Source organism: Ruegeria sp. BHSC037 (genome assembly GCF_059613045.1).
In genome coordinates, this window is record NZ_JBXWRT010000006.1 from 113034 (window position 1) to 226297 (window position 113264).

The 113264-nt window shown below is 62.7% G+C and carries 103 protein-coding genes, 3 tRNA genes and 2 pseudogenes (1 of these 108 only partly in view); 51 read left to right on the forward strand and 57 right to left on the reverse strand.

Annotated features, from left to right (window positions below):
• Positions 1–1085: 1085 nt before the first annotated feature.
• Positions 1086–1289, forward strand: a complete 204-nt coding sequence (locus AC2FMN_RS07855; protein WP_496687410.1) for an ATP-binding cassette domain-containing protein — start codon at positions 1086–1088, stop codon at positions 1287–1289.
• Between the two features lie 44 nt (positions 1290–1333).
• Here the strand turns inward: AC2FMN_RS07855 and AC2FMN_RS07860 are convergent, their stop codons facing one another.
• The 5 genes from AC2FMN_RS07860 to AC2FMN_RS07880 are packed head-to-tail and all read right to left on the reverse strand — an operon-like array spanning position 1334 to position 7102.
• The gene (locus AC2FMN_RS07860; RefSeq protein WP_496687282.1) at positions 1334–2344 is read right to left on the reverse strand and encodes an Ldh family oxidoreductase; all 1011 of its coding nucleotides are present in this window, start codon (positions 2342–2344) and stop codon (positions 1334–1336) included.
• 15 nt (positions 2345–2359) lie between these two features.
• Positions 2360–2992, reverse strand: a complete 633-nt coding sequence (locus AC2FMN_RS07865) for a DUF3726 domain-containing protein (protein WP_496687284.1) — start codon at positions 2990–2992, stop codon at positions 2360–2362.
• Positions 2989–4626: a hypothetical protein gene (locus AC2FMN_RS07870; RefSeq protein ID WP_496687412.1), complete on the reverse strand. Its 1638-nt coding sequence runs from the start codon at positions 4624–4626 to the stop codon at positions 2989–2991. Before AC2FMN_RS07870 ends, AC2FMN_RS07865 begins: the two co-directional genes overlap by 4 nt.
• A gap of 44 nt (positions 4627–4670) precedes the next feature.
• Positions 4671–5651, reverse strand: a complete 981-nt coding sequence (locus tag AC2FMN_RS07875; RefSeq protein ID WP_496687286.1) for a membrane dipeptidase — start codon at positions 5649–5651, stop codon at positions 4671–4673.
• The gene (locus AC2FMN_RS07880) at positions 5651–7102 is read right to left on the reverse strand and encodes an aldehyde dehydrogenase family protein (protein ID WP_496687287.1); all 1452 of its coding nucleotides are present in this window, start codon (positions 7100–7102) and stop codon (positions 5651–5653) included. The genes AC2FMN_RS07875 and AC2FMN_RS07880 overlap by 1 nt, the downstream gene beginning before the upstream one ends.
• An 82-nt stretch (positions 7103–7184) precedes the next feature.
• On the opposite strand from AC2FMN_RS07880, the gene AC2FMN_RS07885 reads away from it, so the two are divergent.
• Both AC2FMN_RS07885 and AC2FMN_RS07890 read left to right on the forward strand, forming a co-directional pair.
• Positions 7185–7763 carry a helix-turn-helix domain-containing protein gene (locus tag AC2FMN_RS07885; RefSeq protein ID WP_496687289.1) on the forward strand — a complete coding sequence of 193 codons (579 nt, stop codon included), beginning with the start codon at positions 7185–7187 and terminating at the stop codon, positions 7761–7763.
• Positions 7764–7841: 78 nt separating this feature from the next.
• Positions 7842–8066 (forward strand): hypothetical protein, encoded by a 225-nt coding sequence (locus AC2FMN_RS07890; protein ID WP_496687290.1) that lies wholly within the window; start codon positions 7842–7844, stop codon positions 8064–8066.
• 490 nt (positions 8067–8556) lie between these two features.
• Here the strand turns inward: AC2FMN_RS07890 and AC2FMN_RS07895 are convergent, their stop codons facing one another.
• Positions 8557–9162 (reverse strand): hypothetical protein, encoded by a 606-nt coding sequence (locus AC2FMN_RS07895; RefSeq protein WP_496687292.1) that lies wholly within the window; start codon positions 9160–9162, stop codon positions 8557–8559.
• Between the two features lie 147 nt (positions 9163–9309).
• Here AC2FMN_RS07895 and AC2FMN_RS07900 point away from each other — a divergent pair.
• A pseudogene (locus tag AC2FMN_RS07900) lies at positions 9310–9451 on the forward strand (IS5/IS1182 family transposase); the annotation flags it as partial.
• Between the two features lie 420 nt (positions 9452–9871).
• Here AC2FMN_RS07900 and AC2FMN_RS07905 read toward each other — a convergent pair.
• Positions 9872–9946: transfer RNA gene (locus AC2FMN_RS07905), tRNA-Gln, on the reverse strand.
• A gap of 191 nt (positions 9947–10137) precedes the next feature.
• Between AC2FMN_RS07905 and AC2FMN_RS07910 the strand changes: the two genes are divergently transcribed.
• A complete protein-coding gene (locus tag AC2FMN_RS07910; protein ID WP_496687293.1) occupies positions 10138–10776 on the forward strand; it encodes an alpha/beta fold hydrolase in 639 nt (212 codons plus the stop codon).
• A 441-nt stretch (positions 10777–11217) separates the two neighbouring features.
• On the opposite strand, the gene AC2FMN_RS07915 is transcribed toward AC2FMN_RS07910, so the two are convergent.
• On the reverse strand, positions 11218–11706 hold the full coding sequence (locus AC2FMN_RS07915; protein WP_496687414.1) for an SH3 domain-containing protein: 489 nt from the start codon (positions 11704–11706) through the stop codon (positions 11218–11220).
• Between the two features lie 165 nt (positions 11707–11871).
• On the opposite strand from AC2FMN_RS07915, the gene AC2FMN_RS07920 reads away from it, so the two are divergent.
• The 4 genes from AC2FMN_RS07920 (at position 11872) to AC2FMN_RS07935 (ending at position 18964) form a co-directional block, all read left to right on the forward strand.
• On the forward strand, positions 11872–12858 hold the full coding sequence (locus AC2FMN_RS07920; RefSeq protein ID WP_496678522.1) for a 2-hydroxyacid dehydrogenase: 987 nt from the start codon (positions 11872–11874) through the stop codon (positions 12856–12858).
• Between the two features lie 92 nt (positions 12859–12950).
• Positions 12951–14741, forward strand: coding sequence for a gamma-glutamyltransferase (gene ggt, locus AC2FMN_RS07925; RefSeq protein ID WP_496687295.1), 1791 nt, complete (start codon positions 12951–12953; stop codon positions 14739–14741).
• 92 nt (positions 14742–14833) lie between these two features.
• On the forward strand, positions 14834–16231 hold the full coding sequence (locus AC2FMN_RS07930; RefSeq protein WP_496687296.1) for an FAD-binding oxidoreductase: 1398 nt from the start codon (positions 14834–14836) through the stop codon (positions 16229–16231).
• A 225-nt stretch (positions 16232–16456) separates the two neighbouring features.
• Entirely contained in the window at positions 16457–18964 is a 2508-nt protein-coding gene (locus tag AC2FMN_RS07935; RefSeq protein ID WP_496687298.1) for a GcvT family protein, read from the forward strand.
• A 279-nt stretch (positions 18965–19243) separates the two neighbouring features.
• Here the strand turns inward: AC2FMN_RS07935 and AC2FMN_RS07940 are convergent, their stop codons facing one another.
• The 4 genes from AC2FMN_RS07940 to AC2FMN_RS07955 all read right to left on the reverse strand — a co-directional run bounded on the left by AC2FMN_RS07940 (position 19244) and on the right by AC2FMN_RS07955 (position 22308).
• Complete coding sequence (locus AC2FMN_RS07940; protein WP_496687299.1) at positions 19244–19582, reverse strand: carboxymuconolactone decarboxylase family protein; 339 nt, start codon at positions 19580–19582, stop codon at positions 19244–19246.
• Positions 19583–19655: 73 nt separating this feature from the next.
• Positions 19656–20309 carry a DUF938 domain-containing protein gene (locus AC2FMN_RS07945; RefSeq protein ID WP_496687301.1) on the reverse strand — a complete coding sequence of 218 codons (654 nt, stop codon included), beginning with the start codon at positions 20307–20309 and terminating at the stop codon, positions 19656–19658.
• Positions 20306–21373 (reverse strand): NAD(P)/FAD-dependent oxidoreductase, encoded by a 1068-nt coding sequence (locus tag AC2FMN_RS07950; protein WP_496687302.1) that lies wholly within the window; start codon positions 21371–21373, stop codon positions 20306–20308. Before AC2FMN_RS07950 ends, AC2FMN_RS07945 begins: the two co-directional genes overlap by 4 nt.
• Positions 21370–22308 carry an aldo/keto reductase gene (locus AC2FMN_RS07955; RefSeq protein WP_496687303.1) on the reverse strand — a complete coding sequence of 313 codons (939 nt, stop codon included), beginning with the start codon at positions 22306–22308 and terminating at the stop codon, positions 21370–21372. The genes AC2FMN_RS07950 and AC2FMN_RS07955 overlap by 4 nt, the downstream gene beginning before the upstream one ends.
• A gap of 149 nt (positions 22309–22457) precedes the next feature.
• Here AC2FMN_RS07955 and AC2FMN_RS07960 point away from each other — a divergent pair, with 149 nt between their 5' ends.
• The 3 genes and pseudogenes from AC2FMN_RS07960 (at position 22458) to AC2FMN_RS07970 (ending at position 24773) form a co-directional block, all read left to right on the forward strand.
• On the forward strand, positions 22458–22865 hold the full coding sequence (locus tag AC2FMN_RS07960) for a hypothetical protein (protein ID WP_496687304.1): 408 nt from the start codon (positions 22458–22460) through the stop codon (positions 22863–22865).
• Positions 22858–24087 (forward strand): annotated as a pseudogene (locus AC2FMN_RS07965) (HlyD family secretion protein). Before AC2FMN_RS07960 ends, AC2FMN_RS07965 begins: the two are co-directional and overlap by 8 nt.
• Positions 24088–24158: 71 nt before the next feature.
• Positions 24159–24773, forward strand: a complete 615-nt coding sequence (locus tag AC2FMN_RS07970; RefSeq protein WP_496687306.1) for a CDP-alcohol phosphatidyltransferase family protein — start codon at positions 24159–24161, stop codon at positions 24771–24773.
• 51 nt (positions 24774–24824) lie between these two features.
• Here AC2FMN_RS07970 and AC2FMN_RS07975 read toward each other — a convergent pair whose 3' ends face one another.
• The 7 genes from AC2FMN_RS07975 to xdhA form a co-directional block, all read right to left on the reverse strand.
• On the reverse strand, positions 24825–25898 hold the full coding sequence (locus tag AC2FMN_RS07975) for a BMP family ABC transporter substrate-binding protein (protein ID WP_496678504.1): 1074 nt from the start codon (positions 25896–25898) through the stop codon (positions 24825–24827).
• A gap of 32 nt (positions 25899–25930) precedes the next feature.
• Positions 25931–26851 (reverse strand): ABC transporter permease, encoded by a 921-nt coding sequence (locus AC2FMN_RS07980; RefSeq protein ID WP_496687307.1) that lies wholly within the window; start codon positions 26849–26851, stop codon positions 25931–25933.
• 3 nt (positions 26852–26854) lie between these two features.
• Entirely contained in the window at positions 26855–27937 is a 1083-nt protein-coding gene (locus AC2FMN_RS07985) for an ABC transporter permease (protein WP_496687308.1), read from the reverse strand.
• A 63-nt stretch (positions 27938–28000) separates the two neighbouring features.
• On the reverse strand, positions 28001–29518 hold the full coding sequence (locus AC2FMN_RS07990; protein WP_496687309.1) for an ABC transporter ATP-binding protein: 1518 nt from the start codon (positions 29516–29518) through the stop codon (positions 28001–28003).
• Positions 29515–30450, reverse strand: coding sequence for a xanthine dehydrogenase accessory protein XdhC (gene xdhC / locus AC2FMN_RS07995; RefSeq protein ID WP_496687311.1), 936 nt, complete (start codon positions 30448–30450; stop codon positions 29515–29517). Before xdhC ends, AC2FMN_RS07990 begins: the two co-directional genes overlap by 4 nt.
• Positions 30450–32792 (reverse strand): xanthine dehydrogenase molybdopterin binding subunit, encoded by a 2343-nt coding sequence (xdhB, locus tag AC2FMN_RS08000; protein WP_496687312.1) that lies wholly within the window; start codon positions 32790–32792, stop codon positions 30450–30452. The genes xdhC and xdhB overlap by 1 nt, the downstream gene beginning before the upstream one ends.
• Positions 32789–34150: a xanthine dehydrogenase small subunit gene (xdhA, locus tag AC2FMN_RS08005; protein WP_496687314.1), complete on the reverse strand. Its 1362-nt coding sequence runs from the start codon at positions 34148–34150 to the stop codon at positions 32789–32791. The genes xdhB and xdhA overlap by 4 nt, the downstream gene beginning before the upstream one ends.
• A gap of 343 nt (positions 34151–34493) precedes the next feature.
• Here xdhA and dnaE point away from each other — a divergent pair, with 343 nt between their 5' ends.
• Positions 34494–37994 carry a DNA polymerase III subunit alpha gene (dnaE, locus tag AC2FMN_RS08010; RefSeq protein ID WP_496687315.1) on the forward strand — a complete coding sequence of 1167 codons (3501 nt, stop codon included), beginning with the start codon at positions 34494–34496 and terminating at the stop codon, positions 37992–37994.
• Positions 37995–38001: 7 nt separating this feature from the next.
• Here the strand turns inward: dnaE and AC2FMN_RS08015 are convergent, their stop codons facing one another.
• Positions 38002–38196, reverse strand: coding sequence for a SlyX family protein (locus tag AC2FMN_RS08015; protein ID WP_093964614.1), 195 nt, complete (start codon positions 38194–38196; stop codon positions 38002–38004).
• A gap of 128 nt (positions 38197–38324) precedes the next feature.
• Between AC2FMN_RS08015 and hisS the strand changes: the two genes are divergently transcribed.
• The 3 genes from hisS to hisG are packed head-to-tail and all read left to right on the forward strand — an operon-like array spanning position 38325 to position 41590.
• On the forward strand, positions 38325–39812 hold the full coding sequence (gene hisS, locus AC2FMN_RS08020; RefSeq protein ID WP_496687317.1) for a histidine--tRNA ligase: 1488 nt from the start codon (positions 38325–38327) through the stop codon (positions 39810–39812).
• Positions 39813–39815: 3 nt separating this feature from the next.
• Positions 39816–40904 carry an ATP phosphoribosyltransferase regulatory subunit gene (locus AC2FMN_RS08025; RefSeq protein WP_496687318.1) on the forward strand — a complete coding sequence of 363 codons (1089 nt, stop codon included), beginning with the start codon at positions 39816–39818 and terminating at the stop codon, positions 40902–40904.
• A complete protein-coding gene (gene hisG, locus AC2FMN_RS08030; RefSeq protein ID WP_496687319.1) occupies positions 40901–41590 on the forward strand; it encodes an ATP phosphoribosyltransferase in 690 nt (229 codons plus the stop codon). The genes AC2FMN_RS08025 and hisG overlap by 4 nt, the downstream gene beginning before the upstream one ends.
• A gap of 2 nt (positions 41591–41592) precedes the next feature.
• Here the strand turns inward: hisG and AC2FMN_RS08035 are convergent, their stop codons facing one another.
• On the reverse strand, positions 41593–42024 hold the full coding sequence (locus AC2FMN_RS08035; protein WP_496687320.1) for a DUF1489 family protein: 432 nt from the start codon (positions 42022–42024) through the stop codon (positions 41593–41595).
• A 455-nt stretch (positions 42025–42479) separates the two neighbouring features.
• On the opposite strand from AC2FMN_RS08035, the gene AC2FMN_RS08040 reads away from it, so the two are divergent.
• Entirely contained in the window at positions 42480–44762 is a 2283-nt protein-coding gene (locus tag AC2FMN_RS08040; RefSeq protein ID WP_496687321.1) for an adenosylcobalamin-dependent ribonucleoside-diphosphate reductase, read from the forward strand.
• Between the two features lie 557 nt (positions 44763–45319).
• On the opposite strand, the gene AC2FMN_RS08045 is transcribed toward AC2FMN_RS08040, so the two are convergent.
• On the reverse strand, positions 45320–45655 hold the full coding sequence (locus AC2FMN_RS08045; RefSeq protein WP_496678485.1) for an ArsR/SmtB family transcription factor: 336 nt from the start codon (positions 45653–45655) through the stop codon (positions 45320–45322).
• 326 nt (positions 45656–45981) lie between these two features.
• Between AC2FMN_RS08045 and AC2FMN_RS08050 the strand changes: the two genes are divergently transcribed.
• The 6 genes from AC2FMN_RS08050 (at position 45982) to AC2FMN_RS08075 (ending at position 49726) form a co-directional block, all read left to right on the forward strand.
• Positions 45982–46614: an ATP-dependent Clp protease proteolytic subunit gene (locus AC2FMN_RS08050; protein ID WP_149777001.1), complete on the forward strand. Its 633-nt coding sequence runs from the start codon at positions 45982–45984 to the stop codon at positions 46612–46614.
• 134 nt (positions 46615–46748) lie between these two features.
• Positions 46749–48017: an ATP-dependent Clp protease ATP-binding subunit ClpX gene (clpX, locus tag AC2FMN_RS08055; protein WP_496687323.1), complete on the forward strand. Its 1269-nt coding sequence runs from the start codon at positions 46749–46751 to the stop codon at positions 48015–48017.
• Positions 48018–48080: 63 nt separating this feature from the next.
• A complete protein-coding gene (locus tag AC2FMN_RS08060; RefSeq protein ID WP_496687325.1) occupies positions 48081–48443 on the forward strand; it encodes a RidA family protein in 363 nt (120 codons plus the stop codon).
• A gap of 79 nt (positions 48444–48522) precedes the next feature.
• Positions 48523–48906: an NADH:ubiquinone oxidoreductase subunit NDUFA12 gene (locus AC2FMN_RS08065; protein ID WP_496678479.1), complete on the forward strand. Its 384-nt coding sequence runs from the start codon at positions 48523–48525 to the stop codon at positions 48904–48906.
• A gap of 11 nt (positions 48907–48917) precedes the next feature.
• Positions 48918–49370, forward strand: coding sequence for an outer membrane lipid asymmetry maintenance protein MlaD (gene mlaD / locus AC2FMN_RS08070; protein WP_496678477.1), 453 nt, complete (start codon positions 48918–48920; stop codon positions 49368–49370).
• Positions 49367–49726 carry a DUF2155 domain-containing protein gene (locus tag AC2FMN_RS08075; RefSeq protein WP_149777006.1) on the forward strand — a complete coding sequence of 120 codons (360 nt, stop codon included), beginning with the start codon at positions 49367–49369 and terminating at the stop codon, positions 49724–49726. The genes mlaD and AC2FMN_RS08075 overlap by 4 nt, the downstream gene beginning before the upstream one ends.
• Here AC2FMN_RS08075 and aat read toward each other — a convergent pair.
• From aat to AC2FMN_RS08095, 4 genes are all read right to left on the reverse strand, one after another.
• Complete coding sequence (gene aat, locus AC2FMN_RS08080) at positions 49690–50322, reverse strand: leucyl/phenylalanyl-tRNA--protein transferase (protein WP_496687327.1); 633 nt, start codon at positions 50320–50322, stop codon at positions 49690–49692. The genes AC2FMN_RS08075 and aat overlap by 37 nt on opposite strands.
• A 51-nt stretch (positions 50323–50373) precedes the next feature.
• Positions 50374–51723, reverse strand: a complete 1350-nt coding sequence (accC, locus tag AC2FMN_RS08085; RefSeq protein ID WP_496678473.1) for an acetyl-CoA carboxylase biotin carboxylase subunit — start codon at positions 51721–51723, stop codon at positions 50374–50376.
• Between the two features lie 9 nt (positions 51724–51732).
• Entirely contained in the window at positions 51733–52236 is a 504-nt protein-coding gene (gene accB, locus AC2FMN_RS08090) for an acetyl-CoA carboxylase biotin carboxyl carrier protein (RefSeq protein ID WP_496687329.1), read from the reverse strand.
• 139 nt (positions 52237–52375) lie between these two features.
• Positions 52376–52912, reverse strand: coding sequence for a LuxR C-terminal-related transcriptional regulator (locus tag AC2FMN_RS08095; RefSeq protein WP_149777010.1), 537 nt, complete (start codon positions 52910–52912; stop codon positions 52376–52378).
• 196 nt (positions 52913–53108) lie between these two features.
• Between AC2FMN_RS08095 and AC2FMN_RS08100 the strand changes: the two genes are divergently transcribed.
• From AC2FMN_RS08100 to AC2FMN_RS08120, 5 genes are all read left to right on the forward strand, one after another.
• A complete protein-coding gene (locus AC2FMN_RS08100) occupies positions 53109–54407 on the forward strand; it encodes a short-chain fatty acyl-CoA regulator family protein (RefSeq protein WP_496687415.1) in 1299 nt (432 codons plus the stop codon).
• Positions 54408–54486: 79 nt separating this feature from the next.
• On the forward strand, positions 54487–54867 hold the full coding sequence (locus tag AC2FMN_RS08105; protein WP_496678470.1) for a response regulator transcription factor: 381 nt from the start codon (positions 54487–54489) through the stop codon (positions 54865–54867).
• Complete coding sequence (locus AC2FMN_RS08110; protein WP_496687331.1) at positions 54864–55184, forward strand: hypothetical protein; 321 nt, start codon at positions 54864–54866, stop codon at positions 55182–55184. Before AC2FMN_RS08105 ends, AC2FMN_RS08110 begins: the two co-directional genes overlap by 4 nt.
• Positions 55172–57850: an ATP-binding protein gene (locus AC2FMN_RS08115; protein WP_496678466.1), complete on the forward strand. Its 2679-nt coding sequence runs from the start codon at positions 55172–55174 to the stop codon at positions 57848–57850. Before AC2FMN_RS08110 ends, AC2FMN_RS08115 begins: the two co-directional genes overlap by 13 nt.
• Before the next feature lie 77 nt (positions 57851–57927).
• Entirely contained in the window at positions 57928–59031 is a 1104-nt protein-coding gene (locus tag AC2FMN_RS08120) for a flagellar motor switch protein FliM (RefSeq protein WP_496687333.1), read from the forward strand.
• A 16-nt stretch (positions 59032–59047) separates the two neighbouring features.
• Here AC2FMN_RS08120 and AC2FMN_RS08125 read toward each other — a convergent pair whose 3' ends face one another.
• Complete coding sequence (locus tag AC2FMN_RS08125) at positions 59048–59476, reverse strand: protein tyrosine phosphatase family protein (protein WP_496678463.1); 429 nt, start codon at positions 59474–59476, stop codon at positions 59048–59050.
• A 230-nt stretch (positions 59477–59706) separates the two neighbouring features.
• Here AC2FMN_RS08125 and AC2FMN_RS08130 point away from each other — a divergent pair, with 230 nt between their 5' ends.
• Positions 59707–59928, forward strand: coding sequence for a hypothetical protein (locus AC2FMN_RS08130; RefSeq protein ID WP_496687334.1), 222 nt, complete (start codon positions 59707–59709; stop codon positions 59926–59928).
• A gap of 8 nt (positions 59929–59936) precedes the next feature.
• On the opposite strand, the gene AC2FMN_RS08135 is transcribed toward AC2FMN_RS08130, so the two are convergent.
• Positions 59937–60155, reverse strand: coding sequence for a hypothetical protein (locus AC2FMN_RS08135; protein ID WP_490362563.1), 219 nt, complete (start codon positions 60153–60155; stop codon positions 59937–59939).
• Between the two features lie 161 nt (positions 60156–60316).
• Here AC2FMN_RS08135 and AC2FMN_RS08140 point away from each other — a divergent pair, with 161 nt between their 5' ends.
• The gene (locus tag AC2FMN_RS08140) at positions 60317–60583 is read left to right on the forward strand and encodes a DUF2312 domain-containing protein (RefSeq protein WP_149777019.1); all 267 of its coding nucleotides are present in this window, start codon (positions 60317–60319) and stop codon (positions 60581–60583) included.
• Between the two features lie 31 nt (positions 60584–60614).
• Here AC2FMN_RS08140 and AC2FMN_RS08145 read toward each other — a convergent pair whose 3' ends face one another.
• Positions 60615–61490 (reverse strand): hypothetical protein, encoded by an 876-nt coding sequence (locus tag AC2FMN_RS08145; RefSeq protein WP_496687335.1) that lies wholly within the window; start codon positions 61488–61490, stop codon positions 60615–60617.
• A 177-nt stretch (positions 61491–61667) separates the two neighbouring features.
• Here AC2FMN_RS08145 and AC2FMN_RS08150 point away from each other — a divergent pair.
• Positions 61668–61743: transfer RNA gene (locus AC2FMN_RS08150), tRNA-Thr, on the forward strand.
• Between the two features lie 352 nt (positions 61744–62095).
• Positions 62096–62944 carry a fumarylacetoacetate hydrolase family protein gene (locus AC2FMN_RS08155; RefSeq protein ID WP_496678455.1) on the forward strand — a complete coding sequence of 283 codons (849 nt, stop codon included), beginning with the start codon at positions 62096–62098 and terminating at the stop codon, positions 62942–62944.
• Between the two features lie 135 nt (positions 62945–63079).
• On the opposite strand, the gene AC2FMN_RS08160 is transcribed toward AC2FMN_RS08155, so the two are convergent.
• From AC2FMN_RS08160 to AC2FMN_RS08195, 8 genes are all read right to left on the reverse strand, one after another.
• Positions 63080–64300 (reverse strand): aminopeptidase P family protein, encoded by a 1221-nt coding sequence (locus tag AC2FMN_RS08160; protein WP_496678453.1) that lies wholly within the window; start codon positions 64298–64300, stop codon positions 63080–63082.
• A gap of 163 nt (positions 64301–64463) precedes the next feature.
• Positions 64464–65675, reverse strand: coding sequence for an ABC transporter permease (locus AC2FMN_RS08165; protein ID WP_496678452.1), 1212 nt, complete (start codon positions 65673–65675; stop codon positions 64464–64466).
• A 5-nt stretch (positions 65676–65680) separates the two neighbouring features.
• Positions 65681–66955: an ABC transporter permease gene (locus tag AC2FMN_RS08170; protein ID WP_496678450.1), complete on the reverse strand. Its 1275-nt coding sequence runs from the start codon at positions 66953–66955 to the stop codon at positions 65681–65683.
• A 76-nt stretch (positions 66956–67031) separates the two neighbouring features.
• A complete protein-coding gene (locus AC2FMN_RS08175) occupies positions 67032–68126 on the reverse strand; it encodes an extracellular solute-binding protein (protein ID WP_496687336.1) in 1095 nt (364 codons plus the stop codon).
• Positions 68127–68226: 100 nt separating this feature from the next.
• Positions 68227–69327 (reverse strand): ABC transporter ATP-binding protein, encoded by a 1101-nt coding sequence (locus AC2FMN_RS08180; protein ID WP_496678447.1) that lies wholly within the window; start codon positions 69325–69327, stop codon positions 68227–68229.
• A 129-nt stretch (positions 69328–69456) separates the two neighbouring features.
• The gene (locus AC2FMN_RS08185; RefSeq protein WP_496687337.1) at positions 69457–70173 is read right to left on the reverse strand and encodes a maleate cis-trans isomerase family protein; all 717 of its coding nucleotides are present in this window, start codon (positions 70171–70173) and stop codon (positions 69457–69459) included.
• On the reverse strand, positions 70170–71315 hold the full coding sequence (locus AC2FMN_RS08190) for a M24 family metallopeptidase (protein WP_496687339.1): 1146 nt from the start codon (positions 71313–71315) through the stop codon (positions 70170–70172). Before AC2FMN_RS08190 ends, AC2FMN_RS08185 begins: the two co-directional genes overlap by 4 nt.
• Positions 71312–72355, reverse strand: coding sequence for a pyridoxal-phosphate dependent enzyme (locus tag AC2FMN_RS08195; RefSeq protein WP_496687340.1), 1044 nt, complete (start codon positions 72353–72355; stop codon positions 71312–71314). Before AC2FMN_RS08195 ends, AC2FMN_RS08190 begins: the two co-directional genes overlap by 4 nt.
• Positions 72356–72596: 241 nt before the next feature.
• Here AC2FMN_RS08195 and AC2FMN_RS08200 point away from each other — a divergent pair.
• Positions 72597–72682 (forward strand) — tRNA-Leu (locus AC2FMN_RS08200).
• Positions 72683–72707: 25 nt separating this feature from the next.
• Here AC2FMN_RS08200 and AC2FMN_RS08205 read toward each other — a convergent pair.
• Entirely contained in the window at positions 72708–73205 is a 498-nt protein-coding gene (locus tag AC2FMN_RS08205; protein WP_496687341.1) for a hypothetical protein, read from the reverse strand.
• A complete protein-coding gene (locus AC2FMN_RS08210) occupies positions 73198–73911 on the reverse strand; it encodes a response regulator transcription factor (RefSeq protein ID WP_496687343.1) in 714 nt (237 codons plus the stop codon). Before AC2FMN_RS08210 ends, AC2FMN_RS08205 begins: the two co-directional genes overlap by 8 nt.
• A 645-nt stretch (positions 73912–74556) precedes the next feature.
• Here AC2FMN_RS08210 and AC2FMN_RS08215 point away from each other — a divergent pair.
• From AC2FMN_RS08215 to AC2FMN_RS08235, 5 genes are all read left to right on the forward strand, one after another.
• A complete protein-coding gene (locus AC2FMN_RS08215) occupies positions 74557–76848 on the forward strand; it encodes a hypothetical protein (RefSeq protein WP_496678415.1) in 2292 nt (763 codons plus the stop codon).
• Between the two features lie 132 nt (positions 76849–76980).
• The gene (locus tag AC2FMN_RS08220; RefSeq protein ID WP_496687345.1) at positions 76981–78942 is read left to right on the forward strand and encodes a type I secretion protein; all 1962 of its coding nucleotides are present in this window, start codon (positions 76981–76983) and stop codon (positions 78940–78942) included.
• A gap of 482 nt (positions 78943–79424) precedes the next feature.
• A complete protein-coding gene (locus AC2FMN_RS08225; protein WP_496678412.1) occupies positions 79425–81263 on the forward strand; it encodes a type I secretion system permease/ATPase in 1839 nt (612 codons plus the stop codon).
• A gap of 13 nt (positions 81264–81276) precedes the next feature.
• Positions 81277–82617, forward strand: a complete 1341-nt coding sequence (locus tag AC2FMN_RS08230) for an HlyD family type I secretion periplasmic adaptor subunit (protein ID WP_496687347.1) — start codon at positions 81277–81279, stop codon at positions 82615–82617.
• A gap of 93 nt (positions 82618–82710) precedes the next feature.
• Complete coding sequence (locus AC2FMN_RS08235) at positions 82711–82887, forward strand: hypothetical protein (RefSeq protein ID WP_496687349.1); 177 nt, start codon at positions 82711–82713, stop codon at positions 82885–82887.
• Between the two features lie 12 nt (positions 82888–82899).
• On the opposite strand, the gene AC2FMN_RS08240 is transcribed toward AC2FMN_RS08235, so the two are convergent.
• Positions 82900–83700 carry an alpha/beta fold hydrolase gene (locus tag AC2FMN_RS08240; RefSeq protein ID WP_496687350.1) on the reverse strand — a complete coding sequence of 267 codons (801 nt, stop codon included), beginning with the start codon at positions 83698–83700 and terminating at the stop codon, positions 82900–82902.
• 47 nt (positions 83701–83747) lie between these two features.
• On the opposite strand from AC2FMN_RS08240, the gene AC2FMN_RS08245 reads away from it, so the two are divergent.
• Positions 83748–84122: a hypothetical protein gene (locus AC2FMN_RS08245; protein WP_496678406.1), complete on the forward strand. Its 375-nt coding sequence runs from the start codon at positions 83748–83750 to the stop codon at positions 84120–84122.
• A gap of 66 nt (positions 84123–84188) precedes the next feature.
• On the opposite strand, the gene glyA is transcribed toward AC2FMN_RS08245, so the two are convergent.
• Positions 84189–85484 (reverse strand): serine hydroxymethyltransferase, encoded by a 1296-nt coding sequence (gene glyA, locus AC2FMN_RS08250; RefSeq protein ID WP_496678404.1) that lies wholly within the window; start codon positions 85482–85484, stop codon positions 84189–84191.
• A gap of 169 nt (positions 85485–85653) precedes the next feature.
• On the opposite strand from glyA, the gene AC2FMN_RS08255 reads away from it, so the two are divergent.
• The gene (locus tag AC2FMN_RS08255; protein WP_496678402.1) at positions 85654–86415 is read left to right on the forward strand and encodes an NAD kinase; all 762 of its coding nucleotides are present in this window, start codon (positions 85654–85656) and stop codon (positions 86413–86415) included.
• A gap of 255 nt (positions 86416–86670) precedes the next feature.
• Here AC2FMN_RS08255 and AC2FMN_RS08260 read toward each other — a convergent pair whose 3' ends face one another.
• The 4 genes from AC2FMN_RS08260 to AC2FMN_RS08275 all read right to left on the reverse strand — a co-directional run bounded on the left by AC2FMN_RS08260 (position 86671) and on the right by AC2FMN_RS08275 (position 93037).
• A complete protein-coding gene (locus AC2FMN_RS08260; protein WP_496687352.1) occupies positions 86671–88119 on the reverse strand; it encodes an amidase family protein in 1449 nt (482 codons plus the stop codon).
• A 90-nt stretch (positions 88120–88209) separates the two neighbouring features.
• Positions 88210–90099 carry a propionate-CoA ligase PrpE gene (gene prpE / locus AC2FMN_RS08265; protein ID WP_496687353.1) on the reverse strand — a complete coding sequence of 630 codons (1890 nt, stop codon included), beginning with the start codon at positions 90097–90099 and terminating at the stop codon, positions 88210–88212.
• Between the two features lie 228 nt (positions 90100–90327).
• Positions 90328–90717: a GFA family protein gene (locus tag AC2FMN_RS08270; RefSeq protein ID WP_496687355.1), complete on the reverse strand. Its 390-nt coding sequence runs from the start codon at positions 90715–90717 to the stop codon at positions 90328–90330.
• A gap of 46 nt (positions 90718–90763) precedes the next feature.
• A complete protein-coding gene (locus AC2FMN_RS08275; RefSeq protein ID WP_496687356.1) occupies positions 90764–93037 on the reverse strand; it encodes an NADP-dependent malic enzyme in 2274 nt (757 codons plus the stop codon).
• Positions 93038–93181: 144 nt separating this feature from the next.
• Here AC2FMN_RS08275 and AC2FMN_RS08280 point away from each other — a divergent pair, with 144 nt between their 5' ends.
• The 6 genes from AC2FMN_RS08280 to upp all read left to right on the forward strand — a co-directional run bounded on the left by AC2FMN_RS08280 (position 93182) and on the right by upp (position 98896).
• A complete protein-coding gene (locus AC2FMN_RS08280) occupies positions 93182–94267 on the forward strand; it encodes a cupin domain-containing protein (RefSeq protein WP_496687358.1) in 1086 nt (361 codons plus the stop codon).
• A 106-nt stretch (positions 94268–94373) separates the two neighbouring features.
• Positions 94374–94757: a cytidine deaminase gene (locus tag AC2FMN_RS08285; RefSeq protein ID WP_496687359.1), complete on the forward strand. Its 384-nt coding sequence runs from the start codon at positions 94374–94376 to the stop codon at positions 94755–94757.
• An 11-nt stretch (positions 94758–94768) separates the two neighbouring features.
• A complete protein-coding gene (locus AC2FMN_RS08290; protein ID WP_496687361.1) occupies positions 94769–96076 on the forward strand; it encodes a thymidine phosphorylase in 1308 nt (435 codons plus the stop codon).
• Positions 96073–97284 (forward strand): phosphopentomutase, encoded by a 1212-nt coding sequence (locus AC2FMN_RS08295; protein ID WP_496687363.1) that lies wholly within the window; start codon positions 96073–96075, stop codon positions 97282–97284. Before AC2FMN_RS08290 ends, AC2FMN_RS08295 begins: the two co-directional genes overlap by 4 nt.
• Positions 97281–98267: an adenosine deaminase gene (locus AC2FMN_RS08300; protein WP_496687364.1), complete on the forward strand. Its 987-nt coding sequence runs from the start codon at positions 97281–97283 to the stop codon at positions 98265–98267. Before AC2FMN_RS08295 ends, AC2FMN_RS08300 begins: the two co-directional genes overlap by 4 nt.
• A complete protein-coding gene (gene upp / locus AC2FMN_RS08305) occupies positions 98264–98896 on the forward strand; it encodes a uracil phosphoribosyltransferase (protein WP_490361960.1) in 633 nt (210 codons plus the stop codon). Before AC2FMN_RS08300 ends, upp begins: the two co-directional genes overlap by 4 nt.
• A gap of 4 nt (positions 98897–98900) precedes the next feature.
• Here the strand turns inward: upp and AC2FMN_RS08310 are convergent, their stop codons facing one another.
• Positions 98901–99917 carry a hypothetical protein gene (locus AC2FMN_RS08310; protein ID WP_496687366.1) on the reverse strand — a complete coding sequence of 339 codons (1017 nt, stop codon included), beginning with the start codon at positions 99915–99917 and terminating at the stop codon, positions 98901–98903.
• 131 nt (positions 99918–100048) lie between these two features.
• Between AC2FMN_RS08310 and AC2FMN_RS08315 the strand changes: the two genes are divergently transcribed.
• Both AC2FMN_RS08315 and AC2FMN_RS08320 read left to right on the forward strand, forming a co-directional pair.
• Entirely contained in the window at positions 100049–100693 is a 645-nt protein-coding gene (locus tag AC2FMN_RS08315; RefSeq protein ID WP_496687367.1) for a sulfotransferase family 2 domain-containing protein, read from the forward strand.
• Between the two features lie 192 nt (positions 100694–100885).
• Complete coding sequence (locus tag AC2FMN_RS08320; RefSeq protein WP_496678382.1) at positions 100886–101650, forward strand: Hint domain-containing protein; 765 nt, start codon at positions 100886–100888, stop codon at positions 101648–101650.
• Between the two features lie 55 nt (positions 101651–101705).
• Here AC2FMN_RS08320 and AC2FMN_RS08325 read toward each other — a convergent pair whose 3' ends face one another.
• The 7 genes from AC2FMN_RS08325 to AC2FMN_RS08355 all read right to left on the reverse strand — a co-directional run bounded on the left by AC2FMN_RS08325 (position 101706) and on the right by AC2FMN_RS08355 (position 109049).
• Positions 101706–103907 carry a 3-hydroxyacyl-CoA dehydrogenase NAD-binding domain-containing protein gene (locus AC2FMN_RS08325; protein WP_496687369.1) on the reverse strand — a complete coding sequence of 734 codons (2202 nt, stop codon included), beginning with the start codon at positions 103905–103907 and terminating at the stop codon, positions 101706–101708.
• 23 nt (positions 103908–103930) lie between these two features.
• A complete protein-coding gene (locus AC2FMN_RS08330; protein ID WP_496687371.1) occupies positions 103931–105142 on the reverse strand; it encodes an acetyl-CoA C-acetyltransferase in 1212 nt (403 codons plus the stop codon).
• Positions 105143–105152: 10 nt separating this feature from the next.
• Positions 105153–105791 (reverse strand): glutathione S-transferase family protein, encoded by a 639-nt coding sequence (locus AC2FMN_RS08335; protein ID WP_496687373.1) that lies wholly within the window; start codon positions 105789–105791, stop codon positions 105153–105155.
• 136 nt (positions 105792–105927) lie between these two features.
• Complete coding sequence (locus tag AC2FMN_RS08340; RefSeq protein WP_005981899.1) at positions 105928–106140, reverse strand: hypothetical protein; 213 nt, start codon at positions 106138–106140, stop codon at positions 105928–105930.
• A 56-nt stretch (positions 106141–106196) separates the two neighbouring features.
• Positions 106197–107978 (reverse strand): acyl-CoA dehydrogenase C-terminal domain-containing protein, encoded by a 1782-nt coding sequence (locus AC2FMN_RS08345; protein ID WP_496687375.1) that lies wholly within the window; start codon positions 107976–107978, stop codon positions 106197–106199.
• A gap of 49 nt (positions 107979–108027) precedes the next feature.
• A complete protein-coding gene (locus AC2FMN_RS08350) occupies positions 108028–108429 on the reverse strand; it encodes a MerR family transcriptional regulator (RefSeq protein ID WP_005981908.1) in 402 nt (133 codons plus the stop codon).
• 251 nt (positions 108430–108680) lie between these two features.
• Positions 108681–109049 carry a MerR family transcriptional regulator gene (locus tag AC2FMN_RS08355; protein ID WP_496678371.1) on the reverse strand — a complete coding sequence of 123 codons (369 nt, stop codon included), beginning with the start codon at positions 109047–109049 and terminating at the stop codon, positions 108681–108683.
• A gap of 115 nt (positions 109050–109164) precedes the next feature.
• On the opposite strand from AC2FMN_RS08355, the gene AC2FMN_RS08360 reads away from it, so the two are divergent.
• The 3 genes from AC2FMN_RS08360 to AC2FMN_RS08370 are packed head-to-tail and all read left to right on the forward strand — an operon-like array spanning position 109165 to position 111426.
• Positions 109165–109584, forward strand: a complete 420-nt coding sequence (locus tag AC2FMN_RS08360; protein WP_170358398.1) for a PaaI family thioesterase — start codon at positions 109165–109167, stop codon at positions 109582–109584.
• 1 nt (position 109585) lies between these two features.
• Positions 109586–110104, forward strand: coding sequence for a PaaI family thioesterase (locus AC2FMN_RS08365; protein WP_496687376.1), 519 nt, complete (start codon positions 109586–109588; stop codon positions 110102–110104).
• A gap of 5 nt (positions 110105–110109) precedes the next feature.
• Positions 110110–111426 carry an MATE family efflux transporter gene (locus AC2FMN_RS08370; protein WP_496687378.1) on the forward strand — a complete coding sequence of 439 codons (1317 nt, stop codon included), beginning with the start codon at positions 110110–110112 and terminating at the stop codon, positions 111424–111426.
• Here the strand turns inward: AC2FMN_RS08370 and arsC are convergent.
• The 4 genes in view from arsC to AC2FMN_RS08390 are tightly spaced (each overlapping or abutting the next) and all read right to left on the reverse strand, a layout consistent with a single transcriptional unit that may run on beyond the window.
• Complete coding sequence (gene arsC / locus AC2FMN_RS08375; RefSeq protein WP_496687379.1) at positions 111423–111764, reverse strand: arsenate reductase (glutaredoxin); 342 nt, start codon at positions 111762–111764, stop codon at positions 111423–111425. The genes AC2FMN_RS08370 and arsC overlap by 4 nt on opposite strands.
• Positions 111761–112819 carry a quinone-dependent dihydroorotate dehydrogenase gene (locus tag AC2FMN_RS08380; protein ID WP_496687380.1) on the reverse strand — a complete coding sequence of 353 codons (1059 nt, stop codon included), beginning with the start codon at positions 112817–112819 and terminating at the stop codon, positions 111761–111763. Before AC2FMN_RS08380 ends, arsC begins: the two co-directional genes overlap by 4 nt.
• Positions 112816–113247, reverse strand: a complete 432-nt coding sequence (locus AC2FMN_RS08385) for a DUF1330 domain-containing protein (protein WP_496687381.1) — start codon at positions 113245–113247, stop codon at positions 112816–112818. The genes AC2FMN_RS08380 and AC2FMN_RS08385 overlap by 4 nt, the downstream gene beginning before the upstream one ends.
• Positions 113244–113264, reverse strand: partial view of a DUF952 domain-containing protein gene (locus tag AC2FMN_RS08390; RefSeq protein ID WP_496684407.1) — the 3' end only. 318 nt of this gene lie beyond the right edge of the window; 21 of the gene's 339 nt are visible here — the last part of the coding sequence; its start codon lies off the right edge, out of view; its stop codon occupies positions 113244–113246. The genes AC2FMN_RS08385 and AC2FMN_RS08390 overlap by 4 nt, the downstream gene beginning before the upstream one ends.

Sequence of the window (113264 nt, forward strand, 5' to 3'; positions counted from 1 at the left end):
AACCGCTAAAAGGCTCGGGTCCGCAAGAACCTGTCAGGAAAGTCGGGGAGGGCGTTCAGGGAGAGGGGTGTCGATCGAAGGTCCGACCAGATTTGTCATCCGCTGAGCGCAGGCGCTTCGGCTGTGAGCAGTGGCCAGTAGAATGTCGGAATGTTGAAATTCAGAAAGGCAGCAAGCCGATACATGGCAGTTTGACGCGGCCTCGCTCTCGGGTTCACAGCATTCTGCGTTGGGGTTCCCGGATGTCATATGGTGCGATGCGTGGTCTATCGATCCGGTGTCGGACGATATCCAGGCGACGTTTCCATGAATGTCATGCCCCGCATGGTCCATCGCAACGGCCGCAGCCAGTCCTGTGATCATGAGCTACATGCACATGATCAGCGCCGTTAGACGCTTCGCTGCAAATCTGTACGCGACCGTTGCCATGACGCTGAAATAGTTTCGGCTACGTATCGAGACAACTAGATTTTGCGTGAACGCGTCTGAAGAGGCGCTGTTTCATGACTGATAAGTCCGCCACGCAGTCATTCGGCCAAGTGGGCCTCGGTCCGAACCTGACCGAAACCGTCAGATGTCTCCTAAGAGCGGTATCCGGAAGTGCCTCTGCTCGCACGCTGGCAGACGCAGAAACCACTCCGGCTGAGTCGCCAGCTGCGCTGCAGAAAGAAAAGCTGCCGTTCGAACCGACTGCAGCGTGTTTTTTGCCCTGAGGTCCGAGTTGCGGACAAAACTGCCGGTCGCTTGCATTCAGCAATCAACGGCTTAGGCGTAGCCTTCAACGGAAGAAGTTATGATTGACTTAATTCAAGGCTACCGGCGCGTGTAGATGGCATCCTGAGTAACGCCAAACACTATCCGCCGAGGGCTGTTGGGGTTTAATTTCCTGCGCCCCGCTACATTTTTTCTGAAAGTCAGCACATTGGCGCTGCTGGCCATAGTTATGCAGCCACGAACCGCTATGGTGTCGTGGAATACCAAAAATGGTATCCATTACACTGCAGAGTCTCCATTTTTTGGAAACTCGAAAAGGCACTCCCTTCCGTGTCAAGCGGAAACGCTTTCAAATGTACCGTAAACCTGCAATGCGCTACATTAAAGACGTGGAAAAGAATGCATATACAATAAGAAACCTAAAGCGAGTCTACGGCGAAGGGCCTGCGGCCGTGCACGCATTGCGTGTAGTAACTCTAGACATTCCGGAACGAGAAATCGTTGTGCTACTTGGCGCTTCAGGCAGCGGAAAATCGACCTTGCTGAACATTGTAGCGTTGATCAGCCCCACCTGAGTGGTCCAGTTTGACTATTAGTGCATAAGCGACCAATTTTCCGTCTAGTCGCCGATAATATTTCTGATCCTTTCGATGGTCGCGTTATCCACTTCGACCCCTTGCAAACGCGCCTTCACTCGATGCTTCCGGCGTCCTTCACCAGGCAGTCGTGCACCGTCCTGCGCCTCAAATGCGTCGGTTAAGCGAGAAAGAAGCGCTGCATATCTGTCGCCGGCCGTTTTCTCGGGATCAATAGCAATGAAGAATTGACCAGTCTTTGGCGGACCGCCGACGGTTCCGGAAAACGGCGAGGCGTCTATCCCGAGCGTAGCGCCTGTCATCAAAACCGCCATCGTCTCGACGAGTAGAGCCGCGCCGACCCCTTTGTAACCTCCTGATGGGGCCATCGATCCCTTCAGCCCGACCTCTGGATCAGTGGTCGGGTTGCCATCGGGGTCCAGCGCCCAACCTACCGGGATCGGCTTACCTTCGCGGGCGTGCTTCATAACTTCGCTCTTGGCGATTGTGCTGGCACTCTGATCGATCAGGATTGCCGGTTCGCGGTCGAGGCCCGGAACGGCGATCGAAAGGGGATTCGTGCCGACCACGGGTTTGGACCCGCCGGATGGAGCTATCGATGCTGGCGCATTGGTGAATCCGAGTCCGACTAGCCCGGATCGCGCCAATTGCGCCGTGTGATAGCCCAGAACGCCACAATTGTAACTGTTTCGAATGGCCAGCGCCGCGATACCTTGTTCGCGCGCCAGTGGCACCAGGCGCTCGAAGCCAAGATCGATCGCAGAATGGGCGAACCCAGTCATTGCATCGACGCGGACCACTGATGGACTGGATACCTCGAGCTTTGGCTGCGCCTGACCGTCGACTTTACCGCAACCTACGTGCTCGCAGTAAATCGGGATGTAGGCCAGGCCGTGACTCGCGATCCCGTCGGCCTCGGTCGCGCTTGTGGCAACGGCAAGTGGCCGTGCATTAGCCTCCGATGTACCAGCCGCAACAAGCGCACGAAAGCTGAGGTTCTCGATATCAGCGAGGCTGAGTGTAGTTGTCGGCATTAGTGAAACCTCGGCTTAATCATTGTCGGACAGTCCGGCACCCGCGCCCTTGAGGCGCGACTCCTCGGTGGCCGGCGCATAAGTACGATGGGCAAAGGCCAACAGTGCCGCCCAATCATTCGCGTCGGGATCTGCGCGCAGACGGTAGCTGTATGGCTGATCAATCGTTCCTCCGATACAGATACTGGCCCCAACAGACGAACTCGGAGGCGCACCGCTCGACGACAAAAGCTCGCCGTCTGTACACAAGACCAAATCGCCAAGGACAACCTCTACGGGCTTTTCGAACTCACGGGCCAGAAGAGCGGCAAAGGGTGCCAAAAACACCGGTACAGCCACAGCCCCAAGCCGGATGTCTTTGCCGCCAAGTTCGTGGGCGCGATCTGAAATTGCCGCACCTGTCGCCAGAGGGCACAAAATGCCGCCCCTCGCGGTCCAGGGCTCGCTGCCGGTTTGAGGCAACCACCCAGCGATGTTTTGCCCGTCGATCCGCTCAAGTAGTTCAGTGAGTGCTCTGCAACCGTCAAGATCGCGCGAGCAAAGCCAGCGAGTTGCCTTCCCGGCTTCCTCCGCCAGCCCCCAGGGATAGCCCGCGCCGCGTGCCGCCCTCTTTGCGGTAGCCTCGATCTCATTCAATGACAGGTTCATACCAAGAACTCCGGAAAGACCCAGTCATCAGCATTGGTCGGCGTCAGCTCCTCGGGATACGGCGCGCCCGCGTACATGCAAATGCGCACCCAGCGGTCCGAACGCGGGTCGAAATGCGTTGCTCCGAAAAACGAAAGCTTCGCCCGCAGCATGTCGATCGGCATGACATCTGCTGCGATCGTGTTGTCGTGGATCTCGCCATAGGGCGCGATGCGGCTGATCTGGGCGCGGCGGACGGTGTGGCGATGCTCGGGGTGGTTCAGCAGGAACTCGGCAATCGGCGCATCATCACCCCAGTCTTGCAGCGCGGCGAAGGCCATGGTGGCATCTCGGGCCGGGGCCAGGGGCTGTTCGTAATCCGATACTGGTTCTTCAAAGCGCTCGCCCAGGCGCGGTTCCAGTTTTTCCTCGGACACATACCAGGCTCGGGCGCAATTCTGCGAGTTCTGCCAATCCAGTTTCAGCGCCCAGCCGAATGAAGTCTCCAAAAGCCGCCTGACCTCGCCAATCGGCATTGCGCCATCGATGCGGAACGCGGCCGCGTTGCTGTCCGCCATGCAATGCGCCAGGCCATCAACCAACTGGCCGTACGGTTCTAGAATGAGAGAGGCGACAAGCTCCTGCCCCTCCTCGCTCAACGCGCTTTCGGACCAAACGACTAGACGGTTCCACGGCTCGGGACCGTCGAGGTTGCTGCCGTCCACGAAATCGCGCAGGCGGTCGAGGTCGCTCCGCAGATCAGAGAGTTTCGCAATCTGAAACGGATGCTCAGACCTCCACTGCGCTACAGAGATCTCTGTTCGCGCTAGTCTGTCCAGAAAGACGGCAATTTCTTCGGATGTAGCTGTGTCAATTGACCTTACGCGAGAGATCGCCTCTTCGCGGGCCATGATCCAGTTGTTGAACAGGATTGGGTGATTGACGATGAAGGGCGCCATTCCCAGTCCAGTTGAATTCCCGATTCCGAGCCGCCGGGCGATTGCTGGATCAAGATCGGCTGCCCGGCCCCCGCCTTTTGCCCGTGCCATATGCTGGACGAGGTCCCGCACGAAGATTCTGGTCAGATAGACCGACAACATCTCGGCCTGGAACGGCACCTGCATCTCGGGGCGGTCGGCGATCGCCTCGCGGTCGGCCGCGCCGAATTTGCCGGATCCGTACACGGCTGTCGTCCGCATCAGGTAGCCGACATCGTCGATCATCCCCGCGTCGGGCTGCCGTCCGGCCGCGAGGGCGTCGACGACATGCCGCCAGAGCCGGACGGAGCGGTTGGCGCGCGACAGCGACAGCTCCCTCTCGGACACGCGGCCGGCCTCCTGCAGGGGAACATTCCGCGCGAGCCGGTCGATATCCTGCGGTGTGGGAACGCCGTCGAACAAGGCGAAGGTGGCGTCCCAGGCCTCGGCGATGACCCGGTCGGACCGCAACTCGTCCGGAAGGTCATGGGCGAAGGACACCAGCGAATAGCTGCGCGTCGGGCCCGTCGCGGTATACACCGCCCGCCCGACGCCTTTTGGGTCGATATCGAAAACGGGGCGGGTGAACGTCCAGCCCTCGCCGGCCAGCCGGCGGGTGAGGATGCGCATGAAGCTCAGACGGCACTGATGAAGAGACCCCAGCCGCCTGAGCGTCATGACCCGGGCCGGGTCCCGCCGCGCGATATGGGGCGCCGTACGGGTCACGACGCCGGGCCGGGGCCGAAACTCTCGGCGAAGAAGCGGTACCAGTTCCACCCCATGATCCCTGCGACCTCGGCGTCGCTCATGCCGACCTCGCGCAGCCCGGCCTCGATAGTCCCGAAATCGCGGTTGTCCCGAAACCAGTCGGGCATCTCCGGGAAACCCGGATTGGACGCGGACCCTTCGCCGTAGTCGATCTGCTTCGTCCAGCGCCCCGTCCGCATCCACTCGACCACGCTGTCGGGCTGATCCTGGCAAAGGTCGGAACCGATTCCGAGGTGATCGGTGCCGAACCTGTCAGCCGTGCGCGCGATCATCTCGCAGAAACTTCGCAGCGTGCAGCCGGATTTGTCGCGCAGGTGATGGGGATAGAGCGAAAAGCCCAGCATGCCCCCGTTCTGCGTCACCGCACTGATGACATCGTCTTTTTTGTTTCTGAGTGCGGGCGACCACGCATGGGGGTTGGCGTGGGTGATGGCGATCGGGCGGTCCGATATCTCGGCGGCCTCGATCGTGGATCGGTCGGCCGAATGGCTCATGTCTACGACCAGGCCGACGCGGTTCATCTCGCGGATCACCTGCCGTCCCATGCGGGTGATGCCGGTATCCTCGGCCTCGTAGCATCCGGTCGCCAGCAAGGACTGGTTGTTGTAGGTCAGCTGCATGAAGCGCGCGCCCAGCGTGTGAACGATCTCGACCAGCCCGATGTCGTCCTCGATCGGGCTGGGGTTTTGAAACCCGAAGAAGATCGCCGTCCGCCCGGTCTCGCGCGCGGTGTCTATGTCGCCGGCCCACCGCCCCTTCATGATCAGGTCGGGATGGGTTTCGAACCAACGGTTCCAGGTCTCGAAGTTCAGAACGGTTTCGCGGAAGGTCTCGTGATAGGCGATGGTGACGTGCACCGCATCGACGCCGCCTTCCCGCATCTGCCGGAAGATCTTCTCGGACCAGTTGGCGTATTGAAGACCGTCGATCCGCATCAACTCGGACTACCTGCGCTGATGTACGCGGTTTTGACCGTCGTGTAGAACTCTGCCGCAGCCCGTCCCTGTTCCCTTGGACCATAGGAACTGTCGCCGCGTCCCCCGAATGGCACATGATAGTCAGTTCCCGCCGTCGGAAGATTGACCGTAACGACGCCGGTCCGGGCATTTCGCCGGAAATGGGTAGCACGGGCGAGATCGCGGGTGACAATCCCGGATGTCAGCCCGAAATTCGTGTCGTTAACTGTCGCCAATGCCTCTTCATAGCTGTCGACCCGGATCACCGCGGTCAGCGGCGCAAACATCTCTTCCCGATTGATGCGCATAGTATTGTTTGTATTCAGAAAAACACCAGGTGACATATAGTAACCGTCGTGGGGCATATCGAGCCGTTCTCCTCCGCAGGCGAGTTCAGCCCCCTCGGATTTCCCGAGCTCGACATAAGCAAGGTTCTCCCCTAGTTGCTGGGCGCTAACGACTGGGCCCATCCGGGTGCCGTCCTCGAGTGCGTGGCCAACCTTCATGGCCTTTGCACCGGCCACGAGCTTTTCGACGAAAGCGTCGTGAACAGAAGAATGCACAATCAGCCGGGAGGATGCCGTGCACTTCTGACCCGTCCCGCCGAACGCGCCGCCCAACGCGACCGATACAGCGAGATCAAGGTCTCCGTCGTCCATGACGGCGAGAGCGTTTTTCGAGCCCATCTCCATCTGGACCTTGGTGAGGTTTTGAATAGCCGCTGCGGCAATCCCCCTGCCGACCGGAACGGACCCGGTAAACGAAATCGCATTCACAATCGGGCTTTCGACGAGTCGTTGCCCTACTGCACGTCCCGATCCCATCAACAGTGAAAAAAGACCTTTAGGTATGTCCTGTTTTGCGATGATTTCGCTTAGAGCGACCGCTGAAGCCGGCGTGGCATTGGCGGGTTTCCAGATAACCGCGTTTCCAAAGCAAAGCGCCGGCGCGATCTTCCAGGAAGCGGTCGCGGTCGGGAAGTTCCAGGGTGAGATAACGGCGACAACGCCGACCGGTTCTCGACGCACGTCGATTTCAACTCCCGCTCGAACGCTATCTGCGTTCTCGCCGATCTGGCGCAGGCACTCGGCGGCATAGTAAGTGAAGAACTGACCGGCGCGGTACACCTCGCCTTTGCCCTCCGCCAGTGGCTTGCCTTCTTCACGACTTAGAAGCGTGCCGAGTTCATCAGACCGGGCCATGAGTTCGTTGCCAATGTCCATCAGAACAGCTTGTCTGCGCTCAATCCCGACAGCGGCCCACTCCCTTTGTGCGTTCCGGGCCTGATCGAGAGCAGCGTCTATCTGATCGGGACTCGCTTGCGCGAATAAGCCGACCAGATCGCTTAGATCGGATGGGTTGCGGTTTTCGACTTCGCTCTCACCCGCAACCCACTTCCCTGCAATGAAATTTTTCTTTGCGTATGACATGCCCCGGCCCAGATGATTGATGGGCAAACATGGACCTTGCACGCCATATCAGTCAAACTTTAACTTCAGGAAGTTTGAAGCTGTGATTAAGATCGAAATGCTCCGTTGCTTTGGAGCGGTGGCTCAGGCCGGTAACCTTGCCGACGCGGCCATTCGACTGGGGCGAACGCAATCCGCCTTTTCGAAGACCCTGAAGCACTTGGAAGAACACCTTGGCCAGCCGCTTTTTGAAAGCGAGAGGAAAAACCGTCTGTCTCCGCTTGGGCACGAAGTTTTTCGCTCGCTCAGCAGCAGTTGCGTCAATTCGACGATACCATTGACGCCATTGAATCTGCCGCACAGGCACCTCCCCGCGGAAGAGGTTGAAAGGCTGATCGCCGATCTGATCAGAGCGAGATTGGAGAGACACGATGTTGCGACGCGTCTTATCCGGGATCTATCTGCATCAGAGGTTGGCGCCACATCTGCCAAACTACATGCGGTGCAAAAGACACAAGACTGTCTGGCGTTGGTCGAGCCGGCAGATATCGCGCCAGCCGATATCGTCGTTCGTTTGCACGTCGAAGACATCTCGAAGCTGGTTCAGTGCGATCCGGAAAAGATCGAACCCGGATCAGCTCATCCTCCAAGGCCCATTCCGGATGCGCAGAAGGGGCGTTGAGCTGAAACTGCATCTTGGAGATGCGCCGACTGAGATTGATAGAAAGCTCGTGCGAACATCGGAAACGCACAGCGATGGATGGCGATGATCCTCGACGGCAAATCCTTTGCAGAGATTGCGGATGCGGAAGGGACTTCAAAGCGGCGGATCCAAGACGTGGTTGATCTGGCACTGCTCGCACCAGTTGTCTTGGAGGCGATTGCTGCGTGTGAGCAGCCGGATGGTCTGACCTCTGATTACCTGATCAAGTCCGGCGTTCCCGCGATATGGTCGGAACAGCGCGAAACCTTCGCGAAGCTGTAAGTCAAAACCTCGCAAAAACTACCAAACTCGTACCGCCGGAATGGCGAACAGAGACTGCGGCGATAAATCGACCGGATGTGTGCTCTGCTTGGGGTCTCGTTTTGAATTTGGCCAAGCGAACAGGCTGAAACTAGGCACTTAATTAAGTGCAGGTTGCAGACGGCTATTTTTAGAGAAGTGTTTGGCTGGGGTGATAGGACTCCTTGCCGACCGATGAAACCTAAGAGCTTTTCCAACTAGACGCGGGAACTGGTGCGGTCGTGGGGGCATTTTACCGCTAGATCGACCGTCCACTGGCGCTGACGGCGTCCGAAGGACTGGACAGCTGACGAGTCGTTCCGGGGGCTGAAGACTGGTCTCTGGTGCTGGCGGGTGGGGGGCTGATGCATCGAATGGCTGATCTGAGCCAAAACAGGAATGCCCCTGCACTAACCGTTAGAAAGCGCTATAACAGCAAACTGAAGCCAAGAATACGGCGGAAGCTATCTATCTAGCCTAACTTCTTTGACCTATTGCGTGAAATTAATACTAGCCCAAGAAGTGCAGTGATCAGCAGCCAAGATGAAGTAGGCAGTGGAACTGGCGCAACGAACAAGTCCCCTTGAATCGAAACCAATGACCATGTGCCGGGCCGAGAGCTTCCGATGGTATTTACGGAATCGTGATACCAATCATAAGCATTTCCATATGATGGAGTAGTGGAGCCAAAAAATCCATCTGGGGGACCGTCCAACCAAAACGCTGTACCCGTCAGGTTGCCAAATGCATTCGTTTGCATTCTGAATTCAGTTCCCGCGACGGTGTTCGTGAGATCCGCATAATTAGTAAAAAAACCCAGCACGCCTTGTACCGGTCCCTGTGGGGTTAAGTCTGACGAACCCGGAAGAAAAAAAGAAATATTGGCGTCGAACAGAGACTGACCGAGCAAATACTCGTCAAGAATAAGTGTCGCACTAAAGCCATTTTGGATAGTTGCAGTGCCATCATTGTTATCCACTATTTGGTCCAACAATGCACCTTGATAGTGGTATGTGAAGGTTGCCGCGTTAACAGGCAGCGCCCATAAGATAACTATTGCCAGAAAGAAATGTCGCATCTCCCCCCCCATAGGAAAATAAGTTTATGAAACAATCATCGCATCACTGTATAAGTTGCGTCAAGTATTGGAACAAATCGGTCTGAAAAGCGCGAACTCCAACCCTTAGGGTCAGAATGCATTGATTTCCGCCGCGCCGAAGACCAAGGCGAACAGAAGACTGTGATGATAGACCCGACCCACTTGAAGGCACACCGCGCAGCGACCAGCATGGGCGTCAAAAAGGGGGGGGTGTGGACGCCTGATTGGCCGGACCAAGGGCGGCATGAACACCAAGCTGCACGCCATTTGCGCGGAAAACCTGAATTCCGCTCCCGTCGAAACTGAGAGAACCCCTGCATCTAAATAAAGAAGCAACTGCAGGAGTTTGACCCATGAAATACCTGTCTGCCCTCGGCGTTCTCGTCGTGGGTTTTCTTTTGTAACCGGGCAGTGATCGATAAGGCAACGGTGGTTCGCCGCCGCTGCCATAACGCGCGCTGCGTCCGTCCTCAGCACCTGATTGAGGGGTCTGCGGCGGACAACAAACGCGACGATTGGGGCTTCTGGGCGAACGGGGTCGATTACGACCTGCTATAACCTGTGGCGTGGGCCTTCAACGACCTCTGAGGGCCCACCCTCAACACACGTAACCACTGGGGCATAAATGGGGGCATTTCTCGGGTATCGGTGACCCAAGCGCCTGCTGTCTTTCCATGTTCTGATGAGCTGGCTGGGGTGGTAGGATTCGAACCTACGATACACGGTACCAAAAACCGCTGCCTTACCACTTGGCTACACCCCAACGGTGAGCGGCTACTTACGATTGTTGTTGGCGGGGTTCAAGGGCTTTCGAAGAAAAAATTCGGGCGAACAAAAATTTTTTTGCACCCGTCTCATCAGGTGTGCAGCAGTGCTGCACTAACCCTGTTTTCGGCTTGGCGGTTTGGAAAGCTCGGGCTCGATCCTGAACGCCATCAATGTCCGAATGGGACAGTGTATCATGTGGGTTTCAAGTACGCGCAGGGTGGGATCAATGGCGGTGAGATCGCGGCGGGGGTGTCGAAGATTTGCGCCAAAGACGGACTGCGTTTCGTGACATTCATGCTGTCGCCCTGCCGCCGGCATGCCAGCCTGGGGAAGGCAAAGGGAAGGATCCAAATGAAGGTGCTGGGCACGCCGGACCACAGGTTCAGTGACCTGCCGGACTGCGGCTTTGTACCCAACTACCTGATGGTGGATGACACCGAAGGCAGAGAATTGCGGGTCCACTATCTGGACGAAGGGCCGAAGGCTGCGTATCCGGTACCAATGATGCACGGAGAACCATCCTGGTCGTACCTGTATCGTCACATGATCCGGCCCGTCGCCGCAGCCGGACTCCGGGTCATCACGCCCGATCGTGCAGGCTTTGGAAAATCGGACAAACCTGTCGAGCGGACCGATTTTACCTATGCGCGCCACGTGTTTCGGTTGAGGCGGGTGTTGCGTCGCCTCGATCTGCGTGACACCACCCCGTTTCGTCAGGACTGGGGCGGGCTGATCGGGCAGCGACTGTGGGCCGAAATACCGGATCGGTTCGCGCGGATCATGGTCGCGAACGCGGCGCTGCTCACAGGCGACCAGCCTCTGTAGCGCGGCGTTCGCCGCGTAGCGCCGGTTCAGCCAGGAAACGCCTGAGTTTCGCGCCGGGCGAAACGTCCATGGCGGAGCGGTGTCCACGCTGTCCGAGGTCGAGGTCTCCGACTATGACGCGCCGTTCCCGGATGATGGCCACAAGGCGGGAGCGCATAAGTTTCCCGTGCCGGTGCCAGACCGGCCGGACGACCGGGAATCCGAGTCGAATCGCAAGGCCATGGCCGTCATCCGAAACTTACTGACGCCGGTCCTGACGGACTTTGGCGCCGAAGACCGGATATGGCCGGCGCGGACCGCGTGTTTCAGGAACTCTGTCCGAGTGCCGCAGGACAGCCGCATCTACGTCAGCCCAAAGCCGGGCATCCTCTGCAGGAGGATGTACCCGAAGCGCTTGTTAAAACCTTATTGGGTTTTGTCCGGCGCACGTCCTGATCCCGGTTATTCGCGGATTTCGTTCGGGTCCACGCCCCATAGGTTGCTTTTGGGCGCCCAGCCGCCATAGCCGCCGGCCGAAATGCGACACCAGTCAATGTTGCAACTGCCTAGGCGGGCCACCACGCCGGATTCGAATTGCGCATTGATCAGTGCGCCCGGATCGGGGCTGGCGCGCACCGGCAGCATGTCGGCTTCGACCAGGACGGTGCGAACGCCTGACAGCAGGGCATAATGCACCCAGCCTCCGGCACCGTCGCGGTCTTGAACTTTACGCCAGTTGCCGTATTCGGCCACCACCTGCAGCGGCATGCCGCGCCTTTTGAACACCCAGTCGATCCGGTGGGTCAGCGACGGGCCGCGGCGCACGTTGGCCTCGGCGGCCTTCATCGAGACATAGCGTGGAATCGGTAGGTTGGTGACCTGGCCGCGGACCTGCTCCGCATGGGCGGAAGAAACGCCGAGACCACTGAACAGCGCCGTCACAATGCCCAGAAGCGGGCGTTTCAGCCGGAAAAAAGCGCTCACTGCCTGCTCTTACGCCTGTCGATCGTGATTCAAAAAGGTGGGGATGATGCCCCAGGGGTTCTTGTGCCCCAACTGATCCTGCGCCACGATGCCATGGCGCGCGTCGGATTGCAAAGCAGTAGGAGGGCTGAGGTGCCGAGAGAACGTCTGAGTGTTGTTGTAACGCGACGGTTGCCCGAAGTGGTGGAAACACGGCTGAGCGAGCTGTTCGATGTCAGGCTGCGGGACGATGACACGCCCATGACGCGCGACGAACTGGCGGCCGCCGTGAAAGAGGCCGACGTGCTGGTCCCGACGATCACCGACTCGATCGATGCGGGGCTTTTGGGCCAGGCCGGCGAGCGGCTGCGCTTGATTGCGAATTACGGCGCCGGGGTTGACCACATCGACGTCGCCACCGCCAGGCAGCGCGGCATTTTGGTGTCCAACACCCCCGGGGTGCTGACCGACGATACGGCCGACATGACCATGGCGCTGATTCTGGCGGTGACACGCCGCATCCCCGAGGGGCTTTCGATCATGCAGAAAGGCGACTGGGCCGGCTGGGCGCCGACCGCCTTGCTGGGCGGCCGCATCGGTGGGCGGCGTCTGGGGATTCTGGGCATGGGCCGTATCGGGCAAGCCGTCGCGCGCCGTGCCGCGGCATTCGGCATGCAGATCCATTACCACAACCGTCGTCGCCTGCGCCCAGAGATCGAACAGGAGTTGCAGGCCACCTATTGGGAAAGCCTGGACCAGATGGTGGCGCGGATGGACGTGATCTCGATCAACTGCCCTTCGACCCCGTCCACCTTTCACCTGATGAATGCGCGGCGGTTGAAGCTGATGAAACCCAGCGCGGTGATCGTGAACACGTCGCGTGGCGAGGTTCTGGATGAAAATGCGCTGACCCGGATGATCCGCGCGGGCGAGATCGCGGGCGCCGGTCTGGATGTCTATGAACACGGAACCGACGTGAACCCCCGCCTGCGTCAGCTGCCGAACGTCGTGTTGCTGCCGCATATGGGGTCGGCCACGCTGGAAGGGCGGATCGAGATGGGCGAAAAGGTCATCATCAACATCAAGACCTTTGAAGACGGGCATCGCCCGCCCGATCAGGTCGTGCCCGCGATGTTGTGAGTTTGCTCCCGGCCAGTCATCGCGCGGCCGGGATTTTTTTGGGGCCCGCTAGGCGCGGCCCACAGCAAATTTTTTTTCGGGAGGACTTCAGGATGCGTGTTTTGTTTTCTGGATTGACGCTTGCGGCGCTGGCTTTGGCCGGCCCTTCGATCTCACAGGAAGCCGCCGATGCCGTGGCCCCCGAGGCCGCCTCGGAAGGTCAGGTTCAGGCGCTGACCGAACGGGCCCTGGCCGCGCTCGAGGCCAAGGCGGCCGGTCGGCCGGTTTCGGCGCAGAACTGGATGGTAGCCGCAGCCAATCCGCTGGCGGTTGAGGCGGGTGCCAGGGTGCTGCGCAACGGAGGCTCGGCGGCTGATGCCATGATTGCAGTACAGGTGGTGCTGGGCTTGGTCGAGCCTCAATCGTCAGGCCTGGGCGGCGGCGCATTCCTGGTCTGGTACGATGCGGCCACGCAGTCTTTGACCACGCTCGACGGGCGGGAAACCGCGCCGCGTGCTGCCACGCCGACCCTGTTTCAGGACGAAAACGGCGAACCGCTGAAGTTCTTCGATGCGGTTGTAGGCGGGTTGTCGGTTGGAACGCCCGGCACACCGGCCGTTCTGGAGGACGCGCACCGGCGCTGGGGGCGCACGCCGTGGCCCGGCCTGTTCGAGGATGGCATCCGCCTGGCCGAGGAAGGCTTCGTGGTCTCGCCCCGGCTGGCCAGTCTGGTGGCCGCCGATGCCGAGCGTCTGTCGCGGTTCCCGGCCACGGCCGAGTATTTCCTGCCGGGCGGAACGCCCATTCAGCAAGGCCAGCGGCTGACCAACCCCGACTATGCCCGGACCCTGCGCATTCTGGCCCGCGAGGGGGCCGCCGGTTTCTATGGCGGCGAGATCGCGGCAGATATCGTCAGCACCGTCCGAAACGCACCGGGCAACCCGGGCGTCCTGTCGGGGGTGGATCTGGCGCTATATCAGGTGATCGAACGCGAACCGGTCTGCGCCGAATATCGCGCCTATGAGGTCTGCGGGATGGGGCCGCCGTCCTCGGGTGCGCTGACGGTGGGGCAGATCCTGGGCCTTTTGAACGGGTTCGATCTGGCGGCGCTGGGTCCTGACAGCGCCGAGGCCTGGCGGCTGATCGGCGACGCCTCGCGCCTGGCCTTCGCGGATCGGGGCCGGTACATGGCCGACAGCGACTTTGTTCCCATGCCCACGCAGGGGCTGGTCAATCCGGACTATCTGTCGGGGCGCGCCGCATTGCTGACCGGCCCCGCGGCCCTGACCGAGGTGGTGCCGGGAATGCCCGAATTCGATCACGCCCTGAACTGGGCCGACGATGTTTCGATCGAACTGCCCTCGACCTCGCATATTTCCATCGTCGATGCGGCTGGCAACGTCCTGTCGATGACGACGACCATCGAGAACGGGTTCGGCTCGCGCCTGATGACCAACGGGTTCCTGCTGAACAACGAACTGACCGATTTTTCGTTCCGCACCCACAAGGACGGCGTACCAATCGCCAACCGGCTGGAGCCGGGCAAGCGCCCCCGGTCGTCGATGAGCCCGACCATCGTCCTGCAGGACGGTGCGCCGGTTCTGGCGATCGGATCGCCCGGCGGCAGCCGCATCATCGGCTATGTCGCCAAGTCCATCATTGCCTGGGCCGACTGGGGCATGGACGCGCAGCATGCGGTCGCCCTGCCGCATCTGGTCAACCGCTTCGGCACCTATGACGTGGAGGCCGGGACCGAGGCCGAGGGGCTTGCCGATGCGCTGGCCGGGCTGGGGTTCGAGGTGAACGCGCGCGATCTGACATCGGGTCTGCACGCAATCGAGATCCGCGACGGGTTGCGCGGTGGCGCGGACCCCCGGCGCGAGGGGATCGCGCTGGGCGAGTGATCACGTCGCAGGGGCCGGGGATTGCCTGCCGCGCGCGGGCAATCTAGTCATTGAAACGCTTTGCGCAGAGTGGATCAGAAAAGGGGGATGCCATGGGCCGTGCAGCCACATTGGAGAGAAACGCGGCGGGGATCGAGACCGCAATCGGCATTCTCAAGCAGCGTTTTGGCGACCGCTTGCAAATCGGCGCCTCGGTGCGCGAACAGCACGGGCACACCACGACCTGGATCGAGAACCAGAGCCCGGATGCGGTGATCTTTGCCGCCTCCACCGAAGAAGTGGCCGAAATCGTTGAAACTTGCGCCGCGCACAAGGTGCCGGTCATTCCGTTCGGAACGGGCACGTCGCTGGAAGGGCATGTGAACGCGCCGGCGGGCGGAGTTTGCATTGATCTGGGCCAGATGAACCGGATTCTGGCCGTGAACGAGGGCGATCTGGACTGCATCGTCCAGCCCGGTGTCACGCGTGAACAGTTGAACACCCACCTGCGTGACAAGGGGCTGTTCTTTCCAATCGACCCCGGCGCGAATGCCTCGCTGGGCGGCATGGCCGCAACGCGGGCATCAGGCACCAACGCGGTGCGTTACGGGACGATGAAGGACAATGTCCTGAGCCTGGAAGCCGTCATGCCCGACGGCCGGATCATCCGCACCGGCCACCGCGCAAAAAAAACCTCGGCCGGGTATGATCTGACCCGGCTGCTGATCGGCGCCGAAGGCACGTTGGGGGTGATCACCCAGTTGACCTTGCGCCTGCATGGCATCCCCGAGGCGATCACCTCAGCACGGTGTTCCTTTCCGTCCGTCGATGCGGCCTGCCAGGCGGTGATGGCCACCATCCAATACGGTGTGCCGGTGGCACGGATCGAACTTCTGGACCAGCTGTCCGTCAGGGCCGCCAATGCCTATTCCGGCCTTGATCTGCCCGAGACGCCGCTGCTGCTGCTCGAGTTCCACGGCTCAGACGCGGGCGCCGCCGAACAGGCCGAGACTTTCGGCGACATCGCCGACGAATTCGGTGGGACCGGGTTCGCGGCAACCGCGACCGTGGAAGAGCGCAACAAGCTGTGGCAGGCGCGGCACGACATGTACTGGGCCTCGTTGCAGCTACGGCCGGGCGCGCGCGGGATCTCGACCGATGTCTGCGTGCCGATTTCGCGCCTGGCGGAATGCGTGACCGCGGCTCAGGACAAGGCGGCAGCGCTTGGCCTGTTGGCGCCCGTCGTGGGCCACGTCGGCGACGGCAATTTCCATACGCTGCTGCTGATCGACATGGACAACCCGGACGAGGTCGCCAAGGCCGAGGACTTCGTCGGCTGGCTGAACGATCTGGCCATCTCGATGGAGGGAACCTGCACGGGCGAACACGGGATCGGGCAGGGCAAGAAGCCTTACCTGACGCGGGAACTCGGTCCCGCCGTCGATTACATGCGGGCGATCAAGGCCGCGCTGGATCCGCACAACATCATGAACCCGGGCAAGATCGTCTGATCTGAACCGGATGGTGGGTCTTGGCAAAGGCAGTCGGGAACAGGTGAAAGAGGCGCGGCGCTTCATCGGTCGTCGGGTCCCCGAACCACCCGTTTTGCCGAGCATTCTCCGGCGTTGAGGGCGCGCAGGTCGGTTTTGTACCGTTTTGCGTCGGATGGACTTGGCGGTTTGCCATGCGCTTGGGCATAAACCTTGCCAAACAGACTCAATCCGGAGAGCGGGCACATGAAAACCCAAGTCAAAGCATTGATCGTTGGCGGCGGCGCCATCGGCACATCGATTGCCTATCACCTGGCCAAGGCGGGCTGGGACGATGTCATGCTGATCGAACGGGACGAACTGACTGCGGGGTCCACCTGGCACGCGGCGGGTCTGCTGCCGCTCTTCAACATGTCCTACGCGACGACCCACATCCACAAATACTCGGTGGATTTCTACAAGACGCTCGAGGCGGAAACGGGCCTGAATGCGGGCTTCTCGGTGGTGGGCAACCTGCGCATGGCCCAGACGCAGGAGCGTATGGACGAATACATGCTGTATGCCTCGACCGCCGAAACCTGCGGTGTGCCCTACGAATGGCTGAGCCCGGCCCAGATCAAGGAGCGGTGGCCGCTGGTGCGGACCGATGATCTGGTCGGCGCGATCTATCATCCGACCGACGGCTACATCAACCCGGCCGACGTGACCATGGCGATGGCCAAGGGCGCCCGTCAGCGCGGCGTTATGATCGAGCGCAAGTGGCAGGCCGATGCCTTTGAATGGAAAGGCGACCACTGGGACGTGACCCTGACCAAGATGGTCGAGAAGGGCGGCAACCTGGTTCCGTCGGACGAGCAGATCGTCGTCTCGGCCGAGCATGTGGTGACCGCCTCGGGCAACCACGCGCAGCGCACGGCGCGGATGCTGGGGATCAAGATCCCCGCGATCCCGGTCGAGCATCAGTTCATCGTCACCGAACCCGACGCCGAGCTGGTCAAGTTCCGCGAGGCCGGCAACCCCGAGCATCCGGTTCTGCGCGACGCCGACGCCAAGTGGTATGTGCGCGAGGAACGCGGCGGCTGGATCCTGGGCCCCTACGAGCGCAACGCGCCGGCCCGTTTCGAATATGGCGTGCCCGACAGCTTCCGCGCCGACCTCTTCCCGCTGGATCTCGAGCGGATCGAAGAGGAATACATGAGCATGATCCACCGGATTCCGTCCACGGAAACGGTTGGCCTCAAGGACGATTTCAACGGCCCGATCTGCTATACCCCCGATGGCAACCCGCTGGTCGGCCCCGCGCCGGGTCTGCGCAACATGTGGCTGGCCGAGGGCTTCTCGTTCGGTATCACTGCCGCCGGCGGCACCGGTTATTACCTGGCGCAGTTGATGGTCGAGGGCGAGGCCGAGATCGACATGGCCTCGCTGGACCCGAAACGCTACTCCAGCAACTGGATGACCACCGAATTCGCCGCGCGCAAGAACGAGGAGTGCTACGAGCACGTCTACATCCTGCACCACCCGGACGAAGAGCGCGAGGCCTGCCGCCCGCTGCGCACCGCCCCGGCCTATGACCGCCAGAAGGCGCGCGGCGCGCAGTTCGGCTGGGTCAACGGCTGGGAGCGCCCCAACTACTTCGGCCCGCTGGACGCGCCCGAGAATTTCGACCACGACGCCCGCAGCTTCCGCCGCGGCGGCTGGTGGCAATATGCCGTGGAAGAGGCCAAGGCGATCCGCAACGGGGTCGGTCTGATCGACGCCACCGCCTTTACCAAGCACATCGTCAAGGGGCCGGGCGCGACCCAGTTCCTCGACTGGTTCACCTGCAACAAGCTGCCCAAGGTCGGCCGCATCAACCTGACCTATGCGCTGACCGATCACGGCACCACCCGCACCGAATACACCATCGTGCGCCTGAAGGAGCACGAATACTACCTCGTCTCCGCCGGTGCCTGGACCGAGTATGACGCCGACTTCCTGCGCAAGGCGGCCGAGGACAAGATGGCCGAGTTCGGCTATATCGAGATCCAGGACGTGACCACCCAGTGGGGCGTCTTTGCCATCGCCGGGCCCAAGTCGCGCGACGTGCTGAAAGAGGTCATCAAGGACGCCGAGCCCGAAACCGCCCTGTCGAACAAGCGCTTCCCGTGGCTGTCGGCCCGCCGGATCGAACTGGGCATGTGCCCGGTCAACGCGATCCGCGTGGCCTATACAGGCGAGCTGGGCTGGGAACTGCACCACCCGATCGAGATGCAGAACTACCTGTTCGACCTGCTGGAGAAAGCCGGAGAGAAGCACGGCATGAAGCTGGTCGGCGCCCGCGCCCAAAACTGGCTGCGGCAGGAGAAATCCTATCGCGCCTTCGGCACCGAACTGGGCCGCGACGCTACCCCGCTCGAGGCCGACCTGCCGCGTTTCGTCGATCTGAGCAAAGAGTTCCACGGCAAGGACAAGCTGGTCGAGACCGGCGTTCGGGTGAAATGCTGCACCCTGCTGATCGACGGGCCCGAGGATGCCGACCCGTGGGGCCGCGAGGCGCTCTATACGCCCGAAGGCGAGCGTGTGGGCCGTCTGACCTCGGGTGGTTATTCGGTGGCCTTCGAGAAATCGATCGGCATGGGCTACGTCAAGCCCGAGCTGGCGGTGGAAGGCACCAAGCTGAAGGTCAAGATGTTCGACAAGCTGTGGGATGCGGTCGTGACCTGCGACAGCCCTTACGACCCGAAGAACGAAACCATCCGAAAGGACGGCTGATTGCTCCCCCTGTCAGGCGGCGCGTCCTGAATGCGCCGCCTGCGGCGGCCCATGCCTCCGGCGGAGGTATTTTCAAACAGAAGAAGCAGCCGGATCGAGAAATGATCCAGCCCCCCGCCTGTGGCAGGGGGCCTTCTCCTGTTGCGGTCATCGGCGCCTCCGCCTGTACCGCATCTCCAGACTTTCAGAGAATGGTAAACAAAACCCTTCTTCTGTTCAAAAATACCTCCGCCGGAGGCAAGCCTGCCCTTGGCAGGCTTTCCCGGTGGGGCACCTGGTTCAGTCCGAGGTCAGTTCATCGAAACATTCCAGCGCCTTGGCCGCATACATCATTGACGGCCCGCCGCCCATCTGGATGCTCATCGCCAGAACATCCGCGACCTCTTCGCGGGTTGCGCCCGCCTTGATCAAGGCTTCGACATGCAGCGAGATACAGGGCTCGCACCGCACCGCGACCGAGATGCCGAGGGCGACGAATTCCTTGGTCTTGTAGTCAAGCGTTCCGCCTTCCTTGACGGACTTGCTCAACGCGCCGAAGGCGCGGGCCGTGTCGGGGACCGCGCCGTTCAGGTTTCTCAGCCCCGATCGTGTGGCAGAGAGTTTTTCTTTCCAGCTCATGTGTAGCTACCCTTTTGAAACATATCGTTGTTGGCATGTGTATAGGGTTTTGGAGCTGTCTCCTTGATCTCGATCAGGTCGCCGGTTTTTCGGCGACAAGGGCCAGATTGTTTGCAGGCATCTCCAAGACCTGCACCAGTTCCAGCCCTGCGTCCTGCATCAGGTCGATCGTGTCGAAATCGTCCTTGTAGCCGATTTCGGGATCCTGCGCGGTCAGGGTGGCGTGGAATCTGGCATCGCCTTCGCTGGTCAGTTCCCCGGCCCGCATGAACGGGCCATAGAGGACGAAACGCCCGCCCGGGGCAAGGGCGCGGGCGGTCTCGGCGATGATGGTCTCTGCCTCGGGCTGGCTGATGAGGTGCAGCAGGTTGATCAGCACGATCAGATCCTGCCCACCGTGCCGGTCCGCCCAGCCACGCTCGGTCGCGTCCAGCGCGATGGCCGGGACTACGTTCGGCAGGTCGCTTGCATAGTCGTCGATGCTGGCGCGCCGCGCGGCGTCGATCTCGGTCGGCTGCCATTCGAGCCCGGGCAGCCGCTCGGCAAACGCAGCGACATGCTGACCGGTGCCGCTGGCCAGCTCCAGCGCGCGGCCTCGGTCGGGGGCGAACTCGGATAGCAGAGCGCACAGGTGTGCGACGTTCCTGCTGGCAGCCGGGGCGACCAGCCGGGCGCCATCGCCCGGAGTGGCGACGCTTGCGCACGGGGGAAGGGGGCGCCGGGTCATGATCGCAGTCGCGCAGGGGACAGCGCCGTGACGATCTCGGGCGGCAGCTCGGGCGGCAGGCCCAGCGCCAGGTCGGCGACCAGCCGCGCTGCCGCAGGTGCGGTCTGAAACCCATAGCCACCCTGCGCGGCCGACCAGACAAAGCTGGCATCCGCCGGATCCGGACCCAGAACCAGCGTGCCGTCGGGCGCAAAGCTGCGCAGACCGGCCCAATTGGTTTCCACCCGCACAACCGGGCAGATGACTATTTCCTCGTAACGCGCCAACCCTTCGGCCAGCACCATGTCATCGGCCCAGGCGTCCTGTGGGGCAACGGGGTCGGCGTCGGCCGGGGACACCAGCAGCTTGCCGGCGTCGGGCTTGGCATACCAGGTCTCGCCCGCGCCCAGCATCATTGGCCAGTGGCGCAGGTCATGGCCGCCGGGCGCGGGCAGGCGCGCCATCGAGCGACGCCGCGGCGTGATCCCGATCGGGTCGATCCCGGCCATCGTTGCCACCTCATCCACCCATGCGCCTGCCGCGTTGACGATGGTCCGGGCTTCGAATTCCTGCTCTGCCGTCACGATCCAGTGTCCGGCCTTGCGGATACCTGTCACCGCCTGCCCGGTCAGGACCGTCCCGCAATTGGCGCGGATCGTGCGGGCGAAATCCTGCAGGACGCGGTCGGTGTCGATGTCATGGGCGGCCTCGCTAAGCGCGGCGCGGGTCACCGTTTCAGGGTTCAGAATAGGGACATGCGCCAGTGCCTCTGAAATCGGGATTTCCGTCATGTTCAATTCGGCCACGTCCAGGGCGAACTGTTCGGCCTGATTCTGCTTGGCCAACAGCATCAGACCGCGCGGCGTCAGGTATCCGCTGTCGGCAAAGAACCCGGCACTGGCCCTGTTCAATGCAACCACCGAAGCGGGGCCATACCCCTCCTCGAATAGCGCGGCCGAGCGCCCCGAGGCGTGGTAGCCTAACGCGTCTTCGGCCTCGAGAACGGTGACCGAGCCGTGTTCCGACAGGCGGGCGCCTGCACTCAGCCCCGCGACGCCGCCGCCGATGACCAGAAAGTCGATCATGTGGCCTCCTCGAGCCTGTCGGTGGCGGGTGGCGGCGATACGCTGAGCGCGGTGATGCGGGCATAAAGATCGGGGGACATTTCGAAGGTCAGCGCGGCCAGCGACGGGTACAGTTGTTCGTGGCTGCGCGCCGAAATGATGGGGGTCGGCGCATAGGGGCTGGCGGAGACCCAGGCCACCGCCAACGTCGCCGGATCGACCCCGGTTTCGGCCGCCAGATCGGCCAACCGGGTCGCGGTTTCGGCCATCCAGTCGGCCCCGTAGCGGCTGGCATAGCGTTCATCTTCGGCCAGCCGCCCGCCGCCGCCGCGCGCATACTTGCCGGTCAGCAGACCGCCGCCCAGAGGAGAATAGGAAAACACAGCGATTCCCTGATCGGAACACATGGGCAGGATCTCGACCTCGGCCTGACGCTTGACGAGGTTGTACATCGGCTGCAGCGCGTCGATCGTCAGATCGAACTGCGCGGCGATCTGTGCGGCTTTCATCACCTGCCAGGCGGCAAAGTTGGACAGGCCCACATAGCGGATCTTGCCGGCCTGTTTCAGGCGGGCGAAACACTCCATCGTCTCGGCCAGATCGGTTCCGGGGTCGAACCGGTGCAGGTACAGCAGGTCGATCACGTCCTGCCCCAGTCGGGCGCGAGAAATGTCAAACTGGCTTTCGATATTCGCCGCCCCCGCGCCACCCGTGTACCCGACCTTGGTCGCAATCAGCAGATCGTCGCGCTCGGGCGCGATCATCTGGCCCAGCAAGGTTTCCGAGGCGCCATCGGTGTAGACATATGCCGTGTCGAAATGCGCGATCCCTGCGGCCCGGCAGGCATCATACATCGCTCGGCTCTGGTCCGCATCGGCGCGGCCGCCGAATTGCATCGTGCCGAAGGCAAATCCGCGCAAGGGTGCGCCGTTCAGGGTGGTAAGGTACTGGGTCATGTCTGCGTCCGATTGGTGATCGTTTGGACGAAACGCCGGAACAATCCGTCCCCCTTGTTTAAGCGGGGTTGAATTTGCGCATCAACCCATCAAGTCCCTTTCTGCAGGATTTTCCGGAGGCGGATTTTACCGGCGCAGATATTCACCCGATGGCCACGGGGCATATCCCCTCGTATGTGACAGAGGCGGTTGGAAGCGACTTTCTGTTCACCTTCATTGTGTTTTTCACCGTCGGCGTGGTCGTTCTGATCGGGGTCGGGTACCTGACCCTGAATTCGGTGCCGGAAAAGATGGCGCATGAAAACAACCACCCTCAGTTTAAATTGGTCAGGCTTCTGGCGCTGCTGGCACTGTTCATCCACGACGGCATCTTCTGGATTGCGGCGATCCTGATGGCGGGTTTCCAGTTTCCGAACTTCGCTGCTCCGCTGCGTTCGATTGCCGATGCCATCCGGTCATTGGCACCGGGCCGCGGCCAGCCACCCGACCCAGAGGCGCCCGCGGCACCCGTGACCGCCCAGGGGACGCGCACTGACGGAGCTGCGGCCGATGCTTGAAACACTGATGTGCGCGCTGGTCACCGTGCTGCGGGATTTCCTGTTCCGCAGGTTCGTGCAGGGCAAGCGGATCGCGCATGAAATCACCCTGTTCACCATGTGGTACGAGCTGCGCTGGGACCTGACCACCTGCGCGATCCTCGCGCTCGTGATCACCATGTTGTTCTACTTTCATCCGGCCAGCAAGACCGCGGCGTCGTATTTCCGCACGGTGACGATCCTGCCGCAGCTAGGCGGGCGGGTGTCCGAGGTCTATGTGACCAACAACCAGATCGTCACCGCGGGGCAGCCGATCTTCCGGATCGAGGATTTCACCCAGAAGGCCCAGGTCGAGGCGGCGCATGCGCAGATCGCCCAGATCCAGGCCTCGTTGAAAGTGACCGAGACCGACTTGGCCGAAGCCGAGGCTGGCATTGCGGCGGCCAAGGCCGCGCTGGATCAGGGCCTTGAGGACCTCGAGCGCAACACGACACTGCGCGACGAGGGCTCCAGCGCCGTGCGGTTGACCGAGATCGACCGGCTGGAAAACCTGGTGGCCGAGCGCCAGGCCCAAGTGCGTGCGGCCGAGTCGAAGAAGGCCGCTGTCGTTCAGCAGATCGAGGAATTGAACCCCGCCCAACTGTCCAGCGCCAATCCGCAGTTGGACGCGGCGTTGGGTGAGTTGGACAAGGCGGTCGTCAGTGCCGGCGTGACCGGCCGGGTCGAGCAGTTCGGGCTGCGGGTCGGCGACTATGTAAGCCCGCTTCTGCGTCGGGCGGGCATTCTGGTGCCCTTAAACTCGGGGCGCGACAGGTTCCAGGCCGCGTTCAACCAGAAGAGCGCGCAGGTGATCGAGCCCGGCAAGATCGGAGAACTGGGCTGCATGACCAAGCCGTTCACGGTGATCCCGGCCGTGGTGGTTCAGGTGCAGGACGTGATCCCATCGGGGTAGATCCGGCCCACGGACGAGTTGCGTGACGTGCAGGTCAATACCAATCCGGGTTCGATCCTCGTCTATCTCGAGCCGCTGTATGGCGGCATGGCCGACACGCTCCCGCCGGGCAGCAACTGCCTGGCCAATGTCTATACCGACAATCACCACAAGCTCGAGGATGAAAGCCTAGGGTTCTGGCAGAAGGCGTTTTACCACGTGGTCGACGCGATCGGTGCCTTGCATGCGGCGGGCCTGCGCCTGCGGCTGATCCTGATGCCGGTTAACACATTGGTGCTCAGCGGGCACTAGCCGCGTGCAGCGACTGCGCGCTCGCGCCATTGTGTCTGGCCAAAATCGGGATCGCAGGCTAGGAGCCGCGCATGTTCGATGCACAGATCCGACCCATTATTGATCCGGTGCTGAACGCGCAGGGGCGTGTTCTTGCCCGGCTGGGCTTTACCGCCAACCAGATCACGCTGATCGGGTTGGGGCTGGGGCTGGTGGCCTGCGGCCTGATCGCCGTTGGGGAAACGGCGTGGGCCTTGCTGCCGCTGCTGTTGTCGCGCTTGGCGGATGGGCTGGATGGCGCGGTGGCCCGCGCGCGCGGTGGGACCGATTTCGGCGGTTACCTTGATATCACCTGCGATTTCCTGTTCTACGGCGCGGTCCCGTTCGCATTCGTCGTCGCCGACCCTGCGGCCAACGGCTTTGCCGGGGCCTTTCTGCTGCTGTCCTTCTACGTTAACGGCACCAGCTTTCTGGGCTTTGCCCTGCTGGCCGACCGTCACGGACTGCGGTCCGAGGCGCGGGGGAAGAAGGCGCTGTATTTCACCGGCGGCCTGCTGGAAGGGGCAGAGACGATCGCTTTCCTGGTTCTGCTTTGCCTGCTGCCGCAGGCATTCGCGCCCATGGCTTGGGTGTTCGGGGGGCTGTGTTTCCTGACTGCGGCGTCGCGGGTTCTTCTGGCCTGGCGCAGTTTTCGGGATCAACTGTAACAAAAAAGCCCGCCAGATAGGGCGGGCTTTCCGGTGCTTTTCCGATCCGGCTTACTGCGGAATTTCGCCTTCCAGGCCTTCGACATAGAAGTTCATGCCGGCCAGCGTGCCGTCATCGGCCACTTCGCCTTCGGCCAGCCAGGCGCTGCCGTCCTGCTTGTTCAGCGGGCCGGTGAAAGGATGGTATTCACCCGATGCGATCGCGTCCTTCAGAGCCAGAGCTTCAGCCTTGACGTCGGCCGGAACGGCATCGGAGATCTCGCCGATCTCGACCATACCTTCCTTGATACCGTCCCAGGTGTTCACCGACTCCCAGGTGCCATCCATCACAGCCTGGGTGCGCGCGATGTAGTAAGGCGCCCAGTTGTCGATGATCGAGCTGACGCGCGGCATCGGAGCATATTCGCTCATGTCCGAGGCCTGGCCGAAAGTGATCACGTTGCCGGCTTCTTGTGCGGCAGCCTGCGGTGCGGTCGAGTCCGTGTGCTGCAAGATCACATCGGCGCCCTGTTCGATCAGAACCTTGGCGGCATCAGCCTCTTTCGCCGGATCGAACCAGGTGTAGGCCCAGACGATTTTGAACTCGACATCCGGGTTCACCTTCTTGGCGTGAATGAAGGCCGAGTTGATGCCGCGGATCACTTCGGGGATCGGGTACGAGCCGATATAGCCGATGATGTTCGACTTGGTCATCTTGCCGGCGATATGACCTTGGACAGCGCGACCCTCATAGAAACGCGCCGAGTAGACCGACACGTTGTCGGCGGTCTTGTAGCCGGTGGCGTGCTCAAATTTCACGTTCGGGAATTTCTTGGCCACGTTGATGGTCGGGTCCATGTAGCCGAACGAGGTGGTAAAGATCAGGTCGGCCCCTTCCAGCGCCATCTGGGTCATGACGCGCTCGGCATCCGGGCCTTCGGGCACCGATTCCACGTACACGGTTTCGACCTTGTCGCCAAAGTGCTTCTCGACAGCCTGACGGCCCTTGTCGTGCTCGTAGGTCCAGCCGCCATCGCCCACCGGGCCGACATAGACGAACCCGACCTTTGTCTTGTCCTCGGCCACGGCGCCCGTGGCAAGGCCAAGTGCCATGGCGGCGCTTGCCAGAAGTGAAGTGAATTTCATTTAGTTACTCCCCAATTTGGTACAGTTGGCCCCTAGTGCGAGGCGTGGAAGGTCCGGCCAAGTGAGGCAGGTGCCCTGCTCTTGTCGGCCGAAAGGATCACGAGCACAAGGATCGTTATGATGTAGGGCGACATTGCCAGATACTCGACAGGGATGGCAACGCCCGCTGCCTGCAAATTCAGCTGCAGAACGGTGATGCCGCCGAACAGATAGGCACCCAGCAAGGTGCGCCACGGTTTCCAGCTGGCGAACACCACCAGTGCCAGCGCGATCCAGCCGACGCCAGCGGTCATGCCTTCGGTCCATTGTGGTACCCGGATCAGGCTGATATAGGCCCCACCCAACCCGGCGCAGGCGCCGCCGAAGAGGATGGCCAGAATGCGGATCCGCACCACCTTGTAGCCCAGCGCATGGGCGGCATCGTGGTTTTCCCCCACCGCGCGCAGGATCAGACCCGCGCGGGTGTATTTCAACATCGCCCACACCCCTGCGGTCAGCGCGATGCCCACATACAGGATCGGATCATGCTGGAACAGGATGGGGCCGATCACCGGCAGGTCGCTCAGGACGGGGATGTGGATGTCGCCCATGCTGGGCGGCTTGATGCCCACATAGCTTTGCCCCAACAACGCGCTGAGGCCCAGGCCGAACAGCGTCAGGGCCAGGCCGCTGGCCACCTGGTTGGCCAGTGCGAACTGGGTCAGCAGCACGAACAGCAGCGACAGCAGCGCGCCGCCGATGGCCGCCGCCACGAAACCCAGCCAGGGCGAGCCGGTCTCGACCGAGATCGCAAAGCCGCTGATCGCGCCCACGATCATCATGCCTTCGACGCCAAGGTTCAGTACGCCGGCTTTCTCGACGACCAGCTCTCCGATTGCGGCCAGCAACAGCGGGGTGGCCGCCACCATCAGCGAGGCGATCAGCAGAATGGGGTTGATTTCACCAAGGTTCATGGGTCACGCCACCTCGCTGCGGGCCGCACGGATGCGGTAGTTGGTCAATAGGTCGAAGGCCAGCAGGAAGAACAGCAGCATCCCCTGAAACACCTGAATCGCGGCGGCGGGCAGCCCCAGCTGAGACTGCGCGATCTCGCCGCCGATATAGGTCAGCGCCATCAGGCCGCCGGCCAGAAGGATGCCCACCGGGTGCAGACGGCCGAGGAAGGCCACGATGATGGCGGTAAACCCGTAGCCCACGTTGAAGTCGATGCTCACCACGCCCGCGGGGCCGGACACTTCGAACATGCCCGCCAAGCCCGCCAGGGCACCCGAAAGCCCCAGGCAGAACAGGATCAGCCGTGGCGGGTTCACGCCTGCGAATCTTGCTGCGCGGGGGGCCTCGCCCGTCAGGCGGATGTGAAAGCCCAGCATGTGCCGGTTCAGCAGGACATAGGCAAAGATCACCGCAACGAAGGCCGCGACCACACCCCAGTGCATGCCCGATCCTGCGATCAGTTCCGCGTTGTGCGCGGCGTCATAGGATTGCAGGTTGCGCGAGCCCGGAAAGCCGAACCCCTCGGGGTTTTTAAGCAGCCCCAGCGAGACCGAGGCCAGGAATTGCTCGGCCACATAGACGAGCATCAGCGAGACAAGAATCTCGTTGGTGCCAAAGCGCACTTTCAGAAAGGCCGGGATCATCGCCCAGATCCAGCCCCCAAAGGCCCCGGCGAGGACCATCAGCGGAAATACATACCAAGCATCAAGCGGATAGAAGGCCAGCCCGATGCCCGCGCCGAAAATCGCCCCCATGATGTACTGACCCTCGGCGCCGATGTTCCAGATCCCGGCGCGAAAGCCCAGCGACAGCCCGATGGCGATCAGGACCAGCGGCGCGCCTTTCACCAACAATTGCGGCCGGTAATAGAATGAGAACTCGCCGAACAGGGGCTCCCAGAAGATCGTGCCGATCGCCTCGACGGGGTTTTTGCCCAAGATGGCGAACAGCAGCCCGCCGAACACCATCGTGGCCACCACCGCCACCAGCGGCGTGGCGTAGGACCACGCTTTGGACGGCTGTGGGCGTTTCTCCAGCACGATCATCCCGTGATCCCCCTGCCTGTTGCGTTCTTGTTGATGTGCGCCGGTCGAAAGCCGCGCCGAGGCCTATACATGCGCCACCTCCATGCCATGCGCGCCGCCCATCATCAGGCCGATCTCTTCGACGCTCAGGTTGGCCGTGGGCCGCGGCGCGCTTAGTCGCCCCTCGTTCAGCGCGGCGAAACTGTCCGAGATCTCCATCAACTCGTCCAGGTCCTGGCTGATGCAAACCACAGCCGTGCCCTGGGCCGCAAGGTCCAGAATAGCCTGACGGATCGCGGCGGCTGCGGCGGCATCGACCCCCCAGGTCGGCTGGTTCACCACCAGAACCTCGGGGTTTTGCAGCACCTCGCGGCCGATCACGAATTTCTGCAGGTTGCCGCCCGACAGCGACCGCGCGGCGTTCTCAGGGCCGGGCGTGCGGACGTCGAAGGTTTTGATGATCCGCTCGGCGAAATCCCGGGCTTCGCTCCATTTCAGAAAGCCCCGGGTTTCAAGGTTTTCCCGCACCGACCCGGTCAACAGGGCGTTCTCGGTCAGACTCATGTCCGGTGCCGCCGCATGGCCCAGACGTTCCTCGGGCGCGGTCAGTACGCCAAGCTCGCGCCGTGCAGTGGGCCCCAGCCGGCCGATGGGCTGGCCGTTGAATTTGATGGCGTCGGCCGTGGTCAGGATTTCGCCCGACAGCGCACCCAGCAACTCGTCCTGCCCGTTGCCGGCGACGCCGCCGATGCCCAGAACCTCGCCCTTGCGCACGGTCAGGTGCACGTTTTTTAGCGCCGTGCCGAACTCGGACGGAGACGGCACCGACAGGCCGGTCACATCCAGCGCCACCGGGCCGAACGCGCGCCCCGCGCGTTCCGGGGTCTGCAAGGCCGAGCCAACCATCAGTTCGGCCATGTCGCGGGCCGAGGTCTCGGACGGTACGCATTCGCCCACATTCTTGCCCAGCCGCAGGATGGTGGCGTGGTCGCACAGCGTGCGGATTTCTTCGAGCTTGTGCGAGATGTACAGGATCGAGGTACCCTCCGAGCGCAGCTTTTTCAGCGTCTCGAACAGGATTTCCACCTCTTGCGGTGTCAGAACCGAGGTGGGTTCGTCCATGATCAGCAGCTTGGGGTCCTGCAACAGGCAGCGGATGATCTCGACCCGCTGGCGTTCGCCCGCGGACAGGTCGCCCACGGTCCGGTACGGGTCGAGCGGCAGGCCGTAATTTTCCGAAACTTCGCGAATACGCGCAGCTAGGTCGCCCATGGGAGGCGGGTTTTCCATGCCCAAGGCGATGTTCTCGGCCACGTTCAGCGCGTCGAACAGTGAGAAATGCTGGAACACCATCGCGACGCCGTCGGCGCGCGCCGCGCGCGGTTCGCTTGGGACGTAGGGCTGGCCGCGCATCAGCATCGTGCCGCTGTCGGGCTTGACCAGCCCATAGATCATCTTGACCAGAGTGGACTTGCCGGCGCCGTTCTCGCCCAGCAGGGCATGGACTTCGCCTTCCGCTATGTCGAAGGACACATGGTCATTGGCCACGACGCCGGGATAGGCCTTAGTCAGTCCCTGCAGGCTCAGAAGTGGAGTGGTCACGCGCTCTGGTCCTTCTTCAAGTCATTCTGCCGGGCGGGGCGCAGGATATGTGCCGCCACACCGATTGCGATCATCTGCGGGTGCTTGCCCAGGGCCGGGTCCCCGATGGGGCAGGTGATCCGGCTGATCTGCGCCGGTGAATGCCCCAGCGCGGCAAGGCGCGAACGGAATCGCGCCCATTTCGTAGCCGAGCCGATCAGCCCCGCAAAGCGGAAATCATGCCAAAGCAGCCGGTTGCACAGTTCAAAGTCCAGATTGTGTGAATATGTCAGCACCAGGTGCTCGGCATCTGGCGGAGCGTGGTGCACCAGATCCGCCGGATTGGCTGCCGGCACTGCGGTAACACCCGGCGGAACCATCTCGGGAAAACGGTCGGGCGCGGTGTCCACCCAGGTGATCGCCAGATCGGGCAGGGGGGCCATCACACCGACCAGCGCCCGCCCGACATGTCCGGCCCCCCAGATCCACAGCTGGCTGAGGGGGCTGTGCACCGGTTCGATCATCCAGCCGTCGATCAGTTGGGGCTCGGGGCGCTGGCCCTGGTTGCGGGCCTGTGCCAGCAGCCGTTTCACCGAAAGCGGCATCGGAGCATCCGTGACGGGGCGGGCGATCACCTCGCGGTCCAGCTGCGCGACAGCTTCCGCGTCATAGACCTCGCTCAGCAGCGTGACGGCGCCGCCGCAGCATTGCCCAAGGTCCGGCCCCAGCGCATGTCGGGATAGGCGGGACCGGTCTTGCTGGCCCCGGGCCGCCTCGGCCGCCTGAAACTCGAGCGTGCCGCCGCCGATCGTGCCCGCCTGCCCGCCGTCCCAAACCAGCATCGCGGCGCCGACCTCGCGCGGGGACGACCCGCGTATCGCGGCGATGACCACGCGTGTCACCTTGCCGTGTTTTTCTACCGCCTCCCTCAATGCCTCCCGATCGAAACCCATCAGTGTCCTCCGCGCAGCTTTCGGATACACCGCCAGACTTCTTCGGCGGTGGCCGGAGCGTTCAGACCCGGGTATCCATCGCCACAGGCCGCAACGGCATTCGACAGCGCCAGCCAGGCCGAAATTCCCAGCATGAAGGGAGGCTCGCCCACCGCCTTCGAGCGATAGATCGTGTCCTCGCGGTTCGCGCCATCCCAAAGCGCCACGTTGAACACGCCCGGCCGGTCCGAACAGGCGGGGATCTTGTAGGTCGATGGCGCATGGGTGCGCAGCCGGCCCTTGTCGTCCCACACCAGTTCCTCGGTCGTCAGCCAGCCCGCGCCCTGCACATAGCCGCCCTCGACCTGCCCGATATCCAGCGCCGGGTTCAGCGAGGCGCCGGCATCATGCAGGATATCCGCCCGCAGAATCCGGTTTTCCCCGGTCAGGGTGTCCACCGCCACCTCGGTCACCGCCGCGCCATAGGCAAAATAATAGAACGGACGCCCCTGACCCTTGATCCGGTCCCACTCGATCTTGGGCGTCTTGTAGAACCCGGTCGCCGACAGGCTGACGCGCCCCTGATAGGCCAGCGCCGCCGCCTCGGCAAAGCTGTAGCTTTCCTCGCCCACGGTAACCCGGCCATCGGCAAAGACGACCGCCGATGGGTCGGCCTGATGCCGCTGGCCCAGATAGGCGGCCATCCGGTCGCGGATCGTGTCGCAGGCGGCCTTAACGGCCATCCCGTTCAGATCGCTGCCCGACGACGCCGCCGTGGCCGAAGTATTCGGCACCTTCGCGGTATCGGTCGCCGTGATCTTCACCATCTCCAGAGGAATACCGAAACGCGCGGCCGCCACCTGCGCCACTTTCTGAAACAGCCCCTGGCCCATCTCGGTGCCGCCATGGTTCAGATGCACCGAGCCATCCTGATACACATGCACCAGCGCCCCGGCCTGGTTCAGATGGGTCAGCGTAAAGGAAATCCCGAATTTCACCGGCGAAAAGGCGATGCCCTTCTTGACCAAGCGGTTCTCGGCATTCCAAGCCGCAACCGCCGCCTTGCGCGCGGCATAGTCGCTCGACGCCAGCAGGGCCTCGGTCATCCCGTGCAGCTCGAAATCCTCGACCACCTGCCCATAGGGCGTGGTATTCCCCTTCATCTTTTCGGAAATACTCCGGGGGGAGGCCGCAGGCCGGGGGGCAGCGCCCCCCGCGTCCGGAGCCGCATAGTAATTGCGCGACCGCAGCTCGACCGGGTCCAGCCCCAGCACATGCGCTGCGTGATCCATCACCCGCTCAATCCCCACCATGCCCTGCGGTCCGCCAAAGCCGCGAAACGCCGTCGCCGATTGGGTGTTGGTCTTCAGCCGATGGCTCTCGATCCGCGCGTTGGGCAACAGATAGGCGTTGTCGGCATGCAGCATCGCCCGGTCGGCCACTGGCAGCGATAGGTCCTGCGCCCAGCCGCAGATGGCGTAATGCTTGAACGAGACACCCTGAATGCGCCCCTCCGCATCGAACCCGGCCCTATAGCTGATGCGGAAGGCATGCCGCTTGCCGGTGATGATCATGTCGTCGTCGCGGTCATAGCGCATCTTGCAGGCCCGCCCGGTCGCCCGCGCCGCGATGGCGCAGGCCACGGCCAGCGCATTACCCTGACTTTCCTTGCCGCCAAAGCCGCCGCCCATCCGCCGGGTCTCGACCCGCACGGCGTTCATAGGAACACCCAGCGCCTCGGCCACCTTGTGCTGGATCTCGGTCGGGTGCTGGGTCGAGGAATGCACCAGCATGTCCCCGCCCTCGTTCGGCACCGCCAGCGCGGCCTGACCTTCCAGGTAGAAATGCTCCTGCCCGCCGATCTCGAACGTGCCTTCGATCACATGCGACGCCTGCGCGATGGCGGCGTCGGCGTCGCCCTTGGCGTAGATCCGGGGGCCGTCCTCGAACCGGCTGTCCGCGGCCAAGGCCTCCTCGATGGTCAGGATCGGCGTTTCCTCGGCATAGTCGATCCTGCCCAGCCGCGCGGCCTTGCGCGCCGCCAGATGGCTGGTGGCGACGACCAGAAACACAGGCTGGCCCACATAGTTCACCGTCCCGTCCGCCAGCAGCGGCTCGTCATGGACCGAGGGCGAGACGTCATTGGCAAAGGGCAGGTCCTCGGCGGTCATCACCATCACGACGCCCTCGGCGGCCTTTACCGCCGACAGGTCCATCGCCGTGATCCGGCCCTTGGCGATCGGGCTGAACCCAAAGGCCAGGTGCAGCGTGCCTTTGGGCGTCGGAATGTCATCCACGTAACGCGCGGTTCCCGACACATGCAGAGGTGCTGCGTCATGGGGCAGGGGCTTGGTCACGCTCATGCCGACACCTCCAGCACGTTGACCAACTCGCCCTGATCCTCTGCGAAATACCGCTCCAGCATCGCCTTGGCCGTCTCCAGCCGGTATTCGGCCGAGGCGCGCATGTCGGTCAGCGGGGTGAAATCCCCGTCAAACGCCGGCAGCGCGGCCTGAACGGTCTCATGCGTCCACGCCTTGCCGACCAAGGCGGCCTCGACCGCCGCGGCCCGCTTCGGAATGCCCGCCATGCCACCGAAGGCGATGCGCGCCTGCGCCACGACGCCATCCGAAACGGTGACGTTGAAACAGCCACACACGGCCGAGATATCCTGATCGAACCGCTTGCTCAGCTTGTAGCATTTCAGCCGGTCCGATTGACGGGCAAAGCTGACCGCCTCGACGAACTCGCCGGGCGCGCGGTCCTGCTGGCCGTAATCGACAAAGAAATCCTCCAGCGGGATCGACCGCCGCGCGTCCCCTTTGCGCAGATGCAGCGTCGCCCCCAGCGCGATCAGCGCGGGCGGGTTGTCCCCGATGGGCGAGCCGTTGGCGATGTTGCCGCCCACCGTGGCCGCATGGCGCACCTGAACGCTGGCGTATCGCCGTATCATCTCAGCATAGGAGGGGTGCAGATCGGCCATCGCCGCGCCCATGCGGTTCATGTCCACCATCGCACCGATGCGGACCTCGTCTTCGGTGATCGAGATCTCCTTCAGATCGTCGCACCCGCCCAGAAAGATCACCGGGTACAGATCGCGCAACTGCTTGGTCACCCACAGGCCCACATCAGTGGCGCCGGCCACCAGAGTCGCCTCGGGATGGGCGGCATAGACCTCGGCCAGCTCGTCGGACGAGCGCGGCATCATCGGCGATGCGGGCTCGACCGCCACCGGCGTTTCCCTCACCCAGACCGGCACCGGCTGGTCTTCGACGGCCTTTGCCGCGCGGATGATCGGGGCATAGCCGGTGCAGCGGCACAGGTTGCCGGCCAGTTGCGTGTCGTGATCGGTCGCGCCATTCGCATGGCTGGCCACCATAGACATCACGAAACCCGGCGTGCAGAAGCCGCATTGCGAGCCGTGATGCTCGACCATCGCCTGCTGAACCGGGTGCATCTGGCCATCCGGCCCGCTCGTGCCTTCGACAGTGCGCACCGCCTTGCCATGCAGCTGCGGTAGAAACAGGATGCAGGCATTCAGCGCCTTGGCGCCGCCCTCATCCGTCACCATCACGGTGCAGGCGCCGCAGTCGCCCTCGTTGCAGCCTTCCTTCGTGCCTGTCAGGCCGCGGTCCTCGCGCAGCCAATCCAGCAATGTGGCCGTCGGATCGACATCCGCCAGCTCCACAGTCTCTCCGTTCAGAAGAAACGTGATGTTCATTCTAGAAACCCGTCGCGTTACCCCGTTGCGCCCATGGGTGCCCTCTCTCGATGCGACGTAGAGAAAGAAGCGGGCTTGTAGCTTGCCGAAAGATGTTAGAAACAGCGCCGGACGGCTGGCAAGAAAAACCGCCCCTGGAGTGCACCATTCCTATTCGTCTTGACAGGTGTATCGACCGCCTGATCCGGGCACGACTTTGAAACAAAACACCTTTTTGCCATTACTCCCCGATCTCAAGTGAAGCACCTTCTGAAAAACCCGAATAATCGCTGATTATTGTTTGAGCAACCCGCCGGTATCCTTCTGTCTTTTGCCCGCGCGCCGAGTGGGATAGCCTGCGCTCATGAGCAGTTCTCCACGATTCATCCACCTCCGTGTTCATACCGAATATTCCCTGCTGGAAGGCGCTGTGCGGCTGAAAAAGCTGCCCGGTCTGTGCGAGCAGATGGACATGCCCGCCGTTGCGGTCACCGATACCAACAACATGTTCTGCGCGCTGGAGTTTTCCGTCACCGCCAGCGGCGCGGGAATCCAGCCGATCATCGGCTGCCAGGTGGACCTCAGTTATGTGACCGCACAGCCGGGCGACAAGCCGACGCTGCCTGCGCCCGTGGTGCTGCTGGCCCAGTCCGAGACCGGGTATGAGAACCTGATGAAGCTCAGCTCGTGCCTCTATGTGGACAAGGGCGGGCAGCTGCCGCAGGTTACTCTGGAAGAACTTCAGCGCCATTCGGCGGGCCTGATCTGCCTGACCGGCGGCCCGGACGGCCCCGTGGGCCGCCTGTTGCAGCAGGGCCAGCGCCCGGCCGCCGAGGCGCTGGTGGACCGGCTGGCCGCGATGTTCCCCGATCGCCTGTATATCGAACTGCAACGCCACCCCGGCGAGGATGGCCAGCCCGAGGCCGAACGCCTGACCGAGCGCGGCCACGTGGAAATGGCCTATGCCAAGAACCTGCCGCTGGTGGCCACCAATGACGTCTATTTCCCGACCTCGGACATGTACGAGGCCCATGACGCCCTGATCTGCATCGCCGAGGGCGCCTATGTCGACCAGCAGGAGGGCCGCCGCCGCCTGACCGCGCAGCACTATTTCAAGTCACCGCAGGAAATGGCCACGCTCTTCGCCGACCTGCCCGAAGCGATCGAGAATACGGTCGAGATCGCCAAGCGCTGCGCCTTCATGGCCTACAAGCGCAACCCGATCCTGCCGAAATTCGCCGATGACGAGGTCGAGGAACTGCGGCGTCAGGCCAACGAGGGGCTGCAGAAACGTCTGGCGGTGATCCCCCATGCCGTCCCGCCCGAGGAATACCAGAAGCGTCTGGATTTCGAACTGGGCATCATCGAAAGCATGGGGTTCCCCGGCTACTTCCTGATCGTTGCCGACTTCATCAAGTGGGCCAAGGAGCACAACATTCCGGTCGGGCCGGGGCGGGGGTCGGGCGCGGGCTCGCTGGTGGCCTATGCGCTGACGATCACCGACCTTGACCCGCTGCGCTACAGCCTGCTGTTCGAACGCTTCCTGAACCCCGAGCGGGTCTCGATGCCCGACTTTGACATCGACTTCTGCATGGACCGCCGCGAAGAGGTGATCCGCTACGTTCAGCAGAAATACGGCCGCGACAAGGTAGGCCAGATCATCACCTTCGGCGCGCTCTTGTCCAAGGCCGCGGTGCGCGACATCGGGCGGGTGCTGCAGATGCCCTACGGCCAGGTGGACCGCCTGTCCAAGATGATCCCGGTCGAAGGGGTCAAGCCGGTGTCGATCGAAAAGGCGCTCAAGGACGAACCCCGCCTGCGCGAAGAGGCCCGCAACGAAGAGGTGGTGGACCGCCTTCTGACTTACGGCCAGCAGGTCGAGGGGCTGTTGCGCAACGCCTCGACCCACGCCGCCGGGGTGGTGATCGGCGACCGGCCGCTGGACGAGCTGGTGCCGCTCTACCAGGATCCGCGCTCGGACATGCCCGCGACCCAGTTCAACATGAAATGGGTGGAACAGGCCGGTCTGGTCAAATTTGACTTTCTGGGCCTGAAAACCCTGACCGTGATCCAGAACGCGGTGGACCTGATCCGCAAGTCGGGCCGCGACCTGCACATCGCCGCCGACGGGAGGCAGCTCTATGATCCGCCCGAAGGCGCGGTGAACGAGATCAACGCGATCCCGCTGGACGATCCGGCCACCTACAAGCTCTATTCCGCGGCCAAGACCGTGGCGGTGTTCCAGGTTGAAAGCTCGGGCATGATGGACGCGCTCAAGCGCATGAAACCCACCTGCATCGAGGACATCGTGGCCCTTGTGGCGCTCTACCGCCCCGGCCCGATGGAGAACATCCCCACCTATTGCGAGGTCAAGAACGGCCAGCGCCAGATCCAATCCGTTCACCCGCTGATCGACCACATCCTGGAAGAAACCCAAGGCATCATCGTCTACCAGGAACAGGTGATGCAGATCGCGCAGGTCATGGCGGGCTATTCCCTTGGCGGCGCCGACCTGCTGCGCCGCGCGATGGGCAAGAAGATCAAAGAGGCGATGGACGCCGAACGCCCGAAATTCGAGGCCGGCGCGGCCAAGAACGGCGTGGGCGCCAAGAAGGCCTCCGAGGTGTTCGACCTGCTGGAGAAATTCGCCAACTACGGCTTCAACAAATCCCACGCGGCGGCCTATGCGGTGGTCAGCTACCAGACCGGCTGGCTCAAGGCGAACCACCCGGTCGAGTTCATGGCCGGCGTCATGAACTGCGATATCCACCTGACCGACAAGCTGGCGGTGTATTTCGAAGAGGTCCGCAAGGGGCTGGGCCTGCCTTACGTGCCGCCCTGCGTGAACCGCTCGCTGGCGACCTTCGACGTGGTGGATGGCCAGCTGGTATATGCTCTGGGCGCGCTGAAAAACGTGGGTGTCGAGGCGATGAACCTCGTGGTGCAGGGGCGGGGCGACAAGCCTTTCGTCAACCTCTTTGACTTCGCCCGCCGGGTCGACCTGAAGAAGGTCGGCAAACGACCGCTGGAGATGCTGGCCCGCGCGGGGGCCTTCGACGAACTGGACAAGAACCGCCGCCGGGTGTTCGAAAGCCTCGAACAGCTGGTGCAGTATTCGGCGGCGATCCACGAGCAGAAGAATTCGAACCAGGTCTCACTGTTCGGCGAGGCGGGCGACGATCTGCCCGAACCGCGCCTGTCGAAATCGCCAGACTGGCTGCCCGCGGAACGCCTGAGCGAGGAGTTCAAGGCCATCGGCTTCTACCTCTCCGGCCACCCGCTGGACGACTACATGCCCGCCCTGAAACGCAAGCAGGTGATGACGCTGGACGAGGTCACCGAAAAGGCACGCTCGGGTCCGTTGATCGCCAAGATGGCCGGTGTGGTCGCCGGACGACAGGAACGGAAATCGGCCAAGGGCAATCGGTTCGCCTTTGCCCAGCTGTCCGACCCGACGGGGGCATACGAGGTGACGCTGTTCTCGGAAACCTTGGAGAAATCACGCGAGTATCTGGAAACCGGCGCGCAGGTCGTGCTGACGGCCGAAGCCACGATGGAGGCCGACCAGCTGAAGCTGCTGGCGCGCTCGGTCGGTCCGGCGGATTCGGTGGTGGCCGAGGCCGGGGCAACGGGTCTGCGCATCTTCGTCGATCAGCCGCAGGTGGTGTCCACCGTGGCACGGGTTTTGCAGGACGCGGCGGGGGCGGCCCGAAATGCCGCGAAGGGGCCGGTTCACCTGTGCCTGATGGACCCGGGCCTGCCGGGCGAAGTCGAGATGGATCTGGGGCAGGATTTCCCCATCAACCCGCAGATCAAGGGTGCGATCAAATCGCTCGATGGCGTGATGGACGTGCAGGAGGTCTGACGCACCTTCAGTAATGCGGCGGGCGTTCGTCGCCCAGAATGACCCCGCCGGACCCCTCCTGCGCGCGTTCGGCTTCACGCTGCATCAGCATCGCGACGTGGCGGGTCAGGCGATCGATCTCGTCCTGCTGCTTGGCGACGACCATGCTCAGGTCATCCACGGTGCGGGTCAGGTGGGCGATTTTCTCTTCCAGATGCTGCATCGCTGGGGCTCCTGTGATCTGGTGCGGTCATACCGCTGTGGCGCACGCAATGCCAGCGCTGGCTTGCCCCGACCCAGACCATGGGATAGACCGCGCGCGCAAGTGATGAAATCCCAAGGACGCCCCACATGGCCAAGCCCAAGAAACAGCCCCGCCCCAAGGCCGTCACGCCGAAAGGGTTCCGCGACTATTTCGGCCAGGAAGTCACGCAGCGCACCGAGATGCTGCGGACGATTGCGGACGTCTATCATCGCTATGGGTTTGATGCGCTGGAAAGCAGCGCCGTGGAAACGGTCGAAGCGCTGGGCAAGTTCCTGCCCGACGTCGATCGCCCGAACGAAGGCGTTTTTGCCTGGCAGGAGTTTGACGAGGGCGGCAACGGCGACTGGATGGCGCTGCGTTATGACCTGACCGCGCCGCTGGCCCGGGTCTATGCCCAACATCGCAACGACTTGCCCACGCCCTATCGCCGCTATGCGATGGGTCCGGTCTGGCGCAACGAAAAGCCGGGTCCGGGGCGATATCGCCAGTTCTATCAGTGTGATGCGGATACTGTGGGAACGGCCAGCATGGCCGCCGATGCCGAAATCTGCGCCATGCTCTCTGACACGCTGGAGACCGTGGGCATCCCGCGCGGCGACTATCTGGTGCGGGTCAACAACCGCAAGGTCCTCAACGGCGTGCTCGAGGCCATGGGCTTGGGCGCGGACGCGGCGGCGCGCGATGACGTTCTGCGCACCATCGACAAGTTTGACAAGGTGGGCGAGCAGGGCGTGCGCGAGTTGCTGACCAAGGGTCGGCTGGACGCCTCGGGCGCGTTTATCGAGGGCGTGGGTCTGTCCAACGATCAGGCCGAGCCGGTGATCGCCTTCCTGACCTCGAAAGCCGATGACGCCGCCGGAACGCTGGCCAACCTGAGCGCGGCCGTGGGTGACAGCAAGATCGGCGCTGAAGGCATCTCCGAGCTGGAGCAGATCGGCGAATTGCTGGCTGCGGGAGGCTATGGCGCCGATCGCATCCAGATCGACCCCTCGGTCGTGCGAGGGCTGGGATACTACACCGGTCCGGTCTACGAGGCCGAGCTGACCTTCGAGATCTTCGATGAAAAGGGTCGCAAGCGGCAATTTGGTTCCGTCGCAGGCGGCGGGCGCTATGATGATCTGGTCAAGCGCTTCACCGGGCAGGAAGTGCCCGCGACCGGTGTATCGATCGGGGTCGACCGGTTGCTGGCCGCGCTGCGCGAGAAAGGGCGGATCAAGTCACATGACACCGGGCCGGTCGTCGTGACCGTGATGGACCGGGACCGCATGGCCGACTATCAGGCGATGGTGGCCGAACTGCGCAATGCCGGCATCCGAGCCGAGGTCTACCTGGGCAACCCCAAGAATTTCGGCAATCAACTGAAATACGCGGACAAGCGGAACTCGCCCGTCGCGGTGATCGAGGGCGGGGACGAGAAGGACCGCGGCGTTGTTCAGATCAAGGACCTGATCCTGGGCGCCAAGATCGCCGAGAGCGCCACGCTTGAGGAATGGAAGGAGCGCCCCAGCCAGTTCGAGGTACCGCGCGGCGATCTGGTCGCCAAGGTGCGCGAGATGCTGGACAGTCAGGACTGAGCCATGCCCAACCGATCCCAGATCCAGGTCCGGGCCGCGATGATGCGCGTGCGTTTCGAGGCCGCCGGGGCGCAGGTCGTCGACACGCCGCTGCTGCAATCGGCCGAGACGCTGCTGGACCTTTATGGCGAGGATATCCGCGCGCGCGCCTATGTCACCTCGGACGCGCTGCGTGGCGAACAGATGCTGCGCCCGGATTTCACCCTGCCGGTGGTGCAGATGCACATGCGCGACGGGGCCGAACCGGCGCGGTATACCTATTCGGGCGAGGTGTTCCGCCGTCAGGAACACGACCCCGACCGCGCCAATGAATACATCCAGGTTGGCTACGAGGTCTTTGACCGCGACGATCCGGCAGGCGCCGATGCCGAGGTGTTCTCGCTGTTTGCCCTGCAATTGCGGGGCCTGCCGCTGCGCGCGGCGACCGGTGACATCGGCATTCTGACCGCTGCAGTACAAGGCCTGCGCACCTCCGACCAACGCAAGGCTGCGCTGATGCGCCATCTGTGGCGACCGCGTCGGTTCCGGGCTCTGCTGGACCGGTTCGCGGGCCGCAAGCCCGAGCCGGACCACCGCGCCGCGTTGCTCGCTGCGGCCGACCCGATGGCATGCGACGCGCCGATGATCGGCAAGCGCCGACCGGCCGAGATCGCCGCCCGCATCGACGCCCTGCGCGCCGACCGCGACACACCGCCGATTTCAGACACGGAGATGGCCGGGCTGGACGCGCTGCTGGGCGTGCGCGAGACCATGCCCTATGCGCTGGAGCATCTGCGCGACATCGCGGTCGATCTGCCCCAGATCACCCCCGCGCTGGACCGGCTCGAGGCGCGGATCGCCGCCCTGCAAGCGCGTGGCGTCGATGTCGGCAAGCTGGATTTCGAGGCCTCGTATGGGCGCACCTCGATGGAATATTACGACGGGTTCGTTTTCGGCTTCTACGCCGAGCGCCGCCCCGACCTGCCGCCCATCGCCACCGGCGGGCGCTATGACGCGCTGACGCGGCGGCTGGGCAACGGGGCTGAGATCCCGGCCGTGGGGGGCGTGCTGCGCCCCGACCTGATGCTGGAAATCGAGGAGGCGGGCCAATGACCCTTAAGCTGGGCGTGCCGTCCAAGGGGCGGCTGATGGAGAAAACCTTTGCCTGGTTCGCCCGCCACGGGATCGAGCTGTCGCGCGCCGGGTCCGACCGGGAATATGCCGGCAAGGTGGACGGGATCGAGGATGTCTCGCTGATCCTGCTGTCGGCCGGAGAGATCCCGCGCGAACTGGCCGCTGGCCGTATTCATCTGGGTGTGACCGGCACCGATCTGGTGCACGAGAAACTGCCACGCTGGGAACAGCAGGTCGAAGAAATCGCACCGCTGGGCTTTGGCCAGGCCGATCTGGTGATCGCGGTTCCGGCCTGCTGGGTCGATGTCGAGACGCTGGATGACCTGGACGCCGCCGCCGCCGCCTTTCGGGCCACGCACGGGCACCGCCTGCGGATCGCCACCAAATACCACCGTCTGGTACGAGAGTTCCTGACCGATTTCGGGGTTGCCGATTATACGCTGGTCGACAGCCAGGGGGCGACCGAGGGCACGGTGATGAACGAAACCGCCGAGGCGATCGCCGACATCACCTCGACCGGTGAGACCCTGCGCGCCAACCACCTCAAGATACTGTCAGATGGGTTGATCCTGCAATCGCAGGCCACTTTGTGGCGCAGCCGGGTTGCGGAGTACGGCGCCGCGGAAAAGGCCGCCCTGGCAGAAGTGTTGCGCCGTCTGGGCTGAGGTCAGAGCACGCCGATCTCGGCCAGCGCGCGGTTCAGATCCTCGGGCAGGGCGTCGTCCTGCGCGCGGCTTTCGGGCAGGCCTGCGGGGCTGTCCTCGGGTTTCAGATACCGCCATCCCTGAAACGGCCGTTTCTGCGCGCCCTGGGTGCGGTGGACCTGCGGGTCCAGCACGATGGCGCAGCGGCGGATGCCATCCTCACCCGTCACCTCGTCCAGCCGCAAGATGCGCTGGCGGCACTGGATGACACCCTTGATGACCCAGAAGATCGACCCGCCGTTCAGAATCTCGGCTTCCCGCTTGGGCCACATGCGGGTGATGTGGCGGGGCAGGCCGTCCGCAAAGCGCCGGCGATAGCTGTCCTGCCAGGCGATCAGGCTGTCCACGCTCTCGGACCCGACCGAGAGTTTCACGAGGTTGATGTACTTATCCACAGCTTTCCCACAGAGTCGTCCAATGGACTACCTTTATATTGTAGCTTACCTTTGCGCGCTATCAAGCTGTTGTGGTTTGCAGGGGGCAGCGTCTATTCTGGGTGCCTCTTTCAATACAGGGAATCAGAATCAATGCGGCAATCAAGCGAACAGGGGGAACCACAAACAGACCGATAGGCTGAAGATGCTGGCACCCCGAATAAACGGGGCGCCAATCAGTTGGGGATGGCATGGTGCGGGGTGAGGTCTTCCCAGCCGACGCCCCGAGGGTTCGAGACCCTCCATCTCCACCACCTATCCTGTTCCCGAAAGGGTCAAGATAGAATCTATCTGATTCTGCCTATCAAACGGCAAATGGTCAATCGGCAAAGCCCCAACCATTTTTGCTGGAATGGCATGTTGAATGTCATATATGGTGAGGCTCCACTAGCCCAGCACAACGTATAGGAACTCTTATGAGCCGCTTTGCCGCCCCCATCGCCGAGCAGATATGGGACATGAAATACCGCTTCAAGAAAGCGGATGGCACGCCGATCGACAAGTCGGTCGAAGATACGTGGCGGCGGATTGCGCGCGATCTGGCACGGGTGGAAAAGGACCCCGCGCACTGGGAACAGAAGTTCTATGAAGCGCTTGAGGATTTCAAATACCTGCCCGCCGGGCGGATCACAGCCGGAGCAGGCACCGCGCGGCAGGTGACCCTGTTCAATTGTTTCGTCATGGGCACGATCCCCGACAGCATGGGCGGTATCTTCGACATGCTGAAAGAGGCTGCGCTGACCATGCAGCAGGGCGGGGGGATCGGCTATGATTTCTCGACCATCCGGCCGCGCGGCGCGGATGTGCACGGGGTGGCCGCCGATGCCTCGGGGCCGCTGTCGTTCATGGATGTGTGGGATGCCATGTGCCGCACCATTATGTCGGCGGGCTCGCGCCGGGGCGCGATGATGGCGACCATGCGCTGCGACCATCCGGATATCGAACAGTTCATCACCGCCAAATCCGACCCGGCCCGCCTGCGCATGTTCAACATGTCGGTTCTGGTGACGGATGCTTTCATGGACGCGGTCAAGGCCGATGCCTCGTGGGATCTGGTCTTTGACGGCAAGGTCTATCACACGGTTCAGGCCCGCGACCTGTGGAACAAGATCATGCAGGCCACCTATGACTATGCCGAGCCGGGCGTGATCTTCATCGACCGGATCAACCAGGCCAACAACCTGAGCTATTGCGAGACCATCGCCGCCACCAACCCGTGCGGAGAGCAGCCACTGCCGCCTTATGGCGCCTGTCTGTTGGGTTCGATCAACCTAGCGCGGCTGGTGTCAGCACCGTTCGAAGACGCCGCCCGTCTGGACGAGGCGGCATTGCAGGAGCTTGTCGCCACGGCCGTTCGCATGATGGACAACGTGGTGGATGCCTCGAAATTCCCGCTGCCGCAGCAGGCCGCCGAGGCGCAGGCCAAGCGTCGTATCGGTCTGGGCGTGACCGGGCTTGCGGATGCGCTGTTGATGCTGGGCCTGCGCTATGGCTCGGACGAGGCGGCGCGTCAGACCGAGCGCTGGTTGCACGCGATCGCCCGTGCCGCGTATCTGGCGTCGGTGGACTTGGCCAAGGAAAAAGGGGCCTTTCCCCTGTTCGATGCCGAGAAATACCTGGCCAGCGGCACCATGCAGCAGATGGATGACGATGTCCGCGAGGCAATCCGCGAACACGGCATCCGCAACGCTTTGCTGACCTCGATCGCGCCGACGGGGACGATCTCTCTGTATGCGGGCAATGTGTCGTCGGGGATCGAGCCGGTCTTTGCCTATGCCTACACCCGCAAGGTGCTGCAGAAGGACGGCTCGCGCACCGAGGAAGAGGTGGTGGACTATGCCGTTCAGATGTGGCGCGACAAGTTCGGCGACGTCGAACTGCCCGACTATTTCGTGAACGCCCAGACCCTGACCCCGGCCGAGCATGTCAAGATGCAGGCTGCCGCGCAGAAATGGATCGACAGCTCGATCTCGAAGACGATCAACTGCCCCGAGGACATCGCGTTCGATGCTTTCAAGGACGTGTACATGCAAGCCTGGGATCGGGGCTGCAAAGGCTGCACGACCTATCGCCCGAACGACGTGACAGGTTCGGTGCTGACCGTTTCGGAAAGCGACGACAAGGTGCCAGGTGAAAGCGCGGATGCGCCGCACGAGGTGGATGGCGGCGATGTCATCTACATGTCCGAACCGCTGGACCGGCCGCAGTCGCTGGAAGGGTCGACCTACAAGCTGAAATGGCCCGATAGCGAGCACGCGATCTATTTGACGATCAACGACATCGTCATCGGTGGTCGGCGGCGTCCGTTCGAGGTGTTCATCAACTCGAAGAACATGGAGCATTACGCCTGGACGCTGGCCCTGACCCGGATGATCTCGGCCGTGTTCCGACGCGGTGGCGACGTGTCCTTTGTGGTCGAGGAACTGAAGGCCGTGTTCGACCCGCGCGGCGGGGCCTGGGTGCAGGGCAAGTACATCCCCTCGATCCTGGCGGCGATCGGTGGCGTGATCGAGCAACACATGATTGCGATCGGGTTCCTTGAGGGGGAAGGGATGGGACTGAAATCCGACCCGCAGGCGCAGGTGGTCAATATGGACGCTCCCCGCGGCAAGGCCTGCCCGTCCTGCGGTCAGTATGAGATGCGCATGATCGAAGGCTGCATGACCTGCGCAAGCTGCGGTCATTCAAAATGTGGTTGATGGGGGAAGGCCGGAGTTGAGGTGAAATAACCAGAAAATTTTGGCCATTTGGCGCGTCTAAATGACCTTCTTCCTAGCATTTGGTATCCATTTTTCAGTTTCAGGCCCGGGTGCCAATGTGTGTGTGGTCATTATGCTGAATTTTCTTGAACCCGCCACCTCGGTTGCTTGAGAATGGCCGACAAGCACCTCAACCTGCCGTGTGATTGGGGCTTGCGCGGCCCCACTCGGGCCACGGTCCCCTCACACCGTGACAATTTCTTCCGGCTTGTGTCTCCCCGTTGCCTTGCCGATTCTCCGTTTTCCTAAACATAACGGCGGATCACTTCTTTGGGGGAGGGTCACCGGTACCTGATATTTTACAACACGCGGAGACCGCATTCATCGTTGGAAATGCAGACACCCGATCAGGCATATCTCAACCCGTCGTCACCAATCGCGGCGGCATAACCGAGCGGAAAACCAACCTACGAAACGGTTCAAACAAACCGAACCACCTCTCTGCACAAGCATCTTTCGCGGCGGGGATCCTGATCGAATGCCGGTTTCGGCATCAATCATTGGTCCGAGCAGAACAACTCGTACACCGTTTCGATCATCTTGCGCGGACGGTCGTCGGCCAGGCTATAGTAAATGGCTTTCCCCTCGCGGCGGGGAACCACCAGCCCCTCGAAGCGCAGACGCGCCAGTTGCTGGGACACGGCGGCTTGTCGTGCGGACAGCAGTTCTTCGAGTTCGGTCACGGATTTCTCGCCCGAGGCCAAATGGCACAGGATCATCAGCCGCCCTTCGTGGCTTATGGCTTTCAGAAAACTCGCCGCACGGGCCGCGTTTTCTGCCATGCGGTCCATTTCTTCGTTGGACATGTCCGAAGAAAGCTTGGGAAGCGTCATCCTGTTTGACCTTTTTGACTGTAACTCGACGAGGGCGGCGTGCCCAAGGCTCCATGGGTATTGCTGGCGGTCCTTTACACTTAGTAATCGGGAATTTCCACAAGAACGCTTCGCAATCTTGTAATGCGAGCACAAGCAGCCTGGGCAGTTCGGCCTGTTGCGCGGATTGCAGAGGATGGCATACGGGCAACGTAGATTGGCGGTCATGTCCGCATCGCGAACTCTGGCGCGGCTGACCCCTTGCAGCCCCTCGGCGCCGACACTAAGACTCGTGTAACGTCTTTCCGGGTATGGTCCCGGTCCATAGCAAATCAGGCAGGTTCCGAATGTTCGATCCAGTTGACACCTACATGAACACGCTCGTCCCGATGGTCGTCGAGCAGACCAGCCGCGGAGAGCGCGCCTATGACATCTTCTCGCGCCTTCTCAAGGAGCGGATCGTGTTCATCAATGGCCCGATCCACGACGGGATGAGTCATCTGATCGTCGCGCAGCTGCTGCACCTCGAGGCCGAGAATCCGAACAAGGAAATCTCGATCTACATCAACTCGCCAGGTGGCGTGGTGACCAGCGGGTTGGCCATCTACGACACAATGCAGTACATCAAGCCGAAATGTTCGACCCTGGTGATCGGCCAGGCAGCCTCGATGGGGTCGGTTCTGCTGGCCGGGGGCGAGAAGGGGATGCGTTTTGCGCTGCCCAACAGCCGCATCATGGTGCACCAGCCCAGCGGCGGCTATCAGGGTCAGGCCAGCGACATCATGATTCACGCGGCCGAGACGCAAAAGCTGAAGGATCGCCTGTACGATATCTATGCCAAGCATACCGGACAGTCGAAAAAGACCATTGAAAAGGCGCTGGATCGTGACAATTTCATGAGCCCGGAAGAGGCCAAGGAATGGGGCCACATCGATGAAATCGTCGAAAGCCGGACGAAGGCCGAGCCCGACGAAGCGTGATGCGGAAACCCCGCACCCACAGGTGCGGGGTACGATTTTGAGATTGTAGCTGCCTTGGCGCTGGCCTAAGCTCGGTCCAAGGTGGCAAGCGCGGTCCGCACGGGGCCGCAGGGATGAAGCCCGAAAGGTAGATCATGGCGACGAATTCAGGCGGTGACAGCAAGAACACGCTCTATTGCAGCTTCTGCGGCAAGAGCCAGCACGAGGTGCGCAAGCTGATTGCTGGTCCGACCGTATTCATCTGCGATGAATGCGTCGAACTGTGCATGGACATCATCCGCGAGGAAACCAAGGCCAGCGGGCTGAAATCCACCGACGGCGTTCCGACGCCCAAAGATATCTGCGAGGTTCTGGACGATTATGTCATCGGCCAGGCACGGGCTAAGCGCGTGCTGTCGGTAGCGGTGCACAACCACTACAAACGCCTGAACCACGCGCAGAAGGCCGGCAGTGACATCGAACTGGCCAAGTCGAACATCCTGCTGATCGGCCCGACGGGCTGCGGTAAGACCCTTCTGGCGCAGACTCTGGCGCGGATTCTGGACGTTCCGTTTACCATGGCCGACGCGACCACGCTGACCGAGGCCGGTTACGTGGGCGAGGATGTCGAGAACATCATCCTCAAACTGCTGCAAGCCAGCGAATACAATGTCGAACGCGCGCAGCGCGGCATCGTCTATATCGACGAGGTCGACAAGATCACCCGCAAGTCGGAAAACCCCTCGATTACCCGAGACGTTTCGGGCGAGGGCGTGCAGCAGGCGCTGCTGAAACTGATGGAAGGCACCGTGGCCAGCGTGCCGCCGCAGGGCGGCCGCAAGCACCCGCAGCAGGAATTCCTGCAGGTGGACACCACCAATATCCTGTTCATCTGCGGCGGCGCATTCGCGGGCCTCGACAAGATCATCGCGCAGCGTGGCAAGGGTTCGGCCATGGGCTTTGGCGCCGATGTGCGCGACAATGACGAACGCGGCGTGGGCGAGATCTTCCAAGATCTGGAACCCGAGGATCTGCTGAAATTCGGTCTGATCCCGGAATTCGTCGGCCGTTTGCCGGTTCTGGCCACGCTCGAGGATCTGGACGAGGACGCTCTGGTCACTATCCTGACCAAGCCCAAGAACGCGCTGGTCAAGCAGTATCAGCGCCTGTTCGAGCTGGAAAACGTCGAGCTGGACTTTACCGACGACGCGCTGAAGGCAATCGCCAAGAAGGCGATCGAGCGCAAGACGGGTGCGCGAGGTTTGCGCTCGATTCTGGAAGACATCCTGCTGGACACGATGTTCGAACTGCCGGGCATGAAGAACGTGACCAAGGTGGTCGTGAACGAAGAGGCGGTGACCTCGGACGCGCAGCCGCTGATCATCTATGCCGACGCCGAGCCGGAAACGGTATCGGCAGGCTGATCCACGTGAAATTGGAAAACCTGCGGCGCGGCATTGTCCGCGCCGTTTTCGTATGAGGGCAAAATGACGATTCGGCGAATTTCCTCGGGGGGCGAGTTCGAGGCGAAGGTCGGCTATTGCCGGGCCGTGGTCGCCGGCGGCTGGGTGCATGTGGCCGGTACCGTGGGGCAGGGCGATGACGTTGTCGATCAATGCCGCTCGGCCCTGGAGGTCATCGGCAAGGCGCTGTCCGAGGCCGGAGCATCGTTTGCCGACGTGGTCCGCGTGACCTACATGCTGCCGGACCGCACCGAGTTCGCGCCCTGCTGGCCCATTCTTGCCGACACCTTCGGGCCAAACCCGCCGGCGGCCACGATGATCGAATGTGGCCTGATCGACCCGAAATACCGGATCGAAATCGAGGTGACGGCCTTGCTGCCGACATGATGGGTGCGGTCTTTGTGGCACTGGACCTCTGCGTGGGTTTGGTCCATATCTGCGGGGACAGAAATGCCGGAGGCAGCCGATGGGAATCCTGAACACTCTATTGCGGGCCGTGACCTGGTGGAACGGAGCAACCCTGAACACCCAGATCTACACCGCGCGCAAGGGGATCAAGGTTGGCGAGGACGATCAGGGCAACGTGTTCTATCGCAATGCGGATGACAGCCAGCGCTGGGTGATCTTCAACGGCGAGGCCGAAGCCAGCCGAATCGATCCAGAATGGCATGGCTGGCTGCACCGGACATGGGACGAGCCGCCCACCGAAAAACCGCTACGCCACAAGTCGTGGGAGAAACCGCATCAGGAAAACCTGACAGGCACGCCGATGGCCTATGTGCCGGCCGGATCCCTGCGCCGCCCCGAACCGGTGGAGCGCAAGGATTACGAGGCATGGCGCCCGGAATAAGCGAGGCATAGATGTCGACCCACAACATGACCGAAGTTCTGGTCGGCGGCGTCGTGCTGGCCTTCGCCATCGGCTTTGGCGTTTATGCCAGCCAGTCGACCGGCTGGTCTCAGGATACCTCTGGCTATGAACTGGGCGCCTCGTTCCGGTCGCTAGAAGGGGTTGGCGTGGGCACCGATGTACGGCTGGCCGGGGTCAAGATCGGTACGGTCACGAACGTCAAGCTGAACGCGGAAACCTACCGCGCCGATACCACCATCTCGGTGGCTGATGACATTCAGATCCCCGATGACAGCGCCATCGTGATCTCGTCCGAGGGCCTTCTGGGTGGCAACTTCGTCGAAGTCATGCCCGGTGGTTCGCCGTTCTATTTCGAGCCCGGCGATCAGATCGAGGACACGCAGGGCGCGGTCAGTCTGATCTCGTTGCTGGTCAAGTTCGTGGCCGGGGACAGCGCCGAATGATGATGCGTGCGGCCCTGTTTGTGCTGCTGGCGGCCGGCGCGGCCCAGGCACAGCAGAAGGTCACCTCAGGGGCCGGGGCTCTGCTGCGTGGGCTGGACAAGGTCAATGGCCAGACTGTCGACGTGCAGATGAAACCCGGCGAGACGGCCTCGATCTTCGGGCTGGATGTGGCGCTGGGGGATTGCCGGTATCCGACCGAGAACCCGACCGGCGACGCCTTTGCCTTTCTGACGATCTGGGAAAAGGGCGAGGCCGAACAGCTGTTCGATGGCTGGATGATCGCGACGTCGCCCGCGCTGAACGCCTTGGACCATTCCCGTTACGACGTCTGGGTGATCCGCTGTATCACGCCCTGAGGCGTTTGTGACAGCGGTGCGGTGAAATCAGCGCTGCCGGCGGTGGCCTGATCCAGAAGCCTGCGATATTCGTGCCGGGGAACCTCAATCGCCCCCAATGACGCCAGGTGCGCGGTCAGGAATTGCGTGTCGAACAGCTGAAACCCTGTCTGGCGCAGTCGGTCGACCAGATAGGCCAGTGCGATTTTTGATGCGTCCCTGCGGCGTGAGAACATGCTTTCCCCGAAGAAGGCCGCCCCCAGCGTCACACCGAAAACACCGCCGACCAAAGTGTCGCCCTCCCACAATTCCAGTGAATGGGCGTGGCCCGTCTCGTGCAGCTGCGCATACAGGCGGCGGAGTTGGCCGTTGATCCAGGTGTCGGCCCGGTCGGCGCAGCCGTCCACGACGGCCTGGAAATCGCGGTTGACGGTGACGGAGAAGCCACAGTTGCGGATGCGTCGACGCAGGCTGCGCGAAATATGGAACCCGTCCAGAGGGAACACGCCGCGCAGCCGAGGATCGACCCAGAAAAGCTCCGGATCGTTTCGATGCTCGGCCATCGGGAAGATGCCGACGGAATAGCCATGCAGCAGAAGGTCGGGCGTCAGGCTCATGCGGAGCCCGAGCGAAAGGCGCCCGGAGAGCATTTCTCCGGGCGGCCTGAATTACTGGGACATGTTCTCCGCAAGCCAGTGCTCCAGCCAGTGGATGTTGTAGTCGCCGCTGTGGATGTCGGGCTCTTGCAGCAGGGCGCGGAACAGCGGAATGGTGGTGTCGATGCCGTCCACGATCAGTTCGCCCAGGGCCCGGTTCAGGCGCGCCAGGGCTTCGGGGCGGTCGCGGCCGTGCACGATCAGCTTGCCGATCAGAGAGTCGTAGTAGGGCGGGATCGAGTACCCGTCATACAGGGCTGAATCCATCCGCACACCCAAGCCGCCCGGCGCGTGGTAGGCCGTGATCTTGCCCGGGCAAGGCGAGAAGTTGGGCAGTTTTTCCGCGTTGATCCGCACCTCGATTGCATGGCCGTTGATCTTGAGGTCGTCCTGACCGAAGGACATGGGCTCGCCCGCGGCTACAAGGATTTGCTCGCGCACCAGATCGACGCCGAAGATGGCCTCGGTCACGGGGTGTTCCACCTGCAGGCGGGTGTTCATCTCGATGAAATAGAACTCGCCGTTCTCATAGAGGAACTCGATCGTACCGGCGCCGATATAGTTGATCTTGGCAACTGCCTCGGCGCAGATCTTGCCGATGCGCGCGCGCTCCTCGGGGGTGATGCAGGGGCCTGGGGCCTCTTCGAACACCTTCTGGTGGCGCCGCTGCAGCGAGCAGTCGCGCTCGCCCAGATGGACCGCGTTGCCCTTGCCATCGCCAAAGACCTGGATCTCGATGTGGCGGGGCGTCGTCAGGTATTTCTCGATATAGACCTCGTCATTGCCGAAGGCAGCCTTGCCCTCGGCCCGTGCGGTCATGAACGCGCTTTCCATCTCGTCGGCGGTCTGGGCAACCTTCATTCCGCGCCCGCCGCCGCCGGCGGTGGCCTTGATGATGACCGGATAGCCGATTTCTTCACCGATCCGCTTGGCCGTGGCCAGATCGGGCACACCTCCGTCCGAGCCGGGCACGCAAGGCACGCCCAGTTCCTTCATCGTATCCTTGGCGGTGATCTTGTCGCCCATGATGCGGATGTGTTCCGCAGTGGGGCCAATGAAGGTGATGCCGTGGTCTTCGACGATCTGCACGAAATCGGCGTTTTCAGAGAGGAAGCCATAGCCGGGATGGATCGCCTGCGCGCCGGTGATCTCGCAAGCCGAGATGATGGCGGGAATGGATAGATAGCTTTGCGGGCTGGGTGCCGGGCCGATGCAGACGGATTCGTCGGCCATGCGCACATGCATGGCGTCGCTGTCGGCGGTCGAATGCACCGCGACCGTCGCAATCCCCATCTCGCGCGCGGCACGGATCACACGCAGGGCGATCTCGCCTCGGTTGGCAATCAGGATCTTGTCGAACATGGGCCCGCCTTACTCGATGATGACCAGAGGTGTGCCGAACTCCACCGCGTCGCCGTCGGCGACCAAAATGCGTTTGACGGTGCCCGACTTGGGGGCGTGGATGTGGTTCATAGTCTTCATCGCCTCGACGATCAGCAGCGTGTCGCCTTCGGAAACCGATGCGCCCACGGTCACGAACGGGGCCGCGCCCGGTTCGGGCTGCATGTAGACGGTGCCGACCATGGGCGAGGTGACGGCACCGGGGTGGCTGGCCGGATCGTCGGCCGGAGTGGCGGCCTCGGCCGGGGCGGCGGCCGGTGCCGCCGGAGCAGCGGGCGCCGCCGGGGCAGCGGCCGGTACCGCCACCTGAACCGGTGCCGCGGGCGCCGGAGCGACACGGCTGACGCGCACGTTCAGGCTGTCTTCCTCGCCATATTCCCGTTTGACCTGCAGTTCCGTCAGATCGTTTTCGCGCAGCAATTCAGCCAATGCCTTGATGAACGCCACATCCGCTTCGTGTCTGGTATCTGTCATGAGTGTCCTCGAAGGTTCCCCTATGGCCCGTCTGTCTGCGCGGGCTTTGCTCAATTACGCTGCGTTATAGGGCAACGCGACGGCCATGAAAAGCGCAGTCTGGGCTGGGTTCGGCCATGAAACGCCAGCACAGCGTCGGCTAAAGTGGGGTGCCCGATAGCTTGGCCACCAATTCAGGCAGCTTGCGGGCGCCGAACTTTTCCAGAAGCCGAGCGCGATAGGCCTCGATGGTGCGGTAGCTGAGCCCAAGTTCGGCGCCGATCTCCTTGGCCGACAGGCCGCGGCACGACAGGATGGCAACCTCGCGTTCGCGCTTGGTCAGCTCGACCAGTGGGCGCTCTTCGGAAATGTCGGAAAAGCTCCAGATTCCATGGCGAAACGGGTCGTCGGGCGTCAGCGAGCGCCCGCGTGCCCGGCACCAGAACAGGTCGCCATTGCGGCGACGCATCACCCGCTCATCGGAGTAATATCCCGTGTCGCGCATCACCTGCAGGCTGCGGGCGCCTATCCTCTCCCAATCGGCGACCGAAGGGTAGAGATGCAGCAACGGCATGTTCCGATAGTCGGTCTCCTCGCCGCCGAAGGTGCGGGCGAATTGCAGGTTGCAGCGCCGGATGATCCGGTTCTCAAGTTCGACCAGGCCGATGGGCGCATATTCGAATGCGGGATCGCTCATGCCGGTATGGTGGCGGGATTTTCGGCCGAATTGAAGGAGAGAGTTGCCCACGCGTCGCAAGACTTCGGCAGGAATTGAGTAAATCCTGTAAATCAGGTTTGAAAACACTCGCGTAACCCCTTTAAATCAAGGCAGGTATCAGCAAAACCTGTCTTGGAGCGGTGTGCTTGCCGGGCATCAGCTGAGGAGGAAGATCATTGTGAGAGATATGTTGACCGGAAGTCGTATCCGCGAGAGGCGCCAGATTTCCGGGCTGAAGCAGGCGCAGCTGGCGCGCCAGGTGGGAATTTCGGCATCCTATCTAAACCTGATCGAACACAACCGGCGCAGAATCGGCGGTAAGCTTCTGGTCGACATCGCGGCGGCACTTTCGGTCGAGCCGTCGGTGCTGACCCAGGGGGTCGAGGCCACGCTGATCGCGGCCCTGCGCGAAGCCGCTGCCGACGCGGTGGGGCAACGCGCCGAGATCGATTCGCTTGACGAATTTGCCGGACGGTTTCCGGGCTGGGCCGGTGTGCTGGCCCAGATGCACCGTCGTGTGGTGTCGCTTGAACGTACGGTCGAGACCCTGTCGGACCGGCTGACCCACGACCCGCATCTGGCGGGCTCGATGCACGAGGTCCTGTCGACGGCAGCTGCGATCCGCTCGACTGCCGCGATTCTGGCCGAACCCGGCGAACTGGATGCCGAGTGGCGCGACCGGTTCCATCGCAACCTGCACCAGGATGCCGAGCGCCTGGCGGAAAGCTCGAAGGCCCTGGTCGCCTATCTGGATCAAAGCGAAAGTCCCGGCGACCGGCGCGGATTGCCCATGGAGGAAGTCGAGGCCTTTTTGGACCAGCGCGGATTTCACCTGCCCGAGCTGGAGGGCGGTGAATACGGCGATGACATGGTGCAGCATGGTCTGCGGTCGGCGGCGGCCAAGTCGCTGGTCCGGCAGGTGCTGAAGCAATATGCGCAGGACGCGCGGGCCATGCCTTTGGGCCGGCTGCGCGAGGCCCTGCAAGCGGATGGGCTGGATCCGCTGACACTTGCCGCGCGGTTTTCGGTCGATCTGGCCACGGTGCTGCGGCGGCTGGCCTTCCTGCCCGAGGATGTGTTGCCGCGACCGGCGGGATTGGCGGTGTGCGATTCGTCCGGCAGCATCATCCTGCTCAAGCATGTCCCCGGTTTCGCCATGCCCCGGCACGGCGATGCCTGCCCTTTATGGCCCGTGTTCTCTGCGTTGAACCGGCCCTTGGTGCCGGTTCACAGCCGTGTCACCCTTCTGGGCCGCAGCGCCGCCGAGTTCGAGTGTTTCGCCATCGCCTGGCCGCAGCCCGTTTCGGGGTTCGGACGCGAGCCGGTCTATCGCTCGGTGATGCTGGTGGTGCCGCCGGGCGACGACAAGACCCAGTCAGGGGCAGAGGTGCAGGTCGGGGCAAGCTGCCGGATCTGCCCCAAGACGGACTGCGCCGCCCGGCGCGAGCCGTCGATTCTGAGTGAAGGTTTTTGACAGTTTCGCGACGCACCGCTTAATCTGCATGCGACCGTCCGCCAAACGTCGCGGCCGGTCTTGGGGAGGGAATACCAACATGAGCCGCAGGGTTCTTTTGATCGAGGATGAGCCGAACATCACCGAGGCCATCCGGTTTCTGCTGACCCGCGAAGGGTGGGTGGTGGAAACCCATGCCGAAGGTGGGAACGCGGTCGAGACGATTCTGGCTGCGCGGCCCGATCTGGTCATATTGGACGTGATGCTGCCCGGCAAAAGCGGCATGGACGTGCTGCGCGAACTGCGCGAGCACGCCGACATGAAGGCGCTGCCGGTCCTGATGCTGACCGCCCGCGGACAATCGCGCGACCGCGAGATGGCCGAGAAGGCCGGGGTCAGCCGGTTCATGACCAAACCGTTTTCGAATGTCGAAGTGCTGACCGCCGTACGAGACCTGTACGCACAGGCGTCGCGGTCATGAGCGCGCCCGGCCCCGGGCGACCGACAGCAGAGGGGCCGCGCCCGTCGGTCTTTTTGGAGCGCCAAAGCTATCGCCGCCGCCGGTTGGCGGATGCGGCGCGAATGCTGCCCTTTCTGGGCGCTGCTCTGGTCGTGATCCCGTTGTTGTGGCCGCGCGCCGATGTCGAGGGGCAGGGGATGCCACTGTCGTCCGCCATGCTGTACATCTTCATCAGCTGGGCCGGGATGATCGCGGTCAGTTTCCTGTTCGGTCTGGCGGCGCGGCGCATGGCTGCGCGTGAAGACGCCAGTTCTGAGGGTGCCCCATGGCGACCATGAACATTCTGATCCTGGTCTGTCTGGGCTATGTGGTGCTGCTATTCGGCGTCGCCTTCGCAGCCGACCGGATGGCCGCGGCCGGACGCGGCCGCTGGCTGCGCTCGCCCTTGATCTACACCCTGTCGCTGTCGATCTACTGCACGGCTTGGACGTTCTATGGCGCCGTGGGCAGCGCGGCCCGGTCGGGTTTGGAATTCGTCACGATCTATCTTGGTCCGACCCTGGTGATGATCAGCTGGTGGTGGGGCCTGCGCAAACTTGTGCGGGTGGGGCGCAGTCAGCGGGTGACCTCGATCGCCGACCTGATCTCGTCGCGCTACGGCAAGTCGAACACGCTGGCGATCTGCGTCACGATCCTAGCCGTGCTGGGGGGCACCCCGTATATCGCGCTTCAGTTGCAGTCGATCACGTTGTCCTTCTCGATCTTCGCCGAGGCTGACCCGTCGGGCCTATACCGCGAAGGGGCCAGCGTGTTCTGGGTGGCGGCCGGGCTGGCGGTGTTTGCAATTTTGTTCGGCACCCGCAACCTCGATGCGAACGAACGACATCACGGCGTGGTCACGGCCATTGCGTTGGAATCGGTGGTCAAACTGTTTGCGCTGCTGGCGGTGGGCATCTTCGTCGTCTGGGGCATTGCCGGCGGAGTGACTCCGATGATGGAGCGGATCGACGCCTCGGAGATCGGGCGCTGGAATGTGGATGCGGGGCGGTGGATGACGATCACCTTCCTGTCGGCTGCGGCCTTCGTCTGCCTGCCGCGTATGTTCCAGGTGATGGTTGTCGAAAACGACGACGAGGCGCATCTGCGTACGGCCGCCTGGGCCTTTCCGTTGTACCTGCTGTTGATGAGCCTGTTCGTGGTTCCCATCGCCGTTGTCGGGCTGGATCTGCTGCCGGCCGGGTCAAACCCCGATCTGTTCGTGCTGACCGTACCCCTGTCGCAGGGCAATGACTGGCTTGCGATGCTGTCCTTCATCGGCGGGTTTTCCTCGGCCACGTCAATGGTGATCGTCACCGCCATGGCGCTGTCGACGATGGTGTCGAACCATGTGGTCATGCCGATCTGGCTGAACACGCGCGAGCGGCGAAGCTCGATTTCCGGTGATGTGCGCAACGTGGTTCTCATGGCGCGCCGGATTTCGATCGCCGCGATCATGGCGTTGGGCTTTTTCTACTATCGTCTGTCCGGCGGCGGGGCGGCGCTGGCCTCGATCGGATTGGTGGCCTTTGCCGGGATCTCGCAGATCCTGCCCGCGCTGGTCGGCGGGCTTTTCTGGCGCGGCGCCACCCGGACCGGCGCGTTGGTCGGGCTGAGCGTGGGGTTCTGCCTGTGGGTCTACACGCTGCTGCTGCCGGGAATGGGCGGGGGCATCATGTCCGCGTCCGTTATCGAAAACGGCCCGTTCGGCATGGGTTGGCTGCGGCCGCAGGCCCTGTTCGGGTTGGAGGGTCTGGACCCGATGACCCATACGGTTCTGTGGTCGCTGTCGCTGAACGCGCTGGCCTTCTGCGTGGCTTCACTGCTCAGCTTTCCTAGCCCTTTGGAACGCCTTCAGGGCGCGCAGTTCGTCAACGTGTTCGACCACTCGGTGGCGCCCGGCGGTTGGACCGGATCGGTGGCGCAGAGCGAAGACCTGATGATCATGACCCAGCGGATACTTGGCGCAGCCCCCGCGCAGGAGTTCTTTCAGGCCGAAGCCGAACGCCAGGGCGTTCGCGGCCGCCTGCCCGAGCCTACGCCCGGCTTCCTCGAACGGCTCGAGCGCGAGCTGAGCGGGTCGGTCGGCGCGGCGACGGCCCACGCAATGATCGGGCAGATCGTGGGCGGGTCTTCGGTGTCGGTCGAGGACCTTCTGGCGGTGGCCGACGAATCGGCTCAGCTGCTGGAATACTCCAGCCAGCTCGAGGCGAAATCGGCCGAGCTCACCCGGACCGCCCGCAAGCTGCGGGAAGCGAATGAGAAGCTGACTCAGATTTCAATGCAGAAGGATGCCTTTCTGGGGCAGGTCAGCCACGAACTGCGCACGCCCATGACTTCGATCCGGGCGTTTTCCGAGATCATGCGCGATACCGACGGTCTGAGTGCGGATGAAACCCGCCACTACGCCACCATCATCCATGACGAGGCGCTGCGCCTGACCCGCCTGCTGGATGATCTGCTGGATCTCAGCGTGCTGGAAAACGGGCAGGTCAATCTGAACATGGGCGACGCCAGCCTGCGGACGGTTTTGGACCGCGCGGTGTCCACTGCTTTGGCTGGGGCCGAACGGCGGTTGAAAGTGCGTCGGTCACTGCCTTCCGAACGCGTTGCACTGCACACTGACCTGGACCGGCTGGGGCAGGTATTCATCAACCTGATCTCGAATGCGCAGAAATACTGCGACGCCGCCGAGCCGACGCTGACCATTTCCGCCCATGATGTGGGCGGGCAGCTCGTGATCGATTTTGTCGACAATGGCAGCGGCGTGCCGGCTGATGCGCAGTCCATGGTGTTTGAGAAGTTCGCGCGTGTGGGGTTCGACAAGGCCGGAGGCGCCGGGCTGGGCCTGGCGATCTGCCGCGAGATCATGCAGCGGCTGGGGGGCGAGATCGTCTATCTGCCGGGCCAGGGCGGAGCGGCGTTTCGGGTCAGCTTGCCGCTGGCACATCGGCAGGCGGCGCAATGACGTCAGCCTAAAGACATTGGTAACGTTCCGGGGTGTAGACCTGAGGGCGAAGTGTTTCAAAACGATGGAACGATGTGATGTCGAAATCGGTCAGCTCTGTGCTGGCGCGCAAATTGTCTGCGACTCAGCGTGGTACGATGGCGGCGTCCCGAGCCGTTCTGCGGGCTCTGCGTTTGGCGCTGGCGCGGTCCGCCGTCGAAGGTTTTCGCCTTGCGATTTCGGTGATCGGTGCAAAGCAGGCTGGCCGTAAGGCCGAAAACCTGACCGAAGGGCTGGATGAAAGCTGGCTGTTTCTGCTGGTCGCTGCCGGTGAGGAGCGCCTTGCAGCTGTTGCACTCGATCCGGGTTTGGTGTCGGCTGCGATCCAGCAACAGACGATTGGCGAGGTCTTGCCCGATCCGCCCGAGCCGCGCCCCTTCACCGATACCGATGCCGCAATCGTCGCGCCGCTGATCGACGGCATGTTCGCCCGCGCGACGGAATTGCTTGAGGATCCGCAGGATGTCGCGCTCCTGTCAGGGTATGAATACGTCTCACGCGCGGCGGATCTGAGGGCGGTTTCCCTGGCCTTGGTCCAGGAGGCATACGGCCGATATGAGCTGACCGTCGAACTGAGCCGAGGTGCCCGGCAGGGGATGGCCGTCATGCTGCTGCCCGATCCGTCGGACTGTCCAGGCCCTGACGATTCACGCAGCAATCCCGCCGAGAAGCTTCTGGCCGAGGCCGCGGGCATCATGCGGGCGGAACTGAACGCCGTGATCACCCGGTTGCAATTGCCCTTGGCGGAACTCTCCGGGTTGAGCGCCGGAGATGTGCTACCGCTGACGGGGGCCAGGCTGGGGCAAATCGATGTAGTGTCCATCGATCGGGCGCGTGTGGGCACTGGCCGATTGGGCCAATGCGGCGGCATGCGCGCGCTGCGTCTGACTGGCAAAACAGTGAGCCCGTCCGTTTCGGCCAAGGATGCCGGGGCATTTGTCGAGCATGCGGGGAACAGGTTCGGCCCTGACAAATCAGAGCCCCTGCAGATGGACGAATCCGAGTCGGTACATGACGTTCTGGTCTCGGAAACGTCTGTGTCCGAACTGGACCGCGACGACCTGGATGCGATCGGAACGGATCAGCTGGCCGAGAAGATCTCGGAATTGTCGGGCTTGCCCGTGACCCGTTCGTCTTCTTGACGGGAAAGTCCGGCGATCAGGCGGTCGGGCGCATCTGTTCCAAGGCCGGGCGGAGCTGTTCAAGTTCATACCCGGCCTTGCGGGTGGCTTCGAGAATCTCGTCCACCGGCAGGCTGTCCGTCTGCCCAAGTGCCCAGACAACCGAGCACCGCGTACCTGATGCGCAATAGGCCAGAACCGGACCGGGGCCGCTTTCGATCAGCGTTTTCTGGTGGGACACGTTGACCGGAGTCATCGTCTGATGAGTCAGTTCCAGCACCTCGAACTCCAGTCCGGCCTCGCGTATGGCGCGTCCGATCACGTCGGACTGCATGTGCGGCGGCACTTCGGCATTGGGCCTGTTGCAGATGACCTTTGCAAAACCCGCAGCCTTGATCGCAGGGATGTCCTCGACCGTGATCTGCGGTGAAACTGAATAGCGGGGCGTGATTTGGCGAATTTCCATGCCGAAGCTTTAGGCTGCGTTTCCGGTTCTGTCCAGTTTTCACGCGTCGGTTAGGGTCAGACCGTTTTTGATGTCCGTCAAGGGCCGTTGCGTCATGATGGTGTAGTATCCATGGTATCATTTCTTGGTGAGGGGCTCGCGATGCGCAAAAACCTGCCAGAGGGCCGAGGCTTGGATGGCGGTTCGCAAAGCCCCTCCCCATATCAGGGATGCTGGCAACATGCGGGAGGATGCCGATGACTGCACATGATTTCTCTGCCGAGATCGCGAGGTTGGAAAGAAAATTGCGTGGGGCAAACCTGGAAACACGCCTGGCCCTTCAGCCGTCGGTAAGCAAGGTCATTGATCGCATGCGCGCGAAAGGCGTGCCCGTCCCGACTCGGCTGCGCCTGTTGGATGCCGCCTTGGCTGAGGACGCCCTTGAGGCGAAATTCGACAATCTGCCGATCTGAGAGGGCCTTCAGCCCAGGGAAATCCCCAGAATCACCAGCATCAGACCGATGACGGATAGAAACAGCGCGCCCAAGTTCCAGGGGAGAACGCCTTGGACCGTTGCGCGCAGTTCGTCATCCGACAGGTTTGACCTGCGCGCCTTCATCACGCGAAGGATGCACCAGACCAAGCCTGCAAGCCCCGCGACGGACAGGCTTGCGCCGCCCCAGATGAAAAAGTCGAACATGGCTCGCCTCGTGTTTCATGCCGTGCAGTTGCGGATACCGGATCGTCCGGGGCGGCACAAGTCACGGCTTGGCTGGTCTCTTGCGACCGCTGCCGCCCCGATGTATCCGGCAGGGTGACCGTCACGCCGGAAACACCAATCACCACTTGGGAGAGACGCCAATGGAAGACATGACCGAAAACCAGGCCGCAGCGAACTATCGCGTCACCGCTGGCGAGTTGCGCCAGTTCATCGAGCGGTTCGAGCGTCTGGAGGCCGAAAAGAAAGACATCGCGGATCAGCAAAAGGAAGTGATGGCCGAGGCCAAGGCCCGCGGTTACGACACCAAGGTCATGCGTAAAGTCATCGCGCTGCGCAAGCGCGACAAGGACGATATCGCCGAGGAAGAGGCGGTGTTGGAAATGTACAAGGAAGCTTTGGGCATGTAGCCGCGGCGTGCCATGCCGGGCGGTGCGGGCCTCAGAGGCCCAGAACACGTATGCCCGGCATGGATTTAAGCCGCGCAAGGTCCTGTGCATACAGTTCCGTAAAGGCCTCGACGATGTCCGTATTCCACCCGGGCAGGTCCAGTTCTTCCTCAACCTCATGCGGCAGCGCGTGATCTTCGAACAAGGCGGAAAGATCGGCCAGAAGGGCCGGTCGTTCACCCGCGTTTTCCGGCCGGATCAGTTCTTCCAGCCTGTCGCGGCCTTCATTGTCCAACAGCGATGTCAGCAGCGCAAATTCGTTCTCGATCGGCGTTTCGCGAGGCAGGCCACAGATGGCACGGACGATATCTCCGAAAATCACCGGCAGATCTTCGTTGGCCCAAAGGGTGATGGCCACGTTCGGCGCGAGGTCGCGGATGTCCTCGATCATCGTCAGCCAACTCAGGCAACTGACATCGGTGTTTGCCAAGGTTTCGGCCCGATCCTCGGGCGGCAAGGCCATCAGGACCTTGGGGATGAAGCTTCCGGGGTTCCTCACGCCGACAAAAAGCTCAATCCCGGCCGGCGCAAAGGTTTGCTCGAGAAATGCCACGCGTTGACCGGCCAAGGGATAGAATTGCCCATCCCTCAAGGCCGTGGGAGTCTCTCCGATGAAGTCCGGGGATGTCAAAACGGTTCTTTGATACTCGATGTCGTCCGGTATCAAGCTGCGAAGTCGATCGACGGTTTCCGGCTCCACTTGGCCGTTGGCCAGGTCTTGCAAGGGCGACATGAACAGCTGACGACAGCGTCGCGGTCCATACAGCACGACGCCGACATCGGTCAGAAGGTCGGAATTCGCGCGCAGGGCATGAAGCAGAAGGCCCTCGTCGGTGAAATCTGCGCCAGAATGAATGGCTAGATGCATTGCTGATGCGGTCCTGCGGTTTCCGGTCTTTGTTCATCGGGTACAGTCTGTTTGGGATGAGGTCAAACCTACAGGGCAATTCGAGACCGGCCACGCGTCTTGCCGGATACGATCCGGCAAACAAGTTGGAGATTCAGGCTTGCAGTCTGTAACGCGAGGCGGTAACCGACATTCGGAGCCCCTATAGCTCAGCTGGTAGAGCAACTGATTTGTAATCAGTAGGTCCGCGGTTCGAGTCCGTGTGGGGGCACCAGGATCTTTTCTCTGAGCCCCTGTACATATTGGCAACAACCTCCTGCTTTGTTGATGCCAAGCCATTTGGGAACATCTGCACTGCCTCCGAGCCGGCTTGCAGACCGGCAGTGATCTCCTCGACACTCAAGGTATTAAGCGCGGTCTTGCCCGTCGCGTTGACAATCGGCACGCTGCAAATTGCAGCATGCGTCACTACCCGGGTCTTGCCGGAGAATAGCTCAATCCGCTTTGGAAGATCCAATCCGGACGAATGGTTGACCACCATGTTCGAGGTGTGATCTTGGTTTCGTCGCATCCCATTCGGCAATATGGCGCAGGGGAGAAAAAAACGACGGTGGAGGGTCGGGCACATGAAACTTGTACGCTACGGAGATGCCGGGGCAGAAAAACCGGCGCTGTTGGACGGCGAAGGCAGATTGAGGGATCTTTCGGCGCATGTTGCGGACATCTCGGGGGACACTCTGGATGATGCCAGCCTGGCCCGGTTGCGCCGCCTGGACCCCGAGGCCCTTCCTTTGGTCGAGGGCAACCCGCGGATCGGCCCGTGCGTCGGGAATATCGGAAAATTCCTGTGCATTGGTCTGAACTACTCGGACCATGCCGCCGAAACCGGCGCAGCCATTCCCGAACATCCCATTCTGTTCCTCAAGGCAAATTCGGCCATCGTCGGTCCCTATGACGACGTGGTGATCCCGCGCGGGTCGACGCATACCGATTGGGAAATCGAGCTGGGCGTGGTGATCGGCAAGACGGCCAAATATGTTGACCGTGCAAACGCGCTGGACCACGTCGCCGGATATTGCATCGTCAATGACGTGTCCGAGCGCCATTTCCAGATGCAGTTGACCGGACAATGGACCAAAGGAAAATCCTGCGACACGTTCGGACCGACCGGCCCCTGGCTGGTGACGCGTGACGAAATCGCCGACCCGCAGACCTTGGGAATGGCGCTTGAAGTCAACGGCAAGCGCATGCAAACCGGAAACACGGCGACCATGATCTTTACAGTGGCCGAGATCATCGAGCATTTGAGCCAACTGTTCACTCTGCATCCGGGCGACGTGATCTCGACGGGTACGCCACCGGGGGTCGGGATGGGAATGAAGCCTCAGCCGGTCTACCTGAGGGATGGAGACGTGATGGAACTGAGGATCGACGGTTTGGGGCATCAGCGTCAGAGGGTGCGCAGCGACGACTGATCCGGGCATGGATCAGCGCCGTGGCACGCGGGCGGCAGGCAGGGTACGCTTGCGCGCCGCAACCGGTCTGAACAAAGGCCCCTCTCGGACTGGCTTGGCCGGCGCGCGCTTCTCACGCGCCGGCGATCTTGGCTGTCACGCTGCGATGATGTTGTGTTCCGGTCCGTAAGGAAAGCCGGTGATGTTCTCGGCCCCATCCTCGTGCACCACCAGGATGTCATGCTCGCGATAGCCGCCCGCGCCGGGCTGACCTTCGGGAACCCACAGCATCGGCTCGATGGACACCACCATGCCCGGCTCGAGCACCGTGTCGATGTCCTCGCGCAGTTCAAGACCGGCCTCGCGGCCGTAATAGTGGCTGAGGATGCCGAAGGAATGCCCATATCCGAACGAGCGGTATTGCAGCAGGCCCTGATCGGCGAAGAACCGGTTGATCTCGGCGGTGATGCCGGAACAGGTGGCGCCGGGTTTGATCAGGCTCAGCCCCAGTTCGTGGCCGGCGACATTGGCCTGCCAAAGGCGCAGGCTGTCGGCGTCGGGTTCGCCCAGGAACAGGGTGCGTTCCAGCGCCGTGTAATAACCCGAGATCATCGGGAAGGTGTTGAGTGACAGAATATCGCCTTTCTGCAACGCCCGTTTTGTGACCGGGTTGTGCGCGCCGTCGGTGTTCAGCCCTGACTGGAACCAGACCCAGGTGTCGCGGTACTCGGCGTCGGGATAGGCGCGGGCGATCTCGATCTCCATCGCGTCGCGGCCCGCCATGGCAATCTCGATCTCGGTGGCACCTTCACGGATCGCGGCATGGATGGCCGCGCCGCCCACATCCGCCGTGCGTGCACCGCCCTTGATCAACTCGATCTCTTCGGCCGATTTGACCATCCGCGCGGCCATCGTGTCGGGGGCGATGTCCACAAGCTCGGGCTGGTTCAGCATGGCCAGGGCCGTATCGCGTGCGGCCAGCGTCATGTGGTCGCTTTCGATGCCGATCCGGCGGGCATTCCCGATCAGGCTGGCTACGGCGCGCCAGTAGTTGTCGCGCTTCCAGTCGGTGTAGATCACGTTGTCCTCGACCGACCGGCGCCAGGGCTGGCCCGCGTCGATATTCGCCGACACGGTGGTGCAGCTGTCCTGCGTCACCACACAGCCATAGGGCCGGCCGAAGGCACAGTACAGAAAGCCCGAGTAATAGGCGATGTTCTGCATCGAGGTCAGCAAAACGACCGGGATGTCCCGCTGCGCCATGATGGCGCGCAGTTTGGTCAGCCGGCGGTCGTACTCGGCCCGGCTGAAGGGCAGGGGCGCCTTGTCGCCGTTGTGGCAGGTGAAGAATTCGGGGCGATTTGAAGGGTCTGTCATGTGCTCTCTCGTTTCTTTGCCGGACGTGCAAAGCCCGGCCACATGTCCCGGCGTACAGGACAGGCGGTCTCGGGGTCCGAGAGCCGATCACCCCTTTGGGTGCTGCGACGCCATCGCAGCAGAGGGTGAACAGAAAAATCGTTAGATCAGCAAATGCCGCCGGTCAAGCCGGTGTCAGCCCGCGCAGACGTTCTGACCGCCGCCGCAGCAGCTCGACCGTGGTCAGCAGCGCGATCGAGATGACGACGAGGATCGTGGCCACGGCCAGGATGGTGGGGCTGATCTGCTCGCGCAGGCCGGTGAACATCTGCCAGGGCAGGGTCTTCTGGCTGGCCGATCCGACGAACAGCACCACGACCACCTCATCGAACGAGGTGATGAAGGCGAACAGCCCGCCCGAGATCACACCGGGCAGGATCAGCGGCATCTGAATCTTGAAGAAGGTCCGCACCGGACCCGCGCCCATGTTCGCGGCGGCCCGCGTCAAAGACCGGTCAAAGCCCACCAGGGTGGCGGTCACGGTGATGATGACGAAGGGAATGCCCAGAACCGCGTGGGCCAGGATCACCTTGAGGTAGCCCACGAAGGTCTTGTTCATGCCCAGAGTGCCCTCGAGGAACCGCCCGATGTCGCTGTAGAAGAAGAACATGCCCGTGGCTGAGATGATCAGCGGCACGATCATCGGCGAAATCAGGATGGCCATGATCGCCCGCCGCCCGGGCACATGCGACTGGCTCAGACCGATGGCGGCCAGCGTGCCCAGCGAGACCGAGATGATCGTGGCGATGGGCGCGATGATCAGCGAGTTCTTGAAGCTGCGCTGCCATTCGTTGTTGGTAAAGAAGTCCTGATAATGCTTCAGCGAGTAGCCCTCGGGGTCCAGTCGCAGCATTTCCGGGGTGAAGGTAAAGAAGTCCTGCGCGTTGAACGACAATGGCAGTACCACCAGGATCGGAGTGATCAGGAATACGAAGATCGCGCCGCAGATCACCCGGAACAAGTAGTGATAGAACACCTGCTGCGCCGTCAGGTAAGGCAGCAGTTTGCGGCGATACCGGCCCTCGTACAGCCAGTATGTGAACCAGACAAAGAACCAGCCGCCCAGCAGACCCAGAATACCGCCCGCGATGCCCGCGAACAGAAAGCCAGCCAAGCCGAAGCCAAGGATGTTTATCCAATAGGCCAGCCGCTCGTTCTTCAGCAGCGCGATGTAGATCCAGGCAAGCCCGGCGATCAGAATGGCGCCGCCGATCATGCCGGTCGGCACCGAACCGTTGCCCGCGCCGACAAAGATACCGGCGAAGGCTCCGGCCAGGGCGACGCTGGGCAGGACCATCGACAGGGGTTTGCGCGAAATCGGAGTCAGAGCGGCCATGTCGGTTATCCCAGCTTCACGTTGTCGATGCCCACGATCTTGTCGTAGACCCAATAGAGGATCAGAACCACCGCCAGCAGGATCGTTCCCAGCGCCGCGGCCAGCCCCCAGTTCAGCGACGACGAGATGTGGTAGGCGATCCGGTTCGAGATGAAGACGCCCTTGGTGCCGCCGACGATTTCGGGTGTGATGTAATAGCCGATGGCCAGAATGAACACTAGGATCGAGCCCGCCCCGATGCCCGGAATGGACTGCGGGAAATAGATCCGCCAGAACGTGGTCCAGTTCGTCGCGCCCATGGATTTGGCCGCGCGAGTGTAGGATGGCGGGATCGTCTGCATCACCGAATACATCGGCAGGATCATGAACGGCAGCAGGATATGCGTCATCGCGATGATCGTGCCGATCTGGTTGTTGATGATGATCAATCGCGCGTCATCGGCCACAAGGCCCAGCCAGACCAGCGTGTCATTGATCACGCCCTGTTGTTGCAACATGACCTTCCAGGCGGAAGTTCGCACCAGAAGCGATGTCCAGAACGGCAGCAGAACCAGGATCATCAGCATGTTCGACACGCGCATCGGCAGCGTCGCCAGCAGGTAACTGACTGGATAGGCCAGCAGTATGCAGGCGCCGGTGATGACCAGCGACATGAACAATGTGCGGCCGAACAGTTTTACCAGAATGCGCTTGTCTTCGGGTTGAGCCTGCGCACCTTCGGGGGTACGTCGCATGTCAATTGCGTTCAGGAAATACCCATTGGTGATCGGCACCGCGTGGGTCTTGATCACCTGCCAAGTCTTCACGTCACCCCAGCCATCATGGATGTCGATCAGCTTGTCCTTGAACGGCCCGTCGGTTTCGGGGTCCAGCTTTTTGATTTGCCTGCCCGAACGACGGAACAGCGACGACATGCCGGTCTCTTCATAGTTCAACCGCGTGCCAAGACGGGTATGTTCCTTGTTGTCGATCGCGACGATCATGTCGCGGACAAAGGCTTCGTAAACGTTTTCGTCCGGTAGTTCACCGCTTTTTTCGTCCCAGCTTTGCAAGGCCTCGATGGTCAGCGGCAGCGTGTCCTTGACGATGCTGTTTTCCACCGACCGGAACAGCATCGAGCCGATCGGGACGATAAACGAGACCAGAACGAAGATCAGCAAGGGGGCAATCAACAACAGTGCGCGCAGTTTCTGTCGCCTCAGCGAGCGCGCCAGAGACTGTTTCAGTGGCGTTCCATCCGCCGCCAGCATTGGCCCTGCGGTTTGGCTTGCGTCAGTCATTCGTGCCCCTTGGGTTAGCTTGGGTCGGGTTGGGGCGGCAGGCCGCCCCAACCGTTATTAGTTGTGTAAGCTGCGCTTACTGCGCCAGCCACGCCTGGAATTTGGCGTCGATGTCATCGCGGTAGTCGGCCCAGAACTCGTAGTTGTACAGGAAAGTGTTCTGGGCGTTGTTCGGATCGGTCGGCATGTGCGGCGCCATGTCGATGCCCAGTTCGGCGTGTTGACCGACCAACGGGGCCGACGATTTGCGTGCCGGGCCGTACGAGATGTACTTGGCCTGATCCGCCAGACGCTGCGTGTCGGTCGCGAAGTAGATAAAGTCCAACGCGCGCTGCTTACGCTCGTCGCTGAGGCCCGCGGGAATGATCCAGCCGTCCAGATCGAACACCTGCGCATCCCACAGCATGGCGACGGGCTGCTTCTGCTCTTCGATCAGGCTGAACAGACGGCCATTGTAAGTCGAGCCCATGACGACCTCGCCATCGGCCAGCAACTGCGGAGTGTCAGCCCCGGCTGACCACCACACGACGCTGTCCTTGATGGTGTCCAGCTTCTTGAGGGCACGGTCCTGACCTTCGTCGGTTGCCAGAACGTCATAGACTTCGTCCTTTGCCACGCCGTCGCACAGCAGCGCCCATTCCATGTTGTTGATCGGGCGCTTTTCCAGCGAGCGCTTGCCCGGGTAGGCCTCGAGGTCGAACACGTCGCAGATGTCGTCCGGCGGCGTGTCGCCGACCAGATCGGTGCGATAGCCGAAGGTGGTCGAATAGACGATCTGCGGGATGAAGCAATCACTGACCAGCAGATCGCCGAAATCCTCGGATGCTGTGGTGCCATCGGGTGCCGGGGCCAGTTGGGTGTCCGGGTCGATTTCCATCGCCAGACCTTCGTCACACAGGCGAATGGCGTCCGAGGCGACCACGTCGACCACATCCCATGTGATGTTGCCCGCCTCGTTCATGGCGCGCAGCTTGGCCACGGCCTCGGCCGAGCTTTCATCCCAGACGATGTTCACGCCCGGGTTCATTTCCATGTACGGCTCGGCATAGGCTTTTTGCTGCGATGCCTGATAGGCGCCGCCCCAGGACACGAGGGCCATGTCCTGGGCCGAAGCCGCGCCGGCCGTGATGGCTGCGGCCGCAGCCGACAGCAGGAATTTTGTTGGTTTCATGTTCAGCTCCCAGTTTTCCCCGTTGTTGTCACTGGTCGACCGACGCACGGGTTTTCGTCGGCCGATCCTTCCAAGTTGACCGTCTGGCGTGGCAGGACGCTCACGCGTCCAGCGCGCGACAGTCTCGTGCCAGCCAGCCAATCTCGATCTCCTGGCCGGGTTGCAGGCGGACCGCATCCGGGGCGTTGCGGGTCTTGACGATGAACTCGTCATTGCCGGCCACCGACATGCGGAAACGGAATACGTCGCCCATATAGATGAACTCGCGAACCACCGCCTTGAGCGTATGCGCGTCCGGGCTCAGACGATCCTTGTTGAACTCGACCCGCTCGGGCCGGATCGACACCTTGGTGCGCTCGCCGGGCTGGCGGACGTTGATCGGCACCGCGTCGATTTCCGATCCGTCGTCCAGGGTCACGATGCAAGTGTCCCCGTTGATGGACTTCACCACGCCTTCCAAGGTGTTGTTTTCGCCGATGAATTGCGCGACGAAACTGTTTTCCGGTTCCTCGTACAGTCGATCGGGCGGGGCCAGCTGCTGGATGCGGCCGTCATCGAAGACTGCGACACGATCCGACATCGTCAGCGCCTCGGTCTGGTCATGGGTCACATAGACCGTGGTGATGCCCAGCTCGTGTGCCAGGCGGGTAATCTCGAATTGCATGTGTTCGCGCAGTTGCTTATCCAACGCGCCCAGCGGCTCGTCCATCAGCACCAGTTCCGGCTCAAACACGAGCGCCCGCGCCAGGGCGATGCGCTGTTGTTGGCCCCCCGACAACTGCGCCGGCCGGCGATTGCCGAATGCGCCCATCTGTACCATGTCCAGCGCCCGCTGCACCTTCTGTTCGCGCTCGGATTTGCCGATCTTGCGCACTTCAAGCGGGAACGAGAGGTTCTCGGCCACGGTCATATGCGGAAACAGAGCGTAGTTTTGGAACACCATGCCGATCCCGCGCTTGTGCGGCGGAATGTTGTTGATCGGCTTGCCGCCCAGAAGAATTTCGCCATGGGTGGCGGTTTCGAACCCGGCCAGCATCATCAGGCAAGTCGTCTTGCCCGAGCCCGACGGGCCCAGCATGGTCAGAAATTCGCCTTTCGGCATGGCAAGATTGAGATCTTTCACGACGAGCGTTTCGCCGTCATATGATTTTTGCACGCGCCGAAATTCGACAAACGCGGCGTCGCTGGTTGTTTCGGTCACAAGACCCCCTGTCGCGTCAATTCCAGATCCGGTTGGCCCGGATTCCATTGATCCTGCACCAAATTAAAACGTAGCGTCCGGCGGCTTGCAACCAATTTAATCGTCCCAGCGCAGAAACGACCGTGAGTTTCAGGGGAACCGATCATCGTTTAGCCGTGCCATATGCCATGCAAGCGCCGTGTTGCTGGACAGGACCGGCTTGCGGATGCGGGCCTGAACGTGAGGGATCGCATCCAGGGTTCGCAAGTTCGTGCAACTCAGAAATACCGCATCAACCGCGCTGTCTTGCCCAAGTGCAACCGCCGCCTCGACGATCGACGAACACGAAATCCGCGCCACTTTCGACTCTTCTGCCACGCAGAAAGTGCCGAATACATCGGTCGAAAGCTCGGCGGTCGAGAAGGCTGTCCGCAACGAGTCGCTGACTTCCTCGACATAGGGGGACAACAGGGCAAACCGCGAAACGCCCAAGTCGCAAGCGCGGGCGATCGTCGCACGCAGTGGGTCGGTTACCGAACGGGTGACGCAGGATCCGCGGACAAGAGATTCGACCTCGGCCGATCCGATCACCGAACTGGCCGACGTGCAGCCATAGCCCACAACGCCGTATTCGCGGCCCTTCGGAAACAGGTCCGCGGCCGCCGGCAGGGCCTGCTTCATTCGGCTCAGCGTCTGGGTCGTCACCTCCAGCCCGCTGGGGATGCGCGCAACATGAAGCGGTGCGGAGCTTTCCGCGAACAGACGCCTGAAGTCGCCTTCGATGGTTTCGTCGGCCTGCAGAACGATCAGGCCCATCGGTCGGTTGGCGTGGTCTTCCACGTCGAGTGCGTAGGGCAATGTGGTCATATCCGGGGCACCTCGCGCCCGGCGCGCGGGCTGAGAAACCGAGCGCCGTTCTCGGTGATCACGATGTTTTCTTCGTGAACGAGAATCCCGCCCGGGACGGCGATACCCGGTTCGAGCGTCAGCACCATCCCTGGCCGCAGAACCGTTGTGTCGGTGGGAATCAGCGATGGCCATTCGGTCAGGGACATGCCCAGCCCATGCCCCAGGCGCCCGGCTTGGGTGCCGGGTCCGCCATCGGTCAGAATGTCGTTCATCGCTTGGAACAGGTCTGCGGCCGTCGCTCCGGGCCGTGCCGCGTCAAAACCTGCTTCGATCGCGTCGACCAACCGCGCATGCGCCGTGCTGACGGCCGGTTCGGGCGGGCCGACCGACCAGTTGCGGTCGAAATCGCAAAAGTAGCCGTCCCATACCAGACCGGTGTCCAGCATCAGTATGTCCCCTGGCGCCAGGGGGCTCTCGGACGCGGGCGAGATCACGTCGCCATAGCCGCCATGGCCAGCCCCACCGGCAAGGTACGGCACCCAATCGGCCCTCTCCTCGAGGCACAGCATCTGGAAGGCGCGGAAAACCTGCGCCAGCGGCACACCTGCGGATGCAATTTCGGGCACCCGGTCGAAGGCGCGTCCGGCTATAGCGCAGGCGGTCTGGATCTTGGCGATTTCGGTGGCGGATTTAACCATCCGCAGGTCGCGCAGAATACCGTGATCGCCGGTGATCCGACGTTGGCCGATTTGGTCCTGCAACCGACGGAAATCGGACAGAGGCATGCGCAGATGGGTTTCGTGCCCGTCGGGGCAGCCGATCCGGCCCTTGTCGGCCACGACTTCGCGCAGCGTGTCGGCCAACAGCGATACGCCGTCGTCGGACAGGTCGGGTGCGCTCCAGGTGCGGATGTCTTTGATCCAGGTTCGCCCCATCAGCGCGGCCCCGATCGACGGGATCACGGCGACAGGGTCGCCCTGGGCCGGGATGACCAGAAACCATGGACGCGTGGGGCTTTCCCAGAACCGGGTAAGAAACCCCGAGAAATACCGGACTTCGGGCTCCGTGGTCAGAAGCAGAGCATCGACCTCGAGTTCTGCCATCCGACGTTGTGCGCGTTGGGTGCGGGCCTGGTATTCTGTTTGGTCGAACCCCCTCATGCGGGTCGCTCGGTCAGGATGCATAGTACGCGGTCATCGGTGCCGATTTCTAGGGCCGAGCGCATTGTGTCGTCCATGACCGCAGCAAGCCCCGCGCCGCCCGAAGCCGTGGTTGCAAGCCCGGCCCGCGCCATCGCTGGAAGCTGCGCGACGACGTCCTCGTCCGTCACAGTCAGGAACACATCAGCATCCCGCGCGAGACCGTTCAGTGCGATCAACGAAGGTTCCTTGCAGTCCAGCCGCCCCATGATGCTGTCCGGGCCGTCGGCAAACACGCATTGCCCGGCGACGATACTTGCCTGAAGGGCAGGCGCGGCGTCAGGTTCCACCACGACGATCCTGGGGACATCACCCCAAACCTTGCGGAAATAGGCCGCCGCCGCGGCAGCCATGCCGCCGACCCCGGCCTGCAAAAGGATCACCGTCGGCACCTCGGGGCATTGCCCGACCGTTTCGACCGCCATCTGCAGATAGCCCTCCATCAGCAGATGAGGCAGGTCGGTGTATCCCTCCCAGGAACTGTCCGACAGCAGGGTCCAGCCATTCCGCGACGCGGCAGCGCTGGCGGCGGACATGCTGGCGGCATAGTCATTCCCCGCCCGGACGACACTGGCCCCTTGATCACGCAGGCGCTCGGCAAAGCTTTCGGGTACCGTGTCCGCGATGAAGACGACGGCCCGGGCGCCGAAGACGCGCGCACCGGCCGCCATGCTGAGCCCGTGATTGCCGGCGCTGGCGGTGACATAGGTGCGCCCATTCAGGGTGGTGCCGTCGGGTTGCCCGGACACAGCATTCGCGTGACTTGCGATCACGTAGGCTGCGCCCAAGGCCTTGAACGACCCAAGATTCATACGCGCACGCTCGTCCTTGATCCAAAGGCTGGCCACGGGCGCCAGCGCGCTGCCGTCCACCAGAGGGGTGCGGGACGCGACCGGACACCGGGCGATCAGATCCGACACCTTTTCAGGATCGGTCGATGGGTATGGGGCCGATGGTATCAGCTTGGATCCGCCCCTATATTCGTTCTTGGCGACTTGCATCTCGGTTTTCCAGCATGTTCCGGATGACGAGATGCGACGCAGTTCGTTCTGTCAAGGCGACTTCAGCCTGCATATGCGGGAATCCTCGATCTGGCTGGGTTCGGGTGGGGGCCAAGGTTGATGCACCCACTACGCCGAGAACCCGCCGACGGTGCCCCTTCCCTCACGGGCTTTGCAATCCCGCAAGTTGGCTGTAAGTGTTCCGCAGTTCGGCCCTGGTGCTTCGCGCCTCTGGCCGTCTGCGGGCGTGATGGAATGGTAGACATATCGGACTTAAAATCCGAAGGCCTTTGTGCCGTGTGGGTTCGAGTCCCACCGCCCGCACCACCAACCGGTTTCACTGTCTTTTGCCCTAGACAGGAAACCCTAGCCTGGAAATCAGGCTCCAGATGTCCCTGTTGGCGGCAGACAGTTGGGCCAGAACATCTTCGATGTCGGCCAACGCCTGATCGTCGACGGTGTCTTCCCGACCCAGCTTGATGTCGGTCTTGCGGTCGGCGATGCGCATCAGAATTGTTTTGGGGTTCCCGCTTTCCTGATCGAAAGAATAGATGCAGTGGTTGAACCGGTTGCGTATCGCCGACAACCGACCGAGGCGTCGGGTATGCAAAAGGATGGGGTCGCGCACGTCGGCCGGACGGCCGTCCATCTTGGCCAAACGTTCGACTAGGTCGATGCGCGCTCGGGTGGTGTTCAGAGTCAGAAAGATGATGACAGCCACATCCTTCGAAGTGCCCGACAGCCCCGCGATCAGGTGTATCAGCAGGCTTTCGGTGTTCGTCCACATGTAGTTCAACCGCCCGACCAGCAGGATCAAACGATCGAATTTTTCTTCGAACCCGTCAGTCACGGCTGGCCTTTCCGGTCGCTTGTGGCGCGGCCTCGAAATAGAAATGCGCGGCGGCGGTCCGGTTGCTGACTCCGATTTTGCCAGAAACGTTGTGGACATGCAGTTTCACCGTGTGTTCGGTGATGCCGAGTTGCGCCGCGATTGCCTTGTTGCTCTTGCCGTGCGAGACGAGCTCCAAGACCTGCAATTCCCGAGGAGTCAGGGTGGAAAGCAGGTCACCGGGCGCATGTCCGGTCGAGCGCGCCGAGACCTGAGGCTTCTGCTTGTCGTCGGGATCGGAGCGGGCGGCAGGTTGGGTCATGCAGGTCGCGACAAAGCCGGGAAGGTACAGTTCCTCGTGCATCAGCAGCCTCAGGATTGCCCGCCAGGCATCCGGAGCGATGTTCATGGGAAGATAGCCGATCGGGCCATGTGTGTCGCGGAGCCAGTTGTTGAACAGGGTCAGCGCCATCTCCTCTTTGCGGTAGGCGAAAGCCAGGCACCCGGACCGCGCTGCTTCGGCATAGGCTTCGGGGCGGGTCAGCAGGTCATCAAGAAGGATCTGGTCGACCACAAGGATCTTGCCGGACCCAGAGGTCACCTTTTCTGCTTCCGACAGGTAAGCGTCCAGGGTTTCGAATCGATGGGCTGCGACGCCGAATTCGTTCTGGACGTTTCTGAGCGTTTGGTTGGAAAAAAATAGTTCTTTTCCAAGAAAGACAATCATGAAGTCTTCATTTTCAGAAATTGTGTCTGAAATCAGATTCCCGGAAGGCATTCGAAATTACCTCCTCAAACCAAGTGACCAGGCGGTTTCACAATATTTTGCGATCGGGCGCGTACGTAATTCGATTAGTCAAATTCAATGAATATCTTATACCAGAAGGTAGTGGTTTTTTCAACATTTTATGCCTGTTCAATTTAGGGTTTATAGAACTTTTGCATAGGATCTTTGGTAGGGCTTGTGGCGTAAGTCGCGGGAAATAATGGGATAATTATTTACGCCTCGTTTCGGTCCTTCGTTCGTCTCGGGATCACGAAAAAAACCGGGTCTGTCTTGAAAAACATCATAAAAACAGAAGCTTGATCGAAACTGTGCTTTCGGCCAGCTAGTCATGCGCGCTCTTGTATGTAGGCTATTCGACGCCTCAATTACCGAGGCTCTGATACAGACGTGACTGCGCTGCGCAGTATTTCGCGCATCAAGGCAGTCCCGGATTCGGCTTGGCCGAGAAAGGGGGGCACGACATCCAAACACCACAGACGCGTATCCGCGCAGATTTGGCGGGACTACGCGAATTTTTGACTCAATCGCGCCGAATGCCGTTTTGTAGATGAATTGCGGTCTGGCGCTCCGAAAAAGGATATTGAAATGCGACGCAATGTTAACAATACCAACGTCACGACCGTCGACGAAATCAATGTTGAAAATCTGGACGCTCCGATCAACGCGGAAATTCCCGTCGAGGAAGCTTTCATCGAGGCCGACCTGACCGCGCAGCAACAGCAGCAGGGTCAGGATGTCTCGAATGCCGCGAACAATGCGGACAATCAGGACCAGTCTCAGACCTCTGACAATGACAATTCGCAGGGTCAGGACCAGGGTCAGGGCCAGGATCAGGGCCAGGATCAGGCCCAGCAGCAACAGAACACCAACGGCGGTGACGACAGCAACTCGAACTCCAACAACAATGCGATCAACATCGACTTCGGCGGTGGCGAATGGATCCCGCGCGATGATGACCAGGTTGATCTGGATGTCGGGGACTCGGCCTCGATCGGTGATGTGATCACCGGCGGCCGCGATGTGAACTATGATCCAGGCGACGATCTGAACCTGGACATCTCGCTGAACGGTCCGGGCAATGACATGTCGTCGATCAACAACCAGCTTGCCAACCTCAGCGACGACGACACGCTGGATTCGGTTTCGCTGTCCAATGACGGCGAGTTCTATCAGAACGGCAGCGCGACCGGCGGCAACGCCCATGCCGAAGAGGGCATCGGCTCGTCCGTGGCCGGTGGCGATTCCGGCGCAGGCGGCACCAACAACGGTGGATCGGCGGATGGCGATACCAGTGGCAGCCACGCGTTTTCGATGGGTGGTCATACCGGCAGTGCCGACAGTGATGCGGCTGGCGGAACCGGTGGCGCAACCGGTGATGCAAGCAACGGCAGCATGGGTCTTGGAATGTCCGGTGCGCATGCCGACGGTGACAGTGCCGGTGGCGATGGCGGTGCTGCCGACAGTGCATCCAGCTCGGACAACGCAGGCACATCCAGCACCGATGGCGACTCGACCGGCGGTGACGGTGGAAGCGCCGATTCGACCTCGCACGCGGCAGGCATGGGCATGTCGGGCGCGAGCGCGTCGGGCGATGCCGATGGCGGTGACAGCGATTCGGATTCGACAGGAACCGGCGATGGCAATGCCGACAACTCGACCGATGCTTCCGGCGCCGATGGCGGTGACGGCGATGCCGCCGCCGACGGTTCGGCGTCGAACAGCAGTGATGCTGACACCGAAGCCAACGACGCGACCGCCGGCAGCAATGCCGCGGAAGGCGCGGCTGACAGCAGTTCCGACAGCTCGGCCGACGGCGATGGCGGTGATGGCACCGGCGGCGACGGCGACGGTGGAGATGGCACCGGCGGCGACGGCGACGGTGGAGATGGCACCGGTGGCGATGGTGAAGGTGGTTTCTCGGCCTTGGTCGAAGCCGCGATCATGGCGCTGCAGGAAGAGATCCTGGGTGTTGATGCCGAAGCTGGCGAAGGTGGCGACGGAACCGGCGGTGACGGCACCGGTGGTGACGGCGACGGCGGTGACGGAACCGGCGGCGCGGGCTCGGGTGGTCCGGGTACCGGCGGCAGTTCCGCGGCGGATGCCGACTCCCAAGGTGTTGGCGATCAGAGTGCCAGCGGGCCGGATATCGACCAGAGCCCGGGCGACGTGAATGGCGCGGCCAGCAACTCGCAAAACGCCAATGCCAATGGTGGTGCCGGTGGTACGAACGACGCTGACGGGTCCTCGACCGGAACCGGTACCGGGACTTCGGCTGCGGATGGCGACGGCGGAGCCGGTGGCACGACGACGCCCACGGCAAGCTCGTCCGGCAGCGGCGCAGGATCGGCGGATGCTGCGAACACCGCAGGAGCAGGCGGGGCGTCGGACGTCTTCGGCGACTCGGATGTGAACGGCGCGGCCGACAGCTTGGCCGAAGCCATCGCGGGTTACGGTGGCGCAGCCGACTCGGACAACGACGCCGACTCCGCCGGATCCGGCAGCGCCGATGGCGCAGCCGGCTCGGGCGCGGGCGGGGCCGGTGGCGCATCGGCCGCCAATGGCGGCACCAGCGGCTATGCCATGGGCCAGTCCACGGCGGGCGACACCATGGGCGGCACCGTCAACGGTGGCAGCGCAGCCGGCGCCTATTCGGGTGATGGCGGCGCGGCCGGCAACGGCGGCACCTGGGGTTCCAACAACGGCGGCGATGGCATCGTCACCGGTGAATCCTACGCATCGGCGGCTGCGGTGGTCGATACCTCGGCCTTCAACCAGTCGATCGTCATGGGTGCCAACGTGCTTGGCAACTCGGTCGACACGACGATGGTCGGCGGCTCGATGACCTCGAGCTACGCCAGCGACGACACCGAGGCATAAAGCCAACTTTGCCGAGGGCCGCTTTACCGGCCCTCGGGTTTTGACGACATTGCCGGGGCCGTTCAGGCGGCCCCGGCCCAGCACAGCCGAAACCGGAAATTTCCGCCGGTGAACGCGACAGGGAACATTCAGATGTCACTAGACAGCATTACTGAAACAATTGCCCATTTCATCGGAACCTTTGAACTGACCATTGAACAGGCCCGCCTGCGCGACCAATACGACGAATTTACCGCGCTGCGGCGGAAGGTGGACCTTGATGAACTGGAAGACCCGACGCGGATCCAGATCAAGGCCGAACTCGAACTGGCGCCCAAGGATTACGATGCGCTGCCGTTCCGCTTTCCCGCTCCTCCGGCCGACCCGCAACTGCCGCCGGCGCCGGATGGCCCCTCGATCAAGACCGAGATCACCATCGGTACCCCGCCCGCGCCCGGTCGCATTCTGCCAGATTCGGAACTGGCGGGCAGTGGCCCGGAATACATCGTGCTGCGGCCCGAGCTGACAAGCGAAGTGATAGGCTCGGCGGTGACCTACACGTTCCAGACCATCGTCCTGAGCGACAACGACACCGTTGGTGTCGGTGATTTTCGCGATGTGGGGCTGATGACTGCTCAGGCCGAGGCCGCGCTCGACACCGCGCTGTCGCTGCATGCGATGGCCGCGCCGTCTTTTGCGATTTCCGACTATGCATCTGCGGAATATGTCCAGGACCTGGCCGCCCAGATGCAAGCGCCGCCCGGCACACATGTCGAAGGCGCCACGGTTCATCAGTTCCACGGAGACGACGCGCTGGGCGTCATCGTAAATGGGCAACACGTGACCGAGGCACCCGTCTGGAGCGATCTTTTGCCGGCCTATCACCAGCCCGACGAGACGTCAGATGAATTGCCGCTCTCTGTGGCCGTTCCCGCCGAGTGGGACCAGTCGAAAGATCCCGAGTTCGACGACGGCCACACTGTCGTCGCCGGTGGAAACCTGGCCATCAACGAGGTCGCATTGACCGTGGGATGGGTGGATGCGCCCTTCATCGCAGTCGGAGGTCAGGCGGTCAGCCTGACGGCAATCAGCCAGGTCGCGCTTGTGTCCGACATGGATGTCGGCACGCCGGGCGGGGGCTCGGGCACGATGGTTGTCCAGTCGTCACAGATCGACACGCAGTCCAACCCGGCGCCCTGGCTGGCCGGAACCACCTCGGCCGCGGGCACCGGTAGCCAGCCGGCACAGATGACGGTCGACTGGATCCACGGCGACCTGGTGGTTGCGAACTTCTTTAAACAGGTCATCGACGCCACCGACATCGACCACATCCAGGCCGACATTTCAGCGTCTTCGACAATGTACGCCCTGGGAGCCAACCAGATGGTCAACGTGGCCGATGTGGTGCAACTGGGCAGCTTCTATGACCTGATCATGATCGGTGGCGACATGGTCTCGGTCGACATGCTGTTCCAGACGCTGGCGCTGGTGGATGACGACATCGTCTCGGGCGGGCTGGCGGAAGGCGCGTCCGCAGGCGCGGATGGCAACCTGTTGATGAACCAGGCCTCGGTCACGGGGCAGGGGCAGGACACCCAGCAGGCGCTGGACGCGGGCCTGGCCAATGCGCTGGCCATGGAAAAGATGGACATGACAGCGCTCGAGGACGCACTGCTGAACGATCCGATGTTCGCCGGCATGGAACAGATGCGCGTGCTGAAGATCGACGGCGACCTGATGCAATTGAATATCGTCCAGCAGGTCACGATGCTGGCCGATCAAGACGATGTTTTCCTGTCCGGGCCGCATGCGGCCAGCACCGAAGTCATTGCCGGGTCGAATGCCATGTTGAACGCGGCCAATATCAACAAGCTGGGCGTCGACTCGACCGTCATGGCCGCTGGCGGCGCCTATTCCGATCTGTTGCTGCATCAGGCCAGCCTGATCGACACGCCCGACGACCAGATCAGCCCGGCCCTGGCCAACGAGGCGATCGCCATTCTGATGGATGACGCGATGACGGCGGCAGCGGGCGCTGGTGCCGTGACCGGGCCGGACCTGACGCCGACGGAGGTACTGAATTCTCATGATGGCCTGCAGACGATGCTGGCCTGATTTGCCTTTTTTGTAGCGAGTGACCGGAAGTTCAGTTCATGTCGATTGTATTTTCATCGTGCCGTCCCCGATATGCCAGCCCGCTCGACAGGTCAGGAGGTGGTCGGCCCCTGACCCTCAAACCGGCTGACAGAGTGCCCGACAAAAGCCGCAAGGAACCCGCTCCGATGTCCTGTCTGAGATTGGGAAAAGAAATGCGTGTCACAGGCGACCTGGCACCTGGGAGCGGCGGCGTCTCCGAAGGTGACGCGGCCGCGAAAAAAGAGCCCCGAGCGGCCAGCAAGTCCGGTGGGGAAACCACCCGGAAAACCGATCAGGCGACCCGGACCGATGCCGGCAGGGTTGCGCAAGACAAACACCGCGCCGGTTCTTCCCCTCGGCGCAACCTGTCGTCTCCTGCGGCTGAAACCGCCGGAGATGACGCTGGGGTGGCCGATGCCGACGGCCCCGATCCGCACCGTGTCCAGGCACCGACTGCGCGAATGACCCCCTCGACCCAGTCTGGTGAAACGGAGCGCATGGGCACCACGATCGAAGGCGAGGCCAACAAGCCGCTGCTGCGCACCGGAACCGGCGGCGGCGACGGCAAAGGGCCACCCCAGACCTTCCACAAACGGACACCGCCGCAGGATTTTCAGCGCACGCTGCAGACGTCGATGCGCGCCATCTGGCGCAACCTTGCCTTCGTGTTGGTCCTGACCTGCGCGACAAACATCCTGATCCTGGCGATCCCGATCTATCTGTTCCAGATCAGCGACCGGGTCCTGACCAGCCGGTCGCTGGACACGTTGATCATGCTGACGGCGATCGTTGCCGGCGCGGTCATCTTCCAATCGGCCTTCGACGCCGTGCGCCGGTTCATGCTGATGCGCACGGGGGTCGAGGTCGCGGCCCGTCTGGGGGCACCGATTCTGAGTGCGGCGGCTCATGCTTCGCTGCACGGGACCGGGCGCGAATACCAGACCCTTGGTGATCTTCAGCAGTTGCGGGGCTTTCTGGTATCGGGAACCTTGATCTCGTTTCTGGACGTGCCGTTCGCGCCGCTGTTCATTCTGATGATCTTTCTTGTCCACCCCGAACTGGGAATGATCGTGGTGGTCACGGCGCTGATCCTGATGACGATCGCGCTGATTAACCAGAGAATGACGGCAAAACCCTTCGCCGAAGCCAATAAGGCGCAGTCCATGGCGAACCAGCACCTGGACTCGATGGCCCGGAACAGCCAGATCATCAACGCCTTGGCCATGATCCCCGAAGCGGTGCGCATCTGGGGCCGCGACACGGCGTCGTCGCTGACATGGCAGGTGCGCGCGCAGGATCGCAACGTGATCTTTGCCGCCATTTCGCGCACCGTACGCCTGTTGACCCAGATCGGCATACTGGGCTGGGGTGCCTTTCTGGCGCTGCAGGGCGAAATCACCGGGGGCATGGTCATCGCCGCATCGATCATCGCGGGGCGGGCATTTGCCCCGATCGAAGGCTCAATCGAGGGCTGGAACACCTTCCTGTTGACCCGAGGCGCCTATGGCCGGATCCGAAACCTGTTGGCCAATTCGGCACTGCAGTTCGAAAAACTGCGCCTGCCGCGCCCCGAGGGCCGTCTGGATGTGGAAAGGCTTTTGTATGTGCCCGGCGGAACCAAGCGGGTGGTACTGAACGGGATCAACTTTTCGCTCAACCCCGGCGAGACGCTGGCGATCATAGGCAATTCGGGCGCGGGCAAGACGACGCTGGGCAAGACGCTGGTGGGGTCGATTCTTCCGACCTCGGGCAGCGTGCGCCTAGACCTGATGGACATCCGCAACTGGGATCCGCGCCAGTTCGGCGAAAGCATCGGGTACCTGCCTCAGGACGTTCAGCTGTTTCCGGGAACGATCAAGGACAATATCGGCCGCATGCGTGCGGATGCCACCGATGAACAGATCCACGACGCCGCGGTTCTGGCCGATGTGCACAACATGATCGCAACGCTGCCGCAGGGCTATGAGACTGTGGTCGCGGCCGATGGCTCGCCGTTGTCGGGCGGGCAGAAACAACGCATCGCCCTTGCGCGTGCGTTCTTCGGCAACCCAAGGCTGGTGGTTCTGGACGAGCCGAACTCGAACCTGGACGTGGCGGGCGACAAGGCGCTGGCGCGGGCCATCGAACAGGCCCGGTCCAACAAGATCACCGTTGTCGTGATCACGCAAAAACCTGCGCTGTTGAACGTGGTGGACAAGATCATGCTGCTGACCGACGGGCGCGTGGCGCTGTTCGGGCAGCGCGAACAGGTGTTGCAGCAATTGGCCGGGTCGCGAAAGCAGCCCGAGTTGAAAGGCTGACAGGGGGGCAACGATGAACGAAATCGCGAAGATCGATGATCCGACACTTTGGTATGCCGAGGTTCCCAGATCCATAAGCCGACTGATCGTATTGGGAATGATCCTTCTGGTCACCTGTTTCGGCGGATTTGGCGTCTGGGCGTTCAGTGCGCCACTGGCGGCGGCGGTCATCGCCCAGGGCAGTTTTGTGGCGACCGGGCGCAACAAGATCGTTCAGCACCTGGAAGGAGGAATTATCGAGGACATACTTGTGTCCGAAGGTCAGACAGTGAAGGCCGGTCAGGTGTTGATGACCCTTGACCAGACCTCGGCCGAGGCAAATCAGCGCGAGCTCTATGTGCGCAAGATGCGCCTGCAGGCGATGGTCGACCGTCTGCTGGCCGAATATGGCGAGCGCGAGAAGCTGGTATTCTCGCACGAGCTGATCGAAGCGTCGGACGATGTCGAGGTGATGACGATCCTGGACAACCAGCGCCTCAGCTTCGAGGTGTCGCGCAAGACCTTACTCAACGACATCGCCCTGCTTGAACGCAACATCGAGGCGCTGAAGATCCGGGTCAGCGGGTTCCGTGCGCAACTTGAAAGCATGGAACGCCGCCGCGACATCCTGCAGGAAGAATACGAGACCAAGAAGTCGCTGTATGAAAAGGGCCTGGTCCGAAAAGGTGAACTGAACACGATCCGGCGCGTTCAAGCCGAGGCGGACGGCCAGTTGGCCCGGCTGCAGTCCGAGGCGTCGGAAATCGACCAGATGCTGCTGAAATACACCGAACAGATCGCCCGGACCCGGTCGGCCTATCGCGAGGCTGCCCTGGACGAGCTCAGCGTTGTCGAGGCCGACCTTGAAAGCGTGCGCGAAAAATCCCGGCAGGCCAGCAGCGTCCTTGCGCGCGCAGTTGTACGGGCGCCGGTGGATGGTACGGTCGTGCGTCTGCACTATCACACGCCGGGCGGCGTGATCGAAACCGGTGAGCCGATCGCCGAAATCCTGCCCGCGGATGCGCCCCTGATCATCGAGGCCCAGATTCCCCGCACCGACATCGACAGCGTTACGACGGGCCAAACCGCGACCGTGCGGCTTGTCGCGTTGAACCAGCGCACCACGCCCGTTCTGACCGGCGAGGTCTTCTATGTTTCGGCGGATGCGGTTCTGGAAGAGGCCGGCGGCATTCCCAAGGAAGTCTATCTGGCGCGGGTCTCGTTGCCGCCCGAGGAGTTGGATCGGATCCGTGGGTTTGTCCCGACACCGGGCATGCCGGCCGAGATCATGATCCAGACCGAGGAACGCACCTTTGCCTCCTACATTGCCAAGCCGGTGGTCGACAGCATGTCACGCGCCTTCCGCGAACAATGATGGGCCGCGCTTGTGGGATCTTGTTCCAGATCACGGTTTCCGTTTTCTGAATGTGTCATGATCGGCCTGATCGTTCACAAAGGGTGGTGACACATGTTGCGGCTTGCGTTCCTGCTGTATTCGCTGATTGCCACCGCGCTGGCGGGGTCGGCGGTCATTGCGGTTCTGGTGGCCGGTTTCGTCTCGGTTCAGACGATTCTTGCCGGTGCCGCCATCGGCGCGGTGGCGGCTGCGCCCGCGTCGTGGCTCGTGGCCAGGAAGCTGTATTGACCTGCGCGGTTGTCAGGCGTTGAGAAACGTCCTGACGGCGGCTTCGAACTCTCTGGGTTTCTCGGCGTGCAACCAGTGTCCCGCACCGGGGATCTTGGCGAAACGGGTGTTGGGGAACAGCGACCTGATCGCGTTGCGGTGTTCCGGCCGGACATAGTCCGACTCGGCGCCCGACAGGAACAGCGCCGGGCCATCCCAAACTGCGTCAATATCCGGAAAGCCCATGATTCTGGGCATTTCTTTTGCCAGCACGTCCAGGTTCAGCCGCCAGCGTTTACCGGCCACGTCCAGTGACTGCGTGAAAAAGCTTTGCAGGGCCTTTTCGACGCCCTGTTCGGCCAACAGCCGTTCGGCATCCGCCCGCCGATGGACCTGCGCCATGTCCACGGCGCGCATCGCTTCGATATAGGGCATCTGGCTGTGGCCGTAGGTCACCGGCGCGATGTCGGCCACCACCAGCTTGTTGACCCGTGCGCCATGGGTCAGGGCCAAGGTCATGGCCGCCTTGCCCCCCATCGAGTGCCCCAGCACGTCTGCCCGCCCGCCCAGGTTGTCGATGACCTCGGCCAGATCGTCGGCCAGGGCCTGATAGTCGTGCTGGTCATCCCATTTGCTGTAGGCGTGGTTGCGCATGTCCACGGCCACGACCTGCCGTTCGTCGGCCAGTCTTCGGGCAATAACCCCCCAGTTCCGGGCCGATCCGTACAGGCCGTGGGCAATCAGCAGGGGCGGGAGCGATGTCGGGTCGCCATGTATGATCGTGTTCAACATGGCGTACTGATACCGCCAGCCAAACCCGACAGCCAGCCCCATTGTCGCGCCGCATCGTCAAGGCTAGATTGTCGGCTCAGGAGGCGCGGATGTCGCAGGAAACCGAAATTCAAACCCTGATCGCCCAGACCATCGCCCTGCTGCGGAAAAAGCTGGGCACCCGGGGCAAGACGCTGGCCGAGTCGGTGCGGCGCGCAAAACGGCGACTGCCGCGTCGCGTCTACAAACAGGCGATGGAACTGGCCCGCGCTGAACCGATGGCCGCGCACCCCCGGTTGCGCCTGATCCTGGACACGCCTCGGCTGGAAAAAGCCGCGCACGAAGTCCAGGCACATCTGCGCTCGATCAGCCTGGCCGATCGCCGCTGGGGCTGGTTTCTGGACACCCTTGGGGCGTTGTCGTTCAACCTTTTGGCACTTGCCGTTCTGGTGCTGGTCTTTCTGCTGTGGCGCGGCCTGATCTAACGCGGACATCGCCACGAAAAATGGCGCCCAGCGGGGCGCCATTTCAGGTCAGGGTCGCTGACGAACTCAGAGGTTGGGATAGATCGGGAACCGGGCGCACAGCTCGGCCACCTGGGCCTTGACCCTGGCTTCGACCGCATCGTTGCCATCCTCGCCGTTGGCGGCTAGCCCGTCGACAACTTCGATGATCCAGTCGGCGATCTGACGAAACTCCGGCTCGCCAAAACCGCGTGTTGTGCCGGCAGGTGATCCCAGTCGGATCCCGCTGGTCACGGTCGGTTTTTCGGGGTCGAACGGCACGCCGTTCTTGTTGCAGGTGATGTGCGCGCGGCCCAATGCCTTTTCGGTCGCGTTGCCCTTGACGCCCTTGGGGCGCAGGTCGACCAGCACCACATGGGTGTCGGTGCCGTGGGTCACCGTGTCCAGACCGCCCTTGATCAGCTGATCCGACAGCGCCTGCGCGTTGGTGATCACCTGCTTGATGTAGTCTTTGAATTCCGGACGCAGCGCTTCGCCAAAGGCGACGGCCTTGGCCGCGATCACATGCATCAACGGGCCGCCCTGAATGCCGGGGAAGATGGCCGAATTCACCTTCTTGGCGATCGTTTCGTCGTTGGTCAGGATCATGCCGCCGCGGGGGCCGCGCAGGGTTTTGTGCGTGGTGGTCGTGGCCACATGCGCGTGCGGGAAGGGCGACGGGTGTTCGCCTGCTGCCACCAAGCCCGCGAAATGCGCCATATCCACATGCAGGTAGGCGCCGACCATGTCGGCAATCTGACGCATGCGGGCAAAGTCGATCTGGCGCGGAATGGCCGAGCCGCCGGCGATGATCAGCTTGGGCTGGTGTTCTTTCGCAAGCGCCTCGACTTGGTCATAGTCCAGCATGTTGTCCTGCTTGCGCACGCCGTATTGCACCGCGTTGAACCACTTGCCCGACTGGTTGGGCTTGGCACCATGGGTCAGGTGGCCGCCGGCATCCAGGCTCATGCCCAGGATGGTGTCGCCAGGTTGCAGCAGCGCCTGGAAGACGCCCTGATTGGCCTGCGACCCCGAATTCGGTTGAACATTGGCGAATTCGCAGCCGAACAATTGCTTGGCCCGGTCGATGGCCAGGTTCTCGGCGATGTCGACAAACTGGCAGCCGCCATAGTAGCGACGGCCGGGATAGCCTTCGGCATATTTGTTGGTCATCACCGAGCCCTGCGCTTCCATCACGGCGGCCGAGACGATGTTTTCCGAGGCGATCAGTTCGATCTCGTCGCGCTGACGGCCCAATTCAGACCGGATCGCGCCGTACAGTTCGGGGTCGCGCTCGGCGAGAGGCTGGGTGAAGAAACCGTTATCACGAAGGTTGGCGTTCATGGGCGCTCCGCATGGCTGAGGTTGGTTTGGCGGATTTCCTATAGGAAACCGCGCAAATGAAAAAGACTTTAAAACGACGAATTGGCCTTCTGCGGCGTCAAGTCTGGCCTAAGGGGGAAAGGTATGTTTGTTTCGGAACCAAATGCGCAGCACCGGAAACCAACAGAACATGACAAAGAGAATCGCTTTTCTCGCCAGCGACGCGGATGTCGCACAAACTGCGCGCAGCACGCTGGTGGACCGTTACGGCAACGCCGCGCCACGGGACGCGGATGTCATCGTGGCGCTGGGCGGGGACGGGTTCATGCTGCGCACGCTGCACAATACGCAGCATCTGGACGTGCCGGTCTATGGCATGAACCGCGGAACCATCGGTTTCTTGATGAATGAATATGACGACGCCAATCTGCTGGACCGTCTTGCCGCCGCCGAGGAAGAGGTGATCAATCCTCTGGCCATGCGCGCGATGGACCAGTCCGGCAAGCTGCACGAGGCCCTTGCGATCAACGAAGTATCACTGCTGCGGGCCGGACCGCAGGCCGCACGCCTGCGGATCAGCGTCGATGGGCGTCTGCGCCTGGCCGAACTGGTGTGCGATGGAGCGCTGCTGTCTACGCCCGCCGGGTCCACCGCCTACAACTATTCGGCGCATGGGCCGATCCTGCCGATCGGTTCGGACGTTCTGGCCCTGACAGCGATCGCAGCCTTCCGGCCGCGCCGGTGGCGGGGGGCGCTGCTGCCGAAAACGGCGCATGTCCGGTTCGACGTGCTCGAGGCCGACAAGCGCCCGGTCATGGCCGATGCCGATTCGATCTCGTTCCCGGATATCGACTGGGTCGAGATCCGCTCCGAGCCCAAGGTGCGGCATCGCATTCTGTTCGATCCGGGCCACGGGTTGGAGGAACGCCTGATTTCCGAGCAATTCACCTGAAGGCATGGGAAAACAGAGATTTGGCCCGCTTGTGTGATGCAGTTCACAGGACGCAGCAGATCAATGTGATACTCTAAATTTGCCCGGAGAACGCGCCAAGGTGGAAGTGAGTGGCCGCCTGAAAATGGTGTTTTCGAATGATTGCGCAGATTATGCGCTGGCGAGAGTGGGTGGTGCTACGCTCGTCATCAAAAATCCGGGTTTATTTAAGTAGGCGGGCCCCGGGCACAATACCCCGGGGTCTATTTTTTGGTGTCAGCCGGCATGATTGGTCGGGTCCATGCGGCCCCACAGAGTTTCGCACATCCGGCCCACGCGCGCCTCGATCGCGGCGGCGGCGTCAACAGCCAGATCCTCGCGCCAGCGGCGGGCTGCGATTTGCACATTGATGGGTTGCGGGCCGTTCGGCAATTCGGCCAGCCGTGCCGGCACGCTGGCGGCCGGAAGGCCCAGAAAGTTCATCGCATAGGAATAGACCGCGCAGCCCAGCACTTCGTGTACGCCTTCCGAGCCTTCCGTATCACGGTTGGGTCTGAAAAAGGGTTGCGGTAGGAAGGGCGACAGCACCAGCGGATAGTCCTCCATGAACAGCGCCCATTCCCGCGCATGGTGGCTGCGCTGCGCCAGTGCCCGGATCAGGTCCGGGCCCGTGATCGGGGGAAATTCCTGGAAGTAGGTGGCAAAGATGCGTTGGATGGTCTCGGATCCGGCCGCCTCGACATCGGCTTTCATCAGGGTCAGAACCTCGCCCATCAAGGCGCGATACCCGAGCCGTCCGCATTCGAAAACGTTCGGAGGGTCGATCTCATCAACGGTGTACCCAGCATCAACCAGTGCATCGCGGGCCGTGTTCAGCGCCTTGTCGACCTCGGGGTGGAGATCGTAACCAAAAGTGTTCTTGGTGAAAGCCACCCTCGGCTGCTGGTCAGGCTCGGCCATGCGCCATGGCAGCGGAACGTGAAACGGATCGCGCGGATCCGAAGCGATCAGGCTGGGCATTGCCAGGTGCAGGTCAGTTGTGCTGCGGGTGATCAGTCCTTGCACCGACATCAGTTGCGCAAGCAGACCGCGTTCGGCGGTTTGGCTTGGGTTCCATGCGGGGACGCGGCCAAGGCCCGGCTTCACGGTCACCGCGCCAACGGCCGCGGCCGGGAACCGCAGGCTGCCGCCGATATCGTTGCCATGCGCCAGGGCACCCATGCCGGTCATCACAGCCACGCCGGCCCCGCCCGAGGAGCCGCCGGCCGAGATATGTCGGCCCCAGGGGTTGTGCGTCCGCCCATACAGCGGGTTGTCGGTATCGGCGCGGAATGAAAACTCGGGCGTGTTGGTCCGGCCGATCACCACCGCCCCGGCCTTCAGCAGGTTCGACACGACGGGCGCATCGTCGGGGGCAATCACATCTTTCAGAGCGGCCACACCATTGGTCGTGGCATGGCCTTTTTGGTCGATATTGACTTTGATCGTGACGGGAACGCCGTGCAGAGGGCCGGTCGGTTCGCCGCGCGCCCGCGCGGCGTCCAGCGTCCGGGCGCGCTCCTGCGCCTCGGCGCTAAGGTCTTCGACGACGGCATTCAACGCCGGGTTCAGCGCGTGCATCCGGTCGATCGCACTTTGTACAGCCTCAGTTGCGCTCAGGTCCCCGGAACGGGTGCGGTCTGCCAGTTCGGTGGCGCTCAGGCGCCAGATGTCGTCATTTGCCATATGCCCTCCGTCAAGGGCACAGTAGGCGGTCTGCCAAAGGTTGCAAGCCCGCAGGGCAGGGCGGGCGGCCCAAGGCCGCCCGATGCCCGGTTACTGGGCGTAACCGATTGATTTCAGGGCTTCGGTGATTTCGTCCAGAATGGCCGGGTCGTCGATTGTGGCAGGCATTTTGTAGTCCTTGCCATCGGCGATCGCCACCATCGTTCCGCGTAGGATCTTGCCCGAGCGGGTCTTGGGCAGGCGGTCCACCACAACGGCTTTCTTGAAGGCGGCGACGGGGCCGATTTTGTCGCGCACCATCTGCACGACCTCATTCGCGATCTCGGCATTGTCACGCTTGCATCCGGCGTTCAGGCACAGGAAGCCGACCGGGGCCTGCCCCTTCAAATCATCCGATACGCCGATGACCGCGCATTCAGCCACGTCGGGATGGGCGGCCAGAACCTCCTCCATCGCGCCGGTGGACAGGCGGTGGCCTGCCACGTTGATCACGTCATCGGTGCGTGCCATGATATAAAGGTACCCGTCCTCGTCGATCATCCCGGCATCGCCGGTTTCGTAGTAACCCGGGAAGTGCTCAAGATAGGATTTCCTGAACCGCTCCTCGGCATTCCACAGGCTTGGCAGCGTCCCCGGGGGCAGCGGCAGCTTGACCGCGATCGCGCCCAGCTCGCCCGGTTTCATCGGGTGGCCGCCTTCGTCGAGGATCTGCACGTCATAGCCGGGCATCGGCTTGGCGGGCGAGCCCAGCTTGATCGGCAGTTCCTCGATCCCCAGCGGGTTGCCGGCGATGGTCCAGCCGGTTTCGGTCTGCCACCAATGGTCGACGACCGGAACCTTCAAGGCGTCCTGCGCCCAGGTGATCGTATCGGGGTCGGCGCGTTCACCGGCCAGGAACAGGGCCTTGAGGCAGGACAGGTCGTATTTCGCCAGCATTTCGCCCTTGGGGTCCTCGCGCTTGACCGCGCGGATCGCCGTTGGGGCGGTGAAAAAGCTTTTGACCTTGTGCTCGGAAATCACCCGCCAGAAGGTGCCCGCATCGGGGGTGCCGACGGGCTTGCCCTCGAACACGATGGTGGTGTTGCCGTGGATCAGCGGGCCATAGCAGATGTAGGAATGCCCCACGACCCAGCCCACGTCCGAGGCCGCCCAGAACACATCGCCGGGATCGACGTTGTAGATGTTCTTCATCGTCCAGTTCAGCGCCACAAGGTGCCCGGCCGTGGGTCGTACGACGCCCTTGGGTGCGCCGGTGGTGCCCGAGGTGTATAGGATGTAGGCCGGATCATTGCCTTCAACCGGGACACATTCGGCCGGCTCAACGCCGTACTGGAAGCCGTGCCAGTTGAAGTCGCGCCCCTCGACCAGCTTGGCCACTTCCTGTTCGCGCTGAAAGATCACGCAGAACTCCGGCTTGTGGCCGGCCATCTCAATGGCGCCGTCCAGCAGCGGCTTGTATTGCACCACGCGACCGGGTTCCAGCCCGCACGACGCCGCGATGATCGCCTTGGGTTTGGCGTCGTCGATCCGCACCGCCAGTTCGTTGCTGGCAAACCCGCCAAAGACCACCGAATGCACCGCTCCCAGCCGCGCACACGCCAGCATCGCCTCGAGCGCCTCGGGGATCATCGGCATGTAGATGATGACGCGGTCGCCCTTTTCGACACCCTTGGCGCGCAGCGCGCCGGCGAGGGTCGCCACGCGATTGCGCAGCTCCATGTAGGAGATCTCGCGCTTGGTGTGGGTGATCGGGCTGTCATAGATGATGGCGGTCTGCTCGCCCCGACCGTTTTCCACGTGGCGGTCCACGGCGTTCCAGCAGGTATTCACCTTGGCATCGCAGAACCATTCATACAGTGGCGCGTTGTCGTCAAACAGGGCCTTGCTGGGTTTCTCGATCCAGTCGATGCCTTCGGCCGCCTGCATCCAGAATGCTTCGGGATCTTTTTTCCAGCTCTCGTATACGTCCTGATACGCCATTTGTCCTCCTCCAGACAGTCTTGGGGAATGTGTTAGGCGCCTGTGTCCAGCCGAGCAAGCGGCGCGCATGACGGCGCGTCAGTTTATCGCGAAATCTTTGCAGAAGCGTGCCAAAAGGTCTGCAAATTTTTGCAAATATACGGAATTTTAACCCCTTGAGTGGGGCTTTTTTCTGTTGTTGCAAATCAGCAAACCCCTGGGTGCAAACGCGCGTCCGTCAGATTCGGATCAGGTCGCCTTTCCGGCATATCGGGGCAGGCTGTCCTCGATGTTCAGCCAGTGCAGATGCTCGGCGTGAAAAACGTGAAAGCGGGGTGCGGCATCTTCGGGGTTTTCCAAGGTGGTGGTATAGAGGTGAATGTTCGCCCGGTCTCGGGCATTGCGATATGCCATCGGTGTGCCGCAGGTGCCGCAGAACAGGCGTTCGACATCCTCGGACGATCTGTATACGCGCGGCGCATCCCCCGACCACGTTACAGAACCATGGGGCAACCCGATGAACGCCGTAACCGGGGCAGCGCAGTTACGGCGACAATCCGCGCAATGACAGTAGCAGCCCCACGCGATCTCGGCATCGCTGGCCCATCGCACGGCGCCACAGTGGCAGTGACCTTTCATGATGACCTCCCTCGGCGGGGCGGCCAGACCGGTCGGGCCGCCGTGTTCAACCGTAATGCGCGACGGGTGTTCCGGCAATTGCCGCCATGTTCAGCAGCCCGCGTGCGGTGATCGAGGGTGTTACGATATGCGCCTTGTTGCCCATGCCCATCAGGATGGGGCCGACCTCGATGCCGTCGGCCTTCATCTTCAGAATATTGCGCACACCGCTGGCCGCGTCCGCATGGGCAAAGATCAGAACGTTGGCAGCCCCCTCCAGGCGCGAGTTGGGGAAAATACGCTCGCGCAACTCGGGGTCCAGGGCCACGTCCAGGTTCATTTCGCCTTCATAGATGAAATCCCGGGGTTTGCTGTCCAATATCGCGATCGCTTCGCGCAGGCGTTTTCCCGAACCCTCGGCCTGATTGCCGAATTGCGATTGCGAGCAGAAGGCGATCTTGGGTTCAACCCCAAAGCGCCGCGCATGCCGCGCCGCGCCGATCGAGATCTCGGCCAATTCCGCCGGGGAGGGCAGTTGATGCACATGGGTATCGGCGATGAATAGAGGCCCGTCTTCGAGGATCATCAGCGACAGCGCGCCATGCGGGCGCAGATCGCCATCGCCCAGAACCTGTCCGACATAGTTCAGGTGCCAGCGATACTCGCCGAAGGTGCCGCAGATCAGGCTGTCTGCCTCGCCGCGATGCACCATGATGGCGCCGATGGCGGTGGTGTTGGTGCGCATGATGGCCTTGGCCAGGTCGGGCGTCACACCGCGGCGCTGCATGATCTGGTGATAAGAGTTCCAGTAGTCATAGTACCGCGGGTCGTTTTCCGGGTTCACGATCTGGCAATCCTGACCGGGGCGTATGGACAGCCCCAGCTTTTCGCAGCGGGCCTCGATCACCTCGGGGCGACCGATCAGAATGGGCGTTTCGGTGGTTTCCTCCAGAATGGCCTGGGCGGCGCGCAGCACGCGCTCGTCCTCGCCCTCGGCAAAGACGATGCGGCGCGAGGCGGCCTTGGCGGCCTCGAACACCGGCCGCATCAGCAGGGCCGATTTGAACACGGTCTGGTTCAGGCGCTCCTTGTAGGCTTCGAGGTCTGCGATCGGGCGCCTGGCCACGCCGCTTTCCATCGCGGCGAGGGCCACAGCCGAGGACACCACGCCCACCAGCCGCGGATCGAATGGCTTGGGGATCAAGTAGTCGGGGCCAAAGGTCAACTGCTCGCCCTTGTAGGCGGCTGCGGCCTCGGCGCTGGTGGTGGCGCGTGCCATTTCGGCGATGCCTTCGACGCAAGCGATCTGCATGGCATCGTTGATCTCGGTCGCGCCCACGTCCAGCGCGCCGCGGAAGATGAACGGGAAACACAGGACGTTGTTCACCTGGTTCGGGAAATCGCTGCGCCCGGTGGCGATGATGGCGTCGGGGGCTACTTCGCGCGCGGCATCGGGCAAGATCTCCGGGGTCGGGTTCGCCAGCGCAAAGATGATCGGCTGTTTGGCCATGCGCGCGACCATCTGTGGCTTCAGCACGTTCGGCCCGCTGAGGCCCAGAAACAGGTCGGCGCCGTCGATCACCTGATCCAGCGTGCGCAGGTCGGTCTTTTGGGCGAATTGGTCCTTGTGCGGGTTCATGTCCTCGTCCCGGCCTTCATGGACCAGCCCGTGAATGTCGCACAACCAGATGTTCTCGCGCTTGACCCCCAGCTTGACCAGCATGTTCAGGCAGGCGATCCCCGCCGCGCCGCCGCCGGTGGAAACCACCTTGATATCCTCGAACCGCTTGCCGGCTACGTGCAGCGCGTTGCGCGCAGCGGCCCCCACCACGATGGCGGTGCCGTGCTGGTCGTCGTGGAAGACAGGAATGTTCATCCGCTCGCGGCACAGTTTCTCGACGATAAAGCAGTCGGGCGCCTTGATGTCTTCGAGGTTGATAGCGCCGAAGGTAGGCTCCAGCGCGCAGACGATATCGGCCAGCTTCTCGGGATCGGGTTCGTTCAACTCGATGTCGAAACAGTCGATGCCGGCGAATTTCTTGAACAGGACGGCCTTGCCCTCCATCACCGGCTTGGAGGCCAGCGCGCCGATATTGCCCAGCCCCAGCACCGCAGTGCCGTTCGAGACGACGGCCACAAGATTGCCGCGCGCGGTGTACATCTCGGCTGTCGTCGGGTCGTTTTTGATCTCCAGGCTGGCCTCGGCCACGCCGGGTGAGTAGGCGCGCGCGAGGTCGCGGCCGTTGGCCATGGGTTTGGTCGCCTTGACCTCCAGTTTCCCAGGCTTCGGATGCGCGTGGTAATCAAGTGCGGCCTGGCGCAGGCTGGGTTTGTCGGACATGTCAAAACTTCCCGTTTTGGAATTTAGTTTAGTGTTAAACTATTTCTTACGCAGGGGAAACCACGAATTCGCGTGTCGGCCGGTTCGACCCTGGCTTGCAAATTTCCGAAACGCCCCCCACTGTCCCGCGCAGAGGAGACCAGCATGACCGACACCATAGCCGAATTCCGCATTCCGACCCAAGAGTTGCGAGACGACATTCCGTTCTACACCAAGGTTTTGGGCATGCGGATGGACATGATCTATCCGGCGGATGACCCTCGGGTTGCGGTGTTTTCCGGGCATGGACTGCGCCTGCGTGTGGAAAAGGACGCGCCCGAGGCGCCGGGCACCTTGCGTATCCTCACCGAAGACCCGGACGGGTTCGCCGGCGGTCAGCGCAGCCTGGTCGCCCCCAACGGCACCCGCATCGAGATCGAGGAGCGCAACCCGCCCCTGGTGATGCCCGAGACGGTTCATTCCTTCGTCGTCCGCAGGCTCAAGGATCAGGCGCCCTGGATCATCGGGCGCGCGGGCATGCATTACCGCGATCTGGTGCCCGACCGGCTGGGCGGGTCGATCATTGCCAGCCACATCCGCATTCCCGACGGCGGCCCGGTCCCGGACATGGTCCATTTCCACAAGGTCGGGTTCCAGCTGATATTCTGCATCCACGGCTGGGTCGATGTCGTCTACGAAGATCAGGGCGACAAGATGCGCCTGACCGCCGGTGATTGTTTCATCCAGCCGCCCGAGATCCGGCACCGCGTACTCGAAGCGTCGGACAACGTGCAGGTAATCGAAATCGGCGTTCCGGCCGAGCATGTCACCGAGATCGACCACGAAATGCAACTGCCCACGCCGCATTACCGCCCCGAGCGGGAATGGCAGGGGCAGCGGTTCGTCTACAACCGAGCCGAAGGGGCAGAGTGGCAGCCATTCCGCCTGCCGGGCTATCAATGCCGCGACACGACGATTGCCGAAAACACCAAGGGCGTGGCAGGCGTTCAGGTGGTGCGCCGGGGGCAGGGCGACCCGGTCTGGGCTAGCCATGATGCCGATATCCACTTTATCTTCGTGATGAATGGGGCCGTCACCTTGGAAGGTGAAGGCCGCGAACCCTATCGCCTGGAGCAGGGCGACGCCTTTGTCATCCCACCCGGAATGCGCACGCGGCTGGCCGATCCGAGCGACGATGTCGAACTGCTTGAAGTGACGCTGCCAGGGTATTTCAAGACCGATCTGGGCTGACGCGCGGGCGCGCCGACATTCCGTGCAGATGGGGCTTCAATTCCCCGGCGGATTTCCAGTAGGGTATGGCATTCTGACCAGTTGATCAAAAAATCGGGGAATCGCCATGTCGTTGAAAGAAGCAGCCCTCAAGGTGCGTGAAAACGCCTATGCGCCCTACTCGAATTTCAAAGTGGGCGCCGCGGTCCGCACCCCGTCGGGTGCGGTGTTCGCGGGCTGCAACGTGGAAAACGTGGCCTATCCTGAAGGCACCTGCGCCGAGGCCGGGGCGATCGCCGCGATGGTCGCCGCCGGAGAAAACAAGCTGGCCGAGGTCTATGTCGTGGCCTCGAGCCCGCAACCGGTGCCGCCCTGCGGCGGGTGCCGGCAGAAACTGGCCGAGTTCGGGGACAAGGACGTGGTGGTCACCATGGCGACGGTGGACGGGGTTGAAACCCGCACGACCATCGGTGAGCTGCTGCCCGGCGCTTTCGACGCTTCGTTCATGTAAGGGCCGCGCCCATGGACGCCCGTTCGATCATCGCGAAACTACGCCGCCGCGAGGTGCCGGATGCCGGCGAGCTGGCGTGGTTTGCCCAAGGTCTGGCCGATGGAAGCGTCAGCGACGCCCAGGCCGGAGCCTTTGCTATGGCCGTCTGCATGGGCGGGCTGGGTCCCGAGGGCCGCGCCGCGCTGACGCTGGCCATGCGGGACAGCGGTGAAGTTCTGACCTGGGATCTGGACGGTCCGGTGATCGACAAGCATTCGACCGGCGGTGTGGGGGATTGCGTCAGCCTCTTGCTGGCCCCGGCGCTGGCGGAATGCGGAGCCTATGTGCCGATGATCTCGGGCCGCGGTCTGGGCCATACCGGCGGGACGCTCGACAAGCTCGAGGCAATCCCAGGCGTGTCGACCCAGATCGGCCAGGGCCGGTTGGCCCAGATTTTGGCCGAGACCGGTGCCGCCATCGTCGGCGCGACGGCGCAGATCGCCCCGGCGGACAAGCGGCTCTATGCCATCCGCGACGTTACCGCCACGGTCGAAAGCCTCGATCTGATCACGGCCTCGATCCTGTCCAAGAAACTAGCGGCCAGCCCCGATGCGCTGGTGCTGGACGTCAAGGTTGGCAGCGGGGCCTTCATGAAAACGCTGGACGAGGCGCGCATGCTGGCGCAGGCCCTGACCGAAACGGCCAATGCGGCCGGGTGTCGGACCTCGGCCCTGATCACTGACATGAATCAGCCGCTGGCGCCCGCGCTGGGCAACGCCTTGGAAATCGCCGAAGTGATGAAGGTGCTGACCGGTGGGCAGCCCTCGCCCCTGGCCGAGATTTCGGTCGAGCTGGGCGGTGTTCTGTTGTCTGACGCTGGTATGGTCGGCGACGTGCAGACGGGGCGGGACATGATCGCCGAGGTAATCCGCGATGGCCGCGCAGCCGAGCGGTTCGGCCGGATGATGGCCGCGGTGGGCGGACCGCTGGGCCTGGTCGAGGACTGGACGCGCTATCTGCCCGAGGCCAGCGTGATCCTCGAGGTGACGGCGCAGGACGAAGGCTATGTCACCGCGATGGATGGCGAGGCGCTGGGCCTTGCGGTCGTGGCGTTGGGCGGTGGCCGGCAGGTGGAAAGCGACGTGATCGACCCGGCGGTGGGCCTGTCGGCGCTGGTGCGGCTGGGCGACAAGGTCTCGGCCGGAACGCCGCTGGCCGTGGTCCATGCCGCGCGCGAGGATGCCGCACAGCGGGCCGCGCAAACCGTGCGCGCCGCAATCACCATCGGCCCGGCGGCCGTTCCGGTGCCGGAGCTCGTACAGGAAAGGATCCTTGCATGAGGCGCGCGTTCCTTGTGGTGATGGACTCGGTGGGCGTCGGCGGCGCGCCGGATGCCGACCGGTTCTTCAATGGCGACGTGCCGGACACGGGCGCCAATACGGTGGCCCATATCGCGCAGGCCTGCGCCGAAGGGCGGGCCGAGGATGGCCGGTCCGGGCCGTTGCGCCTGCCCAACCTCGATGCGCTGGGGCTTGGGGCGGCGGTGCAACTGGCTTCGGGCGCGGATGCGCCGGGGTTGGAGGCCGACCCGACCGGCCTGTGGGGCTGCGCGCGCGAGCATTCGCCGGGCAAGGACACACCTTCGGGCCATTGGGAACTGGCCGGGCTGCCGGTGCCGTGGGACTGGCACTATTTCCCCGACACGGTTCCCGCGTTCCCTAAGGATCTGACCCGCGCCGCCGCACAGGCCGCCGGAACCGAGGGCATTCTGGGCAATTGCCATGCCTCGGGCACCACGATCATCGCCGAACTGGGCGCGGAACACATGCGCACCGGCTGGCCGATCTGCTATACCTCGGCCGACAGTGTGTTCCAGATTGCTGCGCATGAGGAGACTTTCGGGTTGGAGCGCCTGTACCAGATGTGCCGGACCCTCGCCCCCATTCTGCACAAGATGAAGGTGGGCCGGGTGATCGCCCGCCCCTTCGTGGGATCGCCCGAACAGGGGTTTGTCCGCACCACCAACCGCAAGGATTTTGCCATCACGCCGCCCGCACCGGTGCTGACCAACTGGGCGCAGGATGCCGGGCGCAATGTGCATGGCGTGGGCAAGATCGGTGACATCTTCTCGATGCAGGGGATCGACACGCTGGACAAGGGCTCGGACGCCGATCTGATGGGTCACCTGTCGCGCCTCGTGGACAGCGCCGAGGACGGCAGCCTGACATTCGCAAATTTCGTCGAGTTTGACAGCCAGTACGGCCACCGGCGCGACATCTCGGGCTATGCCCGCGCGCTGGAATGGTTCGACGCCGAGATCGGGCGTATCCTGCCCCGGCTGCGCCCGGGCGACCTGTTTCTTCTGACCGCCGATCACGGCAACGACCCCAGCTGGGTCGGCACCGACCACACCCGCGAACAGGTGCCGGTGCTGATCGCCGGCCTGGGGGCCGGACAGATCGGGCAGGTCAATTTCGCCGACGTGGCCGCCAGCATCGCACATCACCTGAGCATTCCGGCGCAAGGGCCGGGAAGGACCTTTCTATGACCGTCGCAGACCTGCCCAAGATCGAACTGCACCTGCATCACGAAGGTGCGGCTCCGCCCGGCTTCATCCGCCAGCTGGCGCAGGAAAAGAAGGTTGACCTGAGCGGCATCTTCAAGCCCGACGGCAGCTATGACTTCCGTGATTTCGGGCATTTCCTCAGCGTCTACGAGGCCGCCTGCGAGGTCTTGAAAACGCCCGAGGATTTCCGCCGCCTGACGCTGGCGATCCTGGAAGAAAGCGCGGCGAACGGGGTGGTCTATTCCGAAACCTTCCTCAGCCCCGATTTCTGCGGCGGGGGCGATCTGCACGCCTGGCGCGACTATCTGGCCGCCATTCAGGACGCCGCCGACGAGGCCGAGCGCAAGTTCGACATCACTCTGCGCGGTGTGGTGACCTGCGTGCGCCATTTTGGGCCCGACAAGGCCAAGCGCAGCGCGCTGTGCGCCGCCGAAACCGCGGGCGACTGGATCACCGGGTTCGGCATGGGCGGGAACGAGGCCATGGGCCAGCAGGCCGATTTCAAATGGGCCTTCGACTGCGCGCGCGAGGCCGGATTGCGCCTGACCACCCATGCCGGCGAATTCGGCGGCCCCGAAAGCGTGCGCGATGCCGTACGCGCGCTGGGGGTCGAACGGGTGGGCCACGGCGTGCGAGCTATCGAAGACCCCGATCTGGTGCATGAACTGGCCGACCGGGGCGTTACGCTCGAGGTCTGCCCGGGCTCGAACGTGGTGCTGGGCTTGTACCCGGATTTCGCGACCCATCCGATCGCGCGGCTGCGCGAGGCGGGCGTGAAGGTCACGGTTTCCACCGATGACCCGCCGTTTTTTCATACCAACATGCGCCGCGAATATGAGATGCTGGCCCAGGCCTTCGGCTGGGACGCCGAGGATTTCGCCGCGCTGAACGACACCGCCCTGAACGCCGCATTCTGCGATGAAGAGACCCGAGCAAGGGTCAGAAAAAGACTGGAGAACACATGAGCGAACATCTGACCGTCGTCGACCACCCACTGGTTCAGCACAAACTGACGCTCATGCGGGACAAGGGCACCTCGACCGCCTCGTTCCGGCAACTGCTGCGCGAGATCACGCTGCTGCTGGCCTATGAGGTGACCCGCGATCTGCCGCTGACCACGCGCAACATCGAGACCCCGATGGAGGAGATGGACGCGCCAATCCTGGCGGGCAAGAAGCTGGCGCTGGTGTCGATCCTGCGTGCGGGCAACGGGATGCTGGACGGCGTTCTGGAATTGGTGCCCTCGGCCCGGGTCGGATTTGTGGGCCTGTATCGCGATGAAGAAACGCTGCAGCCGGTGCAGTACTATTTCAAGGTTCCCGAGGGGCTGAAAGACCGGCTGGTGATCGCGGTTGACCCGATGCTGGCCACGGGTAACAGCTCGGCCGCGGCGGTTGACCTGCTGAAACAGGCCGGCGCCACCGACATCCGGTTCCTGTGCCTGTTGGCCGCCCCCGAAGGTGTGGCGCGCATGAAAGAGGCACATCCCGATGTCAAAATCGTGACCGCCGCACTGGACCGCGAGCTGAATTCCAAGGGCTACATCATGCCCGGCCTCGGCGATGCCGGCGACCGGATGTTCGGCACCAAATAGGCGCCTAGTCGCTGCAGATGTTCTGCAGCCGCACCCAGTCGCGGTCAGGCAGGACCTGGTCCAGAGGCTCAGCTGCCATCGGGTCGGCCTCGATCAGGGGCAGAACCGTTTCGCCGGTGATGTCGCGCGCATAGGCATAAGGCGTCGAAGGCAGTCGGGCCTGGGCAAAGCTCTGCAGCAGGGTCTCATCCGCGATTTCCGGGCGCGGGTCCGACAGGACCTGCTCGGTATAGGCGTCGATCTGCCCGGTCGTCAGCCCGCCGGTGGTCAACAGGTGAAACGCGGCGGCGCTGCCCGTCCGGTCCAGCAGTTCGTCCAGAGGGTCCTGCTGTGCGGCTCGGGCGCGCTCAGCGATTATGTATCCCGCGGCGACGGCCGGGTCCTCGTAATCTTCGACAAGCGCCCGGTTCAGCAGCACGATGCCACCGGGCAGGCCTAGGCTGTCTTGCACGCCCGCGGGCAAGATCACGACCCGGCGCACCCCGGTCCGCTGCGCAAGCGCCCGCAGCGACGCCTGCGCGTCGCGCGTGTTGCAGGCCCGACCCGAAACGCGTTCGATCCGGCGCAGGACCATCTCGCCGATTTCCTGGCGCTTGATCTGCGGCAGAACGCTCACGACATGGGATTGCAGCGCGCCCGGTAACCAGAAAACAAGCAGCGCCACCACCGCGGCCGCGACGCCGCCGACGCTGGCCCAGCGCAGGCGTCCGGGGTGGGGACGGGCACGTTCGATGGCACGCTGCAGCTTGTCGATGGCCTCGATCATGGTCGTTTCCGACTGGTCGAGCTCCAGCGTCTCGCCCGGGTCGCCGTCGGGGTTGTAGATGGCCGGAAAGACGCCGGGGTTCTGGCGCTCCAATGCGGCCAGAGACCAATGGGTCAGCGGTCGGTCGTTGAAGTCGGAAATCGTCAGTGTCGCTTCGCCGATCGACACCACGACCTCGCGCCGTTGTTCGTCCGGCGACGGGCGCCACAGACCGGTGGCTTCGATCCGTTGGTATTGTTTGAATGCCGTCTTCACGGTGGGCTGCTCGTTATGATTTGGCCAAGTCCTATCACGTTCGGACCGAACGGCGCAAACCTGTTGCACAACCGGTGCCGGGCATGTTCCACTGAACCACTTGAAAGTACCAGAATACCAAAGGGGCTAGGGTGATCCTATCGACGGGGCGGTCTTTCATCTTCATTCATATCCCGAAAACCGGGGGAACGTCGCTGGCGCTTGCGCTCGAGGCGCGTGCGATGAAGGACGACATTCTGGTGGGAGACACGCCCAAGGCGCAACGGCGACGGCGGCGTCAGCAGTCGCTTGTGACCGCGGGCCGCCTGTGGAAACACGCGCGTCTGTCCGATATCGAGGGGCTTGTACCGCCCGACCTAATGCCCGCCATGTTCATCTTTACTCTGGTGCGCAACCCCTGGGATCGGATGGTCAGCTACTATCACTGGCTGCGCACACAGACGTTTTCGCACCCGGCGGTCGGCTTGGCCCGGACGCTGGATTTCGCTGGTTTCGTACAGCACCCGGACATCCGCCGATCGTTCCGGCAGAACCCGGCGCGTAGCTACGTCACCACCGCCAAGGGGCAGGATCTGTGCAAGGCTTATGTTCGGCTCGAGCATTTCCACGAAGATGCCTGCCCCTTGTTCGATCATCTTGGGTTTGAATTCTGTCTGCCGCATGCAAACCCGTCGAACCGATCGGCAGACTATCGGGGCTATTATTGCGCCCAGACCCGCGATGCCGTGGCCGAGGCCTGTTCAGAAGATATCGAGAGATTCGGGTATCACTTCTAATAAGGTAACTGTTTCCCATTTACGTTCAACGGCGGGGCTGTTGGTGGAACTGTTCCTGAAACTTGGCCTGATGCTCGGTGTGATGGCGTAAAGCCGGCGGAAAAAAGGCAGAAATGAGGCGTCGCTTGGCCTGCCGTGCTACACCTGTTTCAGTTGACAGGTGCCAGAAGGGGGCGGCGCATGTTTGAAGTAGTGAGTGTTTCAGCGGACGAGATGTCCTTTGAAAAAGGGGTTGCAACAACGACGCGCAAGGCTGTTTCGGTGCGGCGCGGAGGGTTGGTGCATGGAACGCGGGTTCTGACCTATGGCGGGTGGGTGCCCGTCGAGGCGCTGACACCCGGAGATCCGGTACGCACGGCGGACAACGGGTTCCAGCCCGTGCGGCGGGTGTCACAAGACCTGATTTCGGTGCCGGCTGATGAAACCCGTCCGGACTTCCTGCCGGTCCGGGTGCCGGCCGGCGCGGCTTACAACAAGCGGCCGGTCTGGCTCATGCCCGAGCAGGGGATTGCCGTCGCCGCGTCCTGGCTGGATGCGCCGCCGACGGACAGCGCCATCGTCGCCGCGCGGTTGCTCAGCGGGTCTTTTGCCTTTGGTTCGGCGATGCCGGCCACCCGTTTCCCGGTGACTACATTGTTTTTCGATCAGGACGAGATCATTTGCATCGAAGGCGGTCTGAGGGCCTATTTCCCGGCCTGCCGTATCGGGGGCAGAGGGCGTGTAGCGGGGCAAAGCGGTTACCCGGTTCTGGATGCAGAGAGTGGCGCGGCACTGGTGGCTTCCGTCGCGGCGGCGCGCGATTTGTCGGCGCTGGCCTGCCCGGTATCGTCTTCGGCCGTTGCGGTTCCCGGGGCGCCGGTGGTTCCGGTCAGACCCCTCCGGGGCGAGCGGCGCCCCGGACGTCCGGGGCGGCCCAGACAGCCGGTCCTGCTGTTGCGCGCCGACTGGCAGAGCTGACCCGGTCGAGCCAGCGGGCGGCTGGCGCGTTCAACCACGCGCCAGCACCTGTACGTCAGGCCGCTTTGGCCTCGGGGGCGAAGCGGCCATAGAAGGTCTGACCCTTCTCGGCCATCTCGCGCAGCAGCGGCGGGCAAGCGAAGCGGTCGCCATATTTCTCGGTCAACTGGTCGCAACGCTCGGCGGCGTAGGGCGCGCCGATCATGTCGAGCCAGCTGAACGGACCACCCGACCACGGCGCAAAGCCCCAGGCCAGGATGGCGCCAACATCGCCTTCGCGGATGTCTTCCAGAACGCCTTCCTCCAACGCGCGCACGGCTTCCAGAACCTGTGCGAACATCAGGCGGTCCTGCACTTCCTGCAGCGAGGGCTGCTGTTCGGCCAGCCGATATTTCTCGTGCAGACCGTGCCAGTAGCCGATGCGCTTGCCGTTCTCGTCATAGTCGAAGAACCCGGCCTTGGCCTTGCGGCCCAGACGGCCTTGCTCCTCCATCCAAAAGATCAGCTCGTCGGCGGGGCTTTCGGGATAGGCGTCGCCCATCGCGGCCTTGGTCGCCCGCGCGATCTTGGCACCCAGGTCGATCGAGGTTTCGTCGGTCAGCTGGATCGGACCAACCGGAAAGCCCAGCTGACGCGCCGCGTTGTCGATCAGCACCGGCTTGACGCCCTCGGTGATCATCCGCGCGCCTTCGTTGATGTAGGGGATGATGCAGCGGTTGCAGTAGAAGAACCGCGCGTCATTGACCACGATTGGCGTCTTGCGGATCTGGCGGACATAGTCCAGCGCCTTGGCCACGGCGCGGTCACCGGTTTCCTTGCCCTTGATGATTTCCACCAGGAACATCTTCTCGACCGGCGAGAAGAAGTGGATTCCGATGAACTGATCGGGCCGCTTGCTTGCCTTGGCCAGTTCGGTGATCGGCAAGGTCGAAGTGTTCGAGGCAAAGATGCAGTCCTCAGGGATGATCGCCTCGACCTTCTGGGTCATCTCGGCCTTGACCTTGGGGTCCTCGAACACGGCTTCGATGATCAGATCGCAGCCCGCCAGCTTTTCAAGATCAGGCGTGGCGGTGATGCGGCTCAGCATGGCCTCTTTCTTCGCGGCCGTGACCTTGCCACGCTTCATGCCCTTGTCCAGATAGGCTTCGGTATAGGCCTTGCCCTTGTCTGCGGCGGCTTGATCGCGGTCGATCAGCACGACCTCCATCCCGGCCTGCGCCGAGACCAGCGCGATGCCCGCGCCCATCATGCCGGCACCCAGAACGCCGATCTTCTTGACCGACTGGTCCGGAATGCCCTTCGGACGAACGGCGCCTTTTTCCAGCGCTTCCTTGTTCAGGAACAGCGAACGGATCATCGCGCCCGAGGACGGGTTCATCAGCACCGAGGTGAACCAGCGCGCCTCGATCTTCAGCGCGGTGTCGAAATCGACCAGCGCGCCCTCATAGACCGCGCTCAGCAAGGCTTTGGCCGCCGGGAAGGCGCCCTGGGTCTTGCCGTTCACCATCGCCGAGGCACCCACGAAGTTCATGAACCCCGCCGGGTGATAGGGCGCGCCGCCGGGCATCTTGTAGCCCTTAGCGTCCCACGGCTTGACCAGATCGGCATCCTTGGCGTTTAGCACCCATTCCTTGGCGGCGGCCAGCGGATCGGCTGCGATCTCGTCGATGTAACCTGCGCCCTTGGCCTTTTTCACGTCCAGCATCTTGCCTTCCAGCAGCAGCGGAGCCGCCGCGATGGCGCCCACCTTGCGGACCATACGCGTGGTGCCGCCTGCGCCGGGAAAGATGCCGACCATGATTTCCGGCAGGCCGTATTTGGCCTTGGGGTTCTCGGCGGCAAAGATGCGATGGGTCGCCAGCGGCAGCTCCATGCCGATGCCGGCGGCAGTGCCGGGCAGGGCGGCCGCGATCGGTTTGCCACCTTTCTTGGTCTTGGGGTCCATGCCGGCCAGTTCGATCTTGCGCAGCAGGGCGTGCATCTTCATAGTGCCTTCGAACAGGCCCTTGGCCGGGTCGTCACCCGCCTGTTCCTTCATCACCGCCAGCAGATTCAGGTCCATGCCGCCGGCAAACGATCCTTCCTTGCCGCTGGTAATCACGATGCCTTTGATCTCGTCATCGGCCAGGGCCTGATCAATGCAGTCGTTCAGTTCGGACAGGCCGTCAAACGACATCACGTTCATGGTCTTGCCGGGGACGTCCCAGGTGATGATGCCAACGCCGTCGGCGTCTTTGGTCAGTGTAAAATCAGCCATTTTTCTTCTCCTGATCCCCGCCGTTACACTCGTTCGATTATGGTTGCCGCGCCCATGCCGGATGCGATGCACAAGGTGGCCAGACCGGTTTCCTTGTCCTGACGCTCCAGCTCGTCCAGCAGGGTGCCGATGATGATCGCGCCGGTGGCGCCCAGCGGGTGGCCCATGGCGATCGAGCCGCCATTGACGTTGACCAGCGCCGGATCGACGTCAAATGCCTGCTGGAACCGCAGCACGACCGAGGCAAAGGCCTCGTTGACCTCGAACAGGTCCAGATCGCTGATCGTCATGCCGGTTTCGGCCAGGATCTTTTCGGTCACCGGAACCGGGCCGGTCAGCATGATGGTCGGGTCGGTGCCGATCTTGGCGGTGGCCTTGATGCGGGCGCGCGGCTTCAGGCCGTATTTCTCGCCGAATTCCTTGTTGCCGATCAGAACGGCCGCTGCGCCATCCACGATGCCCGAGCTGTTGCCGGCGTGGTGGATGTGGTTGATCTTTTCCAGATGCGGGTATTTCAGCATCGCCACCTTGTCGAAACCGGGCATCTGCTCGCCCATCATCTGGAACGAGGGGTTCAGCGCACCGAGGCTCTGCATGTCGGTGCCGGGACGCATGTATTCGTCGCGGTCCAGAATGGTCAGGCCGTTGCGGTCCTTCACCGAGATCACCGACTTGGCAAAGCGGTTCTCTTCCCACGCCTTGGCCGCGCGTTTCTGCGATTCAACGGCCAGCGCGTCGGCTTGATCGCGGGTAAAGCCGTATTCGGTGGCGATGATGTCGGCCGAGATGCCCTGCGGTACGAAATAGGTCTCCATCGCCAGCGACGGATCGACCGCGATGGCGGCGCCGTCGCTGCCCATGGGCACGCGGCCCATCATCTCGACGCCACCGGCGATATAGGCCTCGCCCGCGCCGCCTTTGACCTGGTTGGCGGCCAGGTTCACGGCCTCCATGCCGGAGGCGCAGAACCGGTTGATGGCCAGACCGGGGATCGATTCATCCAAGTCCGAGGCCAGAACCGCGGACCGCGCCAGGCAGCCGCCCTGTTCCATCACCTGGGTGACGTTGCCCCAGATCACGTCCTCGACGGCGTGGCCTTCCAGGTTGTTGCGTTCCTTGATGGCGTTCAGCGTCACCGCCGACAGGTGCACCGAGGTCACCTCGTGCAGGCTGCCGTCCTTGCGGCCCTTGCCGCGCGGGGTGCGCAGGGCATCATAAATGTAAGCTTCGGTCATACTTCTCTCCTCAAGCTCGATCCGACGGATTGCCGGGCATCAGGTCATAGGGGTGTTTCCAGCCGGGCTGCTCGGACAGGCGGGTCAGCCAGGCGTCGATATGGGGCCACTCGGCGCGATCAAAGCCGAACGGTTCGGGGTAATACAGGTAGCCGCAGCAGCTGAGATCGGCGTTGGTCACACCGTCGCCGACGATCCAGTCGCGGCCCTCCAGATGGGCGTTCAGCACCTGATAAGCGGCCTTCAGGCGGCCTTGGTTGAAGGCGATCACATCCGGGTTGCGGTGCTGTTCGGGCAGGAAGTTCATCAGGAAACGGGTCAGGCCCGCCATCGAGCTGAGCTTGTGGTTGTCCCACAGCACCCAGCGTAGGATGTCATAGTTCTCCTCCCGCGTCTTTCCGCCGAACTTGCCCGACTTCTCTGTGACATAGGCCTGAATCGCGCCCGACTGGCTGATCCGGAAATCTCCGTCGATCAGCACCGGCGCTTCGCCCATTTCGTTGACTTCGGCGCGGTATTCGGGGGTTCGGGTCTGGCCGTTGAAGAAATCGACAAAGACCGGCGCCCATTCCAGCCCTGACATCTCAAGCGCAAGGGCGGCCTTGTACGAGTTTCCGCTTTCTCCGAAGCAATGCAGTTTTATCGTCATGCACTCACCCCTCCCAAGGCGGTTTGTACGGTTTCGTCACGCACGTGTCTTAAGAAAGACCTGACCGCCGGCCGCGGCCGCGTTCGGACTTGTCTTGCTGAAAACACGACGGGCCTGGGCCAGGCATCGGGGTCGTCTAGCGTTTGCGCGCCTCAAGCTCGGAATTGAAGATGCGCAGCCGGTGGGTCAGGTTCTCCTCGTCGATCACGCTGTTGAAATTCTCGAACAGGAATGACAGCGCCTCTCCTTCGTCCAGCCCAGCCTCGCGGGCAAACCCCTTGAGTTTTCGATATCCGTCCTCGGTCATGGCGACGGGAAAGCGGCGGGTCAGGCGAAAGCGTTTGGGCATGTCAACTCCTCGGTGAGCGCTGGTTCCGGGCGGGGTCGCCCGGAACCAGACTGGGATCAGAAGTTCGCCGCGTCCAGTGCCATCACCGTGTCGGCGCCGGTCTGGATCCGCGCCAGGTGCATGCCCGTGGCCGGTAGACGGCGTGCCATGTAGTAGCGGCCGGTGGCGATTTTTGTCTCGTAGAAGTCCTTGTCGGACGCGCCGGCATCCAGCGCCTCTTGCGCGGCCTTTGCCATCTGCGCCCACATCAGGCCCAAGCAGACATGGCCGAACATGTGCATGAAGTCATAAGAACCCGACAGGGCGTTGTTCGGGTTGGTCATGCCGTTCTGCATGAAATACATGCCGGCGGCCTGCAGGTCCTTCGAGGCGGCCTTCAGCGGTTCGATGAACGCCTTGTCATAGGCTTCGTCTTTGCCGCTGTTTTCCTTGCAGAAGGTTTTGACCATGTCGAAGAAGGCCATGACATGCTTGCCGCCGTCCTGCGCCAGCTTGCGGCCGACGAGATCTAGCGCCTGAACGCCGTTGGCGCCTTCGTAGATCATGGCGATGCGGGCGTCGCGGGTGTATTGCGACATGCCCCATTCCTCGATGTAGCCATGGCCGCCATAGACCTGCTGGGCCCGAACGGTCATGTCGTAACCTTCATCGGTCAGGAAGCCCTTGATGACCGGGGTCATCAGCGAGATCAGCCCGTCGGCGTCCTTGTCACCTGCGCGGTGCGCCCTGTCGATCAGAGTCGCACCCCACAGGATGAAGGCCCGCGCGCCTTCCACGAAGCTTTTCTGGTCCATCAGGCTGCGGCGGATGTCGGGATGCACGATCAGTGGATCGGCCGGGCCATCGGGATTCTTGGCGCCGGTCACGTCGCGGCCCTGCAGGCGGTCCTTGGCGTATTCCAGCGCATTCTGATAGGCGGCCTCGGCCTGGGCCAGACCTTGCATGCCCACACCCAGACGCGCTTCGTTCATCATGGTGAACATGGCGCGCATACCCTTGTGTTCCTGCCCCAGCAGCCAGCCGGTCGCGCCGTCATAGTTCATCACGCAGGTCGAGTTGCCGTGGATACCCATCTTTTCTTCGATCTTGCCGACCGAAACGCCGTTGCGCTCACCAAGGCTGCCGTCTTCGTTCACCAGGAACTTGGGGACGATGAACAGCGACACGCCCTTGATGCCCTCGGGGCCGCCGGGGATCTTGGCCAGCACCAGGTGGATGATGTTGTCGGCCATGTCGTGATCGCCGGACGAGATAAAGATCTTCTGGCCGGTAATCTTGTAGCTGCCATCGCCCTGCGGTTCGGCCTTGGTGCGCATCAGGCCCAGATCGGTGCCGCAATGCGGCTCGGTCAGGTTCATGGTGCCGGTCCACTCGCAACTGACCATCTTGGGCAGATAGGTGCTTTTCTGCTCGTCGGTGCCGTGCGCCAGGATGGCCGAGGCAGCGCCGTGGGTCAGGCCCTGATACATCGTGAAGGCCTGGTTCGCGGCCGAGAACATCTCGCCCACGGCCGTGCCAAGAACATAAGGCATGTTCTGGCCGCCATATTCCTCGGGCATGTCCAGGCCGGTCCAGCCGCCTTCCTTGACCTGCTCGAACGCGTCCTTGAACCCGGTCGGGGTATAGACCACGCCGTTTTCGAACCGGCAACCTTCCTTGTCGCCAACCACGTTCAGCGGGTGCAGCAGGTTGACAGCGACCTTGCCTGCCTCTTCCAGCACGGCGCCGGTGAAATCGGGCTCGAGCTCGGCATAGCCCGGAATGTCGGATTGCGAGACCTTGAGAAACTCTTGCAGAACGAATTGCGTGTCTTTGGTAGGCGCGTTGTAGACGGGCATTTGAAGCTCCCTTAAATTCAGATGTCCGGGTGGCTGGCGGCCGGGTGGCTTACTCGGCAGCCTTCTTTTCCTGTTTCATCGAGGCGATGACCTTTTCGCCCCAGCGCAACTGTTCCTTCAGATCGTCGATCGCCTGGGTCAGTTCCTCACGGCGGGCTTCCATGTCGGCCAGACGCTCGCACGCGATTTCATAGGTGCGGGTCATCTGGGTCAGTTGCTGGTCGCCGACATGGTACAGATCCAGAAGCTGGCGAATCTCTTCCAGGCTGAAGCCAAAGCGCTTGCCGCGCAGGATCAGCTTGAGCCGCGCCCGGTCACGTTTGGTGAACAACCGTTTCTGACCTTCCCGGATCGGAAACAGAAGCTCCTTGGCCTCGTAGAACCGCAGGGTCCGCGGCGTGACGTCATACGCCTCGCACATTTCGCGGATCGTCATCAGGTCTTCGGTCATGGGTCATCCCCCTCGTCACTGGCGTCATGCAGTATGAGTTGCGCAGTCGATGGCCGCTTTACAACATGAGAGTGACGTTGACGTAATTCAAACGCTGCGTCACTTCCAAATTGACGTAACATCCGCTCGCGTAAAGCGCGGTCCCGGCAATTTCCTTGCCCCGGTTCAGGCGAAATCGAGGGTGGCAGCGACAAAAAAGAAAGCCGCGCAAGGCAACGCGCGGCTGTCTGTCAAGATGATCAGGCCGGGGGTCAGTTCAGCATTTTTGCGGTTTGATCGCGCAGGCGCTGCAATTCGTCCATGGCTTCGTCCAGTTGCTGGCGCTGCTGGCGCAACTCTTCCATCTGCCGGTCGGCCATCTCGACGAAGGTCGCCATCTGGGCCTCGTTGCCCTGATCCTCGTAGATCAGCAGCCATTGCCGGATCTCTTCCAGCGGAAAGCCAAACTTGCGGCCGCGCATGATTAGCTTCATCCGCGCCCGTTCGCGCGGGCCATAGAACCGCGACCGGCCTTCGCGGTCGGGTTGCAGAAGCTCGATATATTCATAGTAGCGCAGGGTGCGCGGAGTCACGTCGAACTCGGCGCACATCTCTTTGAATGACAAACGATCGTCGGACATTCCTGTTCTCCTCGGCTGCAACCTAGGGCGTTGCGCGGACAAGCGCAACAGGCGGGCTTGCCCTTTGCGTCAACACCAGACCATAAAGAAGGCAACGAAAAAGGACAGAGCACCAATGGTCGACAAGACAGTACTCGCCCGCCAGTTCATCGAAGCGATCCCCCATGCGCGGGCCCTGGGCCTGACCCTGACGCATATCGGCGAGGGCGAGGCCGAGATCACCATGCCCTACAACGAGGATCTGATCGGCGATCCCCGCACGGGCGTGATTCACGGAGGAGCGGTGTCGGCCAGCCTTGATACTTGCTGCGGGGCCGCGGTCATGAGCCACCCGGCAGCCCCCGGCGGTACCGCCACCATCGACCTGCGCATCGACTACATGCGCGCCGCAACGCCCGGCCAGACGATCACCACCCGGGCAACCTGCTATCACATCACGCGCAACGTAGCCTTCGTGCGCGCCACCGCCATGGACGACGATCAAGATCGCCCTGTGGCCACCGCCTCGGGCGCCTTCACGGTCGAGGGGAAGTGAGATGACAAGACCCCGTCCCGAACCGATGCAGGTGGTGAAACAGCGGCGCGACGCGGCCCTCAAGGCGCTGGTCGAGGGGGTTCCGTATATCCGGTTCCTCAACATCAGCTTCGACCGGCGCGGAGACGAACTGACCAGCGTTCTGAATTTCGACGAAAAGCTGATCGGCAACCCATTCCTGCCGGCGATTCATGGCGGCGTCACGGCGGCCTTTCTCGAGGTGACGGCGGTGATCACGCTCAGCTGGGAGCACCTGTTCCCGCGCATCGAAAGCGGTGAGATCGACGCCGATGACATCATCTCTGATCACAGTATCCGCTTTCCCAAGACCATCGACTTCACGGTGGATTATCTGCGCTCGGGCCTGCCGCGCGATGCCTATGCGCGCGCTTTCATCAGCCGGGCGGGACGGCGGTATGCCTCGGTTCGCGTCGAGGCCTGGCAGGACAACCACGCCAAGCTGTTCGCGCAGGCCAGCGGGCATTTCCTGATGCCGCAAGAGCCTTCGGCCAAGGGCTGAGCAAAATGCGGGACGCCTCGGCACCCATCACGCACAGGCGGGTGCTGAAGATCGCGGTGCCGATTGTGCTGTCCAACGCGACGGTGCCGATTTTGGGCGCGGTGGATACCGGCGTGGTCGGCCAGATGGGGCAGGCCGCCCCGATCGGAGCGGTTGGCATCGGCGCGGTTATTCTGGCCACGATCTATTGGGTGTTCGGCTTTCTGCGCATGGGCACGACCGGATTGGCGGCGCAGGCCCGAGGCGCAGGGGACACGGCTGAAACCGGAGCTCTGCTCATGCGCGGTCTGCTCTTGGGCGGCGCTGCGGGACTTTTCTTTATCGTAGCGCAGGTGGCGGTATTTGCAGGGGCCTTCGCCCTGTCGCCCGCCAGCCCCGAGGTCGAGGCGCTGACGCGCGATTACCTCGAGATTCGCATCTGGGGCGCACCGGCGACCATTGCGCTTTATGCGGTGACGGGCTGGCTGATCGCGGTCGAGCGCACGCGCGGCGTGTTCCTCCTGCAGGTTTGGATGAACGGGCTGAACATCCTTCTGGACCTGTGGTTCGTGCTGGGTCTGGGCTGGGGCGTCGAAGGTGTGGCGGTAGCCACGCTGATCGCCGAATGGACCGGTCTGGCGCTGGGCCTGTGGCTGTGCCGCGATGCGTTCGGTGGCAATCAATGGCGCGATTGGGCGCGGATCTTCGACCCCGCCCGCCTGCGCCGGATGATGCAGGTCAATGGCGACATCATGATCCGGTCGGTCCTGCTGACCGGGTCCTTCACCACCTTTCTGTTCGTAGGCGCCGATCTGGGCGATGTGACGCTGGCTGCCAACCAGGTGCTGCTGCAGTTCCTGGAAATCACCGCTTTTGCATTGGACGGGTTCGCCTTTTCCGCCGAGGCGCTGGTGGGCAGCGCCGTCGGGGCCAAGGACCGATACCAGGTCCGGCGCGCCTCGGTCATGGCGTCGCAATGGGGCGTCGGTGGGGCTCTGGTGCTGGGGGTCACGTTCTTCGTGGCGGGGCCCGCGTTGATCGACCTGATGGCCACCGCACCCGAGGTGCGGATCGCGGCGCGCGAATACCTGATCTGGGCGGCGCTGGCCCCGGTGATCGGCGTCGCCAGCTGGATGTTCGACGGCATCTATATCGGCGCCACCTGGACCCGCGCCATGCGCACCGCCATGGTCCAGTCGGTGGCGATCTATGTGGTGGCGCTGTTCCTGCTGGTGCCGAGCTTTGGCAATCACGGGCTGTGGGCCGCGCTGATGGTGCTGAACACCGCCCGCGCGGTGACGCTGGGCCTGCGCTATCCCCGGCTCGAGGCGCAGGTGGCCTAGAGAAGGGTCAGCAGGTGCTCGGGCGGCCGACCGATGGCGGCCTTGTCGGCAGTGATCCCGACGGGGCGTTCGATGAGGATCGGGTTCTCGGCCATGGCGTGAATCAAGGCTTCCTCGGGCGTATTTTTGCTCAGCCCCAGTTCCTTGAACCGCGCTTCGCCCCGGCGCATCATCTCGATCGCCGGGATGCCCAGCTGGGACAGCACCGCCCGCAGCTCATCCGCGCCGGGCGCGTCCTCGAGGTATTTGCGAATGGTGACTTCGGCGCCGCGGTCCTGCAGCAGGGCCAGCCCGGCGCGCGATTTTGAACAGCGTGGGTTGTGCCAGTATTCGATCACAGCCAATCCTCTCGTTTGCTGCCGACGGCGTCGGCCACCGACTTGAACCCGTCCCGCGCCAGCAGGGCATCCAGCCCCCGCGCGATCTCGGCCGCCAGCGACAGGCCGCCATAGACCATTGCGGTATAGAACTGTACGGCCGAGGCCCCGGCGCAGATCTTGGCATAGGCCTGTTCGGCGGTGCCGATGCCGCCCACGCCGATCAGCGGAATCTGCCCGTAGGTCAACTGGCTCAGCCGGGCCAGAACGCGGGTCGATTTCTCGAACAGAGGCGCGCCGGACAATCCGCCGGCCTGATCCTTGTGCGGGCTGCGCAGTCCTTCGCGCGACAAGGTCGTGTTGGTGGCGATGACACCGTCGATGCCCGTGTCACGGGCGACATCGGCGATGTCCCGCAGTTCGTCATCCGTAAGGTCGGGGGCGATCTTCAGAAACACCGGGATCGGCCGCGCCAAGGCTCCGCGGGTGTCCAGCACACCTGCCAGCAAGGCGCTCAGCGCCTTTTTTCCCTGCAGGTCGCGCAGCTTTTCGGTGTTGGGCGACGAGACATTCACCGTCGCGAAATCCAGCCATTGCGCGCAATGGGCCAGCACCTGCGCGAAGTCCCGCGCCCGGTCGGTGCTGTCTTTGTTGGCGCCCAGGTTCAGGCCGATCACCGCGTCCTTGGGGCGGTGCGCCAGACGCCGGGCCATCGCCTCCATCCCTTCGTTGTTGAAGCCGAACCGGTTGATGGCGGCGCGGTCCTCGGTCAGGCGGAACAGGCGCGGCTTGGGGTTGCCCGGCTGCGGGCGCGGTGTGACGGCACCCACCTCGATAAACCCAAAGCCCGCGCGTGACAGCGAGCCCAGGACTTCGCCATTCTTGTCGAACCCGGCGGCCAGACCTACCGGGTTGGGCAGGTCGAGCCCGGCCAGCTGCGTGCGCAGGCGCATCGAGGTGACGGGACCGGGCGCCGGGGTCAGCCCCGATTTCAGCGCCTTGATCGACAGGCCGTGCGCGGTTTCAGGATCCACGCGATGCAGCGCGGCCAGGGCCAGTTTCTCGGTCAGTTTCATCCGAAGGACGCTCCGTTTGGGCTAGGGGCGGTGCGGATCAGGCGCGAGTCGGCCACCGCCGCCTGCCTGTGAATGACCGCCGCTCGATAGGCCGGGTCGGTCACCATCTCCAGGAACGCATGGGCCGAGGGGTAACGGGCGATGAACATCTCGTCCCACACTTCGCCCTGCGGGCCGATCAGCGTCGTCTGGAACGTGCCGCGCCAGATGATCGAGGCCCCCAGCCGCGCGATGATCGGCGCCGTTTCGGCCCCATACCGGCGATAGGCTTCGGCGCCGCTCAGCCCCGCGGCGGCCAGGTCGTGGCTTTCGGGATAGGCCGCCTTGGCGCGGAACCGCACAAGGTTCAGCATCTCGATCGGGTGATCGCGGTCCAGCGCCTTGAACGCCTCGAACTGGGCGCGGTCGGGGTCGATATGGCCGGTCATTGCATTTCCTCGGGGAA

Bases quoted from the DNA above. Each gene is read 5' to 3' on its own strand.
- accC (WP_496678473.1), bottom strand. From the start codon at position 51,723: ATGTTCGACAAGATCCTGATTGCCAACCGAGGCGAGATCGCCCTGCGT.
- ggt (WP_496687295.1), top strand. From the start codon at position 12,951: ATGCGTGTTTTGTTTTCTGGATTGACGCTTGCGGCGCTGGCTTTGGCC.
- glyA (WP_496678404.1), bottom strand. From the start codon at position 85,484: ATGAACGCCAACCTTCGTGATAACGGTTTCTTCACCCAGCCTCTCGCC.
- AC2FMN_RS07970 (WP_496687306.1), top strand. From the start codon at position 24,159: ATGTTCGATGCACAGATCCGACCCATTATTGATCCGGTGCTGAACGCG.
- AC2FMN_RS07860 (WP_496687282.1), bottom strand. From the start codon at position 2,344: ATGCCGACAACTACACTCAGCCTCGCTGATATCGAGAACCTCAGCTTT.
- AC2FMN_RS08370 (WP_496687378.1), top strand. From the start codon at position 110,110: ATGCGGGACGCCTCGGCACCCATCACGCACAGGCGGGTGCTGAAGATC.
- xdhC (WP_496687311.1), bottom strand. From the start codon at position 30,450: ATGGGTTTCGATCGGGAGGCATTGAGGGAGGCGGTAGAAAAACACGGC.
- AC2FMN_RS08275 (WP_496687356.1), bottom strand. From the start codon at position 93,037: ATGTCCGACAAACCCAGCCTGCGCCAGGCCGCACTTGATTACCACGCG.
- AC2FMN_RS08230 (WP_496687347.1), top strand. From the start codon at position 81,277: ATGAACGAAATCGCGAAGATCGATGATCCGACACTTTGGTATGCCGAG.
- AC2FMN_RS07890 (WP_496687290.1), top strand. From the start codon at position 7,842: ATGGCGATGATCCTCGACGGCAAATCCTTTGCAGAGATTGCGGATGCG.
- AC2FMN_RS08060 (WP_496687325.1), top strand. From the start codon at position 48,081: ATGACGATTCGGCGAATTTCCTCGGGGGGCGAGTTCGAGGCGAAGGTC.
- AC2FMN_RS07945 (WP_496687301.1), bottom strand. From the start codon at position 20,309: ATGACCCGGCGCCCCCTTCCCCCGTGCGCAAGCGTCGCCACTCCGGGC.
- AC2FMN_RS08365 (WP_496687376.1), top strand. From the start codon at position 109,586: ATGACAAGACCCCGTCCCGAACCGATGCAGGTGGTGAAACAGCGGCGC.
- xdhA (WP_496687314.1), bottom strand. From the start codon at position 34,150: ATGAACATCACGTTTCTTCTGAACGGAGAGACTGTGGAGCTGGCGGAT.
- AC2FMN_RS08140 (WP_149777019.1), top strand. From the start codon at position 60,317: ATGGAAGACATGACCGAAAACCAGGCCGCAGCGAACTATCGCGTCACC.
- AC2FMN_RS07975 (WP_496678504.1), bottom strand. From the start codon at position 25,898: ATGAAATTCACTTCACTTCTGGCAAGCGCCGCCATGGCACTTGGCCTT.
- AC2FMN_RS08340 (WP_005981899.1), bottom strand. From the start codon at position 106,140: ATGCCCAAACGCTTTCGCCTGACCCGCCGCTTTCCCGTCGCCATGACC.
- xdhB (WP_496687312.1), bottom strand. From the start codon at position 32,792: ATGAGCGTGACCAAGCCCCTGCCCCATGACGCAGCACCTCTGCATGTG.
- AC2FMN_RS08145 (WP_496687335.1), bottom strand. From the start codon at position 61,490: ATGCATCTAGCCATTCATTCTGGCGCAGATTTCACCGACGAGGGCCTT.
- AC2FMN_RS07930 (WP_496687296.1), top strand. From the start codon at position 14,834: ATGGGCCGTGCAGCCACATTGGAGAGAAACGCGGCGGGGATCGAGACC.
- AC2FMN_RS08280 (WP_496687358.1), top strand. From the start codon at position 93,182: ATGACCGACACCATAGCCGAATTCCGCATTCCGACCCAAGAGTTGCGA.
- AC2FMN_RS08255 (WP_496678402.1), top strand. From the start codon at position 85,654: ATGACAAAGAGAATCGCTTTTCTCGCCAGCGACGCGGATGTCGCACAA.
- AC2FMN_RS08160 (WP_496678453.1), bottom strand. From the start codon at position 64,300: ATGACAGACCCTTCAAATCGCCCCGAATTCTTCACCTGCCACAACGGC.
- AC2FMN_RS08210 (WP_496687343.1), bottom strand. From the start codon at position 73,911: ATGATTGTCTTTCTTGGAAAAGAACTATTTTTTTCCAACCAAACGCTC.
- prpE (WP_496687353.1), bottom strand. From the start codon at position 90,099: ATGGCGTATCAGGACGTATACGAGAGCTGGAAAAAAGATCCCGAAGCA.
- AC2FMN_RS08190 (WP_496687339.1), bottom strand. From the start codon at position 71,315: ATGAGGGGGTTCGACCAAACAGAATACCAGGCCCGCACCCAACGCGCA.
- AC2FMN_RS07870 (WP_496687412.1), bottom strand. From the start codon at position 4,626: ATGACGCTCAGGCGGCTGGGGTCTCTTCATCAGTGCCGTCTGAGCTTC.
- AC2FMN_RS08125 (WP_496678463.1), bottom strand. From the start codon at position 59,476: ATGGAAATTCGCCAAATCACGCCCCGCTATTCAGTTTCACCGCAGATC.
- AC2FMN_RS07960 (WP_496687304.1), top strand. From the start codon at position 22,458: ATGGCCACGGGGCATATCCCCTCGTATGTGACAGAGGCGGTTGGAAGC.
- AC2FMN_RS08385 (WP_496687381.1), bottom strand. From the start codon at position 113,247: ATGACCGGCCATATCGACCCCGACCGCGCCCAGTTCGAGGCGTTCAAG.
- AC2FMN_RS08285 (WP_496687359.1), top strand. From the start codon at position 94,374: ATGTCGTTGAAAGAAGCAGCCCTCAAGGTGCGTGAAAACGCCTATGCG.
- AC2FMN_RS07875 (WP_496687286.1), bottom strand. From the start codon at position 5,651: ATGCGGATCGACGGTCTTCAATACGCCAACTGGTCCGAGAAGATCTTC.
- AC2FMN_RS08215 (WP_496678415.1), top strand. From the start codon at position 74,557: ATGCGACGCAATGTTAACAATACCAACGTCACGACCGTCGACGAAATC.
- AC2FMN_RS08045 (WP_496678485.1), bottom strand. From the start codon at position 45,655: ATGACGCTTCCCAAGCTTTCTTCGGACATGTCCAACGAAGAAATGGAC.
- clpX (WP_496687323.1), top strand. From the start codon at position 46,749: ATGGCGACGAATTCAGGCGGTGACAGCAAGAACACGCTCTATTGCAGC.
- AC2FMN_RS08270 (WP_496687355.1), bottom strand. From the start codon at position 90,717: ATGAAAGGTCACTGCCACTGTGGCGCCGTGCGATGGGCCAGCGATGCC.
- AC2FMN_RS07940 (WP_496687299.1), bottom strand. From the start codon at position 19,582: ATGAGCTGGAAAGAAAAACTCTCTGCCACACGATCGGGGCTGAGAAAC.
- AC2FMN_RS08295 (WP_496687363.1), top strand. From the start codon at position 96,073: ATGAGGCGCGCGTTCCTTGTGGTGATGGACTCGGTGGGCGTCGGCGGC.
- AC2FMN_RS08350 (WP_005981908.1), bottom strand. From the start codon at position 108,429: ATGACCGAAGACCTGATGACGATCCGCGAAATGTGCGAGGCGTATGAC.
- AC2FMN_RS08225 (WP_496678412.1), top strand. From the start codon at position 79,425: ATGACCCCCTCGACCCAGTCTGGTGAAACGGAGCGCATGGGCACCACG.
- AC2FMN_RS08195 (WP_496687340.1), bottom strand. From the start codon at position 72,355: ATGCAAGTCGCCAAGAACGAATATAGGGGCGGATCCAAGCTGATACCA.
- AC2FMN_RS08260 (WP_496687352.1), bottom strand. From the start codon at position 88,119: ATGGCAAATGACGACATCTGGCGCCTGAGCGCCACCGAACTGGCAGAC.
- AC2FMN_RS08185 (WP_496687337.1), bottom strand. From the start codon at position 70,173: ATGACCACATTGCCCTACGCACTCGACGTGGAAGACCACGCCAACCGA.
- AC2FMN_RS08155 (WP_496678455.1), top strand. From the start codon at position 62,096: ATGAAACTTGTACGCTACGGAGATGCCGGGGCAGAAAAACCGGCGCTG.
- AC2FMN_RS07955 (WP_496687303.1), bottom strand. From the start codon at position 22,308: ATGACCCAGTACCTTACCACCCTGAACGGCGCACCCTTGCGCGGATTT.
- AC2FMN_RS08345 (WP_496687375.1), bottom strand. From the start codon at position 107,978: ATGCCCGTCTACAACGCGCCTACCAAAGACACGCAATTCGTTCTGCAA.
- AC2FMN_RS08220 (WP_496687345.1), top strand. From the start codon at position 76,981: ATGTCACTAGACAGCATTACTGAAACAATTGCCCATTTCATCGGAACC.
- AC2FMN_RS08335 (WP_496687373.1), bottom strand. From the start codon at position 105,791: ATGACGATAAAACTGCATTGCTTCGGAGAAAGCGGAAACTCGTACAAG.
- AC2FMN_RS08165 (WP_496678452.1), bottom strand. From the start codon at position 65,675: ATGGCCGCTCTGACTCCGATTTCGCGCAAACCCCTGTCGATGGTCCTG.
- AC2FMN_RS08330 (WP_496687371.1), bottom strand. From the start codon at position 105,142: ATGACCGAAGCTTACATTTATGATGCCCTGCGCACCCCGCGCGGCAAG.
- AC2FMN_RS08290 (WP_496687361.1), top strand. From the start codon at position 94,769: ATGGACGCCCGTTCGATCATCGCGAAACTACGCCGCCGCGAGGTGCCG.
- AC2FMN_RS08170 (WP_496678450.1), bottom strand. From the start codon at position 66,955: ATGACTGACGCAAGCCAAACCGCAGGGCCAATGCTGGCGGCGGATGGA.
- AC2FMN_RS08325 (WP_496687369.1), bottom strand. From the start codon at position 103,907: ATGGCTGATTTTACACTGACCAAAGACGCCGACGGCGTTGGCATCATC.
- AC2FMN_RS08065 (WP_496678479.1), top strand. From the start codon at position 48,523: ATGGGAATCCTGAACACTCTATTGCGGGCCGTGACCTGGTGGAACGGA.
- AC2FMN_RS07865 (WP_496687284.1), bottom strand. From the start codon at position 2,992: ATGAACCTGTCATTGAATGAGATCGAGGCTACCGCAAAGAGGGCGGCA.
- hisS (WP_496687317.1), top strand. From the start codon at position 38,325: ATGGCCAAGCCCAAGAAACAGCCCCGCCCCAAGGCCGTCACGCCGAAA.
- AC2FMN_RS08380 (WP_496687380.1), bottom strand. From the start codon at position 112,819: ATGAAACTGACCGAGAAACTGGCCCTGGCCGCGCTGCATCGCGTGGAT.
- AC2FMN_RS08120 (WP_496687333.1), top strand. From the start codon at position 57,928: ATGTCGAAATCGGTCAGCTCTGTGCTGGCGCGCAAATTGTCTGCGACT.
- AC2FMN_RS07980 (WP_496687307.1), bottom strand. From the start codon at position 26,851: ATGAACCTTGGTGAAATCAACCCCATTCTGCTGATCGCCTCGCTGATG.
- AC2FMN_RS07880 (WP_496687287.1), bottom strand. From the start codon at position 7,102: ATGTCATACGCAAAGAAAAATTTCATTGCAGGGAAGTGGGTTGCGGGT.
- AC2FMN_RS08300 (WP_496687364.1), top strand. From the start codon at position 97,281: ATGACCGTCGCAGACCTGCCCAAGATCGAACTGCACCTGCATCACGAA.
- AC2FMN_RS08025 (WP_496687318.1), top strand. From the start codon at position 39,816: ATGCCCAACCGATCCCAGATCCAGGTCCGGGCCGCGATGATGCGCGTG.
- AC2FMN_RS08075 (WP_149777006.1), top strand. From the start codon at position 49,367: ATGATGATGCGTGCGGCCCTGTTTGTGCTGCTGGCGGCCGGCGCGGCC.
- upp (WP_490361960.1), top strand. From the start codon at position 98,264: ATGAGCGAACATCTGACCGTCGTCGACCACCCACTGGTTCAGCACAAA.
- AC2FMN_RS08235 (WP_496687349.1), top strand. From the start codon at position 82,711: ATGTTGCGGCTTGCGTTCCTGCTGTATTCGCTGATTGCCACCGCGCTG.
- AC2FMN_RS08105 (WP_496678470.1), top strand. From the start codon at position 54,487: ATGAGCCGCAGGGTTCTTTTGATCGAGGATGAGCCGAACATCACCGAG.
- AC2FMN_RS07950 (WP_496687302.1), bottom strand. From the start codon at position 21,373: ATGATCGACTTTCTGGTCATCGGCGGCGGCGTCGCGGGGCTGAGTGCA.
- AC2FMN_RS08015 (WP_093964614.1), bottom strand. From the start codon at position 38,196: ATGCAGCATCTGGAAGAGAAAATCGCCCACCTGACCCGCACCGTGGAT.
- hisG (WP_496687319.1), top strand. From the start codon at position 40,901: ATGACCCTTAAGCTGGGCGTGCCGTCCAAGGGGCGGCTGATGGAGAAA.
- AC2FMN_RS07935 (WP_496687298.1), top strand. From the start codon at position 16,457: ATGAAAACCCAAGTCAAAGCATTGATCGTTGGCGGCGGCGCCATCGGC.
- AC2FMN_RS08095 (WP_149777010.1), bottom strand. From the start codon at position 52,912: ATGAGCGATCCCGCATTCGAATATGCGCCCATCGGCCTGGTCGAACTT.
- AC2FMN_RS08175 (WP_496687336.1), bottom strand. From the start codon at position 68,126: ATGAAACCAACAAAATTCCTGCTGTCGGCTGCGGCCGCAGCCATCACG.
- AC2FMN_RS08110 (WP_496687331.1), top strand. From the start codon at position 54,864: ATGAGCGCGCCCGGCCCCGGGCGACCGACAGCAGAGGGGCCGCGCCCG.
- accB (WP_496687329.1), bottom strand. From the start codon at position 52,236: ATGACAGATACCAGACACGAAGCGGATGTGGCGTTCATCAAGGCATTG.
- dnaE (WP_496687315.1), top strand. From the start codon at position 34,494: ATGAGCAGTTCTCCACGATTCATCCACCTCCGTGTTCATACCGAATAT.
- AC2FMN_RS07895 (WP_496687292.1), bottom strand. From the start codon at position 9,162: ATGCGACATTTCTTTCTGGCAATAGTTATCTTATGGGCGCTGCCTGTT.
- mlaD (WP_496678477.1), top strand. From the start codon at position 48,918: ATGTCGACCCACAACATGACCGAAGTTCTGGTCGGCGGCGTCGTGCTG.
- AC2FMN_RS08135 (WP_490362563.1), bottom strand. From the start codon at position 60,155: ATGTTCGACTTTTTCATCTGGGGCGGCGCAAGCCTGTCCGTCGCGGGG.
- AC2FMN_RS08115 (WP_496678466.1), top strand. From the start codon at position 55,172: ATGGCGACCATGAACATTCTGATCCTGGTCTGTCTGGGCTATGTGGTG.
- AC2FMN_RS08355 (WP_496678371.1), bottom strand. From the start codon at position 109,049: ATGTCCGACGATCGTTTGTCATTCAAAGAGATGTGCGCCGAGTTCGAC.
- aat (WP_496687327.1), bottom strand. From the start codon at position 50,322: ATGAGCCTGACGCCCGACCTTCTGCTGCATGGCTATTCCGTCGGCATC.
- AC2FMN_RS08240 (WP_496687350.1), bottom strand. From the start codon at position 83,700: ATGGGGCTGGCTGTCGGGTTTGGCTGGCGGTATCAGTACGCCATGTTG.
- AC2FMN_RS08050 (WP_149777001.1), top strand. From the start codon at position 45,982: ATGTTCGATCCAGTTGACACCTACATGAACACGCTCGTCCCGATGGTC.
- AC2FMN_RS08245 (WP_496678406.1), top strand. From the start codon at position 83,748: ATGTCGCAGGAAACCGAAATTCAAACCCTGATCGCCCAGACCATCGCC.
- AC2FMN_RS07985 (WP_496687308.1), bottom strand. From the start codon at position 27,937: ATGATCGTGCTGGAGAAACGCCCACAGCCGTCCAAAGCGTGGTCCTAC.
- AC2FMN_RS08130 (WP_496687334.1), top strand. From the start codon at position 59,707: ATGCCGATGACTGCACATGATTTCTCTGCCGAGATCGCGAGGTTGGAA.
- AC2FMN_RS08040 (WP_496687321.1), top strand. From the start codon at position 42,480: ATGAGCCGCTTTGCCGCCCCCATCGCCGAGCAGATATGGGACATGAAA.
- AC2FMN_RS08360 (WP_170358398.1), top strand. From the start codon at position 109,165: ATGGTCGACAAGACAGTACTCGCCCGCCAGTTCATCGAAGCGATCCCC.
- AC2FMN_RS07855 (WP_496687410.1), top strand. From the start codon at position 1,086: ATGCGCTACATTAAAGACGTGGAAAAGAATGCATATACAATAAGAAAC.